The organism is Pseudarthrobacter sulfonivorans (assembly GCF_024391045.1).
Lineage (GTDB): Bacteria > Actinomycetota > Actinomycetes > Actinomycetales > Micrococcaceae > Arthrobacter > Arthrobacter sulfonivorans_B.
In genome coordinates this window covers 54,621-141,347 of record NZ_JANFCZ010000009.1, presented here as the reverse complement: position 1 = coordinate 141,347, position 86,727 = coordinate 54,621, and the positions used below count along the sequence as shown (strand labels likewise).

66 protein-coding genes and 2 tRNA genes are annotated in these 86,727 nt (G+C 63.3%); 35 read left to right on the top strand and 33 right to left on the bottom strand.

Translation table 11 applies throughout. The features are described from left to right. Genes NQJ30_RS08495 through NQJ30_RS08485 form a run of 3 tightly spaced genes read right to left on the bottom strand, consistent with a single transcriptional unit; the run spans position 1 to position 1,606 of the window. The gene (locus NQJ30_RS08495; RefSeq protein ID WP_255769454.1) at positions 1–642 is read right to left on the bottom strand and encodes an aminodeoxychorismate/anthranilate synthase component II; all 642 of its coding nucleotides are present in this window, start codon (positions 640–642) and stop codon (positions 1–3) included. Continuing rightward, entirely contained in the window at positions 639–809 is a 171-nt protein-coding gene (locus NQJ30_RS08490) for a hypothetical protein (protein ID WP_190990505.1), read from the bottom strand. Before NQJ30_RS08490 ends, NQJ30_RS08495 begins: the two co-directional genes overlap by 4 nt. 2 nt (positions 810–811) lie before the next feature. Next, complete coding sequence (locus NQJ30_RS08485; protein ID WP_255769453.1) at positions 812–1,606, bottom strand: class E sortase; 795 nt, start codon at positions 1,604–1,606, stop codon at positions 812–814. 174 nt (positions 1,607–1,780) lie between these two features. On the opposite strand from NQJ30_RS08485, the gene NQJ30_RS08480 reads away from it, so the two are divergent. Both NQJ30_RS08480 and NQJ30_RS08475 read left to right on the top strand, forming a co-directional pair. After that, on the top strand, positions 1,781–2,035 hold the full coding sequence (locus NQJ30_RS08480; RefSeq protein ID WP_255769452.1) for a cell division protein CrgA: 255 nt from the start codon (positions 1,781–1,783) through the stop codon (positions 2,033–2,035). A gap of 19 nt (positions 2,036–2,054) precedes the next feature. Further along, positions 2,055–2,678, top strand: a complete 624-nt coding sequence (locus NQJ30_RS08475) for a DNA-3-methyladenine glycosylase I (RefSeq protein ID WP_255769451.1) — start codon at positions 2,055–2,057, stop codon at positions 2,676–2,678. Between the two features lie 1,068 nt (positions 2,679–3,746). Here NQJ30_RS08475 and NQJ30_RS08470 read toward each other — a convergent pair. Both NQJ30_RS08470 and NQJ30_RS08465 read right to left on the bottom strand, forming a co-directional pair. After that, on the bottom strand, positions 3,747–4,628 hold the full coding sequence (locus NQJ30_RS08470) for a rhomboid family intramembrane serine protease (RefSeq protein WP_255769449.1): 882 nt from the start codon (positions 4,626–4,628) through the stop codon (positions 3,747–3,749). An 8-nt stretch (positions 4,629–4,636) separates the two neighbouring features. After that, complete coding sequence (locus NQJ30_RS08465) at positions 4,637–5,182, bottom strand: peptidylprolyl isomerase (protein ID WP_255769448.1); 546 nt, start codon at positions 5,180–5,182, stop codon at positions 4,637–4,639. 155 nt (positions 5,183–5,337) lie between these two features. Here NQJ30_RS08465 and NQJ30_RS08460 point away from each other — a divergent pair, with 155 nt between their 5' ends. After that, positions 5,338–6,315 carry a hypothetical protein gene (locus tag NQJ30_RS08460; RefSeq protein ID WP_255769447.1) on the top strand — a complete coding sequence of 326 codons (978 nt, stop codon included), beginning with the start codon at positions 5,338–5,340 and terminating at the stop codon, positions 6,313–6,315. Between the two features lie 136 nt (positions 6,316–6,451). Continuing rightward, entirely contained in the window at positions 6,452–7,327 is an 876-nt protein-coding gene (locus NQJ30_RS08455) for a glycosyltransferase (RefSeq protein WP_255769446.1), read from the top strand. A gap of 13 nt (positions 7,328–7,340) precedes the next feature. Here the strand turns inward: NQJ30_RS08455 and NQJ30_RS08450 are convergent, their stop codons facing one another. The 12 genes from NQJ30_RS08450 to dnaA all read right to left on the bottom strand — a co-directional run bounded on the left by NQJ30_RS08450 (position 7,341) and on the right by dnaA (position 20,569). After that, positions 7,341–8,294: a DMT family transporter gene (locus NQJ30_RS08450; protein ID WP_255769445.1), complete on the bottom strand. Its 954-nt coding sequence runs from the start codon at positions 8,292–8,294 to the stop codon at positions 7,341–7,343. An 86-nt stretch (positions 8,295–8,380) separates the two neighbouring features. Then, positions 8,381–8,456: transfer RNA gene (locus tag NQJ30_RS08445), tRNA-Ala, on the bottom strand. A 72-nt stretch (positions 8,457–8,528) separates the two neighbouring features. After that, on the bottom strand, positions 8,529–8,645 hold the full coding sequence (locus tag NQJ30_RS08440) for a DLW-39 family protein (RefSeq protein ID WP_255769444.1): 117 nt from the start codon (positions 8,643–8,645) through the stop codon (positions 8,529–8,531). Between the two features lie 69 nt (positions 8,646–8,714). Continuing rightward, positions 8,715–8,788: transfer RNA gene (locus tag NQJ30_RS08435), tRNA-Ile, on the bottom strand. Positions 8,789–8,886: 98 nt separating this feature from the next. After that, positions 8,887–9,510, bottom strand: coding sequence for a DUF3566 domain-containing protein (locus NQJ30_RS08430; protein ID WP_255769443.1), 624 nt, complete (start codon positions 9,508–9,510; stop codon positions 8,887–8,889). After that, positions 9,507–12,173 (bottom strand): DNA gyrase subunit A, encoded by a 2,667-nt coding sequence (gene gyrA / locus NQJ30_RS08425; protein ID WP_255769442.1) that lies wholly within the window; start codon positions 12,171–12,173, stop codon positions 9,507–9,509. The genes NQJ30_RS08430 and gyrA overlap by 4 nt, the downstream gene beginning before the upstream one ends. Positions 12,174–12,232: 59 nt before the next feature. Next, positions 12,233–14,317: a DNA topoisomerase (ATP-hydrolyzing) subunit B gene (gene gyrB, locus NQJ30_RS08420; protein ID WP_308215171.1), complete on the bottom strand. Its 2,085-nt coding sequence runs from the start codon at positions 14,315–14,317 to the stop codon at positions 12,233–12,235. Positions 14,318–14,691: 374 nt separating this feature from the next. After that, entirely contained in the window at positions 14,692–15,249 is a 558-nt protein-coding gene (locus NQJ30_RS08415) for a DUF721 domain-containing protein (RefSeq protein ID WP_255769441.1), read from the bottom strand. Next, positions 15,242–16,459, bottom strand: coding sequence for a DNA replication/repair protein RecF (gene recF, locus NQJ30_RS08410; protein WP_255769440.1), 1,218 nt, complete (start codon positions 16,457–16,459; stop codon positions 15,242–15,244). The genes NQJ30_RS08415 and recF overlap by 8 nt, the downstream gene beginning before the upstream one ends. 45 nt (positions 16,460–16,504) lie before the next feature. Beyond that, positions 16,505–17,389, bottom strand: coding sequence for a phosphogluconate dehydrogenase (NAD(+)-dependent, decarboxylating) (gnd, locus tag NQJ30_RS08405; RefSeq protein WP_255769439.1), 885 nt, complete (start codon positions 17,387–17,389; stop codon positions 16,505–16,507). 103 nt (positions 17,390–17,492) lie between these two features. Then, positions 17,493–18,617 (bottom strand): DNA polymerase III subunit beta, encoded by a 1,125-nt coding sequence (dnaN, locus tag NQJ30_RS08400; RefSeq protein WP_255769438.1) that lies wholly within the window; start codon positions 18,615–18,617, stop codon positions 17,493–17,495. Between the two features lie 530 nt (positions 18,618–19,147). Further along, positions 19,148–20,569 (bottom strand): chromosomal replication initiator protein DnaA, encoded by a 1,422-nt coding sequence (dnaA, locus tag NQJ30_RS08395; RefSeq protein WP_255769437.1) that lies wholly within the window; start codon positions 20,567–20,569, stop codon positions 19,148–19,150. Between the two features lie 467 nt (positions 20,570–21,036). Here dnaA and rpmH point away from each other — a divergent pair, with 467 nt between their 5' ends. From rpmH to NQJ30_RS08355, 8 genes are all read left to right on the top strand, one after another. Then, a complete protein-coding gene (rpmH, locus tag NQJ30_RS08390) occupies positions 21,037–21,174 on the top strand; it encodes a 50S ribosomal protein L34 (RefSeq protein WP_003800212.1) in 138 nt (45 codons plus the stop codon). A 40-nt stretch (positions 21,175–21,214) separates the two neighbouring features. Next, complete coding sequence (gene rnpA, locus NQJ30_RS08385) at positions 21,215–21,625, top strand: ribonuclease P protein component (RefSeq protein WP_255769436.1); 411 nt, start codon at positions 21,215–21,217, stop codon at positions 21,623–21,625. Further along, complete coding sequence (gene yidD / locus NQJ30_RS08380; protein WP_255769435.1) at positions 21,618–22,013, top strand: membrane protein insertion efficiency factor YidD; 396 nt, start codon at positions 21,618–21,620, stop codon at positions 22,011–22,013. Before rnpA ends, yidD begins: the two co-directional genes overlap by 8 nt. A gap of 15 nt (positions 22,014–22,028) precedes the next feature. Then, a complete protein-coding gene (gene yidC / locus NQJ30_RS08375; protein WP_255769434.1) occupies positions 22,029–23,000 on the top strand; it encodes a membrane protein insertase YidC in 972 nt (323 codons plus the stop codon). Further along, entirely contained in the window at positions 23,000–23,566 is a 567-nt protein-coding gene (locus NQJ30_RS08370) for a Jag family protein (protein ID WP_255769433.1), read from the top strand. The genes yidC and NQJ30_RS08370 overlap by 1 nt, the downstream gene beginning before the upstream one ends. A gap of 21 nt (positions 23,567–23,587) precedes the next feature. After that, positions 23,588–24,238, top strand: coding sequence for a 16S rRNA (guanine(527)-N(7))-methyltransferase RsmG (rsmG, locus tag NQJ30_RS08365; RefSeq protein WP_255769432.1), 651 nt, complete (start codon positions 23,588–23,590; stop codon positions 24,236–24,238). 86 nt (positions 24,239–24,324) lie between these two features. Next, complete coding sequence (locus tag NQJ30_RS08360; RefSeq protein WP_308215169.1) at positions 24,325–25,392, top strand: ParA family protein; 1,068 nt, start codon at positions 24,325–24,327, stop codon at positions 25,390–25,392. Between the two features lie 68 nt (positions 25,393–25,460). Beyond that, positions 25,461–26,780, top strand: a complete 1,320-nt coding sequence (locus NQJ30_RS08355; protein ID WP_255769430.1) for a ParB/RepB/Spo0J family partition protein — start codon at positions 25,461–25,463, stop codon at positions 26,778–26,780. 5,630 nt (positions 26,781–32,410) lie between these two features. On the opposite strand, the gene trxA is transcribed toward NQJ30_RS08355, so the two are convergent. From trxA to NQJ30_RS08330, 5 genes are all read right to left on the bottom strand, one after another. Continuing rightward, complete coding sequence (trxA, locus tag NQJ30_RS08350; RefSeq protein WP_255769429.1) at positions 32,411–32,737, bottom strand: thioredoxin; 327 nt, start codon at positions 32,735–32,737, stop codon at positions 32,411–32,413. A 35-nt stretch (positions 32,738–32,772) separates the two neighbouring features. After that, on the bottom strand, positions 32,773–33,729 hold the full coding sequence (trxB, locus tag NQJ30_RS08345; RefSeq protein ID WP_255769428.1) for a thioredoxin-disulfide reductase: 957 nt from the start codon (positions 33,727–33,729) through the stop codon (positions 32,773–32,775). A 151-nt stretch (positions 33,730–33,880) separates the two neighbouring features. Beyond that, the gene (locus tag NQJ30_RS08340; RefSeq protein ID WP_255769427.1) at positions 33,881–35,518 is read right to left on the bottom strand and encodes an ABC transporter substrate-binding protein; all 1,638 of its coding nucleotides are present in this window, start codon (positions 35,516–35,518) and stop codon (positions 33,881–33,883) included. Between the two features lie 181 nt (positions 35,519–35,699). Continuing rightward, entirely contained in the window at positions 35,700–37,790 is a 2,091-nt protein-coding gene (gene murJ, locus NQJ30_RS08335) for a murein biosynthesis integral membrane protein MurJ (protein ID WP_255769425.1), read from the bottom strand. Between the two features lie 89 nt (positions 37,791–37,879). Then, positions 37,880–38,380, bottom strand: coding sequence for an NUDIX hydrolase (locus NQJ30_RS08330; protein ID WP_374113236.1), 501 nt, complete (start codon positions 38,378–38,380; stop codon positions 37,880–37,882). 207 nt (positions 38,381–38,587) lie between these two features. Here NQJ30_RS08330 and NQJ30_RS08325 point away from each other — a divergent pair, with 207 nt between their 5' ends. From NQJ30_RS08325 to NQJ30_RS08235, 19 genes are all read left to right on the top strand, one after another. Then, the gene (locus NQJ30_RS08325; protein ID WP_255769422.1) at positions 38,588–40,096 is read left to right on the top strand and encodes a CCA tRNA nucleotidyltransferase; all 1,509 of its coding nucleotides are present in this window, start codon (positions 38,588–38,590) and stop codon (positions 40,094–40,096) included. Continuing rightward, on the top strand, positions 40,093–40,677 hold the full coding sequence (locus NQJ30_RS08320) for a histidine phosphatase family protein (RefSeq protein WP_255769421.1): 585 nt from the start codon (positions 40,093–40,095) through the stop codon (positions 40,675–40,677). Before NQJ30_RS08325 ends, NQJ30_RS08320 begins: the two co-directional genes overlap by 4 nt. Before the next feature lie 568 nt (positions 40,678–41,245). After that, a complete protein-coding gene (locus tag NQJ30_RS08315; RefSeq protein WP_255769420.1) occupies positions 41,246–41,398 on the top strand; it encodes a hypothetical protein in 153 nt (50 codons plus the stop codon). A gap of 62 nt (positions 41,399–41,460) precedes the next feature. Beyond that, positions 41,461–42,927, top strand: coding sequence for a glycosyltransferase family 87 protein (locus NQJ30_RS08310; protein WP_255769419.1), 1,467 nt, complete (start codon positions 41,461–41,463; stop codon positions 42,925–42,927). After that, positions 42,920–44,365, top strand: coding sequence for a phytoene desaturase family protein (locus NQJ30_RS08305; RefSeq protein WP_255769418.1), 1,446 nt, complete (start codon positions 42,920–42,922; stop codon positions 44,363–44,365). Before NQJ30_RS08310 ends, NQJ30_RS08305 begins: the two co-directional genes overlap by 8 nt. 58 nt (positions 44,366–44,423) lie before the next feature. Beyond that, complete coding sequence (locus NQJ30_RS08300) at positions 44,424–46,409, top strand: penicillin-binding transpeptidase domain-containing protein (RefSeq protein WP_255769417.1); 1,986 nt, start codon at positions 44,424–44,426, stop codon at positions 46,407–46,409. Between the two features lie 34 nt (positions 46,410–46,443). After that, entirely contained in the window at positions 46,444–48,126 is a 1,683-nt protein-coding gene (locus NQJ30_RS08295; RefSeq protein ID WP_255769416.1) for an ATP-binding cassette domain-containing protein, read from the top strand. Positions 48,127–48,271: 145 nt separating this feature from the next. Next, a complete protein-coding gene (locus tag NQJ30_RS08290; RefSeq protein ID WP_255769415.1) occupies positions 48,272–49,489 on the top strand; it encodes an MFS transporter in 1,218 nt (405 codons plus the stop codon). A gap of 9 nt (positions 49,490–49,498) precedes the next feature. Next, positions 49,499–50,995 carry a bifunctional phosphatase PAP2/diacylglycerol kinase family protein gene (locus tag NQJ30_RS08285; RefSeq protein ID WP_255769414.1) on the top strand — a complete coding sequence of 499 codons (1,497 nt, stop codon included), beginning with the start codon at positions 49,499–49,501 and terminating at the stop codon, positions 50,993–50,995. A gap of 157 nt (positions 50,996–51,152) precedes the next feature. Beyond that, positions 51,153–52,100: an ABC transporter ATP-binding protein gene (locus tag NQJ30_RS08280; protein ID WP_255769413.1), complete on the top strand. Its 948-nt coding sequence runs from the start codon at positions 51,153–51,155 to the stop codon at positions 52,098–52,100. Between the two features lie 3 nt (positions 52,101–52,103). Continuing rightward, a complete protein-coding gene (locus tag NQJ30_RS08275; protein ID WP_255769412.1) occupies positions 52,104–53,006 on the top strand; it encodes an ABC transporter permease subunit in 903 nt (300 codons plus the stop codon). A gap of 17 nt (positions 53,007–53,023) precedes the next feature. Beyond that, positions 53,024–54,367 carry a sensor histidine kinase gene (locus NQJ30_RS08270; RefSeq protein ID WP_255769411.1) on the top strand — a complete coding sequence of 448 codons (1,344 nt, stop codon included), beginning with the start codon at positions 53,024–53,026 and terminating at the stop codon, positions 54,365–54,367. Beyond that, entirely contained in the window at positions 54,364–55,053 is a 690-nt protein-coding gene (locus tag NQJ30_RS08265; protein WP_255769410.1) for a response regulator, read from the top strand. Before NQJ30_RS08270 ends, NQJ30_RS08265 begins: the two co-directional genes overlap by 4 nt. Positions 55,054–55,134: 81 nt before the next feature. Then, entirely contained in the window at positions 55,135–56,040 is a 906-nt protein-coding gene (locus tag NQJ30_RS08260) for an intradiol ring-cleavage dioxygenase (protein WP_255769409.1), read from the top strand. 78 nt (positions 56,041–56,118) lie between these two features. Beyond that, positions 56,119–57,435, top strand: coding sequence for a M18 family aminopeptidase (locus NQJ30_RS08255; protein WP_255769408.1), 1,317 nt, complete (start codon positions 56,119–56,121; stop codon positions 57,433–57,435). A gap of 357 nt (positions 57,436–57,792) precedes the next feature. Beyond that, positions 57,793–58,929, top strand: coding sequence for a glycosyltransferase (locus NQJ30_RS08250; protein ID WP_255769407.1), 1,137 nt, complete (start codon positions 57,793–57,795; stop codon positions 58,927–58,929). A 344-nt stretch (positions 58,930–59,273) separates the two neighbouring features. Then, positions 59,274–64,787 (top strand): DUF4082 domain-containing protein, encoded by a 5,514-nt coding sequence (locus NQJ30_RS08245; protein ID WP_255769406.1) that lies wholly within the window; start codon positions 59,274–59,276, stop codon positions 64,785–64,787. 111 nt (positions 64,788–64,898) lie between these two features. Further along, positions 64,899–66,284, top strand: a complete 1,386-nt coding sequence (locus NQJ30_RS08240; RefSeq protein ID WP_255769405.1) for a glycosyl hydrolase — start codon at positions 64,899–64,901, stop codon at positions 66,282–66,284. Positions 66,285–66,334: 50 nt separating this feature from the next. Continuing rightward, positions 66,335–68,068 (top strand): glycosyltransferase, encoded by a 1,734-nt coding sequence (locus tag NQJ30_RS08235; protein WP_255769404.1) that lies wholly within the window; start codon positions 66,335–66,337, stop codon positions 68,066–68,068. A 49-nt stretch (positions 68,069–68,117) separates the two neighbouring features. On the opposite strand, the gene NQJ30_RS08230 is transcribed toward NQJ30_RS08235, so the two are convergent. After that, on the bottom strand, positions 68,118–68,978 hold the full coding sequence (locus NQJ30_RS08230; protein ID WP_255769403.1) for a glycosyltransferase: 861 nt from the start codon (positions 68,976–68,978) through the stop codon (positions 68,118–68,120). Positions 68,979–69,269: 291 nt separating this feature from the next. Here NQJ30_RS08230 and NQJ30_RS08225 point away from each other — a divergent pair, with 291 nt between their 5' ends. The 4 genes from NQJ30_RS08225 (at position 69,270) to NQJ30_RS08210 (ending at position 73,131) form a co-directional block, all read left to right on the top strand. Continuing rightward, entirely contained in the window at positions 69,270–70,187 is a 918-nt protein-coding gene (locus NQJ30_RS08225; protein WP_255769402.1) for a glycosyltransferase, read from the top strand. A gap of 209 nt (positions 70,188–70,396) precedes the next feature. Beyond that, entirely contained in the window at positions 70,397–70,996 is a 600-nt protein-coding gene (locus NQJ30_RS08220) for a hypothetical protein (RefSeq protein ID WP_255769401.1), read from the top strand. A 36-nt stretch (positions 70,997–71,032) separates the two neighbouring features. After that, positions 71,033–71,707, top strand: coding sequence for a hypothetical protein (locus NQJ30_RS08215; protein ID WP_255769400.1), 675 nt, complete (start codon positions 71,033–71,035; stop codon positions 71,705–71,707). After that, a complete protein-coding gene (locus NQJ30_RS08210) occupies positions 71,704–73,131 on the top strand; it encodes an O-antigen ligase family protein (RefSeq protein ID WP_255769399.1) in 1,428 nt (475 codons plus the stop codon). Before NQJ30_RS08215 ends, NQJ30_RS08210 begins: the two co-directional genes overlap by 4 nt. A 58-nt stretch (positions 73,132–73,189) precedes the next feature. Here NQJ30_RS08210 and NQJ30_RS08205 read toward each other — a convergent pair whose 3' ends face one another. The 10 genes from NQJ30_RS08205 to NQJ30_RS08160 all read right to left on the bottom strand — a co-directional run bounded on the left by NQJ30_RS08205 (position 73,190) and on the right by NQJ30_RS08160 (position 86,507). Next, the gene (locus NQJ30_RS08205) at positions 73,190–74,317 is read right to left on the bottom strand and encodes a glycosyltransferase family 2 protein (RefSeq protein WP_255769398.1); all 1,128 of its coding nucleotides are present in this window, start codon (positions 74,315–74,317) and stop codon (positions 73,190–73,192) included. Beyond that, positions 74,266–75,423, bottom strand: coding sequence for a glycosyltransferase family 4 protein (locus NQJ30_RS08200; protein ID WP_255769397.1), 1,158 nt, complete (start codon positions 75,421–75,423; stop codon positions 74,266–74,268). The genes NQJ30_RS08205 and NQJ30_RS08200 overlap by 52 nt, the downstream gene beginning before the upstream one ends. Continuing rightward, positions 75,420–76,871, bottom strand: a complete 1,452-nt coding sequence (locus NQJ30_RS08195; RefSeq protein WP_255769396.1) for an oligosaccharide flippase family protein — start codon at positions 76,869–76,871, stop codon at positions 75,420–75,422. Before NQJ30_RS08195 ends, NQJ30_RS08200 begins: the two co-directional genes overlap by 4 nt. A 112-nt stretch (positions 76,872–76,983) precedes the next feature. Next, complete coding sequence (locus NQJ30_RS08190; RefSeq protein WP_255769395.1) at positions 76,984–78,123, bottom strand: DegT/DnrJ/EryC1/StrS family aminotransferase; 1,140 nt, start codon at positions 78,121–78,123, stop codon at positions 76,984–76,986. Beyond that, positions 78,120–78,779, bottom strand: coding sequence for an acetyltransferase (locus NQJ30_RS08185; protein ID WP_255769394.1), 660 nt, complete (start codon positions 78,777–78,779; stop codon positions 78,120–78,122). Before NQJ30_RS08185 ends, NQJ30_RS08190 begins: the two co-directional genes overlap by 4 nt. Further along, the gene (locus tag NQJ30_RS08180; protein ID WP_255769392.1) at positions 78,776–79,942 is read right to left on the bottom strand and encodes a DegT/DnrJ/EryC1/StrS family aminotransferase; all 1,167 of its coding nucleotides are present in this window, start codon (positions 79,940–79,942) and stop codon (positions 78,776–78,778) included. The genes NQJ30_RS08185 and NQJ30_RS08180 overlap by 4 nt, the downstream gene beginning before the upstream one ends. After that, positions 79,939–80,934 carry an NAD-dependent epimerase/dehydratase family protein gene (locus tag NQJ30_RS08175; protein WP_255769391.1) on the bottom strand — a complete coding sequence of 332 codons (996 nt, stop codon included), beginning with the start codon at positions 80,932–80,934 and terminating at the stop codon, positions 79,939–79,941. Before NQJ30_RS08175 ends, NQJ30_RS08180 begins: the two co-directional genes overlap by 4 nt. After that, entirely contained in the window at positions 80,931–82,055 is a 1,125-nt protein-coding gene (locus tag NQJ30_RS08170; RefSeq protein ID WP_255769390.1) for a Gfo/Idh/MocA family protein, read from the bottom strand. The genes NQJ30_RS08175 and NQJ30_RS08170 overlap by 4 nt, the downstream gene beginning before the upstream one ends. 26 nt (positions 82,056–82,081) lie before the next feature. After that, a complete protein-coding gene (locus NQJ30_RS08165; RefSeq protein WP_255769389.1) occupies positions 82,082–83,665 on the bottom strand; it encodes a sugar transferase in 1,584 nt (527 codons plus the stop codon). A 154-nt stretch (positions 83,666–83,819) separates the two neighbouring features. Beyond that, on the bottom strand, positions 83,820–86,507 hold the full coding sequence (locus NQJ30_RS08160; protein ID WP_255769388.1) for a helix-turn-helix transcriptional regulator: 2,688 nt from the start codon (positions 86,505–86,507) through the stop codon (positions 83,820–83,822). Positions 86,508–86,727 lie beyond the last annotated feature (220 nt).

Sequence of the window (86,727 nt, the reverse complement as noted above, 5' to 3'; positions counted from 1 at the left end):
TCAGTGCTGGATGAGTGGGCTCAGGTTGGCGGCCCGGGCGGCCGCGCCGGTCATGCCGAGTGACTCGAGCCAGTTGCCCAGCATCTGGTAGCCGCCTTCGGTCAGGACGGACTCCGGGTGGAACTGCACTCCGCACAGCGGCGCGCTCCGGTGCTGCAGGCCCATGATGACGCCGGAAGCCGTTTCGGCGGTGATCTCCAGGACGTCGGGGATAGTTTCACGCACTGCCGCCAGGGAGTGGTACCGCGTGGCCGTCACGGGGGAGGGGAGTCCGGCGAACACACTGGTCCCGTTGTGCTCCACGAGGGACGTCTTGCCGTGCATGAGCTCCGGCGCGTGGGTCACGGTGCCGCCGAAAGCCTCCGCCAGCGCCTGATGGCCCAGGCATACGCCAAACATTGGCTTGTTGTTCGCCCCGCACCATTTGATCAGTTCGATGCAGACGCCCGCTTCGGCGGGGTTGCCCGGGCCTGGCGAGACGAGGACACCATCGCGGGTCTCCGCCATTTCGATCGCCTCGGCGAGGGTCACGTCGTCATTGCGGACAACCGTGGTTTCGGCGCCGAGCTCCTGGAGGTACCCAACCAGGGTGTAAACGAAGCTGTCGTAGTTATCTACGACCAGGATTTTAGTTGTGGTCATGGCTGGCTTGCTGCACCAATCGTTGAGTCGGTGAATTGGGTGAGATCGGACATCCAGGGGAAAAGGAACTGGACCATCAGAACCAGGGCGCCGGCGATAAGCACCAGCGACGTGAAGATACGCAGCCAGAGGGGTCCCGGCAGGTGACGGAAAATCCAGCCGTACATGCTCAGCCTCCCACTGCCGCCGCCACCTGGGCAGCGATTTCGGTTGGCGGTCCGGCGGCTGCCGGGCGCCAGCTGTCCAGCAGGGCATAGGCGACGATGCGTTCCTCAGCGCCGAAGCGCGGGTTGCAGCTGGTCATGGTGAGGTAGCTTTCGGTGGGGGTGGCGCCTGGACGGGTGGGCACCGGTTCGAGGACGTCGGTACGGGACGGCATCACGATCTGGTTGTTCCGGAACACGTAGACGTAGTAGCCGTCCTTGGTCTGGACATAGATCTTGTCGCCGGGAACCAGGGTGTGGATGTTGTCCAGGACGGCCCCGTGGGTTTGCCGGTGGCCGGCTACTGCGAAGTTACCCACGGCGCCGGGCATGGCCGTGTTGGCGTAGTGCCCCAGACCCAGGGTGTCCAGGACGTCCCCGCTGGTTCCCTGCACGATGGGCCGGGTGTAATTGTTGCCGAACCGGGGAATGTACATAATGCCGATGGTGCCGGCATGGCCGGGCGCGGTGCCGACGACGGGGCTGCCGTAGTCCGCCGGTCCGGCCGGATCCGCAACGGCTGGCTGCGGCGGCGGCGTGCTGCCCAGTTCCTGGGCGAATTCCTTGATGACGGCGCCTTGCCGGGCGTCGGATTCCACGTTGGTCCACCACAGTTGCCAGGCGACGAAGAGCAACAAGACAATCCCGACAGTGATGAGCAGTTCACCGACTACCTGCACGGTGCCACGCAGGATGCCGCGGCCACGCCGCCCGCGGGCAGGCCGTACGGCGGCGCGCCCCGCCCTTTCCTGCACTACCACGCGTTCTCCTCCGGGCGGCCGCGCCGGGCGTTAGTGCACCCCGAACTGCGGCTAGAATTGGCTGCTAGTAAGAATCCAGATTTGACCAAGATCGCGCAGACCGCTGGCAACTTCCTTCTTGCAGGATATCAAGCCCGCGGCGCCGAGCTTGCTCCAGTCCGCCAAGGAGTGCACGTGCCCGAGTCAAAGCCACGCCGGAAGACCTCCGGCGCAGCCCAGTCCGCATCCGCGACGCAGGCGTACAAGCCCAATGCCGTTTGGTTCAAGCCCGTGATGTTTGGCCTCATGATCATCGGGCTGCTGTGGATCATTAGCTTCTACATCAGTGAAGGCCGCTTCCCGGTGCAGGAGTGGGGTTCTTGGAACATCGTGGCTGGCTTCGGCATCGCCATTATCGGCTTCCTCATGACCACGCGCTGGCGTTCCTGACACCGAGCGCAGTCACAGCATGATCCCCGATGCCGCGGCCGCCCTCCGCGGGAACGGCACCGTCATTGGCGACGACGGACTTGCCCGTCCGCCCTGGGCTTCCGTGGATCCGCTCCTGCGGGAGTACTACGACACTGAGTGGGGCCTTCCCGTCCGGGACGAGCAAGGACTGTACGAGCGGATCAGTCTCGAAGGCTTCCAGGCCGGCCTGTCATGGGCCACCATCCTCCGCAAGCGTCCGGCCTTCCGGAGCGCGTTCCACAACTTTCATCCGGATACGGTTGCCCTTTTCGGCGACGCGGACATCGAGCGCCTGATGCAGGATGCCGGCATTGTCCGGAATCGGCTCAAGATCAGGGCTGCCATCACCAACGCCCGGGCCACCGTCTCTCTTAGGGAGCGGGGAGGCCTGGTTGAGTTCGTCTGGCAGTTCCAGCCGGCGGCGACGCCCCGGCCGGCCAGCCATGCCGAGATCCCCACACAATCGCCGGAATCGGTGGCTTTGTCCAAGGCCCTGCGCAAGCAGGGGTTCTCGTTCGTTGGCCCCACCACAATGTTTGCGCTGATGGAGGCGATAGGCATGGTGGACACCCATCTGCTGGCCAGCCATCGGCGCGGTTCCTCGGGTATCTGGCCCGATTGATCCCGGCTTCGCCGCCGAGGTTTTCCCCAACTGTTGGGAAAGTTATCCACAATGTGTATAACTTTCGCTGTGCCTTGCATCCCGCCTTTCGACGAAGGCCCTGACGCACGGAACTGAGGCCGGGGCGCCTCAACCGCCGGTTATTAACAGTGTGGATTAGCTGTGGATAACGGCCGCAAAGCAGGTGCTTTTGCCTACTCAGCTGTCCTTGGCGGACGGAACGGTGGTTGATGAACAGTGCCGTATCCCGCCAGGCCGGCAGCACGATCCCGGCCGCCTCCCGGACTCTCAGCCCCGACCGTTCAGGGCCCAGCAGACCACCGGGATGCTGCTGGTCGGGAAAGAGCTGCTGGGTGATGGCACCCTGCGGTCCTCCTGGCTGACAGCGTATGTGGTCAAGGCGGGTACGAATCGCTTTTCCACAGCCTGGAGTTGTCCACTTACTAACACTGGACTACCCACAACTTATCCACAGTTGTGGACAACAATCCACAGGCGGAAGGGAGGAGGGGCGCTCACGGGCCACAGTCCGGAAAACCGGGAGCCGTAACTACCGGTTTGTAAGTTATTAACACTGTGAATAACCCTGTTTATACCCGGCCTTCATTCGGTGATGCAGAGGCCCTGAGGACCCGGATTGAGCGGTTTCTCCACATTCGCCACCAAAACGCCGGTTTTTTCCACTTAACCACAGGCTCATCCCCAGGGGTTATCCACAATTGTGGACAGCCGAGACTGCGCATGATGAAAAATGGCTAGCTGACGGGAACCAGGGGTGCGTCAGGGTGTGAACTACACGCCTGTAAGTTACCAACAGTGTGGATAACCCCTGTGGATAACCTTGCGGCCACCCTCGCCCACCAAATCGGGGCGAGCCGGGTTCGTCACTGCGCAGGAGCGGAACCGGTCCGCGTTCGGTGCCGCTGTCACCGCGTAGAGATGCGACCGCTACCACTGGGCGCCGGTGGCCGGACACAGAAGACCCCGGCGTCCAGTACGGACTCCGGGGTCTCAGATTCGTCAGATCGGTTGCACAGGCCCAGGGGATGGCCGGGCGTGACAGGCAGCTTAGCCCATGGTCACTTTGACCCAGCTAACGGCGAGGAGAAGGACCAGGACGGCGGCAAGACCCGCCGCCTGAATCAGGCCTTGGCGGGGACCACGGGGCGTGTAGGCGATCACGGCAGCGCACAGTCCGCCTGCTATCAGCCCGCCAAGGTGGGCCTGCCACGCAATCTGGGGGACCACAAAGCCGATCACGCCGTTAATGAGAATAAGGACCCACAGCTGCCGGGTGTCACCGCCGCGCTGCCGCTGTACCAGGAGCATTGCTCCGAAGAGCCCGAAGATGGCCCCGGACGCACCCACCACACCGGTGAGCGGTGTACCCGGCACATAACCTGGTGTGAGCACCAGGTAGCCGACGGATCCGCCGATGGCCGAGATGAGATACACCGCCAGGAAGCGGATCCTGCCCAAAAGTGGCTCGAGGGCCTGGCCGAAGATCCACAGCATGTACATGTTCAGCAAGATGTGGAGGATAAACCCCTGCGAGTGGAGGAACGCTGCGGTCAGCATCCGCCACGGTTCGAACTCGCCGAACTGCGGGGTTGCGAACACATTGGCAAAGGCCAGGTTCTGGTAGATCCAGTCGCCGGGAATGATCCACTGCAGAACGTAGACCACCGCGCACAAGGCGATGAGGCCCAGCGTCACCAGCGGTTTGCCGGTGGCCACGGCACCGCCGTACACGGACCTGACACCCGGCGTCGTACGTGCTGTTTCGTTGACGCAGTCAACACACTGGAATCCGACGGCGGCCGCCCGCTGGCAGTCCGGGCACGCAGGGCGCCCGCAGCGCTGGCAGCGCACATAGGAAGGCCTGTCCGGGTGCCGGGGACACACCGGAACCTGCGCGGACGGCTCAGCCGCCGGAATTCCGTAACTCATGTGATGGGTTAGAGCTGCTCGATATCGATGCTGTTGATGGTGACGTCGTCCACCGGACGGTCGCCGGTTCCGGTCCGGACGCCTTCAATCGCGTCGACAACCTTCTTGGACTCGTCGTCGGCAACCTCGCCGAAGATGCTGTGCTTGCCCTGCAGCCAGTCGGTGGGGATGGTGGTGATGAAGAACTGCGAGCCGTTGGTGCCCTTGCCCATGCGGATGCCCGCGTTGGCCATGGCCAGCTTGTACGGCTGGTTGAAGCTGAGCTCGGGGTGGATTTCGTCGTCGAACTGGTAACCGGGTCCGCCCACACCGCGGCCCAGGGGATCGCCGGCCTGGATCATGAAGTCCTTGATGATGCGGTGGAAGATGGTGCCGTTGTACAGCGGCGTGCCCGTCTTGTCCTCACCCGTTTCCGGGTGGGTCCAGGCCTGCTCGCCGGTGGCGAGGCCAACGAAGTTCTTGACCGTCTTCGGGGCGTGGTTCCCGAAGAGGTTGACGACGATGTCGCCGAGGCTGGTGTGGATGGTTGCTTTTGCAGTTGCGATGGCAGTCATAACGTCATTCTTTCACGGCGGGTCAACGCGGAAAGCGGCCGGACCAGCAGTTCCGCGCTGGGTGAAATCACCCCTAAATCAGCGTGAAGAATAGCCCGTGCAGGTCAATCCACGTAGGCTAACAACAGAACCGTCACATTAATCGGGAGGTAGTTGTGAAGAAATCGGATCGTATTGCCCGTGACCTTGAGCAGTCAGTCAACAGCGCAGTTGAGAACGCCAAGGACTGGGCATCTCCCCGCGTAGAGGCAGCAGTGGATTGGGCAGTTCCCCGCCTGCAGCACAGCCTGGACACCGCGTCTCCCAAGATCCAGGAAGGGCTCAAGACCGCCGCCCACAACCTGGCCGACGGCGTTGCCACCGTCACGCCGCGCATCCAGGAGGGCCTCGCCCACCTTGCACCGAAAATCTCGGATGCAGTTGAGGTCACCACCCCGCGCCTGCACGAAGCGCTGGACAAAGCCACGCCCGTCATCCTAAATGCCCGCGACCGCGTCGTAGTGGAGTACCTTCCCCGTCTCTCGGACCAGATCGGCCAAGCCTCCGAGGCCGTGCACCGCACGCTGGAAAGCGCCCCCAACCACGTGGATGCAGTGGCCCGGCGGCTCGCCGATTCGGGTGTGGTTCACACGGTGCAGGAACAGGCCCAGACCGCCGGCACCCAGCTGCGGGCCGCTGCCCATGAAGCGGGCAAGGCGGTAGGTGTGCAGATCGCGGCCCCGGCGAAGCCCAAGAAGCGCGGCTGGCTGGTGTTCGGCATCATCGCCGCCGCGGTCGCCGCCGGTGTTGCAGCCTGGAAGGCGTCCAAGCCTGTCGAAGATCCCTGGAAGACGCCGTCCCCGGTCACGCCCGCTCCGGTTCCTGCCACCACGGTGAACGACGCAAAGGACAACGCTGAGGAGGCTGCGAGCAAGGCTGCAGCCGCCACGCACTCCGCCGCCGGGGTTGCCGCTGACAAAGTGGAGGACATTGCCGGAGATACCCAGGCTGCCGCCGACGACGCCGGCGAGAAGGCAAAGCACCTCGCCGAAGGGTCAGAGGAGAAAGCAGCGGACTCCGCCACGGACGCCAAGACGGCAATGAAGAACATCGCGTCCAACATGAACGGTACGCAGGACAAGAACGCCATCTGATCAATCCGGCGCCGAAGCGCCGTCCGCTGAAGGGGTTCCGCGCGTGCGGGGCCCCTTTCAGTGTTTTCCGAGAGTTTGTCCTGTCTCCGCCCGGCGACCGGCGGGACGGCCCCTGATCGGTGCTAAATTTGGACTGATGTCAGCCGATCAATCCTCTGGGGATACCTTGAACGACGCACAAGAGCTGCCCCGCGTGTCCATTGTCATCCCGGCTTACAACGAGGAAAGTGTCATCCGGCAGTGCCTCATCGCTGCCGTCTACCAGTCGGTGCCGGCTCACGAAATCATTGTGGTGGACAACCTCTCCACGGACCGCACCGCAGCCATCGTGGCGCAAATGCAGCTGGAGTATCCGGAAAGTCCCGTCATCCTCCTCAGCCAGGACACGGACCAAGGCCTGATCCCCACCCGGAATTTTGGCCTGAACCAGGCCACCGGTGACATCCTGGGCCGCATCGATGCCGATTCGGTGCTGGAGCCTGACTGGGTCGAGCAGGTGCAAAAGGCGTTCCAGGACCAGTCAGTGCAGGCAGCAACCGGCCCGGTGGTCTATTACGACATGCCGATGCGCCGTTTCGGCCTCAAGGCGGATGACAAGATGCGCCAGATGATGCTGAAACTTGCCAAGCACCAGTACCACTTCCTGTTCGGATCCAACATGGCCCTGCGTGCAACAGCTTGGGAAATCATCCGGGACGAAACCTGCCGGGATGAGAAGGACGAGATGCATGAGGACATCGATCTTTCCCTGCACCTCGCCGACCACGATCTCAAGGTCCAGTACTGGCCCCAGATGGTCTCCGGCATGTCCGCCCGGCGGCTTGAAGACTCCCCGCGGGACTACCGCTATTACGTGACCCGCTTCGACCGCACCTACAAGGCGCACAACGTCAAGAAAATGGCCCTCAAGGCGCCCATGGTGGTGTTCTTCTCGGTCTACTTCCCGGCCAAGCTCCTGCGCGCCATCCATACCGTCAACACCGCCCAGCCCGTACGCCGCGGCGGGCAATAGCCCCGGGGCAGCGTCAGTCAGTACCCAGTTCGGCCAACCGGCCCGACGGCGGTTCGTCTCCTTGGGCACCTTTCCCTGCGGCCGCACCCCGACGGCGGTCCGCGCGCGAACGCTGTCCGGTCACCACCACGGCGAGGCCCGCGAGGATGAGCGCCAGGCCGGCGTAGGTACCCGCAGGAAGTGTTTCGTGCAGGAAGACGGCGGCCAGCAGTGCGGCGCCGGGGATTTCCAGCAGGATAATCATGGATACCAGCAGCGGGCTCATGGTGGCCAGCAGGTGGTTGAAGGCCGTGTGGCCCACCAGTTGGGCACATACGGTGATGGCGATGATCCCGAGCCAGCCAGCGGCGTCGAACCCTGCCAGGGGCTGCCCGCTGAACACCGCCAGCACCGCCACCACAGCCGCGCACATGCCGTAGCAGAGCGTGGTGTAGGTGCCGGTGGTCATGGTCTGGCGGGCTTTGCCCCCGGCCAGGGTATAGAGGCCGGCCAGGGCCCCGCCAGCCACGGCCAGGACATCGCCCAGGAACGCGTCCGGCGAAGAACCCATGTCGAACCCTGTGATGGTGACTACGCCGCCCAGGGCAATGCCGAGCCCTGCCAGGACCTGCCAGCGGTGCCTGGTGCCGCGGAAGAGCTGGATCACTGCGATCCACGCCGACTGCAGGCAGACCAGGGCAGTGGCGGCCGCCACGGAGGTGAGCTGCAGGGACGTGATGAAGCAGGCAAAGTGAAGTGCCAGGGCGACGGCCGCCACGAGGGACCAGCGGAATTCAGACCCGGTGATCCGGCCAAACTGCCGGGGCTCGCGAACCAAAGTAGGCGTTGCCATCACAACGGCCCCGATGGCGTTGCGCCAGAAGGCGATGGCGAGTGCGCTGACAGTGGTTGCGCCGAGGGTGGCGGCGATCAAAGGTCCGGATGAGGCCACACCCAGCACACCCAGGGCGGCGATAAGGAGGTTCACTTTTCCACCTTACTGGTCGGCTGAAACACTGGTCGGCGTCAACGAAAAAGTCCCGGACAGCGTTTCCGCTGTCCGGGACTTTCTTATGGTGGAGGCACGGGGACTCGAACCCCGAACCCCCTGCTTGCAAAGCAGGTGCGCTACCAATTGCGCCATGCCCCCATAAGAAGCAACCCGTCAATCATACCCTAGAACCGTGAAGCCTTTGTCCAGCTTCCGTTCCGGGCGTCCGGCCTATTCGACCTGATCGGTCGACTGGTTCCAGACTGTTTTCCGGGCTTCGGATTCCTGTGCTTTCCTGTAGAGCAGGACGCCTGCGATCGCAGCTGCGATTACCAGCAACTTCTTCACATGCTCCCCGTTCCGGCCCTGCCTGCCGCGAAGCAAACCGAACCTTTCCTGAAACCTGCACAGGTTCCGTGGGCGTACCAGGACTTGAACCTGGGACCTCTTCGTTATCAGCGAAGCGCTCTAACCGCCTGAGCTATACGCCCCGATGCCTCATCGGGCCGAGATATGACTGTACAGCACATCCCGGCCCGATCTCAAATCGAGGCATTCGACCGGAAAAATCCGGTCAAAATCGGGAGACTTAGTCGTCCGTGAGGGTCACACCGATGCCGCCCACCAAGGTGGCAGAGATGTTGTACAGCACGGCGGACAGCATGGACAGCGCCGTCAGCAGCACAACGTTCACCACGGCGATGATGGTGGCGAACGACGCCACCTGGCCCAGGGACGCGACCTTCTTCAGTTCGAAGCCGCCGCCCTCGGAGCCGGCCAGGGTGCCCAGGAGGCTGTCCACCTGGTCGAAGATTCCCGTGAGGTCCAGGACCGTCCAGAGGACGATCGCGGCCACCACGGTGACGATTCCCAGCGCCACCGAGAGCAGGAACGCCATCTTCAGGACGGACCAGGGATCCACCTTGCTGACCAGCAGGCGAGCCCGCCGGACCTTGGCCTTCGGTGCGGGCTTAACCAGCGCCGGCTGGCCCTGCGCGGTAGCGGGACGCTGGCCCGGGACGGGACGCTGGCCGGGCTGGCCCATGCCGGGCCGCTGGCCGGGAGCGGCCGGGCGTTGCCCCGGGGCGGCTGCCGGGGCCGCCGGCCGCTGCTGGGGGCGGGTGGGTGCATTCACCCGGGGCGCGGCCGTGGGCTGCGGCGTTGCGCCGGGAACAGTACTGCTCGGCTTGGGATATGAGTCGGGATTACTCACTCGTTACCTCCGGTGTAGTCTTCGTTCGGCTCAGCGTCGCCGGAGGCGTCCTCTGACTCAACAGCCGGTGATGATTCTGACTCTGCGGCTCCTTCGGGGGACCCGCTGTCTTCAGCCAACGTTACGTCATCCTCCAGGGATTCCTCGCCCTCGAGACCACGTTCGCTGTTCCGTGCCACCTCGATAATGCGGTCATTCTTGTCCGGTTTGGCGAAGATGACGCCCATCGTGTCGCGTCCCTTGGCGGGCACGCCGGCCACGGATGAACGGACCACCTTCCCGCCTTCCATGACCACCAGGACTTCGTCTTCTTCCTGGACAATCAGGGCACCCACAAGGTGTCCCCGTTCCTCCTGGTATTTGCCCACCTTGATGCCCAGGCCGCCGCGGCCCTGCAGGCGGTACTCCTCCACCGCGGTCCGCTTGGCGTAGCCGCCTTCGGTGACGATGAAGACAAAGGACCCGTCCGTGACCACGTCGGCGGCGAGCAGTTCATCGTCCTCACGGAACTTCATGCCGGTTACGCCCGACGTCGCACGGCCCATGGGGCGCAATGCATCGTCGGTGGCCGTGAAGCGGATGGACTGGCCCTTGCGTGAGACAAGCATGAGGTCGTCCGTTTCCGACACCAGCTGTGCCGAGACCAGTTCGTCCTCGTCGCGCAGGTTGATCGCGATGACACCGGCCGATCGGTTGGTGTCATAATCCTCCAGTCGCGTCTTCTTGACCAGGCCCCGCTTGGTGGCGAGCACCAGGTACGGCGACTGCTGGTAGTCCTTGAGGTCCAGGACCTGGGCGATGTGTTCGTCCGGCTGGAAAGCGAGCAGGTTGGCAACGTGCTGGCCCTTGGCGTCACGGCCGGCTTCCACCAGCTCGTAGGCCTTGGCGCGGTAGACGCGGCCCAGGTTGGTGAAGAAGAGGAGCCAGTGGTGGGTGGTGGTGACAAAGAAGTGCTCCACCACGTCGTCGCCGCGCAGCTGGGCGCCCTTGATGCCCTTGCCGCCGCGCTGCTGTGAGCGGTAGTTGTCGCTGCGGGTGCGCTTGACGTAGCCGCCGCGGGTAATGGTGACAACCATTTCCTCTTCGGGGATGAGGTCCTCGATGGACATGTCCCCGTCGAAGCCCATCAGGATCTCAGTGCGGCGGTCGTCGCCGTGCTTGGCAACAATCTCGCCCAGCTCAGTGCTGATGATCTCGCGCTGGCGCTCCTCGGAAGCCAGAATCGAGTTGTACTCGGCGATCAGGGCTTCAAGTTCGGCGTGCCGGTCCTGGATCTTCTGGCGTTCCAGGGCGGCGAGGCGGCGCAGCTGCATGTCCAGGATGGCGCGGGCCTGCAGCTCATCGATATCGAGCAGCTGCATGAGGCCGTCGCGTGCGGCTTCCGTCGTGTTGGACGCACGGATCAGGGCGATGACCTCGTCCAGCATGTCCAGGGCCTTCAGGAGCGCACGGAGGATGTGCGCCTCCTCTTCGGCCTTGCGCAGGCGGTAGCGGGTCCGGCGCGCAATGACGTCCATCTGGTGCGTAACCCAGTGACGGATGAACGCGTCCAGGCTGAGCGTGCGCGGAACACCGTCCACGATTGCCAGCATGTTGGCCGAGAAGTTGCTCTGCAGTTCGGTGTGCTTATAGAGGTTGTTCAGCACCACCTTGGCCACGGCGTCGCGCTTGAGCACAATGACCAGTCGCTGGCCGGTGCGGCCGGAGGTTTCGTCGCGGAGGTCGGCGATGCCGGAGATCTTGCCGTCCTTGACCAGCTCGGCGATCTTGATGGCAAGGTTGTCCGGGTTGGCCTGGTACGGCAGTTCGGTGACCACCAGGCATGTGCGGCCCTGGAGTTCCTCCACGTTGACCACCGCGCGCATGGTTACCGAACCGCGGCCGGTCCGGTAAGCATCCTCGATGCCGCGGTGGCCCAGGATGGTGGCACCGGTGGGGAAATCCGGCCCCTTGATGCGCAGCAGCAGCTCTTCGAGCAGCTCCTCCCGGGTGGCAGTCGGGTTCGCGAGGTACCACTGGACACCGTCCGCTACCTCGCGGAGGTTGTGCGGCGGAATGTTCGTGGCCATGCCGACGGCGATGCCCGAGGACCCGTTGACCAGCAGGTTGGGGAAACGCGCCGGCAGGATGGTGGGTTCCTGGTTCTTGCCGTCGTAGTTGTCCTGGAAGTCGACAGTTTCCTCGTCGATGTCCCGGACCATTTCCATGGCCAGCGGCGCCATTTTGGTCTCGGTGTAGCGGGGGGCTGCGGCGCCATCGTTGCCCGGCGAGCCGAAGTTTCCCTGGCCCAAGGCCAACGGGTAGCGCATGGTCCAGTCCTGGATCAGGCGGACCAGGGCATCGTAGATCGCGGTGTCACCATGGGGGTGGTACTGGCCCATGACTTCGCCCACCACACGCGCACACTTGTTGAAGGAACGGTCGGGGCGGTAGCCGCCGTCGAACATCGCGTACAACACGCGGCGGTGCACAGGCTTCAGGCCATCGCGCACGTCAGGCAGGGCGCGGCCCACGATGACGGCCATGGCGTAGTCCAGGTAGGACCGTTGCATTTCAGTCTGCAGGTCCACCTGCTCCACGCGGTCAATCAGCACGTCGCCTTCAAGCACGGTGTCCGGAAGGTCGCCGGAATCCGCCGGAGTTTCGGGTGTCTCGTCACTCATCGTTTATGTTTTCCGTTTCAGGTATATGTCGGTTCAGGAATATCAGGCCGGAAAATCCGCTAGATATCGAGGAACCTGACGTCCTTGGCGTTCTGCTGAATGAAGTTTCGGCGGGACTCCACGTCTTCGCCCATCAGGGTGGAGAAGACCTGGTCCGCGGCCAGGGCGTCGTCCATGGTCACCTGCAGGAGGGTCCGGTTGTCCGGGTCCATGGTGGTGTCCCACAGTTCGGTGTAGTCCATTTCGCCGAGGCCCTTGTAGCGCTGGATGCCGTTGTCCTTGGGAATACGGCGGCCGGCGGCCTGGCCGGCAACGAGCTTGGCGTCGCGCTGCTTGTCACTGAAGACGTAGTCGTGCGGCGCGTTGGACCATTTGATCCGGTACAGCGGGGGCTGGGCCAGGTACACGTAGCCGTTCTCAATGAGCGGGCGCATGTAGCGGAACAGGAGCGTCATCAGCAGGGTGGTGATGTGCTGGCCGTCGACGTCGGCATCGGCCATCAGGACGATCTTGTGGTACCGCAGCTTGCTGAGGTCGAAGTCCTCGCCGATGCCTGTACCGAACGCCGTGATCATGGACTGGACCTCGGCGTTGCCCAGCGCCTTGTCCAGCCGGGCACGTTCCACGTTCAGGATCTTGCCGCGCAACGGGAGGATGGCCTGGGTTTCCGGGTTGCGCCCGCGCTTGGCGGAACCACCGGCGGAGTCACCCTCCACGATGTACACCTCGCAGCGGGCGGGGTCCTTGGAGGAGCAGTCGGAGAGTTTGCCCGGCATGCCGAAGGATTCCAGCGGACTCTTGCGGCGCGCGTTGTCGCGGGCCTTGCGGGCGGCCATCCGGGCCTGGGCCGCGGAAATGGCTTTGCGGATCACGTCGCGGGCGGGGCCGGGATTGCGTTCCAGCCAGTCACCCAGGCCGTCGGTGACGACGCGCTGGACAAAACCCTTGACCTCGGAGTTGCCGAGCTTGGTTTTGGTCTGGCCCTCGAACTGCGGCTCGGCCAGCTTGACCGAGATGACTGCCGTCAGTCCTTCGCGGATGTCATCTCCGGTGAGGTTGTCGTCCTTTTCCTTGATGATGCCCTTCTCCCGCGCATAACGGTTGATGAGCGATGTCATCGCGGCCCGGAAGCCCTCTTCGTGGGTGCCGCCCTCGTGGGTGTTGATGGTGTTGGCGTAGGTGTGGACGCTTTCGGAGTAGGCGCTGGTCCACTGCATTGCCATTTCCAGGGCAATCTTGCGGTCCTTGTCCTCGGTTTCGAAGGAGATGACGTCCTCGTGGACAACATCAACTTTTTTGCCCGAGTTCAGGTGCTTGACGTAGTCGAGAAGGCCGTCGTTGTACTGGTACACCACGGTGCGGTGCTCGGCGGTGACTTCACCTTCGGTGGCGACGGCGTCGAGGTCGAGGTCATCACCTGAGTCGGCCTTCGTCTCCACTGGTCGCTCGTCCGTGAGGGTGATGCGCAGGCCCTTGTTCAGGAAGGCCATCTGCTGGAAGCGTGCCCGGAGCGTCTCGAAGTCAAAGTACGTGGATTCGAATATGTCCGCGTCGGGGTAGAACGTCTGGGTGGTGCCGGTTTCGGCGGTTTCCTCACCCTTGACCAGGCTGCCCTGGGGTTTGCCGCCGTCGGCGAAGGACATCCGCCAAACGTTGCCCTGGCGCCGAACCTCCGTGTCCACCCGGCTGGAGAGCGCATTCACCACGGAAATACCCACGCCGTGCAGGCCGCCGGACACGGCGTATCCGCCGCCGCCGAACTTGCCGCCGGCGTGCAGGATGGTCATGACCACTTCAACGGTGGGCTTGTGCTCGGTGGGGTGCATATCCACGGGAATTCCGCGGCCGTCGTCTGCAACCTTCACGCCGCCGTCGGCCTGCAGGACAACCTCGATGTGCGTGCAGTATCCGGCCAGTGCTTCATCGACGGAGTTGTCCACCACTTCATAGACCAGGTGGTGCAGGCCGCGGGGGCCGGTGGAGCCGATGTACATGCCCGGGCGTTTCCGGACTGCCTCCAGGCCTTCGAGTACGGTAATATCGCTTGCGCCGTATTCCCGGGGTTTCACAGCTTCCGCCGGCGTATCCGGGACATCCTCCACTGCGCGTTCCACTGCCTGGGTATCTGTATTGTCGTTAGCCACAGGTGCTGTCGACTCCTCTTTTTCGATGATGGCCGGCGCCCGCTCTCCCAAGGAAGAGCGGCCGCCAACAGGCACAAGCCGATGGCACTGACGAGTAGGTCGACCTGCAGAACCGAAGTCCGCCTGCTGCGTGCGCGCGGAAAACGGACACAGTCAACGTTTCGCCGGCGCCCAGTTATCTGATGTGATTCTACCGTGAAATGGTCCACAACCCCGCATTCTGGGGGCCATGCCGGACGGCGATGTGCCCTTACAAGGCCGTTGACCGCGCCTAGGGCGCCCGCGCGGGTCCGCCTCCGGGTGCCTATACGCCCCTTGGTCCTTGGAGCGCCCTACACGCCGTTGGACCAATATTCAAGACCCGACGACGGCGGCTAGCCGTAGGTATCGCGGGGTCCCCGCCCGTTGACGGTGCGTCCGCCCTTGCGCCAGCTGGGTGCCGTAGGTCCAAGCACCTGGATGCTGGTGACGACGCCGTCGCCGAGTTCGGTGCGGAATTTCTCCAGCAGGCTGATGCTCAAGAGCCGCAACTGCGTGGCCCAGGCGGTCGAATCGCAGCGCACGTGAAGGGTGGTGTCAGTGAAACTTTCCGGCGTGCAGTGTGCGGAGATTTCCGGGCCCACCAAGGTGGCCCACTCCGCCATGACGGAACCGACGGCCACCGGTGAGGTCCATCCGCGTTCGGCCACCAACCGGCCCACCACCTTGCCAAGTCCCAGGGGATCCCGGCCGGTGGCATGGAACTGGCTGAAGCCACGGGTGTCCCGGATGCCGCGTTTGGTTTTGGCGGTCCCGCCGGAAGGAAGCGCTTTGCGACGGATTTCCCCGCGTGCCGCGGCAGCCTCACGCATTCTGTTCAGTGCAGCCTGCGGGGCATCGATGGTGTCAGGATCCCGGCCGGGCTGCAGCCCGCCCTTGTCGTCCTTATTCATCGATACCTCCCGGAATAACCTTCACCCGCCGGCCGGACAGCTCGTCCGGGATATCGGCGTCGACGGCGGCGGTCACCAGGACCTGTTCCGCGCCGGAGACTATTGCGGCCAGTTTACGCCGCCGCTGCACGTCGAGCTCGGCAAAAACATCGTCGAGAATGAGGATGGGCGCGGATCCGCCTGTCCGGGCGTCATCGAGCATCACGTAGTAGGAAGCGAGCCGCAGGGACAGGCACATGGACCAGGTTTCACCGTGCGATGCGTACCCTTTGGCGGGCGCTTCACCGAGGATCAGCTCCAGCTCGTCCCGGTGTGGTCCCACGAGGGAAATTCCGCGCTCCAGCTCTTTGCGGCGGGAGCCGGCGAAGGCCTTGACGTAGCGTTCGGTGAGTTCGTCGACGGTGAGGGAACGGAGGTCCTCAGCCCCGGCTGCGCCGGAAACCGCTGTGCCGGACACCGCGGAACTGCCGCCGGCACCCGCTGCTGCGCCGCCGTCGTCGTCCATCAAGTTTTGGAGCGTGGACCGATACACGGCGCCGGCTTCCTTCGAACCGTCGGTGAGCTGGGCATACGCCCTGGCGAGGTGCGGGCGCAGCCGCTCAACCAGTTTCAGCCTGGCGTGCAGCAGCTCGGCGCCAGCCTTGGCCATGTGCTGGTCCCACACATCGAGGGTGGCTTCATGTGCTGCGGTGAATTTGCCGGCACGCGCGGATTTGAGGAGGGCGTTGCGCTGTTTCAGGACCCGGTCATAGTCGGTGCGGGTGGCGGAATGGCGCGGAATGAGGCTGACGAGCAGTTCGTCCAGGAAACGGCGGCGGTTGGAAGGATCGCCCTTGACCAGGGCCAAATCTTCCGGGGCGAACAGCACCGTCTGGCAAATTCCGAGCAGGTCCCTCGCCCGGACCGGATTGCTCCGGTTGATCCGGCCCCGGTTGGCCCGGCTGGCATTGATTTCCAGTTCCAGCACCGTGGTTTGCCCGCCGCGGACAACGCGGGCCCGCACCAGTGAACGGTCCGTACCGAACCGCAGCAGCGGGCCGTCGGAACTGACCCGGTGCGAACTCAGGGTGGCCAGGTAGCCGATGGCCTCCATCAGGTTGGTTTTGCCGATGCCGTTGGATCCCACCAGCACCGTGACGCCGGGGCCGAGGGCAAGGTCAACCTGGGCGTAGCTGCGGAAGTCGGTCAGGGAAAGGTGTTCTAGGTACACGCGGTCTTCAGAATTCTTGGAACCCCGCGGGGTCCCGGGTGGGGGTTACTTGGCGGGACGGGTGGCATGCCCGCCGAATTGGTGGCGCAGGGCGGAAACCATCTTCATGGCGGGCGAGTTATCCTCGCGGGAAGAGAAGCGGGCAAACAGCGCGGCGGTGATGGCGGGTGCCGGAACGGCGTTGGCGATGGCTTCTTCGACGGTCCAGCGGCCTTCGCCTGAATCCTCGACGTAGTCGTCGATGGAGGCCAGCCCCGGATCCTCTTCCAGGGCTTTGACCATGAGGTCCAGCAGCCAGGACCGGACCACGGTGCCTTTTTGCCAGGCCCGGAAAGTCCCGGGCAGGTCATCCACGATGTCCTTGGCGGCCAGCAGTTCATAGCCTTCGGCGTAGGCCTGCATCAGGCCGTATTCGATGCCGTTGTGGACCATTTTGGCGTAGTGGCCGGCGCCGATGCCGCCCACGTGTACAAAGCTGTCGGCCCGTTCCCCTTCGGGACGGAGGGCATCAAAAACCGGCAACGCGTACTCAATATCGGCGGCATCGCCGCCGGCCATCAGTCCGTAGCCGTTTTGCAGGCCCCACACACCGCCGGAAACGCCGCAGTCTGCGAACCGGATGCCCTTGTCGGCCAGTAAGGCACCGTGCTTTTGATCCTCGGTGAAGCGTGAGTTGCCGCCGTCGATCACCAGGTCACCGGCGTCGAGCTTGTCTCCCAGCTCGGTGATGACGGAGTCAGTGATCTCGCCGGACGGAACCATGACCCAGATGAGGCGCGGCGCCGGAACGGCCTTGATGAGCTCATCCATGGACGCGACGTCGGTGATGTCGGGGTTCCGGTCAAGGCCGGTGACCTCAATGCCACCCTTGCGCAGGCGTTCGCGCATGTTGAAACCCATTTTGCCAAGGCCGATCAGTCCGATATGCACGTGAGTCTCTTTTCTGCGCGGGGTTGGCGGATTTTGGGCGGGTCAGCCCAACTGGGTAGCAGTAGATGTCGTTTTGAGGCTCCAAAACGACAGGTGCTGCTACTTAGTTGGGAAGGCGTACGGGCATGACCAGGTAACGGTAGTCGTCCTGGTCTTCACCATCGGCGTCGACCTGGGCGGTGATCATGGCCGGCTTCGGGGCTGTGGTGAAGGAGAACCTGACGTATTTGGTTTCGATGACGGCAAGGCCCTCGACGAGATAGTGCGGGTTGAAGGCCACGGTGATGTCCTCACCGGAAAGCTGGGCTTCGAGTTCCTCCGATGCCTGGGCGTCCTCACCGGTGCCGGCATCCAGGTGCAGGAGGCCCTCGGTGAACGCGAGACGTACCGGGGTGTTGCGTTCAGCCACCAGGGAAACGCGCCGGACGGCCTCGACCAGTTCCTGGGTCTGCACCGTGGCGTGGATGGGCGTGGAATCCGGGAACAGGGAACGGATCTTGGGGTAATCGCCGTCCACCAGCAGTGACGTTGTGGTGCGCCCGCCGCTCTCGAAGCCGATCAGGCGGCTGTCGTCATCAGCCAACGCGAGGTGGATATCACCACTGTTGCCGAGGGTCTTGGCTACTTCGTTGAGGGTCTTGGCCTTGACCAGCGCGCTTGTGGAAATACCCGGAGTAGCCGGCTTCCAGGGGACTTCACGCATGGCCAGCCGGTAACGGTCCGTCGCGAGCAGCGTGATGAGATCGTCTTCGATCTCCATTCGTACGCCGGTCAGGATGGGCAGGGTGTCGTCCTTGCTGGCCGCAATGATGACCTGCGAGACAGCTTGCGAGAACGAATCACCCGGAACGGTGCCGCTGATTTCAGGCAGTGCCGGCAGCGGCGGGTATTCGGCCTCGGGCATCGTGGCCAGGTGGAAGCTGCTGCGGCGGCAGGTCAGTGTGACTTTGTTGCCATCGGTTTCCACATCAACCGGGGCGGAGGGCAGGCTTCGGCAGATGTCTGCCAGGAGACGTCCGGAAACGAGAATGGTGCCTTCGGCACTGATATCAGCCGGAATTTCCAGCCGTGCCGAGGTCTCGTAGTCAAAGCTGGACAGGCTCACGGTGCCCGCTTCAGCCTTCAGGAGCAAACCCGAAAGTACCGGAACCGGCGGCCGCGGAGACAACGACCGGGCTGTCCAGGTGACGGCTTCTGCCAGGACGTCCCGTTCGACTCTGAACTTCACGGAAGGGTGCCGCCTTTCATTGCTGCTGCCTTATCTGAACCGGAAACTCCCCGGGGGAGCCCAAAAGTAGTCGCGCCCCAACCACGGAACGTGCATGGTTCCTCCGGGGCTGAACCACAAAGAAACCCAAGGATGGGAGCGCTGCTGACAGCTTAGCCGGAAGAGCGGGGATTAACCCATCCCCGGGTTCTGCTGCCTGTGGCATCCGGGGCCGCTTGGCCCCGACCCGTTCGGAGCGCGGATCGAGATTGTTATTTGAGGGAAATCAATTTCTAGGGATTAGTAGTGTTAATAACCCCTGTGGAAACTGTGGATAACTCGATCCGGCCGCGGGATCCAGCGGTTAAGCCCTGTTCATCGTTTGTGGGTGAGCCAGGTTTTAAACAGGCTGTGGATGGGGATAACAATTTTTGGGTTTTCGCCGATCCACAGGCGCCTTAAGGGTTTTAAGCCCATTAAGCGGGGTTGTCCCCTTAAGTATCCACAGGGTTATCCACATGCACCTGTTAATAAGGTATGGAGGCGGTGGATCAGGAGTCGCGCTGCTGCTGTTTGATCCGGTTGGTGAGTTCGGTGACCTGGTTGTAGATCACACGGCGCTCCGCCATCAGCTCGCGGATCTTCCGGTCAGCATGGATCACTGTGGTGTGGTCACGGCCGCCGAGCTCCTGGCCGATCTTCGGCAGCGACATGTCAGTCAGTTCACGGCAGAGGTACATCGCGATCTGGCGGGCGGTAACCAGGGTCCGGGTCCGTGACTTGCTGCAGAGCTCCTCCATGGTCAGCTTGAAGTAGTCAGCGGTCTGGATCAGGATTTGGCTCGAGGTGATTTCCTGGGCGCCGTCGTCGGTGATGAGGTCTTTCAGGACCATCTCTGCGAGGGCAACGTCCACAGGCTGGCGGTTCAGGCTGGCGAACGCCGTCACGCGGATCAGCGCACCTTCGAGCTCGCGGATGTTGCTGGAGATCTTGGACGCGATGTACTCCAGGGCATCGTCAGGTGCGGAGAGCCCTTCGCTGAGGGCCTTCTTCCGCAGGATGGCGATGCGGGTTTCCAGTTCCGGCGGCTGGATGTCGGTCAGCAGGCCCCACTCGAAGCGGGATTTCATTCTGTCCTCGAAGCCAGCGAGCTGCTTGGGCGGCAGGTCGGAGGTGATGACTACCTGCTTGTTGTTGTTGTGCAGCGAATTGAACGTGTGGAAGAACTCCTCCAGGGTCCGGTCCTTACCGGCGAGGAACTGGATGTCATCGATCAGCAGAACGTCCACGTTCCGGTAGGTGGTCTTGAAACTGGCGCCCTCATCGTCGCGGATGGAGTTGATGAAGTCGTTGGTGAATTCCTCGGAATTCACATACCGGACGCGGATTCCGCTGTACAGGCGCCTGGCGTAATGGCCGATCGCGTGCAGGAGGTGGGTCTTTCCCAGGCCCGAGTCCCCGTAGATGAACAGCGGGTTGTATGCCTTGGCCGGGGCTTCGGCGACGGCCACGGCGGCTGCATGGGCGAAGCGGTTGGAGGAGCCGATCACGAAAGTGTCAAAGACGTATTTGGGATTCAGCCGGCCGAACTCGTGGGAAGTGCTCGGCAGCATGGGCTGCGGCTTCTGCTCGATCAGCTGATCCGCCGAATAGGAAGGCTCGACGACGGGTTCGGGCTCTTGGTGGATGGGCACAAGGTCCGTGTCCACATCGATGGCGCAGCGGATGTCCTCGGAAAAGACGTTGTGCAGGGCATCATCCAGGGCTTCCTTCACCTGGGTCTGCAGGACCTCGCGGGTCAGCTCGTTGGGGACCGCCACCAGGAGGGTGGATCCGATCAGGCCCTGCGCCTGGGCCAGGATGACGAAACCCCGCTGCCGCGGCGAAACGCGGTCGTCCTGCTCGAGGAGGCTCACCACGCGTCGCCAGGAACTTCCGACAGTGTTGGCGTGGTTGGCTTCGTCTACTGTCATCAATCGGTTCCTCAAAACTTGCGTGCCTGCATTACGTCGCAGCCCAAGTCAGGAACCAGGAGTCTGGTTCAGCTTCATCCACAGGGTTATGCACAGTCCGTGGATAATCGGCTACTGAGTCACTCTAGGGGATCAAAAGGCCAGAAGATAGCTGGGAAGTAGCTTGTGGATAATTACACCGTTGTGGTTCTAAAACACGCCGTGTGAGCCACTTCATCCACAGGCTGTGGGTGCAGGTTTGCCACAGCTTCGGACAGGCCCTGAGGCCTCCTTCGGTTTGACTCCGGCAAGCCGTTTGCCCTAGTGTTGTGAAGTCCTTTGTGTACGCTTTCTGTCCCCATCTGAATCTCTCCAACGCATTGCGTTTGAGCAGCCGGGGGAAGCGTGCATATACAAAACTTAGCGTCGGCCAGTTCTTCTCAATTCTGATCGGGTGGGCGCACCTTTGATCCACTGGAGTAACTAACGTGAGCAAGCGGACTTTTCAGCCGAATAACCGCCGTCGAGCCAAGAAGCACGGCTTCCGCCTTCGTATGCGTACCCGTGCCGGCCGCGCCATCCTGGCAGCCCGCCGTGGCAAGGGCCGCACCGAGCTGTCGGCCTAAATAACTGATTCGTCGGTTTACATTTCTTTGCGAGTTTAAGGTGCTGGCCACCCGTAACCGTTTGAGGACTGCAACTGATTTTTCAACAACCGTACGTTCCGGTGTCCGCAATGGACGCCGGAACGTAGTGTTATATGCGGCAGCCCTTGCTGCCGACGAACCCAGCCGGATCGGGTTCATCGTTTCCAAAGGTGTCGGGAACGCTGTGGTCAGGAACCGCGTTAAGAGGAGACTGAGGGAAGCCGCTGCCTGCTCGCTGCGCGAGTACGGTACCGGGTTCGCCATAGTGGTCCGGGCGCTGCCTGCGTCCGCGAACGCCAGCTGGAACCAACTGCTGGCGGACTACGGCTCGGCACTGGAGTCGACCACGAACCGCTTGGGCAGCCGCCTTCCGCGGGCTGCTGTAGACCGTTCAACCGGTACAACACAGGAAGGGACACAGCGTGCGTAACGTGACTGCCGCCGTCGTCCGCTACCTTCTTCCCGCGCTTGCCGCTGTGGGCACCTTCGTCTGGAACCTGCCCAAAAACATCCTTATCCTGCTGCTGATGGCCTACCGCAAGGTGATTTCGCCCTTGTACGGCCAGGTATGCCGGTTCTTTCCTTCGTGCTCGGCCTATGCGCTTGAGGCGATCACGGTCCACGGTGCAGTGAAGGGCAGCTGGCTCGCCGCCCGGCGCCTGGCACGCTGCCATCCATGGAACGCCGGCGGTGTGGACCATGTCCCCGCCGGACACAACCACTGGGCCGACAACCGGACCCCCACAATTGTTGTGCTGAACAACCCGGACAAGTATCTGGCTGCTCGGACTGATGAAGAAGGCCGCTCTGCGGCCTGACGAATAGGGATAAGTATGGACTTCTTTGGAACAATCATGGCCCCGTTCAAGTGGCTGGTTTCCATCATCATGATTGGATTCCACGATGGCCTGAGTGCCATCGGCATGCCCGCTGCGAACGGATGGACTTGGACGTTGTCCATCATCGGGCTGGTGCTGGTGATCCGCGCCGCCCTGATCCCGGTGTTCGTCAAGCAGATTAAGGCCCAGCGCGGCATGCAGCTGCTTCAGCCTGACTTGAAGAAGCTGCAGGACAAATACAAGGGCAAGACTGACCAGCTGTCCCGCCAGGCCATGGCGCAGGAACAGATGGCGATGTACAAGAAGCACGGCACCAACCCGTTCTCCGCCTGCTTGCCCATGCTGATCCAGATGCCGTTCTTCTTCGCCCTGTTCCAGGTCCTGTCCGGAATTTCCCAGGCCAAGGACCAGGGGGCCGGAATCGGCGCGATGAGCCATGAGCAGGTGGTGGAGTTCGATGCTTCGAGCATCTTCGGCGCACCGTTGTCCTCAGCACTGCTGCACGGCGGTGCCACCAATGTCTCGGTGGTTGTCCTCAGCATTGTGATGATCCTGGCCATGACGGCCTCGCAGTTCATCACGCAGAAGCAGATCATGGCCAAGAACATGTCCGAAGAGGCCATGGCAAGCCCGTTCATGCGCCAGCAGAAGATGATGCTTTACATCCTGCCCGTCGTGTTCGGCGTTGGCGGCATCAACTTCCCGATCGGTGTCCTCATCTACTGGACCACCACCAACCTCTGGACCATGGCGCAGCAGTTCTTTGTCATCCGCCGCATGCCGACGCCGGGATCCCCCGCCGCCAAGGCCCTCGCCGAGCGCCGTGCGGCCAAGGGCCTGCCGGCCCTCCCGGTTCTGGGTGCGAAGAAGGCCGACGCCGCAGCAGAGGCAGCTGCCGCCGCGGCGGTTATCGAGCAAAAGGCACAGCGCGTCCAGCCCCAGCGTAAGAACAGGAAGAAGAAGTAATGTCAGCCGAAAGCACCGAACACGCCCTCTCCAATGAAGTCATTGACGATCAGGACGAAGCCTCGACGGACACCGAAAGCAACCCCAAGGGCACTGCTGCCAGCCGTCTCGAAGAGGAAGGCGACGTAGCTGCAGATTACCTGGAGGAACTCCTCGACATCGCGGACATCGATGGTGACATTGACATCGAAGTCCGCAACGGACGGACCTACATCTCCATCGTCGCCGAAGAAGAAACCGATGGTCTCGACAGCCTGGTAGGCGAAGACGGCGAAGTCCTTGAGGCACTCCAGGAACTGACGAGGCTTTCTGTGCTCTCGGCGACGGAGAACCGTTCGCGCCTGGTGCTGGACATCAACGGCTACCGCCAGCAGCGGGCCGGCCACCTCCAGAAGATTGCCGAGGATGCGGCTGCAACCGTTAAGGAGACCGGCGAGGCCGTGGCTCTGGAACCGATGAGTGCCTACGAACGCAAGATCGTCCACGACGCCGTCGCGGACCTTGGCCTGGTCAGTGAATCCGAAGGCGAAGGCGCCGGCCGCCATATCGTCGTATCCGCTGACTAGAGAATTGCTGAACCGTTAACCATGGTTGATATCACGGCAGCTGAACAGCTGGCAGCGGAGAAGATCTTCGGCGACCGCCTGGACCTGGCTAAGCGCTACGTTGAACACCTCGCAACATCGGGGACGGAACGCGGCCTCATCGGGCCCCGCGAGATTCCCCGGTTATGGAGCCGGCACGTGCTCAACTGTGCCGTCATCGAAAGCGAGATCCCCGACGGCAGTCGCGTTGCTGACGTCGGAAGCGGTGCGGGCTTGCCAGGGTTGTGCCTGGCCATAGCGCGTCCTGATCTGGAGCTGACGCTGATCGAACCGTTGGAGCGCCGCGTGATTTGGCTCCAGGAAGTGGTGGACGATCTGGGCCTTACCAACGTCACAGTGATGAGGACGCGTGCGGAGCTCGCGGTAGGCATGGTGGATGCTGACGTGGTCACCGCCCGGGCAGTCTCCGCGCTCAGCAATCTGGCTGGCCTGACCATCCCCCTGCTGGCGGGCAAGGGTGAGGTCGTGGCCATCAAGGGCCGAAGCGCCAGCGAAGAGATTGAAAAAGCAGCGAAAACGATCCGCAAATTGGGCGGAGTGGAGACGACCGTGGTGACCGTCGGCGAGGGCCTGTTGGAGGAACCCACCACCGTTGTCCGCATCGTCGTAAACAAGTCCCGAAAGATTGCTTAGTCAAGGCCCGGTAACCTTGGTCTGCAGGACGAAGCGGTTAGGCTAGACAACGGCAGCAACAGCTGAATGAGAGTGAGTGTGTCCCAGTGACCAGTAGCGAAGCCCACACACAACGGATCCCCCCGTTTGTGTCCTTGGGGTCAGCACGTTCATTTGCTGGTATGGGTTCCGCACCGGTTCGCGGTGAAAATCACCCGAATCCGGCTGCAGGCGTCGCAAGTTTTGCGTCTGTTTCACGTGAAACGTCTTCAGCCGGCAAAACCAACGTCATCGACACGATGGACGATTCCAGTCCGATCGCTCGCGAGCTTGCGCACGAGACCAAGCGCCGTGAGCGCCTGGTTGGCCGTGAACTGCCCAAGCCGGACAAGACCCGCGTCTTCACGGTGTCCAACCAGAAGGGCGGGGTGGGTAAGACAACCACTACCGTGAACATTGCGGCGGCTCTCGCTGCTGCCGGCCTGAATGTGCTCGTCATCGACATTGACCCGCAAGGCAACGCCTCCACCGCCCTGGGCGTGGAACACCACGCCGACGTAGACAGCATTTACGATGTCCTGATCAACGACTTCCCGCTGGCTGACGTGGTGGCACCCTGCCCGGACATCAGCAACCTGATTTGTGCGCCTGCGACGATTCACCTGGCCGGGGCTGAGATTGAGCTTGTTTCCCTGGTTGCGCGTGAGCAGCGGTTGCGCAGGGCTATCGATGTCTATGCCAAGACCCGTGCCAAGAACGGTGAGGAGCGTCTTGACTACATTTTCATTGACTGCCCGCCGAGCCTGGGCTTGCTGACGGTCAACGCGTTCTGTGCCGCTGGTGAGGTCCTGATTCCCATCCAATGTGAGTACTACGCCCTCGAGGGCTTGAGTCAGCTGCTGAAGAACATCGAGATGATCCAGAAGCACCTCAACGCGGATCTGGTCGTTTCCACCATTCTCCTGACGATGTACGACGGCCGCACCAACCTGGCGGCGCAGGTCGCGTCCGAGGTCCGTCAGCACTTCCCGGACCAGGTCCTGGGTGCTGTGGTCCCCCGCTCAGTGCGTATCTCGGAGGCACCGAGCTACCAGCAGACTGTGATGACGTACGATCCTTCCTCCAGTGGAGCACTGTCCTACTTGGAAGCCGCAGCGGAAATCGCTGAGCGCTAGAATCTTCAAAAAATGCAACAACGGAAGTCCGGCAGAATGCCGGACTCTTCCATCGGAGGGATTTATCCATGAGCGAGAAGCGACGCGGCCTGGGCCGCGGTCTTGGCGCACTCATTCCAAGTTCCGCCGCTGGTAACGGGTCGGGAAACGGGACACCTGCGTCACGGCCCGTAGACCTCTTCTTTCCTGAGGGACGCAAAAAGGTCGACACGTCGACGGCCGATACAGCGGACTCTGAGGCAACGCCGGAGTTGTCCGCGAGATCGGCTACCCCCACGCGGAAGCAAACCCCGGCCATGGACACTCCGGGATCGAATGACCGGGCCGCGACGAGCGGAGCCTCTGCGGCCAAGGCTTCCGCCGGGGTGGCGGAGAAACCCGACGCTTCGACGGCTCCGACCAAGGGAACTGCCAAGACTCGTTCGACCCCTGCGGCTTCGTCGGCTCACAGTGCCCCGTCATCCCACACCGCCCCGTCGCCGGCGGAACCGGCGGCCGACGTCGCCTCCGTTGCGGCGGCAGCTGATGCCGTGATCAGCGACGCGGACAACGGCGTCGACCTGGTCGAGGTGCCCGGGGTCCGGTTCGCCGAGATTCCGGTTTCCGATATCCACCCGAACCGTAAACAGCCCCGCTCTGTGTTCGATGAGGACGACATGGCGGAGCTTATCCACTCCGTTCGTGAAATCGGCGTTCTCCAGCCAATTGTTGTCCGAACCTCAACCGAAGCGGGTGGAGAACCCTACGAGCTGGTTATGGGTGAACGCCGGTGGCGGGCAGTCCAGGCCGCCGGCATGGAAACGATCCCTGCCATTGTCCGGGACACCACTGACGATGATCTCCTCCGCGACGCACTTCTGGAGAACCTGCACCGCAGCCAGCTGAATCCCCTCGAGGAGGCCGCGGCTTATCAGCAGCTCCTCGAAGACTTCGGTACAACGCACGAACAGCTCGCCGACCGCATTGGTCGGTCGCGTCCGCAGGTGTCCAATACCCTGCGCTTGCTGAAGCTTCCGCCTTTGGTTCAGCGCCGCGTCGCGGCTAGCGTCCTTTCCGCCGGCCACGCCCGGGCCCTGCTCGCCCTGCCGGATGCTGCCGCAATGGAGCGTCTCGCGCAAAAGATTGTGGCTGAGGGCATGTCAGTACGGGCCACCGAAGAGGCCGTGACGCTGTATCAGGATCCTGCCAAGCCTGCCAAGAACAATATTCCGCGTCCGGGGGCCCGCCACGAACGGCTGGATTACTTGGCCTCGTCGCTGTCCGATCGGTTGGATACCAATGTCAAGATCTCCCTTGGAGTCCGAAAAGGTCGCGTGAGTATTGAATTTGCGAGTGTTGAGGATCTGAACAGGATCATGGATGTACTTGCTCCTGGATCTGAGAGCTAGTTTCCGCTGCACGGAAGCTAGTTGAGGGCCTGTTTCACGTGAAACAGGCCCTTTTCTGTGCCCATCATGTCGGGAGTTCTGGTGCAAGCGGGGCCGCCCCAGCGCCTGACGTTGTGCTATGCCGATACTCCGATGGCTGTGTCGGTGAGCGTACTGGGGCTGTGTGGGGCCTTCTGAGGCTGTCTGGAGCCGTCTGGGGCGCTCTGTGTCCACCTAGGGGCGTTTCTGGACTCCTGGGCACCCAAGCTTGTGCTCTTCAGTCCTGGGTTGAGCCATGTCCGCTGCGTGTTGCCTGGAGCAGATGCCGGCGCTGGAATAGCGATGTTTCCACCGGGTTCCTCTCTCAGATGTGACGACTCGGCGGCGTGCGGTCACTGTCATTGGAGCGAGAAATGCTCAGACCCAGCAAGCCCCGCCATGTCAGCAGCAGGACAGCTGCGCGATCGCTTCGCGGTGTTGATCGATGGTTGCTGTCGCTATTGGTCCGGAGCCTGTTGTGATTCATGCATTGATCCACTAATTTCGGAGTTTCTGCTGGGGACTCTCTCTGTGCCGTGAGAGGCCCCTTGTGTTCCTGTACCGAACGCTGCTGGCAGGTCCGAGTTTTTGGTGATTGTTCGGTAGGGCTTGTGGTTTCCCAGGACTTGTGCGCCCTATCGGGTCGTGGCCGCTGAGTACGGTTTCACGTGAAACGTCGGCCAGTATGAGGTCGCCACGAGTTTGGGGGTAGCGGACTGCCGGGATTCGAGGTCGCGGGCTTTAGGCCGGACCCAGACCTCTGGAGGCCTTTGCCCTTGCTGTTGGACTGCATGATTTGTCGATATCTGGCTAGGTAACTGCCTGGTCGACCGAGGCAGTGGGGAAATTGAACGCCCGCGGGCAGCCGACTAGGCCGAAATCAGTCAGCATGCTTGGTTTTCCATGCCCAGCCAAGCCGACGAACGTAGGACGAGAAGTACGCGACGGGTTGGGATTTGCGATGTGTCCGGTCTTCGCGGTCATATGGGAGTCGCATTGCCCCGGGGGCACCGCGCTCCTGAGACCCGAAGGAACTAGGACATTCGGCCTTTTCGATGCAGGAACCACTCTATGGTGTCTGCGAATGCCTCCGCCGTGGAGTTCACTCCGGTGGAGTTTCACGTGATGTTTCACGTGAAACTCCAATACGACTGGTCTTACGACATGGCGGAGTCGTTCCATCTGGGTAACGGAAGGGAAGATCCTGGAAGCTGATCTGCCTGGCCCTATCCGATCGAGTGACTAGGTGCTGCGCCTTCGTGCATCGGATTGCGTAACCTCCCTACTGGTGGGGGTTCGCGAGTGTCTCCCGTGCAGGGTGGTGCTCTAGCAGCGGTCCCTGTCAGCCCACACCGCTGTCGGTTCTAACGATGGACCAACCTCCATGTTCGATAGGGGTGGCTAGCCGTCAACAGTTCGGATGCCGTTACGGATTGGTCTCGCTGATCCAAAGTGTCGGTAGACAACAAATGGCTGAGGCCTCGCGGGTTTGGAGGGACCTCAATCGGCGAGGGCACTCTGGGTCGACTTAACGCGCTGCTGTCCTGCGCGATTGTGTGGCAGGTCCTTCAGGTGTGGGATCGGCAGGTCCGATGCATTTGGTAATTGAAGAAACTCGAGTGTTCCAGGGCTCGTAGTCGGCCGACAGCTACACGCTGTTGTGGATCGATTGGCCATACAAAAGGACCATAGTAGAAGGTGGTCGTGCTCCGCGTGGTTGCCTCAGGCTCCATGAGGTAAACCCCAACCTCTCCGTTCTGTTGAACGCGATGCTTAGGAGGCCGACAGCTCAATGGAAGAACCCTATGCGACACCAGGGCCGACCCGATGATTGGGAGTAGACAGCCAGGGTGGCCTGGAGAATGGCCGAAGCTGAGTCCAAGCCGGCGGTGAATACTCATCATTCCTCGGGCAGGCCCCACTTCGGGCGGCGCGAAGACTATAGTGTGGATGCTCTACTTGCAGGATGCCGCCTTCACAACTCTTTGGGCTGTGCCCTAATCTCCTAGACGCGTCGGCTTTCCGTCTTCCTGTGTGCCGCACGTTGCTAGCTGGTTTGAACTACGCCGTCTCCCTGACGAGCTGGCTGTGCGTGTCCCTCCCGCCTCTATGGTCGTCCGCTAAGCCCTCCCCCGCAGCATAGTTTCGCGCCGAACCGCAGTCTGTTGGGATTCCTCAATAGTTCAAGATCTAATCGCGGCACATCTAGTGCAAGTCTGTGGTTCCCGCCGGCCGCATCCCACCCACCAGGGTGTGCCAGATTTGACGTGCGACTGACACAGTCCTGCCGCATCGATGGGTCCAATTTCTTCAGTAGACACCAAAGGTCCGGAGTCGGGAATGATCTGCCTTGGTGCGGTGCCTCGTTTGGAGGCGATGGTTGCTGAGAATTGTGGGTATTTAATTCTCGGGCGGGAGCACGCTGGAGAGTTAGTTGCTGGCAGGTTACGGTGGTGGATATCCCTGTGGGTAACTTTGTGGACAAGTGTTGGGCTAGGCGTGGATAACTTGTGAGCTAGCTCGCTCTTGGCCGGGACTGAATCTTTCTCCCCCGAGGCACGAACGGCGTCTGGCTAAATCGTTTCACGTGAAACGTGACTGGCATCACGCTAGGTCCGCACTGGGAAGCTAGAAATCGCCAGTAACTGGATGATTAAGCTCGATTTCGTAGGCCTGAATGAACCAAAGACCGCTCACTGAGTAGTCAGCCACGGCCAATTGGCTCAGATTTTGCGTAAGAACGGTTATGTCGCGACCGGCGTCTCGAGTTGTCTCGATTTCCACCCCTAGGTCGGCGGTGGATAAGTCTGTGGATATGCCTGTGGATAAGGTTGTGGATAACTTCTGGGGATAACGTTCAAATTTGTTCTTCGCCGAGTAATGCCAGTTCGAGTCTCTGGCTGCTGTTGACTCTCAAGCCGTCACCAGCGCTCTCATTCTTGGTCGAATCGAACACGGGAGACTCCAATTCCGAAGCACCACCAAGCAACGAGCCGGAGGCACCAGCAGAACAAAGCACTGAGCCAGCGAGGCACTTAGCGTCTCATGTCCTCCGGTCTCGAGTTGGATTTCTGGTTGGGTGGATGGACTGGATGGTCTCCCCCCACGACTGCGTCATTCTCCATGTAGTGTCGTGTCCTTCTCTTTGATTGACTGACAACCGACGATTACGATTTCACACTCGTCTAGACCCTGGCGGAATATGCTTCCAAACGGCCGACGGGCTCGCCGAGTTGGCAGCTTGGCAAATTGGCGTCCTCACACGATGGCACTTCTTTTGAGGTGGGGCTCCATCAGCGGTACTTTTGGTTCCGGAGCATGTCCCGCTGCATATGGACTCACGGCGGGTGCTTGTTGCGGAGGGTCCGTTGTCTCATGGTCCGGAAGACGTCGCATAGCTTAGTAAGCCTACTGAATATCCTGTGCCGAAAGATGTGGAGTCTAGGGTTGTTGGCGGGGTGGCGGCGAACGGCCTGGGGGTCTCCCCTTCGGTGGTCATGTTTCACGTGAAACATTCTGGCCTCGGTGGTGGCGACTGGTTCTCAGCCTCAGCCCCTATCTGCGCGGTTGTCCTCCGCGTATGGGTACCTAGGATTGCTGGCGGTCGTCGTGGTAACGGTACCGGAAGGAATCGGCTGCGTTTCACGTGAAACATCCCAGTCTATTATGTGGACGTAGGGCCATACCTTCCCTAGTGGCAACTGTCGCAGGGGACATCCCAGCCTGACGCCTGTTGCGTGGCCATGCCGATCGCGGACTGCTTGGGCAGGCTCTGCACTGCCGCGTAGCCAGATCGGCTTCCCTGTTTCAACGGCGGCGATAAGCAAGGTCCCAGATGCGGTGGAGAGGCGCCTAATCCGATGGCTCGTTACGAGTTCACCCCACTGTATTTGTCGGCGGAATGGCTGGCATCAGCTGGTGTTTGGCGTTCTGCAGTCCAGAGATTCGAGTTTGACGTTGGAGCGGGCTTAGCCCTCACGCCGAGGTTGGTAAACAGGGCTCAGAAGCGTATGAATTGAGGAAGGCACAGCACCCGCCGAATCGCCTTCCTGGTCAGCTGACACCGCGACCCAGTTGTGGGCGGCGGGCCCGGGAAGGCCTTCGCGGCGCCCGGAAGATTAGCTTGTAGACATGGTGCCCGTGTTGGGGTGCGGTACCGCGACGGGCAATTGGGTGGGAAGAGTGCCTATCCGTCGGAAGTCTCTAGTTTTGAATCTCGATTGTCCATGCGATGCTAGTACTTGCTCCAGTGGGCCGGCGCAAGCGCTGGCACAATCGATGCCTTGGCCCACATTGCATCGGGTACCGGCTCCACCGGACGGATCGGGCAGATTCTTGGCTGGACTTCATTGGGGTAAGGGATCGTCCTGTGCCTTGAGCGTGACGGGACTTAGTGCCTAATGGTCTTGAGTAAGTCGAATTTCTCGGTGGATCACCGCTTGGAACCGTTTCGGCGGATACCGTGAGCGCATGGCCCCGAGGTGGGTGTTCCGGGCCTGGGTTCAGGAGCCGAACACGTGCTCGATTCGGACAACAGAAGCTTTTCCAGGTCTGAAGGGGTGGCACCGCCTGTTTCACGTGAAACATTCAGCGACACACACATACGCGCGTTTCACGTGAAACGATGCACGCGTCTCTCTCCTTGTCCGTCGCTTCATGCAGTGTCCATCGTATTAGGAGCTTTATTGGAAAACTCGGTGTTGCGGTAGTCCACCTACCAATATGCGGGCTCTGGCTCTCGACCTTGTGTCTTGGGTGTTGTATGGCGTTCCCCTGCACCACGCAGTCCTAACGCTTATCGATGGTCAGGGACGAAGTTGGGCCTGTCAGCCGTGTGTGGCCCTAGCATCCGACGAGAGGGTCCGGAATGCTTCGGGCCAGGCAGACACTCCCTTGAGTAAATACAGACAGACCAAAAGGTGGGCTCCACGGATGGATTCCGCCACCGATCTGTGTGGTGGCCGGAATTGACTGGGGTATTGACTTTCTTTGCCATGGAAAGTTAGCAGCGACTCGAGTCCACCCGCAGCGCGGATCGACTGAACTGGCGTGTAGCTCACCGCTGTCATTGGCACCGCGGAATATGAATCCCTAGGCAGGCCGGGTAGTCGAGTGTTAGTTCACCCGATAGACATTGTCATCCGGTAGTTGTGCCGTCCACAGCCAACATATGGGGGTACCTGGCCAACTGGGTTTTATGGAACGGTGTGCAGCACTCGAAGTCTGAGGCTACTGACTCGGCTCCCCTCTCGAAGTGGCTCCGGATCTCTTGACTGTTTCACGTGAAACAGAAAGCGTGCCAAGCGGCAGGCCTCAATTCAGAAGTGCTATTCGATGGCCTGCGGGATCGGTGAATTCGCGCGAGATCGGTGAACGCGAGATCGGCCAATCCGCGTCTCAAGAGGATCTCAAGGGTGGCTGGAAGGGCCCATCAAACGGGCGCAGCACTCCAGGGATGCTTCCAGATCAAGGCAGCGTCGTGCTGGACTCTTGGCGCAGAGAAGCAACCTACAGAAGTTCAAAAACTGAAATCCGCCAGCGCCATTAAACGACTGTGGCCACTGCCTCGCGAGAGGCAGCGGCCACAGTGTTGGACGAAGGCGTCTTACCCGTTAGGAAAGGACGTCAGCGAATTCCTTTTCGAAGTACTGCTTGGGCCGGGCACCAATAACAGTGCTCTTCACTTCGCCGCCCTGGAAAAGGTACACAGCAGGGATGGAGGTAATTCCATACTCGGCGGCAATGGCAGGATTGTCGTCGACGTTGACCTTAACAACGTTAACCTTCTCGCTGTACTCCACGGAGATCTCGTCGAGGATGGGTCCCAGCTTACGGCACGGGCCGCACCATTCAGCCCAGAAATCCACGATCACCGGTTTGTCGGCTGAAAGTACATCCGTACCGAAGCTTGCGTCTGTTACGTCTTTAGCGTTGCTCATAGCATTGTCTTTCTCTTCGAATGCGGTGTGGGGTCTTATGCCTGCAGGTCTGCGAGGTAATGCTCCACGTCGATGGCTGCGACACAGCCTGAACCCGACGCGGTGATGGCCTGGCGGTAAGTGGGGTCTACAACGTCACCTGCGGCGAAGACGCCCGCGACGCTGGTCCTGGAACTCCGGCCGTCCACGGCAATGGTGCCTTCGGCCGTGATCTTGAGGGTGTCTTTGACGAGGTCCGTGCGGGGGTCGTTTCCAATGGCTACGAAGACGCCGGTGACTGCGAGGTCTGAAACAGTTCCGTCCTGAAGGTTTTTGATCTTCAGTCCAGTGACCTTGTCCTGCCCGATGACGTCGTCAACAGCGCTGTTCCAGATGAACGAAATCTTCTCGTGTGCCAACGCACGGTCGGCCATGATCTTGGAAGCCTTGAGCGTGTCGCGGCGGTGGACCACCGTAACGGACTTGGCAAACTTGGTCAGGAACAGGGCTTCTTCCATGGCCGAGTCTCCCCCACCAATGACCGCAATGTCCTGGTCTTTGAAAAAGAAACCGTCGCAGGTTGCGCACCAGCTGACGCCGTGGCCGGAGAGTCGCTTTTCGTTGGGCAGGCCAAGTTCCCGGTAGGCGGATCCGGTGGAAAGGATGATCGCCCGTGCCTGGAAGGTTTCTCCCGTACCGATGGTGACGGTCTTGATGTCACCCTCCAGGTCCAAGGATGTGACGTCCTCAAACTGGATCTCGGTCCCGAACCGGGCCGCCTGCTTCTCGAAGTTCTCCATGAGGTCCGGCCCCATGATCCCTTCCGGGAAACCCGGGTAATTTTCTACATCGGTGGTGTTCATCAGTTCGCCGCCGGCGGTGACTGAACCCGCCAACAGAAGGGGCTTCAGATTGGCGCGGGCCGTATAGACCGCGGCCGTGTATCCAGCCGGGCCCGAGCCGACGATGATGACATCACGTACTTCGGACGCGGTGTTTTCTGCGTTGCTCACTGAACGGTGAACCTCTTCCTTAGTCGATGCGCCGGGTTTCTCGACCGGCCACATGGCACAACTGAATCTTGGTAGTGAATATTCCGGGGACCCCTGCCCGCGGCTGGTACAGGGCTGGCTGCGCCCTAACCGGCGATGGTCCGCGCTGCGGTTATTGGACTTTGATTTCCGCCAGGCGGATTCCGTAGCCGTAGCGAGTCTTGGGCGCGGCCAGCTTGGGCAGTGCCTTGATGGACACAATCACGTACTGGGCCTTGACCGGTTCCGCCAGGGGCATGGTGAGATCCGTTGACGTGAAGCCGTTGGTTCCCACCAGTTTGGCGCCATCCAGTGACGGACGGTCATTGGTGTAGACACTGAGGTTGCCGCCCGATGCGCCGAGCTGGGTCAAGGTGATGGACGAAACCGTGGCGGGACTCTTCAACTTCACAAAGAGGGGCACACCGTCGGGTGCCAGGCCTCCCCAGGCTTCGGTAGCGAACTCCATGTCCGACCAGTAGCTGGCAGCATTGCCGTCAAACGCCTTCACAAGGTCCACGTCGTAGGTGGCTGCGAAATCAAAATCGCCCTGACGGGTGATGTTTTCGATGGCGGGCGGTACTGCCGGCGGCGCTGCCGAACTTGCATTCGGTGTCGGGGTTCCCGTGCCGGGACCGGGGGTGCCGGTGGTCGCCGTGGACGGGTTGGCCTGGGGACTCCCATTGAACAGGCTGCCCAGATTGGTGAGGGCGAACACCATCCCCGCGACCAGTACAACGGCAAGCAGGCCACCCACGAGCCAGCGCATGGACCGGGGCTCCCGCTCAGGCTCATCCTCGTAGAATTCGCTGGAATCACGGGCCGGGGGGACGGCCGCCGCGGCCGGAGACGCCTTGCGGGCCGGCGAAGGGAAGGCCGAGGCCGAACGGTTGGACTGCACTACCGGCTGCGGCTCCGCTTCGCCGCGGGCGGCATCCTGATCCCCATAGGAGTAGTCGTCTTCTGACCACAGGGATACCTTCGGTGTTTCGGTGCCCGTGCGGTGCTCCGCCTGGCTGGCTGCCGCGCCAGCTGCGGCACCCGCACCAGCCCCCGCAGCCGCACCCGCGCCCCGTCCGGACCCGGAACCTGCACCGGACACACCGGACCCGCCGTTGGTCGGTTGCACCTGCTGGGGTTGCACCTGCTGGGGCGCGGTGGACTGTTGGCGCGCAGCGGCGGCTCCGCCGGCAAGGCCGGCAGCCCCCGCATCGGCAGCGCCCGCAGCCGCACCCGAAGCGGGGCGGGTGGTCGGCCCGATGGGCGGACGGGGCGGAACCACGGGAGGAACGGTGGGTGCCTGCCGGTACGGGTCAACCTGGGCAGGGTGGCTGTCCGCATACTTGATGTAGCCGGCGTCGACGTTCTCCTCGTCGTCATACGGTTCAGGCTCATGCGAACGCGCCTGCCCGAAGATCTCGCTGCCCAGAGTGTCCGTGAAGAATGGCTCAACATAGGGCGCATCGGAGGCCACCACCAGGTCGAGGAGGTCTGCCGCGGACGTGTGGTTGGTGATGAGGTACGTGGCTGCTTCGGTGACGCCGAGGTCAAGGACCTGGACACTGCCGGGACGCTCCCCCGTGGCCACCTCGCGGGCGCTCTGGGCCACCTGCTCGGTGTTGTCCGGGCCTGCGACCAGAATGCTGACCGGACGGTTGAGCACCTGGTCCACACCGTCCAGCACCAGATCCTGGTCGTGTGAGGTCAGTACCGTGGCTGTGACCTTGTAGCGGCCGCCGAGTACTGATCCAACGTCGATCGGGTGGGACACGTGTTCCTCCTAGACTGTCCGGGCATTGCAGGCATCGACGAGTCCACTGCCGGCCGGAGCCGGTAAAAAGCCGGCCGGCTGGCCGGATTGTGGCCGCCTGAAACTACCCCTGTTCAGGTTCGATCCTAGCCGATTCGGCATGTCCGCCGCGGTCGACAGGCAGCCGGCAACGCCGTGGAGATCACTTTTTACGGGGCCGTCGAGGCTTGAAATGCGGGTTCCTGCCGGGTTGCCCCTGGAACGTGCGCCGGCCCGGAAGGGGAATCTCTTCACGCAGCAGCCCGCCGCGCGCGGTGGCGGGAACGTCTTCGGCCGGCAGGTATTCTCCAGCTGGCTGGGTGCCGTCCCCCTGGGGCGCCTCCGAAGGTGCCGCGGGAATATGACGCGCGGGCGCCGGTCCGGCGCGGAACGACGTCGCGTCGAACTCGCCCGAGATGCGCGGGATGAGACCGGTATCCACCGAGACCGTGGCGCGTTCCGGCGTCGGACGTTCCGCCTCCGAGCGGGAACCGGAAGCGGAAGCGGACGACGACGGCGTCCCCTCCGCTGCGGCGGACGGTTCCGCGCCGCCGCGGCCCAGACGCCCGAGCAGCGGGCGCAGCAGATCGCGCAGTTCCGAAACATGGAACACCTTGAGGAGGAAGACGTAGGCCACCAGCATGATGGGACCAACCACCACCACCGTCAGGAGTGCGGCAATCCGGTCGCTCCAGGCGAATCCGTCCGCGCTGTAGCTGCCCATCAGCCACAGGGCACCGGCACCGGCAACAGCGGAACCGAGCGCGGCGTAACCCATCCGAATGTACGAGTTGGCAATGCGTGGACCGTCCAGGTGGCCGAGCAGGCGCCGCAGGAAGAACGCGCTGATGACCACCGAGAGGATATTGCCCACCATGTACAGGATGGCGATCGCGTAAATGATCTGGCCCACCGGCATGAACTGGATGACGAAGGCCCCGACAACGTAAACCACCGCCAGCAGAAGCTGGACGTAGAACGGGGTCCGGGCGTCCTCGTTGGCGTAGAATACCCGGGACATCATGAAGTTGGCACTCATGAATGGTGTGCTCAGCGCCAGGATGGTCAGCGTCTGGGCCAGCATCACGCCGTCCTGCCGAAGTCCGCCGGAGAAGAACATTCCCAGCGGACCGGCCAGGGCAAAGAGCGCCAGCGCTCCGAAGACGGTGGCCACGGCCATGGTGCGGAGGCCGTGCGAGAGCGCATCACGCAGTTCGGCCCGGTTGCCGTCCTGCGAGGCGCGGGTCATCCGGTTAAAGAGGACGGTGGCGAGCGACAACGCAATGATCGAGTGGGGCAGCAGGTACAGCTGGCTGGCCACTTCCAGGACGGCGTTGCCCGGCAGGATGTCCCCCGCGGGATCTCCTGACTCCTTCAGCCGGAGACGCTCGGCGCCCGGAATGGTGGCGATACGCATGACGTAGAGGAAGGCCAATTGCCCGACGGCGGCGGTCAGGAGCGTCCAAACACTCAGCTTCGCTGCCTGGCCAAGTCCCACTCCGCGCCACCCGAACTTGGGCCGAAGGCCGAGTCTGAGGCGGATGACCGGGATCAGCAGGATGGCGGTCTGGGCCACCACGCCGATGGTGGAGAACCCCGCCACCAGGAGGGTCTGGGTGGAACCCCAGTTGTCCAAAGTGTGCGGGTTGACGGCGTTTTGGCCGAAGATCCAGATGAACATGCCCAAGCCGGCGATGGCCACGATGTTGTTCATGATGGGCGCCCACATGGCCGGGCCGAACGCGCCGTTGGCGTTGAGGACCTGCGTCAGAAGGGCATACAGGCCATAGAAGAAAATCTGCGGCAGGCACCAGAAGGCGAAGGCAACGGCCAGTGACTTCTGCTGCGGTGAGTACCCCTGGGTGGTCAGGTCAATGACCCATGGCGCCGCCAGCGTGACCAGGGCAGTCAGCCCGAGCAGCAGGAGGACCGCCAGGGTCAGCAGCCGGCTGATGTAATCCGCTCCCCTGTCAGGAGCTTTGCTTGCCTTGATGATCTGCGGCACCAGCACGGCGTTGAACACGCCCCCGGCCACCAGCAGGAAGATCAGGTTGGGCAGGTTGTTGGCGTTGATAAACGTGTCGTTGACCGTGGAGCCGAGGCCGAGGGCGGCACCCAGCATCCAGGTCTTCCCAAAACCCAGGAACCGCGAAACCAGCGTGCCGGCGGCCATGATGGCGCTGGAACGCGTTTCGCTGGCACCGGTGGAACCGGAGCGGCCTGCGGTATCGGAAGGGGAATTGGAAGCTGACATCGAGTTCATCGTCTCATTGGGACGCTGTTTATCCGGCACCGGACCCGCCTGCATCAGGGCCTGTCCCGCACCGGCCGCCAGCGGCAGGTTTAGAGGTGTTCGGGCAGGACGTCCCGGGCCAGGTCGGCAATTCGGCGTTCATTGGGAAAGGAGAGTTTCCGGGCGAGTTCCCGGATGGGTACCCAAGCTACGTCCACGGCTTCATGGTCGGGATCGTTTTCAATGGTGAGGTCCCCGCCGGTGGCACGCAGCAGGTAGTGGTGAACAGTCTTGTGGACCCGGTGCCCGCTGACGGTGAACCAGTAATCGATGCTGCCCAGCGGGGCCAGGATGTCGCCCTCGATGCCGGTTTCCTCGGCAATTTCGCGGACGGCTGCCTGTTCGTTGTTTTCCTCGCCCTCCGGATGACCCTTCGGGAGGCACCACTCGAGCCGCCCGCCCCTGTTAACGCGGGCGATGATCGCAACCCTTAGTTCGGCGTCGGACGTGTCCACCACAACGCCGCCGGCGGAGATTTCCTCCACCGTGGGCAGGGACGCCGGTGCCGAGTGCAGGGCAGGCGCGACGTGTGCACCGATTGCCGACGGCAACGGTGCGCTTGTCCTCCTGCCGGGAGCGCTCGGTACGGGATGGGCCATGGAGTCCACTCTAACGACTCTTGCCCGTTCTTGATGACCGGAACATGACATCAAGATGGACTGCGTGTGACGCAGTTTCCGGGCCCGTGATGGAATAGGCGCGATCTTGACCGGATTTTGGCCTGCCAAGCCGCTGGTTTCTGACAAGCTTAAGTAACTATGGCGCACGCACATCACAAGACTGATTCCCACACCGTCGATTTCCAGGTGGACCCGGTGGTCCTGGAGCTCGGCCAGCGCTTTGTTGATGCCGGTCATGAACTGTCGCTGGTGGGCGGCCCGGTCCGCGACCTGTTCCTGGGCCGCGCCTCGCTCGATTTGGATTTCACCACTGACGCCACGCCGGACCAGACAGTTGCGCTGATCAAAAAATGGGCGGACAACTTCTGGGAAATCGGCCGAGCGTTCGGGACCATCGGCATGCGCAAGGCAGGCTTCCAGATCGAGATCACCACCTATCGGGCCGAGGCCTATGATCCCGAGTCGCGGAAGCCGGTAGTGGCGTTCGGTACCTCGCTGACTGATGACCTGCTGCGCCGGGACTTCACCATCAACGCCATGGCCCTGCGCCTGCCGTCCCTCGAACTCGTTGACCCCTTCGGCGGAGTCCGGGACCTGCACGCCTCGGTGCTGGCCACGCCCGGCTCCCCCGAGGATTCCTTCTCCGACGATCCACTCCGCATGATGCGGGCCGCGCGGTTCGCTTCCCAGCTGGGCATCTCCGTGCACCCTGGTGTCCGGCTGGCCATGACCCAGATGGCCGAGCGCATCAAGATCATCTCCGCTGAACGCGTCCGGGACGAGCTGGTCAAACTCATCTGCGGTGCGCGCCCCCGGGTTGGTGTGGACCTGCTGGTGGAGACAGGCCTGGCTGAGTTCGTGCTCCCGGAGGTCTCCGCCCTGCGCCTCGAATCGGATGAACACCACCGCCACAAGGACGTCTACCAGCACTCCCTGCAGGTGCTGGAGCAGGCCGCCGCCCTGGAAACGGACGCCGACGGCGCGGTCCCGGCCCCCGACTTTGTGCTGCGGTTCGCAGCGTTAATGCACGACGTCGGCAAGCCGGCTACGCGGCGTTTCGAACCGGGCGGCGCGGTCAGCTTCCGCCACCACGACATGGTGGGCGCCAAACTGACGTCGAAGCGGATGAAGACCCTGCGTTTCGACAACGACACCATCAAGGCTGTTGCCCGGCTGGTGGAACTTCACATGCGTTTTTACGGCTACGGCGACGCCGGCTGGAGCGACTCTGCCGTCAGGCGCTACGTCACCGATGCCGGTCCCCTGCTGGAACGGCTGCACCGCCTCACCCGCTCGGATGTCACCACCCGAAACCAGCGAAAAGCAGAGCGGCTCGCCTTCGCCTATGACGACCTCGAGGACCGGATCGCGGCCCTGCGCGAGCAGGAGTCCCTCGACGCGGTCCGTCCCGATCTGGACGGCGCCCGGATCATGGCCCTCCTGGAACTGAAACCCGGTCCCGTGGTGGGACGAGCCTACAAGTTCCTGCTGGAGGAACGGATGGAGCACGGCCCGCTGCAGCCGGAGGACGCTGAAGCCAGGCTGCTCGCCTGGTGGGCACGGCAGCCCGAGGCCGCACCTCCGGTTCCGGAAGCACCAGAGCCCACTGCCGTCGTCGAACTTTCCCCCACTGAGGAGTCCAAATGACTGATCCGAACGTTGCCCCCCGCCCCCAGCTCTGGATCCTGCGCCACGGCGAGACGGAATGGTCCAAGAGCGGGCAATACACCGGCCTGACCGACCTGCCCCTGACCGTCGAGGGCGAGCAGCAGGCAGTGGAGGCTCGGAAGATCCTGGACCAGGTGGATTTTGACCTCGTCCTGACCTCACCGCTGCGCCGGGCCCGGCGGACGGCTGAACTGGCGGGCTTTCCCGACGCCCAGCACGAACCGCTCGCCGTGGAATGGAACTACGGCGACTACGAGGGCATCAGCTCGGACCTGATCCGGAAGGACAACCCCGACTACCTCATCTGGACGCACGGCGTGCCCAACGGCGAATCGCTGGACGAGGTGGCCGCCCGTGCCGACAAAATCGTGGCCCGCGTCCTCGAATCAGGACTGGACAACATACTCATTGTGGCCCACGGGCACTTCTCCCGGATCCTTACGGCACGGTGGCTTGAATTGGCACCGACGGAGGGGCGCCATTTCGTCCTGGGAACCGCGAAGGTTTGCACGTTGGGCTGGGACAAAAAGACCCCTGCGATTGTTCGCTGGGGACTGTAAACGGCCGTTTATAAAAATTCCTGAAAAACTTTCCGAATTAAGTGGCGGACGGCCACATTCGTAGGGTAATTTTATTCCTGACCCCAGAGCAGCTTTGCCGGGGTCGCGGCGCGCGTTGCAAAGCCAGTCGGCTGAGCAACGGCTTAACAGAAAAGGAGGTTGGGAGAAATGATTACTTTGACTAGCGGATGGAAGATGACCATCAACGCCACCCCGGCCTTCGTTGCTTCTGCGCGCCATTTTCGTGGAGTCTTTGCCTCGTAGCCCCGGCTGATCCCGCCCCCACGGCGGCATCGCCGGAGTACGGCACATCCTCACCGATACTCTGGCCCGCGTTGGCGCAGCCTCGCTGCCGGCCCACGCTCGTTGGTAGCCCCTCGCTCGGAAGCTGAAACCCTGTCCGCGTCTGCATTGGCGCCCGGGTTTGCACCCCCGGCCGTTTTCGGGCTTTTATTCGCATTTGCGAACCACTCATAAACATTGGGCATTGTCATGCCTAATGTGCGCGCTTTATTTCTCGGGCGCTCATTAGGGCTATTTTGTCATGCCTATTTTCGCTCGAAAGGAGGTGACTGACTTGGTAAAACAGATCAAGAAGGCCCTTTTTCTTCTTCGCTTGCCTGCCTACACGGGGAAACGTGAATTCAACGATCAGCTGTTGGACCAACACCGGGAAGACGCGTATGCCCTGGTGCATCAGCAGATGTTCGGGTTCCGCTGATTCCGGCGTTTTCCGGGGAAAGTGCGGGATCAACCCGGGCAACGTCCCGGTAAGCTCAGGACATGCAGGAGACGAAGCCGCCGGTGCACCCGCAGCGGGCCCGCCTGGTTGTTCCCAGCCGCAGTGACTTGCTGCTGAAGAACTTCACGGAACTGATTGGCGGCCCGATGGGTGCCCGGTCGGCGCCCGGTATGGTCACCCCCGGCGTGTTTACGGTGGAACGGGTCCTGATCATCCTGACGGTGCTGGCGGCCCTGGCGGGGCTTGCCATCAAAGGCTACTGCCGGGTTAATGGCTGGCAGACGCCGGACCAGTTCTACGCCACCTGCTACTCCGATTTTCCCGACTTCTTCCGGAATCGCGGCCTGGCTGAGGATCCCTTTGGCTTCCTCACCCAAGGGAACGTCTTCGAATATCCGGTCCTGACGGGTCTCATCGCCGGGGCCGCGGCTTGGCTTATCCCCGGTGACGGTGTCACGGACGGCCGCGTCCTGGCCTATTTCGACGTCAATGTCACCTTGATAGCCGCCGTCTGGATTGTCACCGTTCTCGCCACGGCCCGGATGTCGCAGCGGCGCCCCTGGGACGCGGCCATGGTTGCACTCGCACCGGGCATTGTCCTGGCCGGCACCATCAACTGGGATCTGTGGGCGGTGGGACTGCTCGCCGTGGGGATGCTCTGTTTCGCGCAGGGGCGCCTGGCGTTTGCCGGTGTCCTGATCGGCCTGGCGGCAGCCGCCAACCCCTATGCGGCCCTGGTTTTAGTCGCCGTCTTCCTCCTGTCCCTCCGCACCGGGCAGTTCCGGACATTCTTTCGCACGGCCGTGACCGGCGGGGCGGCCTGGTTGGCCGTCAACGTGCCTGTGGCCGTAGCCAATCCTGTCGGTTGGGCGTATTCCCTGGGATCCGCCGAGTCCCGCGAGGCCGGCTACGGTTCGGCCTGGTTTGCCTACAACCTGGTGGCCCGGCGCCTGCGCTGGAACGTCCTTGACCCGGCAGCCATCAACATACTGGCGCTGGCCTTCTTCCTGCTGGCGTGCGCGGCTGTGGCCTACATTGCCCTGACGGCCCCCCGGCGGCCGCGACTGGCCCAGCTGGCGTTCCTGTTGGTAGCCGCCCTCATCCTCACCAACAAGGTCTATTCGCCGCAGTTTGTGCTTTGGCTGGTACCGCTTCTGGCGCTGGCTAGGCCGCGGTGGCGCGATTTCCTGGTGTGGCAGGGTGTCGAGGGCCTGTATTGGGCCGCAGTGTGGCTGTACCTGGCACAGGTGACCAGTCACGGCCCGACGCAGCACAATATTGACATGCCTTACTACGTCCTGGCCGTGGCAGCTCATATGCTCGTAACGGCATATTTAGTGATCCGGGTTGTCTGGGACATCTACGATCCGAACTACGACCCAGTGCGCCGGCACCATGTAGACGACCCCCAAGGGGGGCCTTTCAACGGCATGCCCGATTGGCTGCGCCTCAGTCCCCTGAACCGCGCCCGGGCAGTCGTTCCGTGGGGGGCGAAGCACCATGGCTGATGTGGCCATCGTCGGGTCCGGGCCCAACGGGCTGGCCGCCGCTGCCGTGATGGCCCGGGCAGGGTTGTCTGTGGAAGTCCATGAGGCGGCAGAGACCTTCGGCGGCGGCACACGCACCGCCGAACTCATGCAGCCGGGCCACCTGCATGACATCTGTTCAGCCGTGCATCCCATGGCCCTGGCCTCGCCCTTCTTCCGGGCCTTTGAGCTGGAGCGCAGGATCGACCTGGTGGTTCCGGAGCTCGGATTCGGTTCACCACTCGACGACGGCCGGGCTGCACTCGGTTATCACTCGCTTGAGCGGACAGTGGAGGCACTGGGCCGGGACGGTGCTGCCTACGGTCGGCTGCTCGGCCCGCTGGTAAGCCGCATTGACGGGGTCATGGACCTCACCCAGCACCAGTTACTGAGGATTCCCCATGATCCCGTGGCGGCGGCACTTCTTGGGCTGCGGACATTCGAACAGGGGACGCCCCTATGGAACGCACGGTTCCGTGAGGATCTCGCGCCTGCACTGCTGAGCGGGGTGGCGGCGCATGCTGTTTCACATTTGCCTTCGCTGGCGGCGGCGGGAGCCGGACTGATGCTGACCGCCCTGGCCCATGCCCAAGGATGGCCGGTTCCGCGGGGCGGGTCGGTGGCCATCGCAGAGGCATTGGCAGCCGACATCCGGGCCCACGGCGGCGTCATCCGCACCAAGGAGCCGATCGATAGCCTTGAGCAACTCAGCGGTGCCCGTGCAACGCTGCTGGACGTCGCTCCCCGCGGACTGCTCGACATTGCGGGCGCCCGCCTGCCTCAGAAGTACCGCCGCGCCCTGGAGACATTCCGCTACGGGAATGGTTCCTGCAAAGTGGATTTCATCCTGTCCGGGCCGGTTCCATGGGCATCCCCCGAGTTGGCGGACGCCGGAACCGTGCACGTGGGCGGTACCCGCACGGAACTCGCGCGTGCCGAGAATGAGGTTTCCGCCGGGAAACATCCTGACCGCCCTTATGTCCTGGTGACGCAGCCCTCGCGGTTCGATGGCGGCCGGGCCCCCGCGGGGCGCCACATCCTGTGGTCCTACTGCCATGTCCCCGCCGGATCAACCCGGGACATGGGTGAGGCCGTGACCGCGCAGATCGAACGCTTCGCACCGGGCTTCCGGGATGTAGTGGTGCAGACTCATGTAACCACCGCCGCAGAACTGGCCAGCTACAACCGCAACTACATCGGCGGCGACTTCAGCGCCGGCATCATGGACGTTCGCGGACTCCTGAAGCGGCCGGTGGTATCGCCGGTCCCGTGGCGGACCCCTGTTCGCGGCGTCTACCTGTGCTCTTCCTCCACGCCGCCAGGTCCCGGCGTGACAGGCATGCCGGGCTTCTTTGCGGCAAAGCATGCCTTGAAGGACATATTCGGACTGGATGTCCCGGCGCTCGGGCTCCAGCCGTAGGTCCGTCCCGAGCGGACGGCTCGCCACCGGCGATTGCAAAACGGGGCATAATAGCGCCGTGGGGAACTCAAAGAAACTTTCACTTGCCATGGCTGGTCTCATACTCGGCGCCTCCCTGGTGGCCTGCGACGATGGCAAGGGGGGAGCCCAGAGTGCGGCACAGCAGTTCGCCGCCGCGGTGTCTTCCCTCGACGTCGGATCCGTCGCCTTTGACGGCAAGGATTCCGCCGTCGCCAAGCAACAGGTCCAGGATGTTTTCAAGGCGCTCGACCCGGACAAGCCCGTGGTGGAAGCCGGCGACCTGTCGCTGAGTGGCAAGACCGCCACTGTTCCGCTCAACTACACCTGGACGATCGGCTCAGGTGAGTGGAAATACACCACCTACGCCGAGTTCACGAAGTCCGGGGACAAATGGCTGACCGTCTGGAACCCTGCATCCCTGGTGCCCGAACTCGCAGACAACGAAATCCTCACCAAAGGGACCCAGTCCCCGCAGCGCGCTGACATCCTTGGCGCGGGCGACGCGAAGCTGGTCACCTACCGCCCCGTGGTGAAGGTGGGTATTGACAAGCCGCTCCTCGGCTCAGCCGACGCAACCGCGTCCGCCACCAAGCTGGCCGAACTTGTTGGTGTGGATGCCTCGGCCTACGCGCAGCAGGTTTCGGCGTCGGGCGCCCAGGCCTTTGTCCCGGCCATCACCCTGCGTGAAGAAGGCCGCACCATCACCGATGAGCAAATCGCGGCCGTCCCCGGTGGCCGTGCCATCAAGGAAAGCCAGCCGCTCGCGCCCAGCCGCACCTTTGCCCGGGCAGTCCTGGGTTCCGTCGGCGAGGCCAGTGCAGAACAGATTGCAGCCTCGGCCGGGGCGCTGAGCGCCGGCGACGTAACGGGCATCGGCGGGCTGCAGCAGCAGTACGACGCCCAGCTCCGCGGAACCGAGGCCGTCGTAATCCGTGCGCAGCGGGCAGACCTCACCCGCGAACAGATCGGCGCGGCCGGGACGGATCCGCGCCGCGTGGTCTTCCAAACCGCAGCCAAACCTGGTACAGCGCTGAAAACCACCCTGGACCCGAACCTCCAGTCCCTGGCAGAGAGCACCCTGGCCGGCGTGGGTCCCGCCTCAGCCATTGTGGCGATCCGGCCCTCCACCGGCGCGGTGCTGGCTGCCGCTTCCGGGCCGGGAAGCAACGGCTACAACACCGCCATGCTGGGCCAGTACGCACCCGGGTCCATCTTCAAGATGGTTGACTCACTGGCGATGTTCCGCAATGGGATGACGCCCGATTCCAAGGTCGAGTGCACCCCCACCCTGGACGTGGACGGCCGCACGTTCAAAAACTCCGAAGGCTACCCGGAAAGTTCACTGGGGTCCGTGGCCCTCCGCGATGCGTTTGCCCATTCCTGCAACACAGCGTTTATCGCGGCCCGGGACAAAGTCACCCAGGCCCAGTTGGAGTCTGCCGCGGTGGCCATGGGCGTGGCCGTCGAAGCCCCGTCGCTGGGTGCCGTGGCCTTCCTCGGCTCCGTCCCCGGCGAGGCTGCCGGAACCGAACACGCGGCGTCGATGATCGGCCAGGGCAAGGTGCTGATGTCGCCGCTGGCGGCGGCCATGATGGCCGGTGCGGTGGCCAAGGGCGCCCCCGTCTCACCGCAGCTGGTCCTCAACCCCGACGCCGGCGCGCAGGGCGGCACCCCCGGTGAGCCGACGGCGGAAGCGGCCTCGCCGTCGCCGACCGTTACCCCCGAAGCACCCGGCCAGGCATCGGACAAACCGATCACGGCTGCGGAGGCCGCGGCATTGTCCGACATGATGCGCGCGGTTGTCACCTCGGGCCACGCCGGATTCCTGTCCAGCGTGCCGGGTGCCCCCGTGGGTGCCAAGACCGGAACGGCAGAGTTCGGCAAAGAAGACCCCCCGAAGACGCACGCCTGGATTGTGGCGGTCCACGGTGACCTGGCCGTGGCCGTGTTCGTCGAGGACGGCGGACTCGGTGCCACCACCTCTGGGCCTTTGCTGAAACAGTTCCTGACCGCCGCCGGCTGATAACGCCTCTGGCGGGCGTGGGAAGATTGATCGCGTGGCTCATATTGACGTTTCCGGCATCGACTACTTCCTCTCCGACGGCACCCAGCTCCTGAACGGCGTGACGTTCAAGGTCCCGGACGGCACCAAAACCGCCCTGATCGGACCCAACGGCACGGGCAAGACCACACTTTTCCGGATCATCTCCGGCGACCTTGTTCCGGATGAAGGGGTCATTGGACGGTCCGGGAACATGGGCATCATGCGCCAGTTCGTGGGCCAGGTCCGCGACGACTCCACGGTCAGGGACCTGCTGGTCAGCGCAGCACCGCCCGCTCTCGCGGCCGCCGCAAAGGAAGTGGACGAAACCGAGCTCGCCATGGTGGAGCACGACGACGAGCCCTCCCAGATGCGCTACGCCCAGGCCATCGTGGATTGGGGAGATGCGGGCGGCTACGACGTTGAGACTGTCTGGGACGAGGTCTGCATGGCCGCGCTGGGACTGCCCTTTGACCGCGCCCAGCACCGCCCGGCGTCGAGCCTTTCCGGCGGCGAGCAAAAGCGGCTGGTGCTGGAGGCACTGTTCGCCGGCCCGGACGACCTCCTGCTCCTTGACGAGCCGGACAACTACCTCGACGTGCCCGGCAAACGCTGGCTCGAGGAGAAGCTGAACGAGTCCAAAAAGACGGTCTTCTTCATCAGCCACGACCGCGAACTCCTCAACAACGCCGCCGGGCGCATCGTGACCCTCGAACCGGGCATCAACGGCGCCGGTGCCTGGGTGCACGGCGGCGGCTTCGGTTCCTACGTGGACGCCCGCGCCGACCGGAACGCCCGCTTCGAGGAGTTGCGCAAACGCTGGGACGAGGAGCACGTGAAGCTCAAGGAACTCGTCAACATGTACAAGAACAAGGCCGCCTTCCGCTCCGACATGGCCAACCGGTACCACGCAGCGCAGACCCGGCTGGCCAAGTTCCTCGAGGTGGGTCCGCCCGAGGCGCTGCCCATCGAACAGAACGTGCAGATGCGGCTCAAGGGCGGCCGGACCGCCAAGCGGGCCATCGTGGCGGAACAGCTTGAACTTACCGGGCTGATGAAGCCGTTCTCCACCGAGGTCTGGTTTGGCGACCGCGTTGGCGTGCTGGGCTCCAACGGGTCGGGCAAGAGCCACTTCCTGCGACTGCTCGCCACCGGCGGCACCGACCCCGAGCGTGAGCACCTGCCCGTGTCCGACGTCGAAATCGCCGAGGTGCCGCACGAGGGTACCGTGAAACTCGGCGCCCGCATCCGGCCCGGGTTCTTCGCCCAGACTCACGTCAGGCCGGACCTGCTCGGGAAGACCCTGCTGGAAATCCTGCACCGCGGCGACGAACACCGTTCGGGGCTCGCCCGCGAGGCTGCTGCCGGGGCATTGGACGGCTATGGCCTGGCGGGGCAGTCGGAACAGAAGTACGAGTCCCTCTCCGGAGGCCAGCAGGCCCGGTTCCAGATCCTGTTGCTGCAGCTCTCCGGCGCCACGCTCCTGCTGCTGGACGAACCCACCGACAACCTGGACCTGCACTCGGCCGAGGCCCTGGAGAAGGCCATCGACCACTTCGAAGGAACCGTCCTGGCCGTGACGCACGACCGCTGGTTCGCCCGCACGTTTGACCGCTTCCTGGTGTTCGGTTCGGACGGCAAGGTCTACGAATCCGCCGAGCCCGTCTGGGACGAAAAGCGCGTGGAACGCGCCCGCTGACCCGGCCCTCTCTCACTTAACGCCGGTTTCTTCTTGACGCTCTCTCGCTTTCCTCAGGAAAGTGAGAGAGCGTCGCCGATTTAAGCACATCAACTGCGAGAGCGTCCCGGGTTGGAATACGCGCTGGGTTGCTAGTCTTTCCAGCATGAAGACCGACATCACCAGTACCTCGGCCGGCCCTTCCCTCAGGGCAGCCGCGGCCGCAACTTTTGTGGTCTTCGGCGTCAACGGCTTTGTTTTTGCCAGCTGGGCAGCGCGGATTCCCGCGGTCACCCAAACGCTGCACCTCACGTCCGGCCAGATGGGCACGCTGCTTCTGTGCACGGCCATCGGTTCGCTGCTGGCACTTCCGACGGCGGGGCTGGTGGTGGGCAGGATCGGCACGGCCAACGCCGTGCGCGCCGCCGGGGTGCTGGCTGCGCTGGCCGGCGTGGGGATTGCACTTTCCCTGTCGGCCGAATCGGTGCTGGGTACTGCCATTTCGCTGTTCTTCTTCGGCATCGGCATCGGGCTGTGGGATGTCTCCCAGAACATCGAAGGTGCCGACGTTGAGCACAAGCTGCGGCGGACCATCATGCCCCAGTTCCACGCCGCCTTCAGCGGCGGAGCGTTTGTTGGTGCCCTGATCGGTGCAGGGCTCTCCACCATCGGCGTCGGGCTCCCTGAACACCTGCTGGTCATCGCCGCGGTTGTGGTGGTGGTGGCGTTGGTGGCGCCCCGCTATTTCCTGCCCCACGAGGCCCAGGCGGCGCCCGTCGAGGGTGAACCCGTGGCCGTGAAGGGCCCGTCGCCCTGGCGGGACAGCCGGACGCTGCTGATAGGCGTGGTGGTCCTCGGGGCGACCCTCACCGAGGGCGCCGGAAATGACTGGATCGCCAAGGCCACCGTGGATGGACTGGGCACCTCCGAATCCACCGGCGCCCTGATGTTTGCCCTCTTTGTCCTGGCAATGACAGCCATGCGGTTCGTCGGCGGCCGCGTGATCGATGCTTACGGCCGGGTCACCGTACTCCGTGCCAGCATGGCTGCCGCAGCAGCAGGACTGGGCCTCTTTGTGCTTGCCGGGAACGTGTGGCTTGCCGGCGTTGGCGCCGCCCTCTGGGGCATCGGCGCGGCCCTGGCCTTCCCGATGGGAATGTCCGCCGCCGCCGACGATCCGAAGCACGCCGCCGCGAGGGTGTCGGTTGTCTCCACGCTGGGTTACGTCGCATTCCTGGCCGGTCCGCCGCTCCTGGGGTACCTGGGCGACCTCACCGGAATCCACCTTGCCCTGCTCGCCATTCTCGTCCCCATCGTGGTGGCCCTGGTCCTCGCCGGAGCCGCAAAGCCCCTGGTCCCCGTCCGCAGCGAGCCCCGGGACTAGGGTGGGGACATGCACACCACATGGCGCGTAAGGCCGGGCCGGATCAGCCGTTTTGACCGGTATCTGGTCCGGCGGGTTTCGTCGTTCCCCCGGGGAAGCCATGACGCGTTCTTCCGCCGGCTCTCCGCGTCCGCCAACAACGGCAAACTCTGGATGGGCGCGGCAGCGGTCATGGCGCTGGTACCCGGCAGGCCGCGGCGTGCCGCCCTGCACGGGCTGATCGCCCAGGCCGTTGCATCGGCCGTGACCAACGCTGTGTTCAAGACCCTCCTCCCCCGCACCCGGCCGTTGCCCGAACACCTGCCGGTGTTCCGGTTCGTCCATCCGCAGCCCAAGAGTTCCTCCATGCCGTCCGGGCATTCTGCTTCCGCGATAGCCTTCGCGCTCGGCGCAGGCCTGGTCAAGCCGGCGTTGGGTGCTGCCTTGGCACCTGCCGCGGTTGGAGTCGCCTACTCGCGCGTCCATACGGGGGCCCACTGGCCGTCGGATGTGATCTTCGGTTCAGCCATCGGCGCAGGCGCTGCCCTGCTCACCCGCAAATGGTGGCCGGTCCGTCCGCCGTTTCCCGACGTCACCCGCGCGGAGGCGGACGCCCCCGCCTTGCCGGGAGGTGACGGCCTCAGCATTGTGGTGAATACCCTCGGCGGGTCCTACAAGGAGGAAACTGCTGCGGCCCTGCACGATGTATTCCCCGAAGCGTATATACGGTCGGTAGAGCCCGATGAAAGCCTCGAGGAAGCGATTCAAGCCACGGCCAAGCGCCCGGGCACACGCGCCCTCGGCGTGTGGGGCGGTGACGGAACCGTAGGCGCGGCGGCCGTTGCCGCCGTCGAACATTCACTCCCCTTGCTGGTGCTGCCCGGCGGCACCCTGAACCACTTCGCCCGCGATACGGGGACCGGCAGCCTCAAAGAGGCCGTCACCGCCGCAGTGAAAGGTGAAGCCGCGAAAGCGGATGTGGGCATCGTGACGGTCGAACGCGGCCTGGCCGGCGACCCGGAGACGGCTGAGCTCATCATGCTGAACACCGCCAGCGTGGGACTTTACCCCAACCTGGTGCGGCGCCGTGAACACCTGCAGCCGGCCCTCGGGAAGCCTCTCGCCGGAGTGGTGGCCATGTTCCGGACCTTCGCCGTGGGCACCCCCACCCACCTGACAGTGGACGGCGTGCGGCACAAAGTCTGGATCGCCTATGTGGGGCGCGGGCGCTACTACCCGCGGGACCACGCACCACTGGTCCGTCCGGTGCTGGACGATGGCGTGCTGGATATCCGGATGATCACCGCCGATGAACACTTTGCCAGGCTGCGGCTCCTGTGGTCGGTGCTGACCGGTACGGTGGCAACTTCACGCATCACCCACCTCCGGGAGGCGGCCGAGGTGCTGATCGAATCGGCGGACTCGCCCATGGCGCTGGCGGTCGACGGCGAAGCGCTGGCCGGGGTGCGCAGCGTCAGGATCCGCGTGGAGCCTCGGTCCCTGACGTACTACTCGCCGCTGTCCTGATCCGCCGCGAACCGCCCCTGATCATCCGTCCGGATTACCCTGATTCGACCCTGAATCATCCCTGAGACCGGCGAAACGCGCCGCGGGCGTGGGTAGCGTGGACAGTGCACACCAAACTTCCCGCAGCCGCCAGGCTGCCGTTCTAAGGAACATGCCCATGATTGAGGCACAAGGCCTGACAAAGGTTTACGGCGAGAAGACCGCCGTCGCCGGAGTCAACTTCACTGTGGAGGCCGGCCGGGTCACCGGATTCCTCGGCCCCAACGGCGCCGGCAAGTCCACCACCATGCGCATGATCATGGGCCTGGACCGGCCGACGTCGGGCACGGTCACCGTCAACGGCGCACCGTTCGACCGGCACCACGCGCCCCTGCGCGATGTTGGTGCGCTGCTCGACGCCAAGGCCGTCCACACCAGCCGCTCGGCCTACAACCACCTGCGGGCCATGGCCGCCACGCACAGCATTCCCAAGAAGCGCGTCCACGAAGTCATCGAAATGACAGGCCTGGGCGAAGTGGCCAAGAAGAAGGTGGGCGGCTTTTCGCTCGGCATGGGACAGCGGCTGGGCATTGCCGCTGCGCTGCTCGGCGATCCGCAGACCGTCATCCTGGACGAACCGGTCAACGGCCTGGACCCCGAAGGCGTTGTCTGGGTCCGCAACCTGGTCAAGTACCTGGCGTCCGAGGGACGCACCGTGTTCCTCTCCAGCCACCTCATGAGCGAGATGGCGCTCACCGCGGACCACCTGATCGTGATCGGCCGGGGCAGGATCATCGCCGATGCTCCCATCAAGGACATCATCAACGGCAAGGGCAGCGCACGCACCCAGGTCCGCACCGACCAGCCGGACCAGCTGATGCGGCTGCTGGCCGGTGAGGGAGTCTCCGTGGAGCTGCAGGACAACGAACTGCTCGAGGTCAGCGGCCTTGACCCGCGCCAGATCGCCCGTGCCGCCCTCGACAGCCACACCATGATCTACGAACTCACCCCGCTGCAGGCAAGCCTCGAGGAGGCCTATATGGAGCTGACCAAGGACGAGGTCGAATACCACTCGCTGATCACCGCAGGCGCCACAGAGGCTCCCGCCCAGTCCGGAGGCAACTAAGCCATGAGCTCAACCACCCTCGAACCCACTCCGTCCCGCCGCGGCGCACACGCCGGGGCTGCACCGTCAGGCCCCCTGTCCGGCGATGCCACCAGCAACGGTCCCGGGCCGTCGTTTCTCCGTGTGCTCAACTCGGAGTTCATCAAATTCCGCACCCTCCTTTCCACCCTGATCCTCCTCGCCTGCACCGTCCTCGTCGTGGTGGGCTTCGGCGCGCTTTCCGCCTGGGGCACGGGCCAGTTCGCCGATCAGGCACTGAAGGACCCCGAGGCCGCTGCTTCCTTTGCCGCCCAGGGCGGCAACCTTGCCATTGGCGTGCCCACATCCGGCATTGCCTTCGCACAGCTCATCCTGGGCTCCCTGGGCGTGCTGCTGATGAGCTCGGAGTTCACCACCGGGATGGCCCGTTCAACCTTCGCGGCCGTCCCCCGGCGGACGCCGGCGTTCGTGGCCAAGCTGCTGGTGGTGATGGTGACGGCGTTCGTTGTCACCGCCGTCTCCGTGTTCATCGCCGGCCTCGTGGCGGTGCCCATCCTGGAGAACTACAACCTCAGCCTGGACCTGGCCAGCTCGCAGTCCGTGAAGATGCTGCTCGTGAACAGCATCTACGTGGCGGCCGTCGCCGCCATTGGCATGGCTCTGGGATCCCTGCTGAGGAATTCGGCGGGCGGCATCATGAGCCTGGTGGGCCTGTTCTTCGTGGCTCCCATCGCCTTCCAGCTGATTCCGGGTGACTTCTTCGTACAGGCCCGCAAGTACCTGCCGGGCAACACGGTGGAGCCGATGACGGCCGTAAACCACGTGCCGGACACCCTCGAAGCCTGGCAGGCCGCATTGGTCCTCGGCGCCTGGGTGGTGATCCCGGTGGTGCTCGCCGCCGTCGTCCTCAAGAAACGCGACGTCTGACAGCCTAGGCTCAGAGCATGAACGAAGCGGCACTGGTGAAGGACGCGTCGGCCGGACTGGCCCACGCGTCCTTCGCCGAAATCACGGCCAGGCGCCGCGGCCGGCTTCGGCGGTACCTCTACCAGCATCCGCGCGTCATGGATGCCGTTGTGGTGGCCGCCTACACGGCGCTGGTTGCCCCCACCATGGTGGATGCCGTCCTGAAAGGCTCATGGCTCGCGGCGGCACTCCTCGCTGCCGTGGCCTGTGCACTGTTCCTGCGGCGTTCGTTTCCGGTGGCCTTGGCGGCGTTCGCCGCGGTGATGGAAGTGGCCGTGACCCTGCTCCACCCGTGGGGCTCGAACGTCTCTGCCGGGCTGTGGTTCTCGCTGTACGCCGTGGCCGTGGTGCACACGCGCCGGTTCGCCCTGGTGGCCATGGCCGCGTCCACTGCCCCGTTGGCCCTTTTATATCTGCTGGCCGCCGTGGGTCCCATGGAAAATTCCTTCGTCCATCCCGCGGGCAATCCCGGGGACTTCCACCTCCTGACCAGCATCGCCACCGGTGCAACCATCGCTCTGTCCAACGTCATCGCCACCGGAATCGGCATCTCGGTGCGGCAGCGCCGCGAACACGAGCAGGAGGTCGCCGCATGGGCATCGCGCACGGCCAGCCTCGCCTCCGTCAACGAGCGCAACCGGATCGCCCGGGAAATGCACGACGTCGTGGCCCACTCCCTGACGGTGATGATCAGTCTGTCCGACGGTGCGGCAGTTGTGGCCAGGAAGAACCCTGAACGTGCCGCAGACGTGCTGGGTGAAGTGTCGCGGACCGGCCGGACAGCGCTGGCGGACATGCGCCGCGTCCTGGGCGTGCTCAGGGATCACAGCGGCGCCCTCGCACCGCGGACACCCTTTGACTCCGGCGAAGGCCTCGCCAAACTGCTGGAAGGGTTCCGCACTGCAGGCCTGCCGCTGCACTATTCACACAGCGGACCAGCGCTCCCCCGGGATCCGTCCTTCCAGCTGACCGTCTACCGGATCGTGCAGGAATCGCTGACCAACGTCCTGCGCTACAGCCGCGGCCACAGCCGGGTGGACGTGAGCATTCTCCGCTCCGGCTCCGTGGTCACCATTGAAGTGTTCGACGACGGCAAGGAATACCCCGTCCCGGCATCGGCTGAGTCCGGTGCACCGGGACCGGCGCAGGCGCCGGGCTCGGGCCAGGGCCTCCTGGGGATGGCAGAACGTGCCCGGATCTATGGCGGCACTGTGGCAGCCGGCCCCACGGCCCGCGGCTGGCGGGTGAGGGCGGTCCTCAACTGGCCCGAGGACAAACTTCCCGGCCCTGACCCCGTTCCCCAACTGCAAGGCAAAGCATGACGCAAACACCACCGATCACCGTCCTGCTGGTGGATGACCAGCCACTGCTGAGGATGGGTTTCCGCCTGATCCTGGAAGGTGAGGACGACCTCAGAATCGTGGGCGAAGCGTCCGACGGCGCCGAAGCGGTGAGGCAGGTCCGGGAGCTGACGCCCGACGTCGTGCTCATGGACGTCCGGATGCCCGTGCTGGACGGCATCGAGGCAACCCGGGCCATCACGGCTGCGGGGTCCGCGGCGCGGGTCATCATCCTCACCACCTTCGACGTGGATGAATACGCGTTCGCCGGACTCCAGGCGGGGGCGTCGGCGTTCCTGCTCAAGGACGTGGCGCCGGCGGAACTCATCCAGGCCGTCCGGGTGGTGGCCAGCGGCGATGCCGTGGTGGCGCCCCGTGTCACCCAGCGGCTGCTGGAAACTTACGTCCGCGGCGAGGCCCGGCCGGCCGCCTCGACCCAGCGCGATCCGCTGCTGGAGGACCTGACACCGCGCGAAACCGAGATGCTCGAAGCCATGGCCGAGGGCCTGTCCAACGCCGAGATCGCGCACCGGTACTTCCTGTCCGAGGCCACCGTCAAGACCCACGTCCGCCGGATCCTCACCAAACTCCACCTGCGCGACCGAGTCCAGGCAGTTGTTTATGCCTACGAAACCGGTCTGGTGGTCCCCAGCAATCCCGACTACTGACGCCGGAGCGGACGACCGACACACAGCTTCGGCACAGCGTCACCCTATGCAGGCGACAGGGGCGGCGCGTTGGATGGAGGCATGAGCAATCACGTTCCCCATCCCAACCACGACCGCGGCCTCGAATTCGATCTCTCAACCCTCATGAGCCGCCGTTCCCTCGGTATGTTCTTCGGTGCCGGCGGCGCGGCAGCGGCGCTGGCAGCGTGCACCCCCGGCGGATCCGGCGCCGGCGGATCGGGCACCACAGCCGGCGCGTCGACGTCGGCCGCCACCGAAAGTGCCGCGTCCGGCGCTGCGGCGAGCACGACGGCGTCACCCACCGCCTCCCCGACGCTCACCAGGGCGATTGCCGAGTGCGGCGTGCTGATTCCGAAAGAGACCGCAGGCCCGTTCCCCGGTGACGGCTCCAACGGCCCCAACGTCCTGGCGGCGTCGGGAGTGGTGCGGCAGGACATCACGGCCAGCTTCGGATCCGGCAGCGCCACGGCAGCGGGGGTGCCGCTCAGCTTCACGCTCACCCTCATGGACAACGCCAACGGCTGCGTTCCGCTCGCGGGGGCGGCGGTCTACGCCTGGCACTGCGACCGGGATGGCAAGTATTCCCTGTACGATTCGGGCCTGGCCAACGAGAACTACCTCCGCGGCGTCCAGGAGGCAGACGCGAACGGCCAGGTCACCTTCAACTCCATCTTCCCCGGCGCCTACTCCGGCCGGTGGCCGCACATCCACTTCGAAGTGTTCGAATCCATGAGCAACGCCACCTCTGCCGGGCAGGTGCTGGCCGTCTCCCAGATCGCGCTTACCAAGGCTGCCTGCGACGACGTGTATGCCACGCCGGGATACGAGGCGAGCGTGGCGAACATGAAGCGGACCACCTTGCAGAATGACAATGTCTTCCGGGACGACGGAGGCATCTACCAGCTGGCCACCATGACCGGCTCGGCCGCCACGGGCTATACGGCGGCCCTGAACGTCACGTTGTAGGGCACGGGCCCGGGCGGGCGCCGCTTTCGCGTGCCGGCCGCGGGGACCGGTCGCCGGCACGGCGTTAGACTCGGAACCATGCCTTCACCTTCCGCCGCCGCAGACCACATCCGCGACCTGGGCGCCTACGTCAGCGCATCGCCGTCGAGCTTCCACGCCGTCCACGAGGCCGCACGCAGGCTGGACGAGGCGGGATTCACCGGCCTGGACGAGCGCGAGCCCTGGTCCGGCGGCGCGGGTTCCTTCTACATGGTCCGCGACGGCGCGCTGATTGCGTGGGTGGTGCCCGAGGGCGCCGGACCCACCACCGGATTCAACATCCTGGGCGCGCACACGGATTCGCCCTCCTTCAAGCTGAAGCCCAAGCCCACCACGGGCGCATTCGGTTGGCTGCAGGCCGGCGTGGAAGTGTACGGCGGGCCGCTCCTGAACTCATGGCTGGACCGTGAACTGCAGCTGGCGGGCCGGCTGGTTATGCTGGACGGCACCCAGCATCTCACGGCAACCGGCCCTCTTTTACGATTTCCGCAGCTTGCCATCCACCTGGACCGCGCCGTGAACGACGGCCTGACGCTGGACAAGCAGCGGCACATGAACCCCGTGTGGGGACTAGGAAGTCCAGCCGATTTTGACCTGCTCGGTGTCCTGGCGTCCCATGTGCCGGGCGTTTCGGTTGATGCCGCCCGGATCGGCGGGTACGACGTCGTCATAGCGGACACGCAGGCACCTGCGGTATTCGGGGCCAACAGTGAGTTCTTCGCGTCCGGGCGGCTGGACAACCTGTCGGCGACGCACGCGGGGCTGGTGGCGCTGATCGCGCACGCGGCTGCGGGGGCGGGGGCGGATGCTGGCGCGGGTGCACCGATCGCCGTCCTGGCGGCCTTCGACCACGAGGAAATCGGCTCCAACTCCCGCTCCGGGGCGTGCGGACCCGTCCTCGAAGACGTGCTGGTGCGGATCTCCGACGGCCTCGGCGCCACGGTGAGCCAGCGGCGGCAGGCGTTGTCGGCGTCGTTCTGTGTGTCAGCGGACGCAGGCCACGCCGTGCACCCCAACTATCCCGAACGTCACGATCCCGCCAACCACCCGGTCCTCAACGGCGGCCCGCTGCTGAAGATCAACGCCAACCAGCGCTACGCCACCGACGCCGCCGGCGCGGCGTTGTGGGCGCGGCTCTGCGGTGAAGCGAAGGTGCCGTACCAGGAATTCGTGTCCAACAACGTGATGCCCTGCGGCTCCACCATCGGGCCACTGACCGCAACTCGCCTCGGAATCCGAACTGTCGACGTCGGCGTGCCCCTGCTCTCGATGCACTCCGCCCGAGAGCTCTGCGGTGTTGACGACCCGCGCCGGCTGGCGGCGGTCACGGAGCTGTTCTTCCGGACGGCGGCGTAGCGCTTCGCTCTTCCTGAAGCCGCACCACAAAGCTGGTGCGGATAGCCACATAGATACCCTCGTCGCCTAGTGGCGTGGTTGGCCCGCGCCTACGGTTGACCCAACGGATGCCCCGTGGGCATGCGGTCCGTGGTTCCGGGCCGCATGAAGTCTTGACACCCGCAGGACACCGGTAACAACTAACTGAACGCGACAGTCAGGTGCCGGGAAGCCGGTGCCGCTGGCAAGGCAGGGGAGTGCAGACCCCGGATCTTGCCGCTGCGTGGTTGTGCCGCGACTGATGGAGCCGAAGATGAAGTCTGCACGTGGATTATTCCATACCGATTTTCTTTCCGCCCGCGTTGGGACCGGAAGATCATGACGGCCACACTGGGTGGTCTGATGGAAGCGGGCAGCCGTGTCCTGTGGGTATCGTCATGTGGCGGACATCTGGCCGAACTAAAAAAGATCGCCGACCTGTATCCGGATCTGGATCCGGGGTCACTGTGGGTCACCTTTGACACACCCCAGGCCCGGTCCATGCTCGCAGGAAGAAATGTGAACTTCATTCCCGCTGTTGGTACGCGGGACGCGCTGGGTACGCTGCGTGCCCTTGTGACTGCCTACAAGATTCTTCGAAGCGGGTCCTACCGGTACGTGGTGAGCACCGGTGCCGCTGTTGCCGTGTCCTTTTTGCCGCTCGCTTCCGCTATGGGCGCCAAATCACTCTATGTGGAGAGCTTGGCGAGAACCCATGCGGCTTCCACCACCGGTCGTCTCCTGTCCTTGTTCCCTGCAGTCCAGACCTACACCCAATATGAACGCTGGGCCAATGACCGATGGAAATACGCCGGCTCTGTTTTGGATAACTGGGAAGTCCGGCCCCGGGACGGCAACGAGCCGGTCAGTAAGGTGCTCGTGAGCCTCGGAACCATTCAGCCGTACCGTTTTGACCGTGCCGTTGATGCCGTGAAGGCGATGCTGCCTCAAGCCTGTTCGGTGACGTGGCAATTGGGTGCAACTGCCCGCGATGACCTACCGGGGGTGGCACACAGTGAACTGCCGTGGGTTGAAATGGGTCAACTCATACGGGAGGCCGATGCATTTGTGTGCCACGCGGGCGTGGGTTCTGTCCTGCAGGCACTGGACAACGGTTCCGTGCCTGTCCTGGCCGTGCGGTCGTCGCGCCACGGTGAGCATGTGGATGATCACCAAGAGTCCTTTGCCCAGGAAATCCTTAGCAGGGGCCTGGGCAGGGTCCTGGAGTTGCCTGGCGGTGGCGGCGGTGTGCTTGAGGAAGTGGCTAGCCTGGCTCCGGTCAAACCGGCTGACCTCACACCCGCCGTCGTGCTTCCCCCTTTGCCGATTCTGCTGCGTGGCCGGCTGCGGAGCTTCCGCTCGCGGGGCCCGGGACAGTCTCAGCGGGTGGCCCCCCTGGTACCCCCGCGTCATTCGGTGCCGGTGGACTCCTCAGCGGCTGGCAGGTCGACGCTTGTGTCCGGGGACGAGTCGTAACGTTGGCCAGTCGGACACGGCAAGTACACCAGGGGCGGTGCTGCCTGGAACCGAATTTTCTGCACCACAATGCTGGTGCGGGTAGCCACAATGTCGGCGGGAACGCCTAGTGGATGCCGTCGGCTCACCCTACGGTGGACACGACGGATGCCCCCGGGGCATGCGGCCCGTGGTTCCGGGCCGGATGGCGGAAAGACCCAGCGTCTCGAAACCTGCAGGACACCGACGACAAAAGACTGAACGCGACAGCAGGTTCCGGGAATCCGGTGCCGTTGGCAAGGACAGGGGAGCGCAGACCCCGGTTCCGGCCGCTGCGTGGCTGTGACCGGAGTATGGAGCCGAAAATGAAGTCTGCACCTGGATGGTTCTCCCGGCGGATCCTCAAACAGGGAGTCCCCGCGCTGATCCTCGCGTTAATTGCCTCCACGCTTTCGGTCTCGGCCGACCCGTCCGTGCTTTCTCCCGCCCGCGCCGCCGGCCCATGTGATGCTCCCATGACCAGCAGGGTGGCCTGCGAGAATACCCTACCCGGAAGCCCTCCGTCCGAGTGGCAGGTTGCCGGTGCCGGAAACAGCACCATCCAAGGCTATGCCACATCAATGAGCGTCAATGTCGGCCAGGCCGTAGCGTTCAAGGTCAAGACCACGGCTTCGGCATACCGGATAGATATTTACCGACTTGGCTACTATCAGGGCCTCGGAGCGCGCAAGATTGCTGCCAACATTCTTCCCTCCGTACCGCTGCCACAGTCCCAGCCGAACTGTGCCACGTTCTCTGACACCGGCCTGATTGATTGCGGAAACTGGGCCGTTTCAGCGTCCTGGACGGTGCCCGCGGCCGCAGTGTCAGGGGTTTACCTCGCCCGGCTCGTCCGCACGGACAACAGCGCGGCGAGTGTTATTCCGTTCGTCGTCCGGGACGACGCCGCACACTCCGCAGTGTTGTTCCAGACCTCTGACACCACGTGGCAGGCTTACAACACGTACGGCGGCAACAGCCTGTACAGCTGCACCGTGGCATGCCCGCCGGGGAACCCGCAGGCTTACAAGTCAGCCTTTAAAGTGTCATACAACCGGCCGTTCAACTCGGCGCTGGACGATCAGGGCCGGAGCTGGCTGATGTACGCCGAATACCCCATGATCCGCTTCATGGAGGCGAACGGGTACGACATCAGCTACATGAGCGGGCTGGATGTCTCCACCAAGGCGTCGCTGCTGCTGAACCATAAGGCATTTCTTTCTGTAGGCCACGATGAGTATTGGTCTGCAGACCAGCGCGCCAACGTTGAGGCCGCCCGGGATGCCGGCGTGCATTTGGCCTTCTTCAGTGGCAACGAAATGTTTTGGAAGACGCGGTGGGAGCCCAGCTCTGATGGCACCAACACGCCAGGCCGGACGCTGGTTTCGTACAAGGACACACACTTCGATGGCCCCACCGATCCCCTGACCTGGACCGGAACCTGGCGCGATCCGCGATATGGCACCGCCACAGGCGGCGGAAATCCTGAAAACTCGGTGACTGGCCAGCTGTTCCTGGTGAACTCGGGAACGACCGACATCGTGGTGCCCTCCACTTTCAAGCAACTCCGGCTGTGGCGCGGAACTTCCATTCCCTCCATGGCAAACGGTGCGTCCGTTACCTTGGGGGCCGGCCTGGGGACCCTGGGCTACGAGTGGGACATTGATGCCGACAATGGCTTCCGCCCGGCAGGCACGTTTCGCCTTTCCCAGACGAACAGCACATCCGCCGAGATCTTTACGGACTACGGGTCACACACCACGGGCAGCCAGGCGGCAACCCATAACCTGACCATGTACAAAGCGGGCAGCGGGGCACTGGTGTTCGGCGCCGGCACGGTTCAGTGGTCATGGGGGCTGGACGCCTATACCACCGGTAAAAACGTGGACCGCAATATGCAGCAGGCAACGGTCAATCTTTTTGCCGACATGGGTTTCCAGCCGGCTACCATCATGACCGGCCTCACAACAGCACAGCAATCGGCCGACGTGACGGCTCCGACGTCCGCCATCACCTCGCCGGCATCCGGGGCAACGGTCACCGACGGGACGCTCGTGACGGTATCCGGGACGGCCACCGACATAGGCGGGACCGTCGCCGGGGTGGAGGTATCGACGGACGGCGGAGCAACGTGGCGCCGCGCCAATGGAACCACCAGCTGGACGTACACATGGAACGCCCACGGCAGCCCTTCTTCAGTCCTCAGGTCCAGGGCGGTGGACGACAGCGGCAACCTCGAAGCCGGGTCCTCCAATGTGATGGTGAATATTCCCTGCCCGTGTTCCCTGGTGGGCCGGAACACCACTCCCACTCTTGTGGACGAGGGCGACCCCGGCTCTATTGAAGTAGGGGCGAAGTTCTACTCCGAAGTGTCCGGAACCATTGACGCGATACGGTTTTACAAATCTGCAAAGAACACCGGAACCCACGTTGGCAACATCTGGAGTGAATCCGGGCAGCGCCTCGCAAGTGTCACCTTCGCCGGGGAAACGGCAACGGGCTGGCAAACCGCAACTTTGACACCCCCGCTAACCGTCACGGCGAACACGCGATACGTGGTGTCCTACTTTGCACCGGCAGGACATTATTCACAGGACGTTGGCTACTTCTATAACAACCCATCGCCGTCTGGGGGACGAAACCTGGTTGACAGCGCTCCGCTGCATTTCACACGGAGTCTTCCTGGTTCCCCCAACGGCTTCTACCGATACTCATCATCGTCCAGTTTTCCCGATCAGCTCTACGACGCGGAATACTACTGGGTAGATGTAGCGTTCACGGCCTCAGGGACCGTGGCTCCCGCCGTGTCATCCGTGTCCCCGGCGAATAATGCCGCCGGTGTGGCCGTGGAAGCCAAGCCCTCGGTGACATTCAACCAGGCCATTACTGGTTCATCGGTCGCCTTTACTCTAAAGACCGCCGCCGGTGCCTCCGTGGCAGGGTCACTGACATATGACGCGGCCACCAACACGTCGACTTTCACACCAGCGACTCCTCTGGCATACGGAACGGTCTTCACGGCTGCAGCCAGCGGCGCCACTAACTCGGCAGGTCAAGTGATGGCGGCGCCATATTCGTGGACGTTCACAACAGCATCGGCACCGGCTGGTCCTGCGGTGTTCTCCGTTACGCCTGTCGCCAATTCCAGCGGCGCCGCGGTCGCTGTGAAACCGACAGTCACGTTCAACCAGGCGGTGGTCGGGTCTTCGGTTGCCTTCGGGCTGAAGGACGCGTCCGGAGCCACTGTGAACGGTTCGGCAACCTATGACACGTCGTCCAACACGTCCACATTCACGCCGGCCGCGGCACTGGCCTATGGTTCCACTTACACGGCCACAGTCAGCGGTGCCACCAACGCGTCCGGGCAGTCAATGCAGGCACCGTACTCCTGGACGTTCGCGACCGCCGCTGCACCGGCGGCCTGCCCCTGCACCGTGTTCAGCCCAACGTCAGTTCCGGCCGTGCCGGCCGACAGCGATTCCAATTCTGTCGAGCTGGGCATGAAGTTCCGGGCCGACGTTGCAGGCACCGTCACTGGAGTCCGTTTCTATAAGGGATCGTCCAACACAGGTACACATACGGGGCATCTTTGGTCCAGCACCGGGTCGCTGCTTGCCTCGGTGACCTTTGCCGGCGAAACTGCCTCTGGCTGGCAGCAGGCAGACTTCTCGACTCCCGTGAGTATTGCCGCTAACACGACATACACGGTGTCTTATCAGGCACCAAACGGCCACTACGCGGCGAATAGCGGGTTCTTCGGTAACTCTGCAGACATGGCTCCCCTGCACGGCCTGGCCTCCGGCATTGACGGGCCGAACGGCGTCTTCCGCTACGGGGCATCGGGCTTCCCCACGGACAGCTACAACAACACCAATTACTGGGTGGACGTCGTGTTTAGTACCACGCCGCCCAGCACACCGCCTGCCGTGGCGTCCACCGCACCGGCAGGTAATGCCACCGGCGTCCCCGTGGACGTGGCGCCCGCCGCGTCTTTCAACCAGCCAGTGGCAGCATCCTCCGTCGTTTTCACCCTGAAGGATGCGGCCAACGCAACCGTGCCGGGAACCACCAACTATGCCCCCGCCGCGAACACTGCCACATTCATGCCGTCCGCCGCCCTGAGCTACAACACCACGTATACGGCGACGGTCAGCGGAGCAACGAACACAGGTGGGCAGGCGATGGCAGCACCGTACATCTGGGCATTCACCACCACAGCGGCGGCCATACTCCCGGCTGTCTCGTCGGCGACTCCCGCTAACAATGAGACTGGCGTGGCGCCCACAGCTGCGCCCACGGCAACGTTCAACCAGGCCGTCACGGCTTCTTCGGTCACTTTCAGCGTAAGGGATGCCGCCAACGTTGAAGTTCCGGGCACGGTCGCTTACGACGCCGCAACACTTACGGCAACCTTTACGCCGAATGCCGCACTCGCGTTCAGCACCGTCCACACTGCCACGGTCAGCGGTGCCAAGAACTCGTCCGGTCAAACAATGGCAGCACCCTACTCGTGGACGTTCACGACGGCGGCCGCGCCCGGCGCGTGTCCATGCACGGTATTCAGTCCGGACGCGGTCCCCGCAACGGTTTCCAACGATGACGCCAATGCTGTGGAGCTTGGCATGAAGTTCCGCTCGGACACGGCAGGCACCGTCAGCGGTGTCCGCTTCTACAAGGGCAGCTCCAACACGGGCGCCCACACGGGACACCTGTGGTCAGCCACCGGCGCACTGCTGGCCTCCGTTACCTTCGCGGGAGAAACCGCTTCCGGCTGGCAGCAGGCTCTCTTCTCATCGCCAATCCCTATTGCCGCAAACACGACATACGTTGTCTCCTACTTCGCGCCGGACGGTTTCTATTCCTCAAGCAGCGGGTACTTCTCTTCGTCGGCAGACCGTGGACCACTACATGGCCTGGCGTCCGGGACCGACGGCCCGAACGGTGTGTTCCGATACGGTGCCAGCGCCTTCCCCACGGACAGCTGGAATAGTTCCAACTACTGGGTGGACGTGGTCTTCAACGCCAGCACGGCAGGAGCTGCCCCGGCCGTGACCGCCGTTTTCCCGGCCAACAACGCAACGGCTGTCTCCGAATCGGTCAAACCTACGGCAACCTTCAACCAGTCCGTCAGGGCAGTTTCAATAGCATTCAGTCTCAAAGATGCCGCAGGAACGCCAATAACCGGTTCGGCGTCATACGACGCGGCGACCAATACATCAACGTTCCTGCCGGCCTCAGCCCTTGCGTTCAGCACCACGTACACAGCAGTCGTAAGCGGCGCCACGAACGCGGACGGGGCCGCAATGAGCGCTCCATTCACGTGGACTTTCACCACGAAGGCCCCCCCTTCAGCCTGTCCGTGCAGCGTCTTCAGCCCAGCAAGTGTCCCCTCCGCGGTGAACACGAACGACAGGAAGGCGATCGAAGTGGGGATGAAGTTCCGCTCCGACGTTGCCGGCACAGTGACCGGTGTCCGGTTCTTCAAGGGCAGTTCGAACGTTGGTACCCATACCGGACACTTGTGGTCCTCAACCGGGACGCTTTTGGCCAGCGTGACATTCACGGGCGAGACGGGATCCGGCTGGCAGCAAGCCATGTTCTCCACACCAGTAGCCATCGCCGCTGGCACCACGTACATCGTGTCCTACTACGCGCCGATCGGGTATTACTCGTCAACCCGGGACTACTTCGGCAGCTCAGCCGACAATGCGCCGCTGCACGGCCTCGCCAGCGGTGTGGACGGAGCCAACGGCGTCTACCGTTACGGTTCATCAGGCTTCCCAACGGACAGCTTTAGAAGCACCAACTACTGGGTAGACGTTGTCTTCAACCGTTCGTAGGCAACGGGGAGCGGGGGCGAGGTGATGAGGCTGGCCAGAAAGTCCCTCGCCGCAGCGACGGCGTGCATTCTTGCTCTTTGCACGGCATGTTCCGATGCCAGTGATCCAGTCGTGCGTGCAACGGTGCGGGAGTCCACGTCCGGACCCTCGCAGCACGCCTCCGCTGCCCTCGGCCCGGCAGCGTCAGATTCCTGGCCAAACCACCAGCAGGTCATGACCGGGCTTGGGGTCAATGCCAACGTTCACAGCTGGCACGATGGGGAACTCAAACCGGCCATCGACCGGATTGCGGAGTTGGGCGATGTGACCTGGCGCGTCATCATCGACAGAGCCGACTGGGAAGTTGAGGAGAACCCTGACAATCCCCAGGTAATCGATTGGGGCAGATACACCTCCATCTACGAAACCGGAAAGATGGCGGACCTCTGGGACACCATCGGCTACATCAATTCCAAACCAGGCCAAGAGGTCATGGTCAACGTCATGGGCGGGGTGCCCCCATGGATGGGTGGCACGCAGATCGAAGAAAACAAGGAGGACCAATGGGTGCGGATGATCGCATCCATGGTGGCCTACGGCCGGTCTGTCCGTGGGGTCGACTTCACCCTTTTGGGGCCCTTGAACGAGTCCGACTGGAACGGCATCGAGGGTCCCCAAGTGGGGCCGGAGCAGTACACGAGGCTTCTTCGAAAACTAATCCTGCGCCTGGACGAATTGGGACTTTCCGACATGCGCCTCGTTGGACCGGATACGGCATCCGCGTCCAGGGCTGTGCAGGACTACCTTCCTGAGCTTGAGAAGGACGCGTTGGTCATGTCTCGGCTGGCACACTTCGCAATCCACAGCTATGACGGCGGGGCAGCGGGGACGGCAGACGCTATCCGGCAGACGGGGAGCCAACCGGGTCCGGCTGAAGAACCCGACTTCTGGGTGACGGAATACGCCGGGCCGTGCCCCGGCTGCGACTCAGGTGCCCCCAATCCCACCGACTGGTCCTCCGCGGCCTCATCAGCGGCGCAGGCGCTCAGCCTCATCGAACAGGGTGCCTCCGGGCTACAACAATACGATGCTTGGGACGGATACTACGAGCACCACGAAAGCATGGGCTTCTGGGGCCTGCTGGCCTACGACGAGGCGACGGGAAAGTATGCCCCGCGCAAGACCTACTTCGTCCTCCGCCAACTCATCCAGTACATCCCGAGGAACGCCGTCCGGATTAGCGCCGCAACGAATCATCCGGATTGCCGCATTGCTGCCTTTTACGACAAGTCATCGGGCCGCATCACATTATTTGGCTACAACAGTTCAGACCAGATGGCAGAGGTAACCTTCACCCTCCCTGGATTACCACAAACGGTCCAGCTCTCAACGTACGAAACGGACCGCAACCGCAATATGGAGGCCGGTCAGGCAACTGCCTTGATAAACGCGGAAACAACCTACAAAGCCGCTCCAAATGCCGTTTTCACGATGACCGGCATCATGTCGAAAGGTTAGGTGCCATGGCGTATCCGGCGCGTTTTTCGCCCCTTACAGAACACACTGATGTGGCTGTTTTAGTGGTGACCTACAACAATGAACACGATGTCCCCATTCTGATTGAGAGCCTCCGGCAGGAGACGCGGGACCAGACCATCAAGGTTATCGTGGCTGACAATTCCCCGACTCGGTCCACTTTGCTGGCGCTGGCCCCCTGTGACGACATCCTGGTCTTTCGAACCGGCGGAAACCTGGGATATGCCGGCGGCATCAATGCCGCCACCAGGCGGGCCGGTGCCGCCGACGCGTTTCTGGTGCTGAATCCCGACATGCGCCTCCAGCCTGGCGCGGTGCGGGCCATGAGGGAGAAAATGGCCGCTTCGGGCGCAGGAGCCGTGGTCCCCCTGCTGGTGGACGATGACGGATCCATATACCCCTCCCTGCGCCGTGAGCCAAGCATCACCAGGGCCTTTGGTGACGCACTCTTGGGAAGCAAGCTGCCCGGACGTCCCGGCTGGCTGTCGGAGATGGATTACGACGCCGACAGCTACCGCCAGTCCCACACCGTGGACTGGGCAACAGGAGCGGCTCTCCTGATCAGGGCTGACATCGTTGGGCTGGTAGGCGAATGGGACGAGCGGTATTTCCTCTATTCAGAGGAGACCGATTATCTGCGACGCATCAGGGCAGCAGGTGCCACCGTGTGGTTCGAACCCCGGGCCCGCATGCGGCACAGTCGCGGAGGGTCCGGCACGTCCCCCATGCTCGATGCCCTTATGGCAGTCAACAAGATCAGATATGTTCGCAAGTTCAACTCATCCCATTATGCCGCAGCCTTCCATTCCGCGGTCTTGCTCTCAGCCTTTCTACGTTCGCCCCTGCCAGGGCGCAGCCAGGTCTTCCTCAGTGTCCTGCGACGCAAGGGCTGGGACCGACTACCGCGGATGCAGCGCACTGTGGAGCTTGAGATAAAGGCGGAAAGTATCCCGCCTGGGGCTGTGATTATTCCGGCGCACAATGAAGCGGCCGTGATTCGGAGGACGCTGGCCGCACTGGCAGGTCCAATCGCCAGCGGTGCGGTGGAAGTAGTCGTGGCCTGCAATTGCTGCACTGATGCCACTGCGGACGTGGCGCGCTCCTTTCCCGGGGTGCGTGTTGTGGAACTGCCGCAAGCCTCCAAGACAGGTGCCCTCAATGCCGGAGACCGGGAGGCGACGAGATGGCCAAGGCTCTACCTGGACGCGGACATTGTGCTTCCCCTTGGAGCGCTGTGTGCCACCCTCGCAAGCTTGTCAGACAGCAACGGAGTTCTCTGTGCCCGACCGTCGTTCCGTTATGACACACACGGCGCGTCTTGGCCGGTACGGGCCTACTACAGGGCGCGCAACCGCCTTCCCCAAGCGTCCGAGTCGATGTGGGGGGCAGGTGTATACGGGCTGAACCTGAAGGGCCATGAGAGGCTGGCTGAATTTCCGGATGTGACCTCTGACGACTGCTACATCGACCGCCTGTATGGGCCCGCGGAGAAAGTAGTGATCCGATGCGAGCCGGTGGAAGTGCGAACGCCGCGATCCACCGGGGCACTTCTTGCCACTCTGAGGAGGGTGTACCGGGGAAACAGCGAACTCCATGGTCCTGCGGGTTCACATACTGCCGTGACCCTGCGGGAGTTGGCCAAGTCGGTCCGCGGCCCGGCCTCTGCCGTCGACGCGTCCTGCTACGTTGTGTTCGCCCTCGCCGGCAGGATTCCATTTCGCCGAGGCCGGCGCCGTTGGGAACGTGATGAAACCTCCAGGCGTTAGCCCGTCGAGGGCGGGCGCCGGGTGAAGGAGGTTAGTGCCCGACCGGGGGTTAGCGCCGAGCTCCGAGGAAGCCCTTCCGCGCCCGCATGGTCCGGGACAATTCCACAAAGCGGCGCGGCCTGCGCATGAGGCGAATCGCGATTCTCACCGACCCAACCACGCCATCCACCGCCAGGTCCAGCAGGGAGTCATGAATGTCGAGGGAACATGGGAAGAACCCGGCTATCCTTCGACCGGAAGCCCGCAGTCCGACGATTTCGTTGAGCACGTTTCCGCCGTGGATGACCTGCAACCACATGGGGTGATTCGTCCGGACATTCAGTACAGGGGCGTATTGGTCGATGCGATAATGGTGTTCGGCAAATACCGTGACCGGTTTTCGGTCGGAAACATCCTCGATCAGACTGGAAAACGGATTCTTTGTGTAGGGGCGAAGATATAGTTTTCCGTTTGAATACTGTGCCCCATTGACCAGATTGACGAAGGTCAGATCCTGGCGATCAAAGTAGGACTGGATACATTCAACAAAGTCAAAGGAGACAGCGTCGTCATTGTCCACGCGTGTCGTGACGGCATATCTCGTTGAGCATCGTTCCGCTATGGTCCTGGTCAACAATTCCTTGGTGAACGCCCCGTCTACATAAACCGGCTCGAAGAGTCCCTGGGCAATGTCACTTATTCTGTTCTGGAACCAGGCGGGGGTTTCGGAGTCAAGAAAGACAATCCAATGGAAGCTCTGCACAGACTGGGCCCCAAAGCAGGGCGTGCAGTACCGCTGGAACAGTTCCAGACGCGCGAGCAGCCATTCGTCTGTTGGCTCGGCCCAGTGGTAGAAATTGCGGACGTTAAAACGGGTCAGAACAAAGTGCGTGGCTTCCCCACCACAGAAAGTACTCATGCCTGCTCTCATTAACCTGCCTTGCGACGTGAGCGGATCCCAGCTTCGTGGGTTTTAGTGGCATACTGCTCCACCCGGAGGCATTGAAGCAAGGCTTTGGCCTCCCGTCGCTGAGAAATTGTGGTGCAGGGCGCCACACCACAAGGCAGCTGCGGCTACCCACATGATTCCCGGGCTGGGCTGGTGGCGAATTTCCTGCCGACCTACCGTGGATAGGGAATGACCGGCAGGACATAGCCCGTCCGTGGATTACAGATCCGCGGGGTAGCGAAGGGCGGACATCTCAGAAAAAGGTGTACAGGAATGAATGCTTTGGAAGCGATGAGTGTGGACCATGTTCTGCTGACGCGCTTCAACCTTCCGTCCCGCGGTTACGAGAGCCTGGTCAGAGCCAAACACGGTTGGCTCCGCGAACGACTCGAACTTTTTGAGGCGTACTGCCTGCCGTCGGTGCGCAGCCAGAGTTGCAGGCCGTCTTGCTGGATTATCTATTTTGATCCTGACAGTCCTGCTTGGCTGATGGATCGGGTTCGCGTGCTCAGCGCCGATGGATTGTTCATCCCCGTTCTTCGTGCGGAAGTCTCCAGTACGCAACTTATCGAGGACATTGAGACCGCGCTCGGCCGGCGCGGTGAATTTCTTCTCACCACGAATTTGGACAATGACGATGGCCTGGCCACCGATTTCATCGAAAGACTCCGGTCGGTCGCCCCAACTAGCGGGGCCAGGGCCATCTATCTGGTCAATGGCTTGATCAGGACACACGATTCGACGTATGTGCGGACGGACGAAGACAATGCATTCTGTTCGGTGTTGTCTCCATGGGCTGATCCGCGGACATGTTGGGCCGATTGGCACAATCGGCTCCGACGAGCGATGCCCGTGGTCCACCTCCATGGAGATCCGGCCTGGCTGCAGGTAGTTCATGAATCTAATGTCAGCAACCGCGTGCACGGGCGTCGCGTACCGCCGGCAAATTATGCGAGCCATTTCCCGGGGCTGCTCACAGAATTGAATAATCCAACAGTCGGCGATCTCCTTGTCGATCATCTTATTCTGGGTCCGATTAGAAGCATTAGGGATGTCGTGCGCAGTGCGGCAAAGTTTGTAGTTCAGGCAATTTCGGGCCGTGAAAAGATTGACAGCCTTAGAATTTGGTGGTCAATGCAACCATTGGTTGTCCGCTCAAAAGAGCCAGATCCTGGGCAGTCAACGAGGTAAACTGACCGCCGCCGGTGCGTCCCTATTTAGCCTTATTGTCTGGAAATTAGCAGAGAGCGGTACTGGAAATGTGGTTGAGGGACATTATTTCAGGTCTATGGCGGCGCTGGTATCTGGTGCTGCTGTTTCTTCTGGTAACGGTTGCTGCCTGTGTTTTTGTGAGACAAACGGTCCCTGCCACCTACCGTGCGCAGGGAAACTTCGTTCTCATGCCTCCGAGCTCCACCGTCGGCCCCGAAGGCAACCCGTTCCTGTTTCTCGGGGGAATGAACCAGGCCCTGGACATTCTGTCGGTTGAAATGTCCGGGCCCGACACCGCGGGGCCCATACTCAGTGCCCATCAGGGTGTCTCCTACGTTGCTGAGCCCGATCGAAGCAGCAGCGGTTCCGTCATCCGCCTCGCCGTCGAAGGGGACAACCCCGACCGCGTGACGGCTGCTCTTCGCGACGTGGTGGCCCTGGTCCCGGGCGTGCTGACTTCCATGCAGGACGAACAAAACGTCCCCGAAAAGGCCCGGATCGGGCTCATGCCACTAGTCCTGCAGGACACACCGATCGAGGACACCAAGACGCGGACAGTTAGTGTAGTCGCCGTTGCGGGCGGTGGAGTGGCCATGAGCATACTGTTGGCCGGTCTCATCGATGGCCGCCTGTTGGCCCGGGCGTTGAGGCGCGAGCTGGCAGGCCAATCTGTGAGCATCCCGGGCGTCCGGCGCGCCCACCGAGGAATAGGAGAGCGACCCACCGTGAACAGGCTTAAGAGCCTCTGGGAATCCCGCGACCACGCGACAGCCAAGACGAGGGGTTAGGCCAGTGGTGAGGCTGGCGGCGGAGCGAGGACTGTCATGACCGTGGGAGTCCTCGCCCGAGTCATGTTGCGCCGGTGGGCGGTGGTCCTGGTGGGCGTGTTGATGACGGCCCTGGTCTGTTCTTTACTGATAAACGCGGGCCGTACGTACTGGGCGTCCGTAGACTTGGTCTTCCTACAGCCTGGCGAGAGTGCGGTGGCGAACGTTTCGGATTCGGCGGTGCCATCCCTGATCAGCTTTGCCGGAATTGTCAAGCGCAGGGCCAGCCAGGACGGAACCCCGGTTGAGCTGCCTTCGTCCAACGCCACGCTCTATGGCAGCGGCGTACGAAACGGCTACTCAATCACTCTTCCCAACACTGGAACGCAGTGGGCGGTCAGCTATTCCCGTCCCGTCCTCGCCGTCCAAGTGGTAGGCGGCAGCCCGGACCAGGTCCGCCAAACCGTGAACCGCGTGCTGACCATGATTGAGGTGTCATCTCGGGAGCTGCAATCTGAGCAGGGAGTGCCCGCGAAAGATTTCATCACGCTTGACCGGTCGCCGGAAACTCCCGAAATTGTCGATCTGGGAAGCAGTAAAACGGGCCGAGTCAAGGGGCTCCTGGCTCTCTCGATGGTTGGGCTGGCCCTAACGGCGCTGGCTGCCCTTGAAATCGACCGGCTGGTTATGCTGCGGACCCGGTCCCGTTCCGCCCGGAACGAACCATCATGAGTGAGCTGAAGGTCCCACGCGGGCGTGATTTCTCCGTCCAGCCGGCGGCAGGTTGGGACGCAGTGACCGTCCTGACCATTGGCATGGTTCTCACCTGCGCCATTCCTTCCTATCTGAGCATTTCAGCGCTCGGACAGCTCGGACGCCCCGGCGTTGTGTGGTTTCTTGGTGCCGTCCTCTGGTGGGAATGGTCGCAACTCCAGCGACCCATTCCGCGCGTCATCTGGCCACAGCCCGCACGTCGGTGGCTGGCCCTCTTCCTGGGAGTTGTGCTGGTCAGTTACGCCGTGAATAACCTTGCCGGCCTGCCAGCGGATGAGGCGCGTACGGCGGACAGCGGAGTGTTGAAGGCACTGAGTTGGGCTGGCCTGTTCCTTATTGCACATGACGGCATCGTCGATCGCGACAGGCTGTTGGTGCTCATGCGCCGCGTCGCACTCATCGGGACACTCATGTCGGCCCTTGGACTGTTGCAGTTCTGGACAGGCCAGTCGTTTGTCTCTTCCCTGTACCTCCCGGGCTTCGCTGTCGGAGAAGGATTCGACAACATCCAGGACCGATCGGGATTTCTGCGGGCGGCCGGTACCGCATCCCATCCGCTGGAGTATGGCGTGGTCCTTTGCATGTCACTTCCACTGGCAATAACACTGGCCTTGAGTGAAGAGAAGGGACGGAACGTTTTGCGCTGGCTGTCGGTCGGTTTGATTGGCTGCGCCTCAGTGTTGTCTGTGTCGAGGTCGGCGTTGATTGGAACCGCGACAGCGCTAATCATTCTTATGCCCGGTTGGTCGCGTTCTGCCCGCCGCCGTGCGCTGGTCATCGTAGCGGCGGGTGTCCTGGCGGTGTACTTCCTGGTGCCCGGCATGGTGGGAACGGTCCGCGGCATGTTTGCCGGCATTGCTGGAGATTCCAGTACCCAGTCGCGAACCAACGGTTACGACTCAGCGTTTGAGTTAGCAAGCCGGAACCTATTAGTTGGCAGGGGACTTGGAACGTTTCTCCCCAGCTACCGGATTCTCGACAACGAGTACCTTTTATTGCTCATTGAGCTTGGCGCCCTGGGCCTTATTCTTTTCGCTGTGCTTGTGGCCAGCGGGATCTATTGTGTAATTCGTACCCTGAGGCTGTCGACGGATCCGCTTGTCAGGCAGTTAAGTTTTGCACTGATGGCGTCCCTGACGGCGGGCGGTGTGATGTTCGCGTTCTTTGACGCACTGAGCTTTCCCATGGCCGCCGCGTTCATGTTCTTGATCCTCGGCATGTCCGGTGCGCTTTGGCGCATTGCCAGGAATGAGAGTCTGCAGACTACGGCGTCCGCCTACATTCCTGAAGCGCCCGTGAACCGTCCTGAAGGGAGGCGCCGGCATGCCAGTGAACGAGGAATTCGAGTTGCAGGGAACCCTTGGCGCCGACACCCGAACTAAGGACAGGACATCCGCATGGCAGGAGCCACCACCCTCCTGGCGGTGCCAACTTCCATGATCAGATTCCGAAGCGGCGCCACCTCTGCCACCGTATCCGGTTTCCCATGTTCCTTGACCATGTGCCGTAATTGGTGAGCACGCCGTCGGCGACTGGCGTCCGGCATCCGCTGCCGGTGCGGGACTGATACGCCTGCCAGAGTGGTAGGCCACGATGTCCTGCGTAGGCTGACTGCGCGTATTCCACTGCCGCCAGCAGGCTTCCGTCCGCAGGCGGGTTGTCCATCTGGCTGATGACCCAGTCGAGCGCCTCCTCACACTGCCTTCGACTGACAAGTTCAAGAAGTTCCTGTTTCGTGGCGCGGGGAAGACCGGATGCCTGGAGGAAGCTCAGATAAGCGCGTTGGCGCTCCTGCAGATCCCTGACCACTGTGCCGAATTGCGTCCTCATCATGCTGGCCGGATGTGCCCGCCGGAGTGCTTGGTCGGCCCCGTTGATTCGGCCGACGTCGGATACCTCGGCAATTCGAAGCCACATCTCCAGATCGCCTGAATGCGGCAGCTCAGGGCGATAGTAGCCGACCTGATGCTGTACGGACGTCCGGACTACCGCCTCCGGACAGTAGATGATGCTCAACCCGCGGCGAAACTGCGCCCGGATCCAGCTCCGTCCCCGCCATGTGCTCCACGTGCGGGATCCCGAATGGGTCTGCGGGGGCTCGCCGGTGAATTCCACCGGATGCCCATACACAAGACCCAGCGCGGGATTTCTTTCCATCAGGGAGCTGGCGCGGTGCAGCGAACCGGGAGTCAGCAAATCATCCGCTGACAGCAACACGACATAATCTGTTTCTGCCGCGGCCAAGCCCTCGTTGTAGGTGGCAATGTGTCCGCGGTTAACGGAATGTCGTGTCACGGCTACACGAGGGTCCTGTGCCGCGAGTTCCTGGCAGACCCGGACAGTATGGTCGGTGGAGGCATCATCAATGATGTGGACCCTGACGTCCACGGCGGGCTGGTCCAGGACGCTCTGGACGCAGGCGGGTAGGAAGCGGGCGTAGTTGTAGGACGGCACGACGACAGTGACGGTGGGGAACGGGCCCCCAACCGGCGTCAGCCGGGCCATCTGGATCTTCATCACTTCACCGCCGTCGTGGATGATGGTGTTGGATCCGGAATTCCCAGGCACGCGAGCACGCGTCCTGCAACGTCATGCCAGGATGAAGCACCCGCGCGTACCCGGGCCTCACTGCCCATCAATCGCGCCGTCCGCGAATCACACAGCTGTACCATGGCACCGAAGAGCGCAGCTGAATCGTCCGGGTGAACTGTCAGCGCCGCCGGTCCCAAGAGCTCGCCTGCGCCTCCCTCGGTGGTTGCGATGACGGGCAGCCCGGCCGATGCGGCCTCGAGATAGGCAATCGGTGACGGGTCGAAGCGGCTCGGAAGCACAAAGGCTGTGGCGGCAGCGAAGAGGCCTGCCAGCAGGGCCTGGGCTGCTTGATCCTCGCGCGGCAGAAACCCATGATCGCGGACTCCCGGTTCAACGACCTTGGGATGTTGGCCCACAAGATCCAGGGTGGCATCCGGAAACTGCCGTCGCAGCCTCCTGAAAGATTCCAGTACCGCCTCCCCGTTTTTGCGCCGCCAGTCGACGCCCACGAAAAGGAACCGCGGCCGCGTCCAGTCGCGTTCCACCGGTCTCGCGGAACCACGGGGCATATGGCCCATTCCTACGACGCGGACCCGGCCGGGAGCTATGCCATAGTCCTCGATGAAAGAGCGCGAGGCCCACGATGTGCTGACGCAGCAAACATCTGCTGTCCGCGACGAGGAGGCCTGATTTGCAAACCAGCGGCGAAGATGACGCACAGGAATTTTCAGTCCGCGGATATCGGAGTCGGCGTTTCGCCACATCTGGATCAGCGTGCCGTCATCGTAGGTCGCACAGGGGATAGAGGATCGGACAACAGAGTCCAGGTTGTACATTTCGGTGCCCATGGCGATGATGCCATCGAGAAGTCCTGACTTGCCCAGGGCGCGTGAGAGGGCGACGGTTCTGGCCAATTGCCGGACCGGCATGCGATCGGCAACGGGGCCGGTGCGGCCTGTGCTGCGTGAGAGAAGGGAGACGCCGGCATTGACGACCCAGGGGATCTCCACCCCGATGGGGACAACCTCGAATCCGCAGGCTTCCACGCCCACCGCCAAGCCGCTGGGCGTGCCTGACCAGTTCCCCGGAAAGCGTGGGTCGCGCTGCGGGTAAAGGAGCCCGATCCTGTTCGGAGTGGTCAAGTGGTCCTCCTACGGGTTTTGGCCAGCAAGCGCGCAGTGAACGCAACGTATCTGCCGAATTTCGAGTCGCTCTCCATGGCGAGGACGCCGCCTGCGAAAGGCAATGCAGCGGCCAGGTACACCACCAGTCCCACCACGCTCGCGACTCCAATTCGCCACCACGCGCCAGTGATGGGGATAGTCGCCATCGCGGCTGCGACCGCGGCTGCAATGGAAGCAATTGCCGGACCGCCCGTTGCGCGGCCGAGGAGACCTGCCAGGTTTGGCACGACGGACCGGAGGGCCCATAGATAGCTTGGAAGGACAATGCATCCGATGACGAAGACGTGAGCCCACGCCGCACCCAGCACTCCAAAGGTTGAGACGCTGATCCACATTGTGGGTACCAGGGTAGATAGCCAGGCGACTTGTATCAGCAGCACCCGCCATGACTGTCCGGTGGCCACGAGCAAGTTGGACAGCAGCAGACTGGTAGTGAATAGCGCTCCATAGACTGCAAGGACGGCCAAAATTTCGCCGGCACCGACCCATTTTTCGCCGTACAGGCCGATGACGATGTCGGTTGAGAGGATGGTTGTCATTGCGGCCAGAGGACAGGCCACCAGCGCCGTCAGGCGGGCCCACCGCGCAAGCTTGTCGCGCAGGTGGTCCGGATCGGCGCCGGACTCGGAGAATGCCGACATGGCTACGCTGTTGATCGTGGAACCCAGAACGGAAGACGACCACGAGGCCACATTGAAGGCGAGTACATATACGCCCAGCAGGGCAGGGCCCAAGATCCTTCCGATGAAGGCGAAGTCGGCGTTGAGGAGGGTGTAATTTATCAGGTTTGCGCCAGCCAGGGGCAGCCCAAACTTAAGGATCGGCAGGATTTGGACTTTGTCGATGCGTGGCCAGAAATGGCGCTTGGCCGAGTACAGCGTAACTAGCCCCACGCATATTTGGCCGACAACTCGGGACCACGCGAACGCCATGGCGCCATCTCCGCCAATCGCCAGTAGGATGAGCAGTCCGTTGGCGGGGACAAAGGCGATGAGGTTTGCCAGAAAGAGGCGGTCCTGCCGGAAATCCCGTGTCATCATTGCGCCCGGCACGGCAAAAAGGCCGGTGAGGAGGACGCAAATAGCGAGCACCTGGATCGGCCCTTCGGCGTCGGGCGCCCCGAGAAGGGCAGCAATGGGCGCTGCCAGGCCGAAGACAATTGCTGCGAACAGTGTTCCAGTTATCAGCGAAACGGCCGCCACAGTGGGTGCGGTGTCTTCCAGTCTCAGGTCCCTGCGGGCAACACAGGATGAGACGCCCAGCTCGGCACACGAAGAAACAATGGTGTGGACTATCAGGGCTGCCGCAAATACGCCGAAGTCATGGGGGGAGATGATCCGGACGACCACCACAGTGATGGCTATGCCGCCCAGCTTGGTTACGAGCATGTTGATGCCGCTCCACATTGCTCCACGTTGAGCCTTGGCTTCGAGCGAGGCAGACGACAGGGACCCGGGCTGACTGTTCACTAGCGGCTACCAAACGCTGGAGTGGGCGAGAGCGCGTAACTGGATGCCATCACAGCCGGCCTAACGCGCTGATGAGTTGCTTGGCGACTTCGTCCTGCTCATTCGCCCTGAGATGCGGAAACAGGGGCAGGGACAGGATCCGGCCGGCGGCCTCCTCGGCAACCGGGAAAGAACCTACGCCCTTCCCAGAGGAGGTATACGCCCCACTGAGGTGTACCGGCACCGGGTAGTGGACCCCGGCCTGGATTCCTGCGGCCTGCAAGGCGGCGAGGATGGCATCCCGGTCGGGAACCCGAACCACATACAGGTGCCAAACATCGACGTTGCCGGGGGCTTCGCGTGGAACCTGGACACCTGGCACGCCGGCAAGAAGCGCCGTATACCGTTCCGCGGCTGCGCGCCGCCGAAGGTTCCACTCCGCCAACCGTGCCAGCTTGGTCCGAAGCACCACTGCCTGGATGGTGTCCAGCCGCGAGTTAAAACCAACGGCGTCGTGCCGGTATTTCACGGAACTCCCGTGGGAGCCGATCATCCGCACCCGCTCAGCCACGCCGTCGTCGTCCGTTATCACGGCACCCGCATCCCCGGCAGCACCGAGGTTCTTGCCCGGGTAGAAGCTGGTTCCGGCAGCCAGCCCCAGCGTCCCCGCCGAACGGCCAAACCTGGTGGCACCCTGCGACTGTGCGGCGTCCTCCACGATCACGGCACCGCAGTCCGAAGCAATGGGAATAAGCCGCTCCACAAAGGCCGTTTGCCCGAACAGATGCACCGGAACAATGGCCCGGGTGCGGGGTGTGACAGCGGCCGCGACGGCATCCGGGTCGATCAGCAGATACTCAGGATCGACATCCACAGGCACCGGGACGGCCCCGATCCTGCTGGCGGCCTCCGCCGTCGCGATGAACGTGTTAGCCGGAATAATCACCTCGTCGCCTGGACCCACCCCGGCCGCCCGCAAGGCCAGCTCAAGTGCGTCCGTTCCATTCGCCACGCCCACACAGTGGCGGGCGCCAACAAATGATGCGTAGGCTGCCTCGAACTCCGCCACGGCCGGGCCGCCGATGAACGCTGCCGTGCGGAAGACCTCCGCGAGTCCCTCCATGACCTCCGTGTGCACATCCGCCTGCTGGGCGACCAGATCGACCAACGGCACGGCAGCGTCCGTCCGGACCGTAACCTCTGCGCTCACACCGCACCTCCGTATCCGAACGCTTCCCGCTCTATCTCGTGGGCCGGGACGCCAACCCAGGTTTCGCCGTCGGGCACGTTGCTGAGCACCGCGGCACCCATGCCCACCGTGGCGTAGGCTCCCACCGATGTCCGCTCGCGGACGCTGGAATTCATTCCCAGGTAAGCTGCCCGGCCAACCCGGACACCGCCGCCCAGGGACGCACCGGCGGCGAAGGTCGCGAAGTCCGCCACGTCGTCGTCGTGCGTGAACGTTACCGACGGCATGGCCACCACGTGCGAACCCAGGGTAACCGAGGCTGTCAGCGTGACGTTGCGCAGCAGGATGCTTCCCCGGCCGATCCGGCACCCTTCCGGGTACTGCACCGAGGGGTCGATCGCCGTAGCGTACCGGGCCTCATGCAGCCCCATGACGCTGAGCCTGTCCACCACCATTTCCCGTGCTTTTCCGGAGCCCAGGCAGACCAGGATAAACGCGTGCGTGTATTTGGCCGCGTCGTCGATGGTTCCCAGGACGGGCGCCCCGTCGACGGTGACGCCCGCCATTTCCCTGTCGTCGTCGAGCAGGCCTACGACGTCGTATTGGCCGCTGCTGCGCACCATGGCCAGAACCTCACGGGCAAGGCCACTCGCTGCGATCAGAATCAGTTCACTCACGTGCCTGCTCCTTGTGCGGCGGCTCGGATCGTGTTGATGACCCGGTTCATGCTGACGGTGTCCAACTCGTGGAATACGGGCAGGATGAGTGTCCGGTCCGTCATCCGCTCGGTGTGCCGCAGCCCCGCGTTGCCCGTGTCGCGACCACGGTACGCGGGCTGGCGGTGCGCGGCCATGATGCCACGCCTGGCCGAAATGCCGGCGTCCGCGAGGCGGGACAACAGGCCGTCGCGGCTCGTTCCGAAAGTCGGCAGGACCTCGACCCAGAAGGACTGGAAGTTGGTGGTGCCGTAGGGGGGATCAGACATGAACCGCAGGCCCCTGACCCCCGCCAGTCCCGCCACGTATTCGGCGGCTATTTCGCGGCGCCGCTTCACGATCTGACCAAGCCGCCGCAGCTGCACCATCCCGACGGCGGCCTGCAGGTCGGTCATCCGGTAGTTGAAGCCGACTTCGAGGTAGACCTCCGGCGGTGCCAGCAACGAACCGTGCCGGTCAGTCGCGGAGACACTCATTGAATGTTCCCGCAGGGTCCGGGCGCGCGCGGCCCAGTCAGCCCGCTTCGTGGTGAGCATCCCGCCTTCGCCGGTGGTGAGAATCTTGCGCGGGTGGAACGACCAGACGGTCACGTCCGCCCCGGTGCCCACCGGGCGGCCCTTATATTGGGACCCGACGGCGCAGGCGGCGTCTTCGATGACCGTAATCTCGTGCCGGTCGCAGAGTTCGCGGATGGGATCCAGGTCCACCGGCACACCGCCCTGGTCAACAATGATCACGGCGCGGGTGTCCAGCGTCAGCGCCGCGTGGATCGTCTCGGCAGTCACGTTGCCGGTGGCAGCGTCGACGTCGCAGAAGATGGGACGCGCCCCCACATACGTCACGGCGTTGGCAGTGGCAATGAAGGACAGCGAAGGCACCACCACGTCATCCCCCGGACCGATGCCGGCCACCACCAGCGCCAGATGCAGCGCTGTGGTGCAACTGGAGGTCGCGACGGCGTGATGGACTTCCTGCGAGGCCCCGAAAGCCGCCTCAAATTCCTTGACCTTCGGACCCTGCGCCACCCAGCCGGAGGCCACCACCTCCGCCAGTGCCTGCGCCTCTTCCTCACCGAGCCACGGCTTCATGACGTTTATCCGGGCAACTGCTGCTTCTGCAGTCATCGGGCACCAGCCTTCCTGCCGGCGGCGATTTCCTCCCGCAGCGGCTTCCACCAGCTGACAAGTTCGCGGAGTCCTTCTTCGAGTTCCACCTCTGCCTTGAATCCCAGGTCCTGCCGCGCAGCCGTGGTGTCGGCCAGCCGGCGGACCACGCTGTTGACCGCCCGGTCCGGGCCGTGTTCGACGACCAGATCCGAACACATGACGCGCAGCAGTGCCTGCGCCATTTCCAGCAGGCTGGTCTCGGTTCCGCTTGCCACGTTGTAGATGCCTTCGCTGACGCCGCTCGCGGCGGCCAGCACGTTGGCCCGGGCCACGTCTGCGGTGTACACGAAGTCCATCGTCTGCATGCCGTTGCCGAAGATCAGCGGCGGTTTGCCGTCCATGATCCGTTCCATCCACCGGACCAGGACCTCGGTGTAGAGGCCATGGACATCCATCCGGGGTCCGTACACGTTGAAATAACGCAGCAGCACGTAATCCAGTCCCGTCATGGCGCGGAAGCTGCGGGCCATCCCTTCGTTGAAGGACTTGGCGGCGCCGTAAAAGGTGTCGTTATTGGCATGGTGGTGGCGTTCCGTGGTGGGAAATTCCTCCGCCATGCCGTACACAGAGGCACTGGAGGCTGCGATGAGCTTTTCCACCCGGTGCTCTGCCGCGGCCTCAAGGATGTTGAAAGTTCCGTCCACCATCACCTCGAGGGCGAGCCGGGGTTCCTCAGCGCACTGCGTGATCCGGATGGCTGCCTGGTGGAAGACCAGGTCCTTGCCCTTGGTGAGATCGTGAACCAGGTCCCGGTCGCCGATGTCGCCTCGGATGAGCTCAACCTGCCCGGTTTCCAGCGCCTGCTCCAGGTTGTCAAGCCGGCCGCGGACAAGATTATCCAGCACGTCAATCCGGTGCACCCCCTCGCGCAGGAGGGCATCCACCAGTGTTGAGCCGATCGTTCCGGCGCCGCCGGTCACCAGGACATTGGCCCCCTGGAGCTCAGTCACAGCGCACTCCCCAGCTGTGCTCCTGCGCCGGCCATTTCGTACCCGGCCACAGGTGCGGACTGCCCGTCCATGCTCAGGCTGTGCGTCACCGCTTCAAGTACGGACAGGACCCGCAGGCCGGAGGAACCCCCCGTTCGGGCCTCCCGTCCGTTCCGAATGCAGGAAGCCAGTTCTTCAACCACCTGGCCCAATGCCTCCCTTTCCGGAAGCGCCGGCGACCACGTGTCGCCGAGCCGGTAGGAAATTGCCGATGCCTTTCTTTCCCCGGCCGACTTGGCCTGCCGGTCCAGGCTGACGCCCCGGTCGTAAACGCTGAGCCGCTGCTGCGGGTTCAGGTCGTCCCAGACGAGCGTCCGCAGTGATCCGCCGATCACCATTTGCCGGATCTTGGTTGGACTCAGCCAGTTCACGTTCACGTGGGCGGTGGCGTCGTTGGGCAGTTTGAAATTCAGGTGGCCCACGCAGTCGCGCCCGGTACCCAGCGGGTCCGCTCCGAACGCGGACACCTCGGCAGGGTTCAGGCCGCCGGGAAGGACAAAGTCCAGGATGGCCAGGTCGTGCGGCGCCAGGTCCCAGAACACGTCCACATCGGGTTGGACGAGCCCTAGGTTGATCCTGATGGAGTCAACGAACAGGATTTCGCCCAGCGAACCTTCCTGCACCAGTTCCTGCATCTTGAGGACCGCAGGCGTGTAGCAGTATGTATGGTCCGCCATCAGCACCAAGCCGTTCGCTTCGGCCTCAGCCACCATCTCCAGGCCGTGGGCCCGGCTGTCCGCGAGCGGCTTTTCCACCAGGACGTGCTTGCCGGCACGGAGCGCCGTCATGACTGTGCCGTAATGGGTGCGGGCCGGCGTGGCGATCGCTACAGCGTCCACGTCGAAGGTGTCCAGGAGTTCGTCAAGGGATTCGACGACGGATATGCCACCTAGGGACCCGGCCAGTTGTGCCGCCCGCTCGATGTCCAGATCACAGATCGCCACCAGATCCCAGTCGGGACTGGCCTGCAGGTTGCGGGCGAGATTCGGCCCCCAGTAACCGGCTCCGACGACGGCGATCTTCAGTTTCGGTGTCGTCTGCCGGTGAGTGGGGGCGTGGAACGGATTGGGGAATGTCCTCATGTCGCTTCCTTTCCAGGGAGTCGGTGCTAGTAGGCGCCGGATGGCTTGATGACTGCGCGGAATGTCCGCCACAAGATGAGCAGGTCCCCGGCGATGGACCAGTTCTCGACGTAATAGAGGTCCAGCCGGACGGCCTCTTCCCAGGCAAGGTCTGAGCGGCCATTGATCTGCCACAGGCCGGTGATTCCCGGTTTGATCAGCAGCCGCCGGTGGGTGTGGCGTTCATAGCCGCTGACTTCGCGGTCCAGCGGCGGGCGCGGTCCCACCATGCTCATGTTTCCCAGGACAACATTCCAGAGCTGGGGAAGCTCATCGAGCGAGTACTTGCGCATCCAGCGGCCGCACCGGGTAACCCGGGGATCATCACGGAGCTTGAACAGCACGCCGGCGCCCTCATTTTGCTGGTTCAATGCCGCCAGGCGGGCCTCTGCGTCCACCACCATGGACCGGAACTTGAACATCCCGAAGTGGCGGCCGTCCTTGCCCACCCGGTCCTGGCGGAAGAGGACCGGCCCGGGGCTGTCCAGCCGCACGATGAGGGCCAGCACCAGGAGCAGTGGCGACAGCGCCAGGAGGGCACCGAACGCCATCGCCACATCCACCACCCGCTTCAGGACGTGCTTTCCACCCGAATACTGCGGAATGTCCACATGCATCAGAGGCAGGCCTTCAACGGGCCGCCAATGGATGCGGGGACCCGCGACGTTGGTCAGCGTGGCCGCCAGGACCATTTCCGCCGCGCATTCCTCGAGTTTCCAGCCGAGCTCACGGATGAACCTGTTTCCCCCCGGCAGGGGTCCGGCCACGATGACGGAATCGGCGTCGGAGAGGCGAACTGTCCGGGCGATGTCGTCCGTGGACGAGAGAATGGGGATCTGACGGCCGTCTACGTGCAGTTTCCCTCCGCGCCGGGCTCCGGGGAGGCAGACTCCCAGGATTTCGTACACCGGACCTGATTTTTTGGCCACCTGTTGAACCACGTAGCGGACGTCCTCCGGTTCTCCGACGACGACGGCCCGGGAGAGGTGGCGGCCGCGGTCCTTTTCCTTGGTCAGCCGGCGTCGGAACGCCCACCGGTTCGCGGTCAGGGCCGCCAGGCCCAGCGGCAGTGACACTGTCAGGAAAGGGCCTCCGCCGTGGACGGAAAAGACAACGGCGCTGATGGCCATCAGTCCGAAGATCCGCAAGGTTGCCGAGGCAACCCGCTTGTACTCGTCAGCGCCGACGCCAAGGACCTTCGAATCGCGCGTCCTATAGATTTCCAGTGCCATAAGCCAGAGCAGCGCCACGGTGACGGCGGTGAGGAGGCCGCCCTTGGCGCTTTCGGTCCCTGGAACAAATCCCACGCTGGACAGGAGGTCGCCGACCCATACGGCGCCTGCCACCATGAGCGTATCCGCGGCCCGGAGCAGATTGATGTGCGTGGCGATCCACGCCGCCCCCGCTTTCCGGCCCGGCGTGGCCGGGCCGGCAGTTGGCGGCAGCAGAAACCGGGTTCCTGCGGCTTCTGCTGCCGCCAACCGCGCTGTTGCATTCCGTTGTGCAGCAACGGAGGCAACGGGCCAGTCAAAACCAGCTCGCCGGGTCCGGGCGACCGGAATTTCAACCATGGTGACCCCTTCCCGGAGTGTGCGCTGTTTTGCTCTGACCGTGCTGCAAAATTAGCCCCGATCCGGCGGCCGTTCCCCGGAAATGCCGGGGCTATGTGGGTGCTGCCAAGGAACACTGCGGAAACTGCGGGTACCTGCAATGGGGCGTCGGAGCCTAGACCACCGGCAGGACGTACGGTTCCCGGGAGGCGGCGTCCTTGCGGGCGGCCAAGGCTGTCAATTGCGCCCGCGATTCCACGCCGAGCTTGCGGTAGATGGCCGTCAGGCGCACCTCCACGGTCCGGATGGAGACGAAAAGTGAGGCGGCGATTTCCTTGTTGCGCATGCCGCGGGCCACCATCTGCGCGAGGGCGCGCTCGTGGTCGGCCAGCATCAGCAAGGCCGGGTTGCCGGCTGCACGTGGCGGCTCCGTCCGCTCGTCGAGAAGGAGCGAATCAACGTGCTGCGTCCAGGCATCGGCGCCGGCCTCGTCAAACATCACCTTTGCGCGCAACAGACCGTCCCTGGCATCCCGCAGCCGGCCCAGGGCACCGAGCCGCTCCGCGTAACACAGCAAAGTCCGGGCCCGCTCCAGCAGGGAATCGTGGCCGTTCCTGGCCTCCAGTGCCTGGTTGAACAGTTGCAGCGACTGCTCGCCGTCGGCCAGCATTGCGCGGCTGCGGGCTACAGCCATCAGCAGCCAGGGGGACCGCAGCCCCACGGCGCGGCTCTCCAGCCGGTAGAGGGCCTGGGTTGCCTCGCGGTGCCGCCCCAGGCGGACCAGAACCTCCACAAGGTCCGCTTCGCAGCGGAGCAGCGTGGGGTTCGCGAACCTCATGCCGATCTCGGCGGCGCGGGACAGTTGGGCGCAGGACTCAGCCAGGTTGCCGCGCATCAGGGCAAAGTGGCCCTGGCAGGCAGCCAGCTGGGCGGTGATGGCAGGGTGGCTGTCCGCGCCGGAGAAATGGTGGGCGTCAGCAACATAGAGCTGAGCCAGCGCCTCATCACCCAGCGAATGCGCCCGCCACACCCGGAAAATGTGCCGCATCCCGCGGTGGTATTTGGTCTCGGGTTCGGTAAGTTCAAGGTCCTCGATGAGCCGGATGGCCGTTCGGACGTTCCCGGCCCGGACCTCGTTGTCCACGGCGAGATATTCCGCGGTCTCACGCCAGTTGATGTTGCTGGCCCCCGAGGAACTCCGCACCATCGCGAAGGCCTCCCGGGCAAGTTCGTAGTGCTCTGCATAGGTCAGGGCGCGGCCCTGCACCAGAAGGCTTGGGACGGTGCCGCCGGCGTCGTGCTTGCGGCCGAGGTGCTCGCTTTTCCCCCTGATTGCCTCGATCAGGAGCTTGGCGCGGTCGGCCACCGCAAGGCACTCCGTGGAGGCGGAGTCCCGGAACCCGTCGGTGTGGTCCAGCAGGCTGACAGCGTCGTCCAGTTCCCACCGCTCGGCGTAATGGAGCGAGCTGACGGACAGCAACGTGGCTGCGTATGCGGGGTCGTGCTGGCCGAACTCCTTGACGAGGCGCAGCACCATGCTCGACCGCACGGCCGCACCCTGGATGAACTGGATTCCGAAGGCCAGGCCCGTCAGCCGAAGTATCAGGGCGGGGTTGCGGGTCACCCGCCGCGCCCAGTCCAGGTATCGCTTGGCGTAAACAAACTCCCCCCGGTTGAACAGCAACTCGGCCACGGTGGTGAGCCGCGCCGCCGTCTCTGCTTCCCAGGGATTTATGGTGAGCGCACGCTCGATGTACTCCACGGCGAAGGGCACTTCACCGGCACGGATCAGGTCCACTGCAAACCGTAGGAGGCCGAAAGGCGTCTGGCGCTCCAGTGCGCTGAAGCTCAGATGCCACCTGCGGGCGTAGGGGTCGTTCTCGCTGGCTGCCTCCGCCAGGGCCCGGTGGGCGGCGGTGCGGACCGACGGCGACATGGCGGCGAAAACATATCCCCGCAGAAGCTGGTCCTGAATGCGCAGATATGGACCGGACCGGCTCACCATGCCGTTGGCCAGGAGCTCGTCCATCCCGCTCCACAGTTCGCCGTGCACCTTTTCGAGGGTGGCGATGTCGCTTCGGCACGACAGTGACATCAGGTCGAGGGCCTGCCGGGCGGCCGGACTGAGAGCGCCCACCGTTGCGGCGAATTCGGATTCAAAGCTTCCTTTGCAGGGCAGCGGAATGGGGAGCGCGTACTTTCCTTCGGCGTGGCGTTCCAGCAGGCAGGTGTAAAGCTCGACGGCGGCAAGCGGGTTTCCCTGGGTCGCTGCGGCGACCGCGTGGACCGCCGTCGTCGCACTTTGACGCGCAGGAATCGCCTCCAGCATCCGGACGGTGTCGTTGTAGTTCAGCGCCTTCAGCTGCAGGGCAGGGAGGCTCCCGAACGGGCTGTCCGGCACGTCTTCCCGGATGCTGGCAACGATTGCGATGTCCGTTCCGGTCAGGCGGCGGGCAAGAAATCCGATGACGGCCTGGCTGCTGGGGTCCAGTTGGTCGGCATCGTCGATGACCACGATGGTGCGTGAGGAGGAGCGCTGATGAAGTCCGTTGAGCAGTATGGTGGCCACGCCGGCGACGTCCATGGCGCCCACAGCATCCCGCAGCAGTTCGTCGGCGAACCGGCCCAGGACGGGATCGTCGATCCCGTTCAGCAGCGCTGTGAGGCCTGAGAGGGGCCAATCGGACTCGGAAGCGCTTGCCCGCAGGAAGACGGTCCGGTGTTCAGAAAGCCGCGGAATTTCGGACAAAAGCGCCGACTTACCCGTTCCCCGCCTGCCGACAACTGTGAGGGCTGATTCCTTCGGACCCCGGATTACCGCGAGGATCCGGTCCAACTCCTTGCTTCGGCCAATTAACGACATCAAGTCCCCATTCATTAAAGAAGGAGACCTGCAGATTCGCTGCACTTCACATCACAAGGCCCGCCAGCCGGCTGCTTGACTGTGGGGCCAAATTCACGGATACCCAGCCGATGGTTGACAATGTAGCCCGGCGTTTTTTGGCGCACCACAGTACTTGTCGACTCAACTAACTAGGTACCACCACTTGGGCCGAGGGGATATGTACTCAACAAAGTCTCAG

Coding starts and splice junctions, on each gene's coding strand:
- NQJ30_RS08495 (WP_255769454.1), bottom strand. CDS start 642: ATGACCACAACTAAAATCCTGGTCGTAGATAACTACGACAGCTTCGTT.
- NQJ30_RS08490 (WP_190990505.1), bottom strand. CDS start 809: ATGTACGGCTGGATTTTCCGTCACCTGCCGGGACCCCTCTGGCTGCGT.
- NQJ30_RS08475 (WP_255769451.1), top strand. CDS start 2,055: ATGATCCCCGATGCCGCGGCCGCCCTCCGCGGGAACGGCACCGTCATT.
- NQJ30_RS08470 (WP_255769449.1), bottom strand. CDS start 4,628: ATGAGTTACGGAATTCCGGCGGCTGAGCCGTCCGCGCAGGTTCCGGTG.
- NQJ30_RS08465 (WP_255769448.1), bottom strand. CDS start 5,182: ATGACTGCCATCGCAACTGCAAAAGCAACCATCCACACCAGCCTCGGC.
- NQJ30_RS08455 (WP_255769446.1), top strand. CDS start 6,452: ATGTCAGCCGATCAATCCTCTGGGGATACCTTGAACGACGCACAAGAG.
- gyrA (WP_255769442.1), bottom strand. CDS start 12,173: ATGAGTGACGAGACACCCGAAACTCCGGCGGATTCCGGCGACCTTCCG.
- NQJ30_RS08415 (WP_255769441.1), bottom strand. CDS start 15,249: ATGAATAAGGACGACAAGGGCGGGCTGCAGCCCGGCCGGGATCCTGAC.
- dnaA (WP_255769437.1), bottom strand. CDS start 20,569: ATGACAGTAGACGAAGCCAACCACGCCAACACTGTCGGAAGTTCCTGG.
- yidC (WP_255769434.1), top strand. CDS start 22,029: ATGGACTTCTTTGGAACAATCATGGCCCCGTTCAAGTGGCTGGTTTCC.
- NQJ30_RS08370 (WP_255769433.1), top strand. CDS start 23,000: ATGTCAGCCGAAAGCACCGAACACGCCCTCTCCAATGAAGTCATTGAC.
- rsmG (WP_255769432.1), top strand. CDS start 23,588: ATGGTTGATATCACGGCAGCTGAACAGCTGGCAGCGGAGAAGATCTTC.
- NQJ30_RS08355 (WP_255769430.1), top strand. CDS start 25,461: ATGAGCGAGAAGCGACGCGGCCTGGGCCGCGGTCTTGGCGCACTCATT.
- trxA (WP_255769429.1), bottom strand. CDS start 32,737: ATGAGCAACGCTAAAGACGTAACAGACGCAAGCTTCGGTACGGATGTA.
- murJ (WP_255769425.1), bottom strand. CDS start 37,790: ATGTCAGCTTCCAATTCCCCTTCCGATACCGCAGGCCGCTCCGGTTCC.
- NQJ30_RS08325 (WP_255769422.1), top strand. CDS start 38,588: ATGGCGCACGCACATCACAAGACTGATTCCCACACCGTCGATTTCCAG.
- NQJ30_RS08320 (WP_255769421.1), top strand. CDS start 40,093: ATGACTGATCCGAACGTTGCCCCCCGCCCCCAGCTCTGGATCCTGCGC.
- NQJ30_RS08310 (WP_255769419.1), top strand. CDS start 41,461: ATGCAGGAGACGAAGCCGCCGGTGCACCCGCAGCGGGCCCGCCTGGTT.
- NQJ30_RS08305 (WP_255769418.1), top strand. CDS start 42,920: ATGGCTGATGTGGCCATCGTCGGGTCCGGGCCCAACGGGCTGGCCGCC.
- NQJ30_RS08290 (WP_255769415.1), top strand. CDS start 48,272: ATGAAGACCGACATCACCAGTACCTCGGCCGGCCCTTCCCTCAGGGCA.
- NQJ30_RS08285 (WP_255769414.1), top strand. CDS start 49,499: ATGCACACCACATGGCGCGTAAGGCCGGGCCGGATCAGCCGTTTTGAC.
- NQJ30_RS08280 (WP_255769413.1), top strand. CDS start 51,153: ATGATTGAGGCACAAGGCCTGACAAAGGTTTACGGCGAGAAGACCGCC.
- NQJ30_RS08275 (WP_255769412.1), top strand. CDS start 52,104: ATGAGCTCAACCACCCTCGAACCCACTCCGTCCCGCCGCGGCGCACAC.
- NQJ30_RS08270 (WP_255769411.1), top strand. CDS start 53,024: ATGAACGAAGCGGCACTGGTGAAGGACGCGTCGGCCGGACTGGCCCAC.
- NQJ30_RS08265 (WP_255769410.1), top strand. CDS start 54,364: ATGACGCAAACACCACCGATCACCGTCCTGCTGGTGGATGACCAGCCA.
- NQJ30_RS08260 (WP_255769409.1), top strand. CDS start 55,135: ATGAGCAATCACGTTCCCCATCCCAACCACGACCGCGGCCTCGAATTC.
- NQJ30_RS08255 (WP_255769408.1), top strand. CDS start 56,119: ATGCCTTCACCTTCCGCCGCCGCAGACCACATCCGCGACCTGGGCGCC.
- NQJ30_RS08250 (WP_255769407.1), top strand. CDS start 57,793: ATGACGGCCACACTGGGTGGTCTGATGGAAGCGGGCAGCCGTGTCCTG.
- NQJ30_RS08245 (WP_255769406.1), top strand. CDS start 59,274: ATGAAGTCTGCACCTGGATGGTTCTCCCGGCGGATCCTCAAACAGGGA.
- NQJ30_RS08230 (WP_255769403.1), bottom strand. CDS start 68,978: ATGAGAGCAGGCATGAGTACTTTCTGTGGTGGGGAAGCCACGCACTTT.
- NQJ30_RS08225 (WP_255769402.1), top strand. CDS start 69,270: ATGAATGCTTTGGAAGCGATGAGTGTGGACCATGTTCTGCTGACGCGC.
- NQJ30_RS08220 (WP_255769401.1), top strand. CDS start 70,397: ATGCCTCCGAGCTCCACCGTCGGCCCCGAAGGCAACCCGTTCCTGTTT.
- NQJ30_RS08215 (WP_255769400.1), top strand. CDS start 71,033: ATGACCGTGGGAGTCCTCGCCCGAGTCATGTTGCGCCGGTGGGCGGTG.
- NQJ30_RS08210 (WP_255769399.1), top strand. CDS start 71,704: ATGAGTGAGCTGAAGGTCCCACGCGGGCGTGATTTCTCCGTCCAGCCG.
- NQJ30_RS08195 (WP_255769396.1), bottom strand. CDS start 76,871: ATGTGGAGCGGCATCAACATGCTCGTAACCAAGCTGGGCGGCATAGCC.
- NQJ30_RS08180 (WP_255769392.1), bottom strand. CDS start 79,942: ATGACTGCAGAAGCAGCAGTTGCCCGGATAAACGTCATGAAGCCGTGG.
- NQJ30_RS08170 (WP_255769390.1), bottom strand. CDS start 82,055: ATGAGGACATTCCCCAATCCGTTCCACGCCCCCACTCACCGGCAGACG.
- NQJ30_RS08165 (WP_255769389.1), bottom strand. CDS start 83,665: ATGGTTGAAATTCCGGTCGCCCGGACCCGGCGAGCTGGTTTTGACTGG.
- NQJ30_RS08160 (WP_255769388.1), bottom strand. CDS start 86,507: ATGTCGTTAATTGGCCGAAGCAAGGAGTTGGACCGGATCCTCGCGGTA.